The 113,692-nt window shown below is 60.8% G+C and carries 96 protein-coding genes and 12 pseudogenes (1 of these 108 running past the window's edge); 56 read left to right on the forward strand and 52 right to left on the reverse strand.

The window, feature by feature from the left end; translation table 11 throughout:
- On the forward strand, window positions 1-848 hold the 3' portion of the coding sequence (locus tag ACZY0R_RS12400) for a carboxylesterase/lipase family protein (protein ID WP_488858657.1). It extends 640 nt beyond the left edge of the window; the window shows 848 of its 1,488 coding nt (coding positions 641-1,488); its start codon lies off the left edge, out of view; its stop codon occupies window positions 846-848.
- A gap of 41 nt (window positions 849-889) precedes the next feature.
- Complete coding sequence (locus ACZY0R_RS12405) at window positions 890-1,471, forward strand: NAD(P)H-dependent oxidoreductase (protein WP_488858658.1); 582 nt, start codon at window positions 890-892, stop codon at window positions 1,469-1,471.
- A gap of 119 nt (window positions 1,472-1,590) precedes the next feature.
- Here the strand turns inward: ACZY0R_RS12405 and ACZY0R_RS12410 are convergent, their stop codons facing one another.
- Together ACZY0R_RS12410 and ACZY0R_RS12415 are read right to left on the reverse strand one after the other, a co-directional pair.
- Window positions 1,591-1,782 carry a hypothetical protein gene (locus ACZY0R_RS12410; protein WP_488858660.1) on the reverse strand — a complete coding sequence of 64 codons (192 nt, stop codon included), beginning with the start codon at window positions 1,780-1,782 and terminating at the stop codon, window positions 1,591-1,593.
- 115 nt (window positions 1,783-1,897) lie between these two features.
- On the reverse strand, window positions 1,898-3,130 hold the full coding sequence (locus ACZY0R_RS12415) for a CaiB/BaiF CoA transferase family protein (RefSeq protein WP_488858661.1): 1,233 nt from the start codon (window positions 3,128-3,130) through the stop codon (window positions 1,898-1,900).
- Between the two features lie 122 nt (window positions 3,131-3,252).
- Here ACZY0R_RS12415 and ACZY0R_RS12420 point away from each other — a divergent pair, with 122 nt between their 5' ends.
- The 4 genes from ACZY0R_RS12420 to ACZY0R_RS12435 all read left to right on the forward strand — a co-directional run bounded on the left by ACZY0R_RS12420 (window position 3,253) and on the right by ACZY0R_RS12435 (window position 7,441).
- Window positions 3,253-4,086 (forward strand): IclR family transcriptional regulator, encoded by an 834-nt coding sequence (locus ACZY0R_RS12420; RefSeq protein ID WP_488858662.1) that lies wholly within the window; start codon window positions 3,253-3,255, stop codon window positions 4,084-4,086.
- Between the two features lie 61 nt (window positions 4,087-4,147).
- A complete protein-coding gene (locus tag ACZY0R_RS12425) occupies window positions 4,148-5,152 on the forward strand; it encodes a tripartite tricarboxylate transporter substrate binding protein (protein WP_488858664.1) in 1,005 nt (334 codons plus the stop codon).
- A 70-nt stretch (window positions 5,153-5,222) separates the two neighbouring features.
- Window positions 5,223-6,404: an acyl-CoA dehydrogenase family protein gene (locus ACZY0R_RS12430; protein WP_488858665.1), complete on the forward strand. Its 1,182-nt coding sequence runs from the start codon at window positions 5,223-5,225 to the stop codon at window positions 6,402-6,404.
- The gene (locus ACZY0R_RS12435; protein WP_488858666.1) at window positions 6,401-7,441 is read left to right on the forward strand and encodes a CaiB/BaiF CoA transferase family protein; all 1,041 of its coding nucleotides are present in this window, start codon (window positions 6,401-6,403) and stop codon (window positions 7,439-7,441) included. Before ACZY0R_RS12430 ends, ACZY0R_RS12435 begins: the two co-directional genes overlap by 4 nt.
- A gap of 305 nt (window positions 7,442-7,746) precedes the next feature.
- Here the strand turns inward: ACZY0R_RS12435 and ACZY0R_RS12440 are convergent.
- A pseudogene (locus ACZY0R_RS12440) lies at window positions 7,747-7,869 on the reverse strand (transposase); the annotation flags it as partial.
- Between the two features lie 97 nt (window positions 7,870-7,966).
- On the opposite strand from ACZY0R_RS12440, the gene ACZY0R_RS12445 reads away from it, so the two are divergent.
- From ACZY0R_RS12445 to ACZY0R_RS12480, 8 genes are all read left to right on the forward strand, one after another.
- On the forward strand, window positions 7,967-8,851 hold the full coding sequence (locus tag ACZY0R_RS12445; protein ID WP_488858667.1) for a LysR family transcriptional regulator: 885 nt from the start codon (window positions 7,967-7,969) through the stop codon (window positions 8,849-8,851).
- Window positions 8,852-9,126: 275 nt separating this feature from the next.
- A complete protein-coding gene (locus ACZY0R_RS12450) occupies window positions 9,127-10,140 on the forward strand; it encodes a PDR/VanB family oxidoreductase (RefSeq protein ID WP_488858668.1) in 1,014 nt (337 codons plus the stop codon).
- 57 nt (window positions 10,141-10,197) lie between these two features.
- Window positions 10,198-11,310, forward strand: a complete 1,113-nt coding sequence (locus ACZY0R_RS12455) for a Rieske 2Fe-2S domain-containing protein (protein WP_488858669.1) — start codon at window positions 10,198-10,200, stop codon at window positions 11,308-11,310.
- Between the two features lie 65 nt (window positions 11,311-11,375).
- Window positions 11,376-12,779: a short-chain fatty acid transporter gene (locus ACZY0R_RS12460; protein WP_488858670.1), complete on the forward strand. Its 1,404-nt coding sequence runs from the start codon at window positions 11,376-11,378 to the stop codon at window positions 12,777-12,779.
- A 68-nt stretch (window positions 12,780-12,847) separates the two neighbouring features.
- Window positions 12,848-14,029 (forward strand): CaiB/BaiF CoA transferase family protein, encoded by a 1,182-nt coding sequence (locus ACZY0R_RS12465; protein WP_488858671.1) that lies wholly within the window; start codon window positions 12,848-12,850, stop codon window positions 14,027-14,029.
- On the forward strand, window positions 14,026-14,745 hold the full coding sequence (locus ACZY0R_RS12470; protein WP_488858672.1) for an enoyl-CoA hydratase/isomerase family protein: 720 nt from the start codon (window positions 14,026-14,028) through the stop codon (window positions 14,743-14,745). Before ACZY0R_RS12465 ends, ACZY0R_RS12470 begins: the two co-directional genes overlap by 4 nt.
- A gap of 36 nt (window positions 14,746-14,781) precedes the next feature.
- The gene (locus ACZY0R_RS12475; protein WP_488858674.1) at window positions 14,782-15,888 is read left to right on the forward strand and encodes an S-(hydroxymethyl)glutathione dehydrogenase/class III alcohol dehydrogenase; all 1,107 of its coding nucleotides are present in this window, start codon (window positions 14,782-14,784) and stop codon (window positions 15,886-15,888) included.
- A gap of 167 nt (window positions 15,889-16,055) precedes the next feature.
- Window positions 16,056-16,436: a VOC family protein gene (locus tag ACZY0R_RS12480; protein WP_488858675.1), complete on the forward strand. Its 381-nt coding sequence runs from the start codon at window positions 16,056-16,058 to the stop codon at window positions 16,434-16,436.
- Window positions 16,437-16,847: 411 nt separating this feature from the next.
- Here the strand turns inward: ACZY0R_RS12480 and ACZY0R_RS12485 are convergent, their stop codons facing one another.
- Both ACZY0R_RS12485 and ACZY0R_RS12490 read right to left on the reverse strand, forming a co-directional pair.
- Window positions 16,848-17,858, reverse strand: a complete 1,011-nt coding sequence (locus ACZY0R_RS12485) for a CAP domain-containing protein (RefSeq protein WP_488858676.1) — start codon at window positions 17,856-17,858, stop codon at window positions 16,848-16,850.
- Between the two features lie 193 nt (window positions 17,859-18,051).
- Window positions 18,052-18,630, reverse strand: a pseudogene (locus tag ACZY0R_RS12490) (glycogen/starch/alpha-glucan phosphorylase); the annotation flags it as partial.
- 1,620 nt (window positions 18,631-20,250) lie between these two features.
- Between ACZY0R_RS12490 and ACZY0R_RS12495 the strand changes: the two are divergent.
- The 3 genes from ACZY0R_RS12495 to ACZY0R_RS12505 all read left to right on the forward strand — a co-directional run bounded on the left by ACZY0R_RS12495 (window position 20,251) and on the right by ACZY0R_RS12505 (window position 22,220).
- Window positions 20,251-21,474, forward strand: coding sequence for a polyhydroxyalkanoate depolymerase (locus tag ACZY0R_RS12495; RefSeq protein WP_488858677.1), 1,224 nt, complete (start codon window positions 20,251-20,253; stop codon window positions 21,472-21,474).
- Between the two features lie 220 nt (window positions 21,475-21,694).
- On the forward strand, window positions 21,695-21,871 hold the full coding sequence (locus ACZY0R_RS12500) for a 3-keto-5-aminohexanoate cleavage protein (RefSeq protein WP_488858679.1): 177 nt from the start codon (window positions 21,695-21,697) through the stop codon (window positions 21,869-21,871).
- Entirely contained in the window at window positions 21,864-22,220 is a 357-nt protein-coding gene (locus ACZY0R_RS12505) for a 3-keto-5-aminohexanoate cleavage protein (protein ID WP_488858681.1), read from the forward strand. The genes ACZY0R_RS12500 and ACZY0R_RS12505 overlap by 8 nt, the downstream gene beginning before the upstream one ends.
- Before the next feature lie 603 nt (window positions 22,221-22,823).
- Here ACZY0R_RS12505 and ACZY0R_RS12510 read toward each other — a convergent pair.
- On the reverse strand, window positions 22,824-24,602 hold the full coding sequence (locus ACZY0R_RS12510) for a hypothetical protein (protein WP_488858683.1): 1,779 nt from the start codon (window positions 24,600-24,602) through the stop codon (window positions 22,824-22,826).
- A 135-nt stretch (window positions 24,603-24,737) separates the two neighbouring features.
- Here ACZY0R_RS12510 and recD2 point away from each other — a divergent pair, with 135 nt between their 5' ends.
- Window positions 24,738-26,927 carry an SF1B family DNA helicase RecD2 gene (recD2, locus tag ACZY0R_RS12515; protein ID WP_488858684.1) on the forward strand — a complete coding sequence of 730 codons (2,190 nt, stop codon included), beginning with the start codon at window positions 24,738-24,740 and terminating at the stop codon, window positions 26,925-26,927.
- A gap of 989 nt (window positions 26,928-27,916) precedes the next feature.
- Here recD2 and ACZY0R_RS12520 read toward each other — a convergent pair.
- The 3 genes from ACZY0R_RS12520 to ACZY0R_RS12530 form a co-directional block, all read right to left on the reverse strand.
- Entirely contained in the window at window positions 27,917-28,450 is a 534-nt protein-coding gene (locus tag ACZY0R_RS12520) for a tautomerase family protein (protein WP_488858686.1), read from the reverse strand.
- A gap of 76 nt (window positions 28,451-28,526) precedes the next feature.
- Window positions 28,527-28,943 carry an organic hydroperoxide resistance protein gene (locus tag ACZY0R_RS12525; RefSeq protein ID WP_488858688.1) on the reverse strand — a complete coding sequence of 139 codons (417 nt, stop codon included), beginning with the start codon at window positions 28,941-28,943 and terminating at the stop codon, window positions 28,527-28,529.
- Window positions 28,944-29,349: 406 nt separating this feature from the next.
- The gene (locus ACZY0R_RS12530) at window positions 29,350-30,060 is read right to left on the reverse strand and encodes an SDR family NAD(P)-dependent oxidoreductase (protein ID WP_488858689.1); all 711 of its coding nucleotides are present in this window, start codon (window positions 30,058-30,060) and stop codon (window positions 29,350-29,352) included.
- A 580-nt stretch (window positions 30,061-30,640) separates the two neighbouring features.
- Here ACZY0R_RS12530 and ACZY0R_RS12535 point away from each other — a divergent pair.
- Window positions 30,641-30,943 carry a hypothetical protein gene (locus ACZY0R_RS12535; protein WP_488858691.1) on the forward strand — a complete coding sequence of 101 codons (303 nt, stop codon included), beginning with the start codon at window positions 30,641-30,643 and terminating at the stop codon, window positions 30,941-30,943.
- Window positions 30,944-31,153: 210 nt separating this feature from the next.
- On the opposite strand, the gene ACZY0R_RS12540 is transcribed toward ACZY0R_RS12535, so the two are convergent.
- From ACZY0R_RS12540 to ACZY0R_RS12550, 3 genes are all read right to left on the reverse strand, one after another.
- On the reverse strand, window positions 31,154-31,813 hold the full coding sequence (locus ACZY0R_RS12540; RefSeq protein WP_488858692.1) for an IclR family transcriptional regulator: 660 nt from the start codon (window positions 31,811-31,813) through the stop codon (window positions 31,154-31,156).
- A 106-nt stretch (window positions 31,814-31,919) separates the two neighbouring features.
- Entirely contained in the window at window positions 31,920-33,440 is a 1,521-nt protein-coding gene (locus tag ACZY0R_RS12545; protein WP_488858694.1) for a hypothetical protein, read from the reverse strand.
- A 110-nt stretch (window positions 33,441-33,550) separates the two neighbouring features.
- Window positions 33,551-34,255: a glycoside hydrolase family 25 protein gene (locus tag ACZY0R_RS12550; protein WP_488858696.1), complete on the reverse strand. Its 705-nt coding sequence runs from the start codon at window positions 34,253-34,255 to the stop codon at window positions 33,551-33,553.
- Between the two features lie 663 nt (window positions 34,256-34,918).
- On the opposite strand from ACZY0R_RS12550, the gene ACZY0R_RS12555 reads away from it, so the two are divergent.
- The 4 genes and pseudogenes from ACZY0R_RS12555 (at window position 34,919) to ACZY0R_RS12570 (ending at window position 38,717) form a co-directional block, all read left to right on the forward strand.
- Window positions 34,919-36,001: a catalase family protein gene (locus ACZY0R_RS12555; protein WP_488858697.1), complete on the forward strand. Its 1,083-nt coding sequence runs from the start codon at window positions 34,919-34,921 to the stop codon at window positions 35,999-36,001.
- A 304-nt stretch (window positions 36,002-36,305) separates the two neighbouring features.
- Entirely contained in the window at window positions 36,306-37,223 is a 918-nt protein-coding gene (locus ACZY0R_RS12560; protein WP_488858698.1) for an HNH endonuclease, read from the forward strand.
- 74 nt (window positions 37,224-37,297) lie between these two features.
- Window positions 37,298-37,990 (forward strand): PIN domain-containing protein, encoded by a 693-nt coding sequence (locus ACZY0R_RS12565; RefSeq protein WP_488858700.1) that lies wholly within the window; start codon window positions 37,298-37,300, stop codon window positions 37,988-37,990.
- A 199-nt stretch (window positions 37,991-38,189) separates the two neighbouring features.
- Window positions 38,190-38,717: pseudogene (locus ACZY0R_RS12570) on the forward strand (hypothetical protein).
- On the opposite strand, the gene ACZY0R_RS12575 reads toward ACZY0R_RS12570, so the two are convergent.
- The 4 genes from ACZY0R_RS12575 to speB all read right to left on the reverse strand — a co-directional run bounded on the left by ACZY0R_RS12575 (window position 38,680) and on the right by speB (window position 43,862).
- The gene (locus ACZY0R_RS12575; RefSeq protein ID WP_488858702.1) at window positions 38,680-39,705 is read right to left on the reverse strand and encodes an IS30 family transposase; all 1,026 of its coding nucleotides are present in this window, start codon (window positions 39,703-39,705) and stop codon (window positions 38,680-38,682) included. The pseudogene ACZY0R_RS12570 and the gene ACZY0R_RS12575 overlap by 38 nt on opposite strands.
- Before the next feature lie 75 nt (window positions 39,706-39,780).
- Window positions 39,781-40,923, reverse strand: a complete 1,143-nt coding sequence (locus ACZY0R_RS12580) for a porin (protein WP_488858703.1) — start codon at window positions 40,921-40,923, stop codon at window positions 39,781-39,783.
- A gap of 400 nt (window positions 40,924-41,323) precedes the next feature.
- On the reverse strand, window positions 41,324-42,796 hold the full coding sequence (locus ACZY0R_RS12585; protein ID WP_488858705.1) for a purine-cytosine permease family protein: 1,473 nt from the start codon (window positions 42,794-42,796) through the stop codon (window positions 41,324-41,326).
- A 91-nt stretch (window positions 42,797-42,887) separates the two neighbouring features.
- Window positions 42,888-43,862, reverse strand: a complete 975-nt coding sequence (gene speB / locus ACZY0R_RS12590; protein WP_488858706.1) for an agmatinase — start codon at window positions 43,860-43,862, stop codon at window positions 42,888-42,890.
- Window positions 43,863-44,134: 272 nt separating this feature from the next.
- On the opposite strand from speB, the gene ACZY0R_RS12595 reads away from it, so the two are divergent.
- Window positions 44,135-44,320, forward strand: a complete 186-nt coding sequence (locus ACZY0R_RS12595) for a LysR family transcriptional regulator (protein ID WP_488858708.1) — start codon at window positions 44,135-44,137, stop codon at window positions 44,318-44,320.
- Here the strand turns inward: ACZY0R_RS12595 and ACZY0R_RS12600 are convergent.
- Window positions 44,300-45,634 (reverse strand): IS4 family transposase, encoded by a 1,335-nt coding sequence (locus tag ACZY0R_RS12600; protein WP_488857457.1) that lies wholly within the window; start codon window positions 45,632-45,634, stop codon window positions 44,300-44,302. The two genes, ACZY0R_RS12595 and ACZY0R_RS12600, sit on opposite strands and share 21 nt — an antisense overlap.
- 132 nt (window positions 45,635-45,766) lie before the next feature.
- Between ACZY0R_RS12600 and ACZY0R_RS12605 the strand changes: the two genes are divergently transcribed.
- From ACZY0R_RS12605 to ACZY0R_RS12615, 3 genes and pseudogenes are all read left to right on the forward strand, one after another.
- Window positions 45,767-46,519, forward strand: coding sequence for a LysR family transcriptional regulator (locus ACZY0R_RS12605; RefSeq protein WP_488858710.1), 753 nt, complete (start codon window positions 45,767-45,769; stop codon window positions 46,517-46,519).
- Between the two features lie 737 nt (window positions 46,520-47,256).
- A complete protein-coding gene (locus ACZY0R_RS12610) occupies window positions 47,257-47,757 on the forward strand; it encodes an SMI1/KNR4 family protein (protein ID WP_488858712.1) in 501 nt (166 codons plus the stop codon).
- 880 nt (window positions 47,758-48,637) lie between these two features.
- Window positions 48,638-49,165: pseudogene (locus ACZY0R_RS12615) on the forward strand (transposase); the annotation flags it as partial.
- A gap of 298 nt (window positions 49,166-49,463) precedes the next feature.
- Here the strand turns inward: ACZY0R_RS12615 and ACZY0R_RS12620 are convergent.
- Both ACZY0R_RS12620 and ACZY0R_RS12625 read right to left on the reverse strand, forming a co-directional pair.
- Window positions 49,464-49,610, reverse strand: coding sequence for a nucleotidyltransferase-like protein (locus tag ACZY0R_RS12620; protein WP_488858714.1), 147 nt, complete (start codon window positions 49,608-49,610; stop codon window positions 49,464-49,466).
- A pseudogene (locus tag ACZY0R_RS12625) lies at window positions 49,594-49,834 on the reverse strand (transposase); the annotation flags it as partial. The pseudogene ACZY0R_RS12625 and the gene ACZY0R_RS12620, both read right to left, overlap by 17 nt.
- 573 nt (window positions 49,835-50,407) lie before the next feature.
- Here ACZY0R_RS12625 and ACZY0R_RS12630 point away from each other — a divergent pair.
- The 9 genes from ACZY0R_RS12630 to ACZY0R_RS12670 all read left to right on the forward strand — a co-directional run bounded on the left by ACZY0R_RS12630 (window position 50,408) and on the right by ACZY0R_RS12670 (window position 60,680).
- Window positions 50,408-51,904, forward strand: coding sequence for an NCS1 family nucleobase:cation symporter-1 (locus tag ACZY0R_RS12630; RefSeq protein WP_488858716.1), 1,497 nt, complete (start codon window positions 50,408-50,410; stop codon window positions 51,902-51,904).
- Between the two features lie 27 nt (window positions 51,905-51,931).
- Window positions 51,932-52,897: a hypothetical protein gene (locus tag ACZY0R_RS12635; protein WP_488858718.1), complete on the forward strand. Its 966-nt coding sequence runs from the start codon at window positions 51,932-51,934 to the stop codon at window positions 52,895-52,897.
- Window positions 52,898-52,934: 37 nt separating this feature from the next.
- Window positions 52,935-54,176: an NAD(P)/FAD-dependent oxidoreductase gene (locus tag ACZY0R_RS12640; protein WP_488858719.1), complete on the forward strand. Its 1,242-nt coding sequence runs from the start codon at window positions 52,935-52,937 to the stop codon at window positions 54,174-54,176.
- On the forward strand, window positions 54,173-54,388 hold the full coding sequence (locus ACZY0R_RS12645; protein ID WP_488858720.1) for a ferredoxin: 216 nt from the start codon (window positions 54,173-54,175) through the stop codon (window positions 54,386-54,388). The genes ACZY0R_RS12640 and ACZY0R_RS12645 overlap by 4 nt, the downstream gene beginning before the upstream one ends.
- A gap of 17 nt (window positions 54,389-54,405) precedes the next feature.
- Window positions 54,406-55,608: a Rieske 2Fe-2S domain-containing protein gene (locus ACZY0R_RS12650; RefSeq protein ID WP_488858721.1), complete on the forward strand. Its 1,203-nt coding sequence runs from the start codon at window positions 54,406-54,408 to the stop codon at window positions 55,606-55,608.
- 43 nt (window positions 55,609-55,651) lie between these two features.
- A complete protein-coding gene (locus ACZY0R_RS12655) occupies window positions 55,652-57,769 on the forward strand; it encodes a hydantoinase/oxoprolinase family protein (RefSeq protein WP_488858722.1) in 2,118 nt (705 codons plus the stop codon).
- Window positions 57,747-59,603 carry a hydantoinase B/oxoprolinase family protein gene (locus ACZY0R_RS12660; protein ID WP_488858723.1) on the forward strand — a complete coding sequence of 619 codons (1,857 nt, stop codon included), beginning with the start codon at window positions 57,747-57,749 and terminating at the stop codon, window positions 59,601-59,603. The genes ACZY0R_RS12655 and ACZY0R_RS12660 overlap by 23 nt, the downstream gene beginning before the upstream one ends.
- Complete coding sequence (locus ACZY0R_RS12665; protein ID WP_488858724.1) at window positions 59,600-59,872, forward strand: acetone carboxylase subunit gamma; 273 nt, start codon at window positions 59,600-59,602, stop codon at window positions 59,870-59,872. Before ACZY0R_RS12660 ends, ACZY0R_RS12665 begins: the two co-directional genes overlap by 4 nt.
- 133 nt (window positions 59,873-60,005) lie before the next feature.
- Complete coding sequence (locus ACZY0R_RS12670; RefSeq protein WP_488858725.1) at window positions 60,006-60,680, forward strand: isochorismatase family protein; 675 nt, start codon at window positions 60,006-60,008, stop codon at window positions 60,678-60,680.
- Window positions 60,681-60,720: 40 nt separating this feature from the next.
- Here ACZY0R_RS12670 and ACZY0R_RS12675 read toward each other — a convergent pair whose 3' ends face one another.
- Window positions 60,721-61,416, reverse strand: a complete 696-nt coding sequence (locus tag ACZY0R_RS12675; protein ID WP_488859668.1) for a TetR/AcrR family transcriptional regulator — start codon at window positions 61,414-61,416, stop codon at window positions 60,721-60,723.
- 341 nt (window positions 61,417-61,757) lie between these two features.
- On the opposite strand from ACZY0R_RS12675, the gene ACZY0R_RS12680 reads away from it, so the two are divergent.
- Entirely contained in the window at window positions 61,758-61,973 is a 216-nt protein-coding gene (locus tag ACZY0R_RS12680) for a hypothetical protein (protein ID WP_488858726.1), read from the forward strand.
- Window positions 61,964-63,265 (forward strand): aminotransferase-like domain-containing protein, encoded by a 1,302-nt coding sequence (locus ACZY0R_RS12685; RefSeq protein ID WP_488858727.1) that lies wholly within the window; start codon window positions 61,964-61,966, stop codon window positions 63,263-63,265. Before ACZY0R_RS12680 ends, ACZY0R_RS12685 begins: the two co-directional genes overlap by 10 nt.
- 99 nt (window positions 63,266-63,364) lie before the next feature.
- Here the strand turns inward: ACZY0R_RS12685 and ACZY0R_RS12690 are convergent.
- Window positions 63,365-63,713: pseudogene (locus ACZY0R_RS12690) on the reverse strand (alpha/beta hydrolase-fold protein); the annotation flags it as partial.
- 169 nt (window positions 63,714-63,882) lie between these two features.
- Between ACZY0R_RS12690 and ACZY0R_RS12695 the strand changes: the two are divergent.
- Together ACZY0R_RS12695 and ACZY0R_RS12700 are read left to right on the forward strand one after the other, a co-directional pair.
- Window positions 63,883-64,977, forward strand: a complete 1,095-nt coding sequence (locus tag ACZY0R_RS12695) for an S-(hydroxymethyl)glutathione dehydrogenase/class III alcohol dehydrogenase (protein WP_488858728.1) — start codon at window positions 63,883-63,885, stop codon at window positions 64,975-64,977.
- Between the two features lie 62 nt (window positions 64,978-65,039).
- Window positions 65,040-65,648, forward strand: a complete 609-nt coding sequence (locus ACZY0R_RS12700) for a glutathione S-transferase family protein (RefSeq protein ID WP_488858729.1) — start codon at window positions 65,040-65,042, stop codon at window positions 65,646-65,648.
- A 2-nt stretch (window positions 65,649-65,650) separates the two neighbouring features.
- Here ACZY0R_RS12700 and ACZY0R_RS12705 read toward each other — a convergent pair whose 3' ends face one another.
- Window positions 65,651-66,661 (reverse strand): GlxA family transcriptional regulator, encoded by a 1,011-nt coding sequence (locus ACZY0R_RS12705; RefSeq protein ID WP_488858730.1) that lies wholly within the window; start codon window positions 66,659-66,661, stop codon window positions 65,651-65,653.
- 327 nt (window positions 66,662-66,988) lie between these two features.
- Between ACZY0R_RS12705 and ACZY0R_RS12710 the strand changes: the two genes are divergently transcribed.
- From ACZY0R_RS12710 to ACZY0R_RS12725, 4 genes and pseudogenes are all read left to right on the forward strand, one after another.
- On the forward strand, window positions 66,989-68,032 hold the full coding sequence (locus ACZY0R_RS12710) for a Vgb family protein (RefSeq protein WP_488858731.1): 1,044 nt from the start codon (window positions 66,989-66,991) through the stop codon (window positions 68,030-68,032).
- Window positions 68,033-68,602: 570 nt separating this feature from the next.
- Window positions 68,603-69,157: a hypothetical protein gene (locus ACZY0R_RS12715; protein WP_488858732.1), complete on the forward strand. Its 555-nt coding sequence runs from the start codon at window positions 68,603-68,605 to the stop codon at window positions 69,155-69,157.
- A gap of 332 nt (window positions 69,158-69,489) precedes the next feature.
- Window positions 69,490-70,590, forward strand: a pseudogene (locus ACZY0R_RS12720) (IS5 family transposase).
- A 230-nt stretch (window positions 70,591-70,820) separates the two neighbouring features.
- Window positions 70,821-71,582 (forward strand): annotated as a pseudogene (locus ACZY0R_RS12725) (transposase); the annotation flags it as partial.
- A 112-nt stretch (window positions 71,583-71,694) separates the two neighbouring features.
- Here ACZY0R_RS12725 and ACZY0R_RS12730 read toward each other — a convergent pair.
- Window positions 71,695-72,213, reverse strand: coding sequence for a hypothetical protein (locus ACZY0R_RS12730; RefSeq protein ID WP_488858733.1), 519 nt, complete (start codon window positions 72,211-72,213; stop codon window positions 71,695-71,697).
- 105 nt (window positions 72,214-72,318) lie between these two features.
- A complete protein-coding gene (locus ACZY0R_RS12735) occupies window positions 72,319-72,522 on the reverse strand; it encodes a hypothetical protein (protein WP_488858734.1) in 204 nt (67 codons plus the stop codon).
- A 664-nt stretch (window positions 72,523-73,186) separates the two neighbouring features.
- On the opposite strand from ACZY0R_RS12735, the pseudogene ACZY0R_RS12740 reads away from it, so the two are divergent.
- Window positions 73,187-74,045 (forward strand): annotated as a pseudogene (locus ACZY0R_RS12740) (transglutaminase-like domain-containing protein).
- 46 nt (window positions 74,046-74,091) lie between these two features.
- Here the strand turns inward: ACZY0R_RS12740 and ACZY0R_RS12745 are convergent.
- The 8 genes from ACZY0R_RS12745 to ACZY0R_RS12780 form a co-directional block, all read right to left on the reverse strand.
- On the reverse strand, window positions 74,092-74,409 hold the full coding sequence (locus tag ACZY0R_RS12745; RefSeq protein ID WP_488858735.1) for a hypothetical protein: 318 nt from the start codon (window positions 74,407-74,409) through the stop codon (window positions 74,092-74,094).
- Between the two features lie 104 nt (window positions 74,410-74,513).
- Window positions 74,514-75,434, reverse strand: coding sequence for an HAD-IC family P-type ATPase (locus ACZY0R_RS12750; RefSeq protein ID WP_488858736.1), 921 nt, complete (start codon window positions 75,432-75,434; stop codon window positions 74,514-74,516).
- Entirely contained in the window at window positions 75,427-75,798 is a 372-nt protein-coding gene (locus ACZY0R_RS12755; protein ID WP_488858737.1) for a hypothetical protein, read from the reverse strand. The genes ACZY0R_RS12750 and ACZY0R_RS12755 overlap by 8 nt, the downstream gene beginning before the upstream one ends.
- A 33-nt stretch (window positions 75,799-75,831) precedes the next feature.
- Complete coding sequence (locus ACZY0R_RS12760; protein WP_488858738.1) at window positions 75,832-77,073, reverse strand: thiolase family protein; 1,242 nt, start codon at window positions 77,071-77,073, stop codon at window positions 75,832-75,834.
- A gap of 63 nt (window positions 77,074-77,136) precedes the next feature.
- On the reverse strand, window positions 77,137-78,255 hold the full coding sequence (locus ACZY0R_RS12765; protein ID WP_488858739.1) for a saccharopine dehydrogenase family protein: 1,119 nt from the start codon (window positions 78,253-78,255) through the stop codon (window positions 77,137-77,139).
- 54 nt (window positions 78,256-78,309) lie between these two features.
- Window positions 78,310-79,587 carry an AMP-binding protein gene (locus tag ACZY0R_RS12770; protein ID WP_488859670.1) on the reverse strand — a complete coding sequence of 426 codons (1,278 nt, stop codon included), beginning with the start codon at window positions 79,585-79,587 and terminating at the stop codon, window positions 78,310-78,312.
- Window positions 79,481-79,942 carry an AMP-binding protein gene (locus tag ACZY0R_RS12775; RefSeq protein ID WP_488858740.1) on the reverse strand — a complete coding sequence of 154 codons (462 nt, stop codon included), beginning with the start codon at window positions 79,940-79,942 and terminating at the stop codon, window positions 79,481-79,483. Before ACZY0R_RS12775 ends, ACZY0R_RS12770 begins: the two co-directional genes overlap by 107 nt.
- Window positions 79,942-81,225 carry an acyl-CoA dehydrogenase family protein gene (locus ACZY0R_RS12780; RefSeq protein ID WP_488858741.1) on the reverse strand — a complete coding sequence of 428 codons (1,284 nt, stop codon included), beginning with the start codon at window positions 81,223-81,225 and terminating at the stop codon, window positions 79,942-79,944. The genes ACZY0R_RS12775 and ACZY0R_RS12780 overlap by 1 nt, the downstream gene beginning before the upstream one ends.
- A 255-nt stretch (window positions 81,226-81,480) precedes the next feature.
- On the opposite strand from ACZY0R_RS12780, the gene ACZY0R_RS12785 reads away from it, so the two are divergent.
- From ACZY0R_RS12785 to ACZY0R_RS12795, 3 genes are all read left to right on the forward strand, one after another.
- The gene (locus ACZY0R_RS12785; protein ID WP_488858742.1) at window positions 81,481-84,162 is read left to right on the forward strand and encodes a winged helix-turn-helix domain-containing protein; all 2,682 of its coding nucleotides are present in this window, start codon (window positions 81,481-81,483) and stop codon (window positions 84,160-84,162) included.
- On the forward strand, window positions 84,159-84,335 hold the full coding sequence (locus ACZY0R_RS12790) for a hypothetical protein (protein WP_488858743.1): 177 nt from the start codon (window positions 84,159-84,161) through the stop codon (window positions 84,333-84,335). Before ACZY0R_RS12785 ends, ACZY0R_RS12790 begins: the two co-directional genes overlap by 4 nt.
- A 712-nt stretch (window positions 84,336-85,047) precedes the next feature.
- Window positions 85,048-86,097: a CapA family protein gene (locus ACZY0R_RS12795; RefSeq protein WP_488858744.1), complete on the forward strand. Its 1,050-nt coding sequence runs from the start codon at window positions 85,048-85,050 to the stop codon at window positions 86,095-86,097.
- Between the two features lie 318 nt (window positions 86,098-86,415).
- Here ACZY0R_RS12795 and ACZY0R_RS12800 read toward each other — a convergent pair whose 3' ends face one another.
- From ACZY0R_RS12800 to ACZY0R_RS12810, 3 genes are all read right to left on the reverse strand, one after another.
- The gene (locus ACZY0R_RS12800; protein ID WP_488858745.1) at window positions 86,416-86,907 is read right to left on the reverse strand and encodes a hypothetical protein; all 492 of its coding nucleotides are present in this window, start codon (window positions 86,905-86,907) and stop codon (window positions 86,416-86,418) included.
- A 641-nt stretch (window positions 86,908-87,548) separates the two neighbouring features.
- Window positions 87,549-88,619, reverse strand: coding sequence for a mechanosensitive ion channel family protein (locus ACZY0R_RS12805; protein ID WP_488858746.1), 1,071 nt, complete (start codon window positions 88,617-88,619; stop codon window positions 87,549-87,551).
- A 299-nt stretch (window positions 88,620-88,918) separates the two neighbouring features.
- Window positions 88,919-89,113 (reverse strand): hypothetical protein, encoded by a 195-nt coding sequence (locus ACZY0R_RS12810; RefSeq protein ID WP_488858747.1) that lies wholly within the window; start codon window positions 89,111-89,113, stop codon window positions 88,919-88,921.
- Window positions 89,114-89,369: 256 nt separating this feature from the next.
- Between ACZY0R_RS12810 and ACZY0R_RS12815 the strand changes: the two genes are divergently transcribed.
- The gene (locus tag ACZY0R_RS12815; RefSeq protein WP_488858748.1) at window positions 89,370-90,491 is read left to right on the forward strand and encodes a molecular chaperone DnaJ; all 1,122 of its coding nucleotides are present in this window, start codon (window positions 89,370-89,372) and stop codon (window positions 90,489-90,491) included.
- Between the two features lie 497 nt (window positions 90,492-90,988).
- On the opposite strand, the pseudogene ACZY0R_RS12820 reads toward ACZY0R_RS12815, so the two are convergent.
- Window positions 90,989-91,111: pseudogene (locus tag ACZY0R_RS12820) on the reverse strand (carbonic anhydrase); the annotation flags it as partial.
- A gap of 28 nt (window positions 91,112-91,139) precedes the next feature.
- Here ACZY0R_RS12820 and ACZY0R_RS12825 point away from each other — a divergent pair.
- The 3 genes from ACZY0R_RS12825 to ACZY0R_RS12835 all read left to right on the forward strand — a co-directional run bounded on the left by ACZY0R_RS12825 (window position 91,140) and on the right by ACZY0R_RS12835 (window position 93,358).
- Window positions 91,140-91,430, forward strand: a complete 291-nt coding sequence (locus ACZY0R_RS12825; RefSeq protein ID WP_488858749.1) for a hypothetical protein — start codon at window positions 91,140-91,142, stop codon at window positions 91,428-91,430.
- A gap of 177 nt (window positions 91,431-91,607) precedes the next feature.
- Window positions 91,608-93,059 carry an MltF family protein gene (locus ACZY0R_RS12830; RefSeq protein ID WP_488858750.1) on the forward strand — a complete coding sequence of 484 codons (1,452 nt, stop codon included), beginning with the start codon at window positions 91,608-91,610 and terminating at the stop codon, window positions 93,057-93,059.
- Window positions 93,060-93,181: 122 nt separating this feature from the next.
- Window positions 93,182-93,358 (forward strand): hypothetical protein, encoded by a 177-nt coding sequence (locus ACZY0R_RS12835; protein WP_488858752.1) that lies wholly within the window; start codon window positions 93,182-93,184, stop codon window positions 93,356-93,358.
- 378 nt (window positions 93,359-93,736) lie between these two features.
- Here ACZY0R_RS12835 and ACZY0R_RS12840 read toward each other — a convergent pair whose 3' ends face one another.
- Window positions 93,737-94,912, reverse strand: coding sequence for an integrase domain-containing protein (locus ACZY0R_RS12840; RefSeq protein WP_488858753.1), 1,176 nt, complete (start codon window positions 94,910-94,912; stop codon window positions 93,737-93,739).
- Between the two features lie 342 nt (window positions 94,913-95,254).
- Here ACZY0R_RS12840 and ACZY0R_RS12845 point away from each other — a divergent pair, with 342 nt between their 5' ends.
- The gene (locus ACZY0R_RS12845; RefSeq protein ID WP_488858754.1) at window positions 95,255-95,680 is read left to right on the forward strand and encodes a hypothetical protein; all 426 of its coding nucleotides are present in this window, start codon (window positions 95,255-95,257) and stop codon (window positions 95,678-95,680) included.
- Between the two features lie 68 nt (window positions 95,681-95,748).
- Here the strand turns inward: ACZY0R_RS12845 and ACZY0R_RS12850 are convergent, their stop codons facing one another.
- The 7 genes and pseudogenes from ACZY0R_RS12850 to ACZY0R_RS12880 form a co-directional block, all read right to left on the reverse strand.
- Window positions 95,749-96,507, reverse strand: a complete 759-nt coding sequence (locus ACZY0R_RS12850) for a BRO-N domain-containing protein (RefSeq protein ID WP_488858755.1) — start codon at window positions 96,505-96,507, stop codon at window positions 95,749-95,751.
- Window positions 96,508-97,911: 1,404 nt separating this feature from the next.
- Window positions 97,912-98,175 carry a hypothetical protein gene (locus ACZY0R_RS12855; protein WP_488858756.1) on the reverse strand — a complete coding sequence of 88 codons (264 nt, stop codon included), beginning with the start codon at window positions 98,173-98,175 and terminating at the stop codon, window positions 97,912-97,914.
- A 340-nt stretch (window positions 98,176-98,515) separates the two neighbouring features.
- On the reverse strand, window positions 98,516-99,034 hold the full coding sequence (locus ACZY0R_RS12860) for a DUF1643 domain-containing protein (protein ID WP_488858757.1): 519 nt from the start codon (window positions 99,032-99,034) through the stop codon (window positions 98,516-98,518).
- Between the two features lie 14 nt (window positions 99,035-99,048).
- Window positions 99,049-99,405, reverse strand: coding sequence for a zinc ribbon domain-containing protein (locus ACZY0R_RS12865; protein WP_488858758.1), 357 nt, complete (start codon window positions 99,403-99,405; stop codon window positions 99,049-99,051).
- Window positions 99,374-99,678: pseudogene (locus tag ACZY0R_RS12870) on the reverse strand (hypothetical protein); the annotation flags it as partial. The gene ACZY0R_RS12865 and the pseudogene ACZY0R_RS12870, both read right to left, overlap by 32 nt.
- 72 nt (window positions 99,679-99,750) lie before the next feature.
- Window positions 99,751-100,086: a hypothetical protein gene (locus ACZY0R_RS12875; RefSeq protein WP_488858759.1), complete on the reverse strand. Its 336-nt coding sequence runs from the start codon at window positions 100,084-100,086 to the stop codon at window positions 99,751-99,753.
- A gap of 329 nt (window positions 100,087-100,415) precedes the next feature.
- On the reverse strand, window positions 100,416-100,757 hold the full coding sequence (locus ACZY0R_RS12880; protein WP_488858760.1) for a hypothetical protein: 342 nt from the start codon (window positions 100,755-100,757) through the stop codon (window positions 100,416-100,418).
- A 76-nt stretch (window positions 100,758-100,833) separates the two neighbouring features.
- Here ACZY0R_RS12880 and ACZY0R_RS12885 point away from each other — a divergent pair.
- Window positions 100,834-100,995: pseudogene (locus tag ACZY0R_RS12885) on the forward strand (zinc ribbon domain-containing protein); the annotation flags it as partial.
- A gap of 69 nt (window positions 100,996-101,064) precedes the next feature.
- Here the strand turns inward: ACZY0R_RS12885 and ACZY0R_RS12890 are convergent.
- The 3 genes from ACZY0R_RS12890 to ACZY0R_RS12900 all read right to left on the reverse strand — a co-directional run bounded on the left by ACZY0R_RS12890 (window position 101,065) and on the right by ACZY0R_RS12900 (window position 103,772).
- Window positions 101,065-101,277: a hypothetical protein gene (locus tag ACZY0R_RS12890; RefSeq protein ID WP_488858761.1), complete on the reverse strand. Its 213-nt coding sequence runs from the start codon at window positions 101,275-101,277 to the stop codon at window positions 101,065-101,067.
- An 18-nt stretch (window positions 101,278-101,295) separates the two neighbouring features.
- Entirely contained in the window at window positions 101,296-102,348 is a 1,053-nt protein-coding gene (locus tag ACZY0R_RS12895) for an RNA-guided endonuclease InsQ/TnpB family protein (RefSeq protein ID WP_488858762.1), read from the reverse strand.
- Between the two features lie 371 nt (window positions 102,349-102,719).
- A complete protein-coding gene (locus ACZY0R_RS12900; RefSeq protein ID WP_488858763.1) occupies window positions 102,720-103,772 on the reverse strand; it encodes an RNA-guided endonuclease InsQ/TnpB family protein in 1,053 nt (350 codons plus the stop codon).
- A 311-nt stretch (window positions 103,773-104,083) separates the two neighbouring features.
- Between ACZY0R_RS12900 and ACZY0R_RS12905 the strand changes: the two genes are divergently transcribed.
- Window positions 104,084-104,263: a hypothetical protein gene (locus tag ACZY0R_RS12905; protein WP_488857125.1), complete on the forward strand. Its 180-nt coding sequence runs from the start codon at window positions 104,084-104,086 to the stop codon at window positions 104,261-104,263.
- Window positions 104,264-104,276: 13 nt separating this feature from the next.
- Window positions 104,277-105,896, forward strand: coding sequence for an IS66 family transposase (locus ACZY0R_RS12910; protein WP_488858764.1), 1,620 nt, complete (start codon window positions 104,277-104,279; stop codon window positions 105,894-105,896).
- 1,385 nt (window positions 105,897-107,281) lie between these two features.
- Here ACZY0R_RS12910 and ACZY0R_RS12915 read toward each other — a convergent pair.
- From ACZY0R_RS12915 to ACZY0R_RS12935, 5 genes are all read right to left on the reverse strand, one after another.
- Complete coding sequence (locus ACZY0R_RS12915; protein ID WP_488858765.1) at window positions 107,282-108,310, reverse strand: DUF7146 domain-containing protein; 1,029 nt, start codon at window positions 108,308-108,310, stop codon at window positions 107,282-107,284.
- Window positions 108,311-108,468: 158 nt separating this feature from the next.
- The gene (ssb, locus tag ACZY0R_RS12920) at window positions 108,469-109,062 is read right to left on the reverse strand and encodes a single-stranded DNA-binding protein (protein WP_488858766.1); all 594 of its coding nucleotides are present in this window, start codon (window positions 109,060-109,062) and stop codon (window positions 108,469-108,471) included.
- A 30-nt stretch (window positions 109,063-109,092) separates the two neighbouring features.
- A complete protein-coding gene (locus ACZY0R_RS12925; RefSeq protein ID WP_488858767.1) occupies window positions 109,093-110,127 on the reverse strand; it encodes a hypothetical protein in 1,035 nt (344 codons plus the stop codon).
- 56 nt (window positions 110,128-110,183) lie between these two features.
- The gene (locus ACZY0R_RS12930; protein ID WP_488858768.1) at window positions 110,184-110,696 is read right to left on the reverse strand and encodes a hypothetical protein; all 513 of its coding nucleotides are present in this window, start codon (window positions 110,694-110,696) and stop codon (window positions 110,184-110,186) included.
- 186 nt (window positions 110,697-110,882) lie between these two features.
- The gene (locus ACZY0R_RS12935; protein WP_488858769.1) at window positions 110,883-113,309 is read right to left on the reverse strand and encodes a hypothetical protein; all 2,427 of its coding nucleotides are present in this window, start codon (window positions 113,307-113,309) and stop codon (window positions 110,883-110,885) included.
- Window positions 113,310-113,692: the final 383 nt, after the last annotated feature.

Consider the following 113,692-nt stretch of genomic DNA (forward strand, 5'->3'; position numbering starts at 1 on the left):
ACACACCGCATGTCACTTCGGCCGCCACGGCGGAACGCATTGGCCACAGGCTGGCGACCCTCCTGAAGGTCGACGCCACCAGAAAGGCGATTGCCTCAACCACGCCCGAGCAGGTTCTCCAGGCCCAGGCGCAATTGCGCGAGGAACTGATTGCCGATCTGGACCCGGCTTTCTGGGGAGAGGTCGCGCTTAGCGGCCTCCCGTGGGCGCCCACGGTCGATGGAGCAATTCTTCCGGCCCCCCCGATCGACGCCATTCGCGCGGGAGCGGCCGCGAACACGGCACTGTTGGTCGGCTCGAATACCGAGGAGACCCGGCTTTTCCTGGTCTCCAGCGGAGCCATAGATCGCATTACCGAGGCATCACTCCTGGCGCTGGTGGCGGCCTACGGCCTGTCGGCCGAAGGCTTGAGCGGCTACCGCGCAGCGCATCCTACGGCCACCGCCGGTGACCTGTTCTCGGAGATCCAGACGGACTGGTACTGGCGCATCCCTGCCGTTCGACTCGCGGACGCCCACGCGGCGAATGCCCGGGTTTCGACGTACATGTATGAGTTCGCCTGGCGCTCGCCACAGTTGGGAGGTCGGCTGGGCGCGGCGCATGGGGTGGAGATACCATTCATCTTCGATACTCTGGGCCCCGGAACGGAGGCGCTCGTCGGCCCAACACCGCCACAGTCGCTCGCCGACGCGATGCACCGGGCCTGGGTTGCGTTCGCCGTCAATGGCGATTGCGGCTGGCCCACCTACGATCCGGTCCACAGGTCAACGATGCGCTTCGACAAGCCGTCTGCCGTCGTAGACGACCCGTTGGCCGTGAGGCTTGCCCTCTGGCACGGCGTGCATTAGCGCGTTGTACCGCCGGTCTCCCCAACAGCTTCGCCCCCAGCATGTCCAAGCGCATCGTGATCATCCAGGGACATCCAGACCCGTCGGGCCATCACCTGCTGCATGTGCTGGCAGACGCCTACGCTCAGGGCGCGACCACGGCGGGACACGACGTACGGCGCATCGAGGTGGCGAAGCTCGACTTCCCGCTGCTTCGCACGCAGGCTGAGTTCGAGACTGGCATACTGCCTCCTGCTTTGGAGCAGCCAAGGGAGGACATGCGCTGGGCGGAGCATTGGGTCTTTCTGTTTCCGCTATGGCACGGAACCATGCCGGCGCTGTTCAAGGGTTTCCTCGAACACATCTTTCGGCCCGGCTTTGCCATGGATTACAAGAAGAAAGGGTTCCCCAGACGATTGCTCGCCGGCCGCTCGGCACGCATCGTCGTGACCATGGGAATGCCAGCGCTGCTGTATCGCTGGTACTTTGGCGCATACGGAGTCCGCGGATTCGAGCGCAGTATGCTGAGTTTCGCCGGGATCAAGCCGATCCGCGAGAACCTCTATGGGCTTACCTTTGCCAACGAGAGGAGACGTGCCCGTTGGATGGAGAACATGCGTGCATATGGCGCGCGCGGGAACTGACCGGAGCTTGGCAGACACATGCGTTGGATGTCCGCTTCCTGGACGGTTGCCGTCGTTGTGGTGGCTCCCTGTCACCGGCCGTTCATCGGCCAAAACGGTCATTGCCTTGTGGTGAGTCGCTACTGCCGCTGGGATCGCACTAGCTCATTTCGATGGGCCGCAAGGGCCGACAGGATCTGCTCCGGATTATTGGGCAGGCGCCGCTGCAGCACGATCCGATCCTCCGCATCACTGACCACCATCACACTGTTGTTCGAGTGCAGGTCTATTCCGCAGTACTTCATGTCGGCCTCCGTCAGGTCAAAGTGCACGTCACACCTTGACTCTAACCTCAGCGCCTCCCGTGGCGAGGCCAGGCCGGCTATATGATTATCAAAGCCGTCGGCTCGTATCGATGCATTTTGTGTTCTGATCCGAAGCCGCGCGTCAAATGATCCCAGCAGCCTTCAGTGTTTCCAGTTGTGCGGCCGTGATACCCAACTCGCCGTAGATTGCTTGGTTGTGTTCACCGGTAGCGGGGCCGCTGCGAGGCGGCCGCGGGTCATAGCCGGAGAATCGTGGCACCACACAGGGCGCCGGTATCGTTCCCAGGTCGCTATCCTCTAGGCGGACGATCGCCTCACGCGCACGCAGATGCGGGTCATTCACCACATCGGCTATGCTGAAGACCTTACTAAACGGCACTTCCCGGACTCGGAGCGCCGTTACCACTTCTTCATAAGATCTCGAGGCAAACCACGCGGCAATCATTCCGTCCAGCGGCTCAATATTTCGGATCCGGTCGGGATTGCTCTTGTACGCGCCCGAATCCGCCAATTCCGGACTCCCCATTGCCTCAACGAGACGTCGGAACGTGGCGTCCGATGATGCGACCAGCGACACCCACAGGTTGTCGGCGGTCCTGTACATGTTCGAGGGAGCGGTGTAGGTGGCGCGGTTGCCCGCGCGCTGGCGCACTTGTCCCAGTTGCTCGTATTCCACCGCCAGCGGCTCCAGGACGCGCAGCAGCGCCTCCGTGGCCGAGAGATCGATCTCCCGGCCCGGCGCGTCCGGCGCCCTGCGCTTGTCCGCGATAGCCGTCGCAATGGAGAACGCGCCAAACAGTCCGGCCACCATGTCGCCGACCGGGTAGTTCATGTGCATCGGGCTGCCGCTCTGTTCGCCGCACAGGTTGGTAAAGCCGCTCATCGCCTCGAAGATCCGTGCGAATCCCGGCTGGGATGCGTAGGGGCCGGTCTGCCCGAAGCCGGTCAGACGCATCACCGTCAGGCGCGGGTTGGTTGCGTGCAAGGTGCTGATATCCAGGCCCCATCGATCCAGCGTCCCGGTGCGGAAATTCTCGACCAGTACGTCGAATTGCGGCAGCAGGCGCAGAAAAAGCTCCCGGCCTTGTGGGGTTCTGACGTCAAGGGAGATGCCTCTCTTTCCGCGGTTGGTCACCTTCCAATAGAGAGAAAGATCGTCCTTGACCGGGGCCAGCCCGCGAAGGGGGTCGCTGCCGTCCGGCAGTTCCAGCTTGACCACCTCGGCGCCCATGTCGCCGCAAAGCGTGGCGGCGAAAGGGCCCGCCACGACCGTGGCCATGTCAAGGATGCGCACGCCGCTCAGCGGGCCGGTCTGCGAGGTTTGCCGCGAGGGGGTGGAGTCAGTGTGGTTCATGTCGGGTCGCTTTGGAGTCAGGCAGGACCAGCGTGGACCAATAAGAATGAGCACGCAAGGACCGTTCCGCACAGCGAAACCGTTTTGCCTCATCATTGACTTAGCTACCCTCGGATACCACGATGAAACCCATCAAGAGCACACCTGCCATGGAACAGACTCCGATTTCCGGCCTCGCTTGCGCAGAGGAACTCTCCCACGACCGACAGTTCGCGACCAACCTGGCGCGAGGGGTGGAGGTACTCCGGGCATTCACGCCGGTCCGGCCGATTCTGGGCAACCAGGACATTGTGGTCAGCACCGGGCTTCCGAAGGCCACCGTCTCGCGATTGACCTACACCCTGTGTCTGCTGGGCTTCGTCAGCCGGGTCCCTGGAACGCAGAAGTACCGCTTGGGCGCTGGAGTCCTGGCGCTGGCGTATCCGATGCTCGCGGGGCTTTCCATCCGCCAGGTCGCCAGGCCGTATATGGAGGCCATTGCCCGCGAAACGGGCTGCACTGTAAACCTTGGCATGCGAGACCGGCTTACCGTCGTGTATGTGGACAGTTGCCGGCTCGACCCCGCGAATGTGTATCAGCCCGACATCGGAAGTACCCGTCCAGTCCTGTCGAGTTCGATCGGGCGCGCCCTGCTGCTGGGATGCGGCGCGGAGGAACGTAACGCGGTTCTGAACCGCCTGCGCGTGGACGATCCGGAGCGGTTCAAGCTGGAGAAGCCGATGTGGACGCGGGACCAGCAGAATTTTAACGCGCGCGGCTTTTGCGTCAGCCGTGGCGAGTGGCGGCCGGAGATCCATGCGATCGCCGCGCCGATCCGGCAGAGCGCGCAACAGGAGCCGTTTGCAATGAACTGCACGGTCGCTGCGTTGCGGGATAAAGACGGCTTCCTGGAGCGAGAGGTCGCCCCGAAACTGCTGGAGGCAGTGCGGCAAATCGAGTTTGGCTTGATGCGATAGCGCGTCGCCCCACAGGCGGCACATAAAAGCCGCTGAAGAAACCATCCAAACGGAGACAGCAATGAATATGACGAATCATCCTGCACGCCTGACGATTGGGCTGCTGACTTGCGCAATGCTGGCAGGCATATGGCCGGTTGCCTCCAGGGCAGCGGAAGATGTTGCGCGCTATCCGGATCGGCCTATCAAGATCATCGTGCCTTTCTCGGCCGGCGGCGTGGTCGATTCGGTGGCGCGGATCGTCGCGGAGAAAATGGCGAAATCCATGGGCCAGCCCATCATTGTCGAGAACAAAGCGGGAGCGGGAGGCGCGATCGGCACGGACACAGCGGCCAAGGCGGCGCCGGACGGATACACGTTGCTCGCCGTCAGTCCAAGCCACGCGGTGGGGCCGTTGCTGAACGCCAGCATTACGTGGAATGCCGAACGCGATTTTCGGGCGATCGGTGGGTTCGGCATGATTCCCAACGTCATCGCCGTGCCGGCGTCTTCCAAGCTGCTGACGCTGAAGAGCCTGCTCGACGATGCTCGGGCGCACCCCGATACCCTGACGTACGCCAGCGCTGGCATTGGTACTTCCAATCACTTGGCAGCAGCACTGTTGGCGCAGAGCGCCGGCGTTCAAATCACCCATGTCCCCTATAAGGGGCAGCCCGAAGCGTTGAACGACTTGTTGGGCGGACGCGTCTCCATGATGGCGCTTACGGTAGCGATCGCCCAGTCGCACGTCAAGGCCGGCAAGCTGCGCGCCCTTGCCGTGACATCGGCCAAGCGCTATCCGGGACTGCCCGATGTGCCCACGGTGGCCGAGGCCGCGGGCTTGCCCGGCTATGAGGCTGGCGCATGGTTTGGGCTGGTCGCACCGCGTAAGACGCCGGATGCCATCGTACGGAAGCTGGCCGATGCTGTGGCGCAGGCCGTGGCATCTCCCGATGCCGCTGGCCACCTCTCGGAGCTTGGCATGGACGTGTACCCACAGACCGCGTCCGCGTTCGACAAATACGTCGACGGCGAGTCGCGTAAATGGGCCAAGGTGCTCAAAGCGTCCGGCATCACCGCTCAATAAGCCCTGACAGCGCGCGGCTACGCTTTGCGTCGTGCTTCCCTTATTTCATTTGGCCAGAGGCCCACATCCCATGATCACAGACCAGTCCGGCCTGCACGCCTTGTTGGCGAGTATTCGTCGCTTCGTGCTTGAAACCTGTATTCCACTGGAAGCCGAGATCGACCAGAGCGACATGATCCCCGAGGCCGTGGTGCAGGAAATGCGCGCGCTGGGCCTGTTTGGCCACAGCATTCCCCAGGCGTATGGCGGCGCCGGTCTCACTGCCGAGGAACTGACGCTGGTCAATATCGAGGTTTCCCAGGCAGCGACCGTGTTTCGCGCCCGCTTTGGCGGCAATACCGGCATCGCATCCGAGTCCCTCGTGACCGATGGCACCGAGGCGCAGAAAGCGCGGTACTTGCCCCGGCTGGCGTCGGGTGAGCTGACAGGCTGCTTTGCATTGACGGAAACGGAGTCCGGATCCGACGCGACCTCGTTACGCACGGAGGCGATTCGGGATGGGGACCACTATGTCCTCAACGGAGCGAAGTGCTTCATCACCAATGCGCCGCTGGCCGACCTGTTCACGGTGTTTGCCCGAACGGATCCCGACAAGCCAGGTGCGCACGGCATCAGCGCTTTCCTGATCGAGCGCGGTACGCCGGGGTTGAGTACCGGGCCGGCCGAGCGAAAGATGGGCCAGCACGGCTCGCCGGTGGGCGACGTCTACCTCAAGGACTGCCGGGTTCCGGCCTTGGCCATCGTCGGGGAAATGCCTGGCCGGGGCTTCAAGACGGCGATGAAGGCGCTCAACAAGCAGCGCATCAACCTTGCCGGCCTGTGCATCGGTCCAGCGATCCGGCTCGTCGACGAGATGGTTCGCTATGCCAGCACCCGCCAGCAATTCGGCCGTCCGATCGCCGACTATCAGTTGGTGCAGCAGATGATTGCCGACAGCAACACCGAAGTGCATGCGGCGCGCGCCCTGGTCCTGGAGACAGCGCGCAAGCGCGACAATGGCGGCGATGTGACCATGGAAGCGTCGATGTGCAAGATGTTCGCTTCCGAAATGGCGGGGCGTGTGGCCGATCGGGCGGTACAGGTCTTTGGCGGGAGCGGCTATATGGCGCGAACCGTGGCCGAGCGCTTTTATCGGGATGTGCGTGTGTTCCGCCTGTACGAGGGCACCACGCAGATCCACCAGCTCAATATCGCGCGGCGCACCATGGAGGCGCGCGCCAGCGCGCTCGATATCGCGGAGTCCAGGGAATGAGCGCCGCCAACCGGCCGCTCGCCGGCATGCGCGTGGTGGAGTTCGCGACCGTCGGGGCGGTGCCGTTTGCCGCGCTGCTACTAGCACAGCACGGCGCCGAGGTGCTTCGGATCGAGCCGCCAACCCCGCGTGACCTCGGGGTTCCGGTCTCGGCGGAAGGGGACATTGCGACTTGGGACCGCAATACCGTGCAGTTGGATCTGAAAGCTGAAGCAGGAAAGCGCGCGGCAATGGATCTAATTGCATCGGCAGACGTCCTCATCGAGGGTTTCCGTCCAGGGGTGATGGAGCGTCTGGGCCTCGGGCCGGATGCGTGCCACCGATGCAATCGGCGCTTGATCTACGGTCGTCTCACTGGCTGGGGCCAAACGGGGCCATGGGCCAATGTGGCTGGGCATGACATCAACTACATTGCCATGACTGGCGCCCTGGCAGCGATTGGCGAGATTGGAGGCCGTCCAATACCGCCTCTTAACGTGCTGGGCGACCTGGCCGGCGGTGCACTATACCTTGTGGTCGGGATTCTCGCAGCAGGCTGGGACGAGTCTCGCAAACTGCAGGGCTGTGTCATCGACGCCGCGATGGTGGACGGTAGCCTCCATACGCTGAGCGCCGTCTTCGGCAGGCTGGCACATGGCGCATGGCGGTCTGAACGAGGTAGCAACGTCATTGACGGCGGCGTGCCGTGGTATCGAACGTACGAGACGTCGGACGGCAAGTTCATGGCCGTCGGTGCCATCGAACAACGCTTCTATGATGCATTTGTCGCAAGGCTGGGTTTCGCGGAGACAGAACTGCCGCCGCGCAACGAACGTCAGCATTGGCCTGAACTGGAGCGTCGCATCTCCGCGAGGTTCAAGATGGCGCCGCGCGAACATTGGGAGCGGCTGTTCGAGCGCACCGACACCTGCGTGACGCCGGTCCTCGATCTGACTGAAGCACTTTCTCACCCGGTCCATCAGGCACGCCGCGATGGTCAACTCGCGGAAACGACCGGGGCACGCCCTAATGTTGCACCACGGTTTGACTGGTGCTGATCGCTCCCCAGGGCGGCCCGTAGGCTGGCGGCCACTCGCCTGTGCACCAAGGCTCCGTTTGCAGCTCACGCGACAACCGCGCCTCTGCAATTGAAAGTTGCGTGATCAGCGCCGCGATGCGAGCCGTCCGATGGGCTGAATGTCCGTTTTGGCCGACGAATCGCCATTCACCAGCCAAGGGCGAACGGCCGTTCTCGACCCATCTGAGACGTTCGTCCCAGCTAGCCTGAATGGCTGTAACGGCTGATATGGAGCCGATCTTCCCCCGCGTCCCGGGTGACCGTTGATTGACGCTTATCGGACATTCGCTTCAAACGCTCATTCTCAGCTTGCTCCGGCTTCATTAGCCCCGGGCCAGGGAAGGCATGCGGCGGGTCGGCCGGCGCCTCCCGCACCCATTTGCGCAGCACGTTCTCACCCACATCAAGCTAGCGCGCCGCCGGCATCGAACCGGCGCAACCGTTTGGCCCCTGGCGTCCTGTATGCTTTCTCCTGCAATGCACTTACGGGAGGCGACAGAAAGCCGTGACGCTACAGCAACTCGAAACGTTCTACTGGATTGTTCAGCTCGACGGTTTTGCGGCAGCAGCCGAGCGACTTTGCGCTACGCAGTCCACCGTCTCCATGCGATTGCGCGAGCTTGAGCGTAGCCTCGGGGTTGAGCTTTTTGACAGGACACAACGCAAGGCAAGGCTGACGCCTCATGGACGCGAGGTGCTCGACTATGCCGCACGCATCCTGAACCTTTCAGCGGAACTCTCGCATCGCGTTGCGGCGCCAAGCGCGGTGAGTGGCACCGTCCGCATGGGGGCAGCTGAAGTCGTATCGACTACGTGGCTCCCCGCACTGATCAAGGCCATAGCCAGGCAGTATCCGCAAGTGAGGCTGGAAATCGACGAAGCACTCACCAACGACCTGATGGATGCCCTCACGCAGGGCGAGTTGGATCTGGTGCTGGCTCCCGGGCACACACGCATGCAGGACGTCTCCACAATCCCACTCGGCAAAGTCGAATTCGCCTGGATGGCGAGCCCGGGCCTGAAGATGGCACACAAGACCTACGCGCCGTCGGAGCTTGCGCAGTACCCGGTGATCGGTTTGAAGCCCCAGTCTTTCCATAGCGCCGCCATCAACGCCTGGTTTCAGCGCGATCACGCCCATTGCCGCTATCTGGCGCGCTGCAAGAGCATGGGCGTCGCGGCTTCGCTCGCGATGGCCGAAATGGGAATTACCTATTTGCCGATTCCCAACTACCGCCGGCAACTCGATGATGGGCAACTCGAGATTATCGACGTCCGAGATCCTCTTGAGCCCGTCGAGTTTGTCGCCGCTGTTTCTCCGGAGCACACTTACTCCCTCCCGAGCGCGATCGCCGAACTCGCCAGACATATCAGCGATTTTCAGAAGTAAGGGTTTCCACCGTCGGCTAGGTAGAAACCCCTGGGCAAGGCACAAACGCGCTTGATAAGGCACGTCACAACCGGCTTTCTCGCATCATTCACCTCTTCTTACCATAAGAACGTAAGTTTCTCGTCCTCCAAAAACATCAATTTTATTGATGTGATAGCGCCAGAAAATATCGTTTGAATTAAACAGTCGAAATTCTATGCTTGAGCAAACCACGACGACCTGACCGCCGCGATTTGCTCAAGCGACGCGGTCGGGCAACCCTCCAGGAGACCGCGATGGACCTCATCGTCGAAAGCAGGCTCAATACCGTCACAGCTAATGACCGGGCCGCCGGGAAATTCCCCGTTTCGATTCGCTCTGTCAGCGAACTTGCCGAAGATATCCTGGCATTTGAGCTGGCAGACCTTTTCGGCATGCCATTACCGGCATTCTCGGCAGGCGCCCATATTGACGTCCATTTACCGGGCGGGCTGATTCGCCAGTATTCGATTTGCAGCGGCGCGCATGACACCAGCCGCTACGTCATCGCCGTCCTCAAGGAGCCGGCGGGGCGAGGCGGTTCCGCCGCGATCCATCAGTTCGTCGCCGGCGACCGTATCACGATTTCCGGGCCGCGAAATCATTTCCCGCTGGCGGATGACGCTTCGCACCATGTATTCGTAGCGGGCGGCATCGGCATTACCCCCATCAAATCCATGATGTCGGCGGCATTGGCACGAGGCGATACCTTCACGCTGTACTACTGCACTCGGTCCCCGCAGCGCACGGCCTTCCTCGACGATCTCTCGCCGCTCGTCCACACCGGCATCGCCCGCATCCACCATGATGGCGGCGACCCCGCCAATGGCCTCGATCTCAGTGCCGTCCTGCGCGAGCAGCCGGCCGGCGCGCACCTCTATTACTGCGGCCCGTCGCGCTTCATGGACGTAGTGGAAGCCAGTTCCGCGCATTGGCACGCAGGCACCCGGCATTGCGAACGCTTCTCGGCGCCGGCGTCAAAGCCGGCCAGCGCATCTGCTGAGGCAGAGCAACCCTTCGACGTCACGCTTTCACGCTGCGGAAAGACTTTCACCGTGCCGCCCGGCAAGACCATCGTCCAGGTATTGCGGGAAAACGCGGTGGAAGTCGACGTGTCCTGCGAGGAAGGCTACTGCGGGACCTGCATGACGCGCTATCTCGATGGCGATCCCGTTCACCGCGATAGCGTCCTCGACGAGGATGATCAGCAGGAGTTCGTGATGATCTGCTGCTGCCGCGCCAAGAGCCAGACCCTGACCCTCGACCTCTGAGCCGGCGTGCGCCGCGCTCGTTCGTCATTCCCCCCAAAAAACGTGGAGACAACTGAAATGAGCAAGTTCGAGTACGTGAAGAATTGCTGGTATCCCATCGGCTTCTCGCGGGAATTTCCCTTCCATGAGCTCAAGGGCTTCAAGATCGCCGGCAAGCCAGTCGTCATGTGGCGCACGGACGATGGCGAGGTGGTCGCCTTCGACGATCGCTGCTGTCACAAGCGCTTCCCACTCTCCCAGAGCAAGCTGCTTGACGATGGCCGGCTCGAATGCGCGTATCACGGCCTCTGCTATGACGCGACCGGCCAATGCGTGGAGATTCCGTCCCAGCCCGGCAAGATCCCGCCCCAGGCGCGCCTGCATGGGGTGCCGGTGCGCGAGAGGGACGGTGTCGTCTGGGTCTGGCCAGGCGACCAGAAGGCCGCTGCGAACATCGAACCCCCCCGCACGCCGGAGGTGACTGATCCCGGCAAGGTGGGGGTCGGCTCGCCCCAGCCGCTAGAAGTGCCGGCCAACTACCTGCTGCTGATCGAGAACCTGCTTGACATCACACACTTCTATCCCTTGCATGACGGCAACATCGGCGACAAGGAGAACAGCCTTATTCCCGTGCAACTGCAGGAAGGCATCGACGCGGGCTACGAGTACGTCAAAACGCTCCGCCACGTGCACGGCTACAAGCAGCCACCCTACCTGCGTGAGTGGTTCCACTACGAGGAAGTCGAGCGCCTGCATACGCACTGCATGGTCAGCCCGGGCCTGACGCGTGTCGAGATGCATGTAGCGCCTGAGGGCCAACTCGGCACCGAGATGGAACGCGGATACACGCTACTGCACCTGCACTACCCGGTCGACGAGGCAAACCTCGTCTGGCGCTGGAACGTGTCGTGCACGAAGGGCCATACCACGCTGAGCGACCCAGATATCCCAACCGCGCACAAGGTTGCCGAGATGTTCCCCGCCGTGGTTGCGCAGGACCAGTGGGCACTGGAACGGCAGCAGGCGATGTTCGCCTATCCGGAGGACGATTATTCCGAGCTGTTCCTAAAGACCGACAAGGCCCTGCGCCGCGCGCGCCAGATCCTGATGACCCTGCAGCGGGAGGAGCGGCTGGAGGAGAAGTCCGTCATCCCGATTCATCCGCAGCCCGCCACTGCGGCCGTCGCATAGCGCGCAAGAGATAGCCTACAGAGGCCCTCCGACGGGCCCGCAACATTCTGGTGTGGAGACAAATCATGGAAGCACAGGAACTCGCTCTTTCCGGACCGCTGTCACAGAAGACGTGGATGCAGCGCTCGATCAGCTCATGTGTATATCTGTTCGAGCGGCTGATGCCCGACCCGTTTGTCATTGTTATTCTCCTGACAGTGATGACGGCTGCCTGTGCCTCCGCCTTTGCCGCGGGTGGCACCGTCACCAACATCTTGGCCGGCTGGTACAAGGGAATCTTCGGCATCTTCACCTTCGCCTTCCAGATGGTGCTGGTGCTGGTGACAGGCTACGCGCTGGCCAGCGCGCCCATGATCAAGCGTGGCCTGCAACGCCTCACAATGCTCGCCACCGGTCCCCTCTCGGCCGTTGCACTGGTCTCGATCGTCGGTGCTTTCGCAACCTTCCTAAATTGGGGCTTCGGGCTGGTGGTCGGCGCCATGCTAGCCAAGGAGGTCGCCAAGCGCGTACGGGTCGACTTTGCCTGGCTCGTCGCCGCTGGCTATACCGCCTGGGTCCTGTGGGCGTTCACCGGCATGTCGAGCTCGATTGCCCTTTCCATCGCCACGCCTGGGAATCCGCTCAATATCGTCGAGCAGCATACGCACGCCGTGGTGCCGCTCTCGCATACGGTCTTCTCCCTCTGGAATCTCGCGGCTGGACTGATTGCGACACTGCTGTTGCCGCTGGTCTTCATGATGATGCGTCCGTCCGACAGCGACATCATCGCCGCCGACCCCAAGGCCATTGAAGCCAGCGAAGCCGCGGCGACTGAGCCGAAGCGCCGCAACGGCTTGGCCGGCCTGCTCGAGCGGTCACGCCTGTGCGCGCTGGTCTTCGTCGTGGCGGGCGCTGCCTACCTGGTGCAGCAATGGAGCGCGACCGGTATCCGGCTGGACATCAACACCGTGATCTTCATCTTCCTGCTAGGCGGCCTGTGCCTGCACGGCAGCGCCGGGGCCTATGTTCATGCCGTGACGGAAGCCGCCAAGGTGACCGGCCCCATGCTGCTGCAGTACCCCTTCTACGGCGGCATCATGGGCATCATGCATGCAACCGGGCTGGCGGAAGTCGCGTCGGCATCCTTCATCCGCTTCGCGTCCGGCGACACCCTGCCGTTCTGGAGCTACCTGGGCTCCATCGTCATCACCATCTTCATTCCTAGCGGCGGTGGCCACTGGGCCGTCCAAGGCCCCTTCACGATCCCGGCCGCCCAGCAGCTCGGTTCCACCCTGGCTGGCACCTCGATGGCGGTGGCCGCTGGCGAACTGGCGGGCAGCCTGCTTCAACCCTTCTGGGCCATCCCGGTGGTGGCCATCGCTGGAGTCGGAGTGCAGCGAGTGCTCGGCTTCACGCTGGTCAGCTTCATCACCGCCGGGACCTTCTTCGGTCTGCTCTATCTGCTGGTCGTGCCCCATACCGGCGTCTGACGGCAACGCCCGGCAGGCGCATCTCGTCTGCTGGCCCGATTCCAGACCTTTCATTTCTCCTCCTGACAATGAAAACTCCTGCAAAACCGGCGCTGCCCCTCGAGGGCACCCGCGTCATCGAAATCTGCAATGTGGCCGCGGGCCCCTACTGCGGCATGCTACTGGCCGACATGGGCGCCGACGTCATCAAGATCGAGCATCCCGAGACGGGCGACACGCTGCGGAGCTGGCCGCCGATCTCGGGGGGCTATAGCGAGAACTTCGCATCGCTGAACCGGAACAAACGCTCTGTCACCCTGAACCTGAAGGATCCCGACGATGCCGCCCGCGCCCGCGACCTGATCGCTTCAGCCGACCTGCTGATCGAGAACAACCGGCCGGGCGTCATGGATCGCCTTGGCCTCGGCTATGACGACCTGCGCGCCAGGAGTCCCGGCCTGGTCTACTGCTCGATTTCCGCTTACGGCCAGTCCGGCCCGCGCGCTAGTGAAGGCGGCTTCGACCTGACGCTCCAGGCGATGAGCGGCATCATGAGCGTGACCGGTGAACCCGGCGGCGCGCCGGTGAAATGCGGCGTGCCGATTGCCGACTTCTCTGCCGGACTTTATGCGGCATTCTCTGCAGTATGCGCCTTGCGGCAGGCACAGGCCATTGGTGAGGGCACGCACGTCGATATCTCCATGCTGGGCGCCACCCTTGGCATCGCCGCACTGCAGACCTCGGAGTACTTTGGCGGCCGCAAGGATCCAGTCAAGTTGGGCAGCGCCCATCCACGCAACGCGCCCTACCAGGTGTTCGCCTGCCGCGACGGCTACTTCGGTATGGCGGCCGGCAACAATACCCTGTGGCGGGCCGTGTGCGCCGTCATGGCGCACGAGGAATGGCTGTCCTACGATCGCTTCGCCAATCCGACGCTGCGCGCGCGGCACCAGCGCGAACTGCGCGAGATGCTCGAAGCGGAGTTCGTCCGGGACGACGCGGCCACCTGGCTGAGCCGGTTCCGGCAGGCGGGCGTGCCCTGCGCGCCGATCAATACATATTCCGATGTGCTCGCCGACGCGCAGGTGGAACACATGCAATGGGTGCAGCCCCTCACGCTGCCCAATGGCATCGAAACCAGCACTTTCGCCTCGCCGATCCGCCTGTCCGGGGTCAATCTGCCGATCCGCCGTGGTCCGCCCGCGCTGGGCGAGCACAACGCCGAAGTGCTAGGCTCGGCGGTCCCGTCCGGCGAGGAGATAGCGCAATGAGCGAGCTCCTGATCGTTGAACGCGAGGCCGGACACGTCTCGCTCACCCTGAACCGTCCAGACAAGCTCAATGCGCTTTGCCCGGGACTCGTGGAAGCCCTGATCGCCGCGGTCCGGCAGGCGCACGACGACGATGCCACGATGATCAGCTTCCAAGGGGCAGGACGGAATTTTTGCGCGGGGTTCGACCTGGGAGACCTCGACCAGCAGACCGATGCCGACTTGCTGCTGCGCCTGGTCAGGATCGAAACGCTGCTGCAGATGGTGGCGTACTCGCCCTGCCTGACCACGGCTTATGCGCACGGGCGCAACTTCGGCGCTGGTGTAGACCTGTTTGCCGCATGCAAGCGCCGCTATGCCACCGTCGACTCGCACTTCCGGATGCCCGGTCTGCTGTTCGACCTGGTACTCGGCACGCGTCGCTTCGCGGCATTGGTCGGCGCCGAGCCGGCCCGCGAAATCCTGCAGACGGCGCGTGACATCCCTGCCGAAGAGGCCGCACAGATCGGCTTGGTCTCGCGCCTGGCGGGCCAGGCCGACTGGCCGGCACGCCTAGTCGAGGATCGTGACTGCTCTTGCGTGCTGTCCTCTCGCGCCCGTACCGCGCTGTATGCCAAGGTGCTGCCTTCAACCGCGGACGCGGACATGGCGGCGCTGGTCAGTTCGGCCGCTGAGCCGGGCCTGCGACAGCGCATTGAACACTATCTTGGCCGATAAGCCGATTCAATCCATCGAGAAAAGGAAGGTGAAGCAATGAAGACCAAAGCCGCAGTCGCATGGGAAGCCGGCGCGCCGCTGGCGATCGAGGAAGTCGACCTCGACGGGCCGCGCGCCGGCGAGGTACTGATCGAACTGAAGGCGACCGGCATCTGCCATACGGACTATTACACGCTGTCCGGCTCCGACCCGGAAGGCATTTTCCCGGCGATCCTTGGCCACGAGGGTGCCGGCATTGTGGTGGATGTCGGGCCCGGCGTCACGAGCCTGAAAGCGGGCGACCACGTGATTCCGCTATATACGCCAGAATGCCGCCAGTGCAAGTTCTGCCTGTCACGCAAGACCAACCTGTGCCAGGCGATTCGGCAGACGCAGGGCCGCTGCCTGATGCCTGACGGCACCTCGCGCTTTTCCATCGGCGGCAAGCCCCTATTTCACTATATGGGGACCTCGACCTTCGCCAATCACATCGTTGTGCCGGAAATCGCGGTCGCCAGGGTGCGGCAGGACGCGCCGTTCGACAAGATCTGCTACATCGGCTGCGGCGTGACGACCGGCGTCGGGGCGGTCATCTTTACCGCCAGGGTCGAGGCGGGTGCCAATATTGTCGTGTTCGGGCTCGGGGGGATCGGCCTGAACGTGATCCAGGCCGCGCGCATGGTGGGCGCGGACAAGATCATCGGGGTCGACCTCAATCCCGCTCGTGCGGGCATGGCAAGGCGCTTCGGCATGACGCACTTCGTCAATCCGCGCGACACCGACAACGTCGTCGACCACATCGTGCAACTGACCGACGGCGGCGCCGACTACAGCTTCGAATGCATCGGCAATACGCGTGTCATGCGCCAGGCGCTGGAGTGCTGCCATAAGGGCTGGGGCAAATCCATCATCATCGGCGTCGCCGAAGCCGGTGCGGAGATCTCGACGCGGCCATTCCAGCTCGTGACTGGGCGCGAATGGAAAGGCTCGGCCTTTGGGGGAGCACGCGGCCGCACCGACGTACCGAAGATTGTCGACTGGTACATGGAGGGAAAACTAAACATTGACGAGTTGATCACCCATACCCTCCCGCTGGAGCGCATCAACGAGGGCTTCGACCTCATGAAGCATGGCGAGTCGATCCGCTCCGTGGTGCTGTACTAGGACGCGGCCATGCAACTGATATCTGAACACGACACCCTGGCGCTGACGCCTTCATGGATGCGAGGGGCTTCCTGAAGTCTTTACGTTCCTGCACCCGATTTGGTCGCCGCTGGCACACAGCACGGACCCAAGTTTCTTCCTACCTCCAACTATCAAGGAGATACACCGTGGCAATCTTTACACATATCGTGGTCGGCACCAATGACCTGGAGCGCTCGCGCGCATTCTACGACGCCGTCCTGAGCCGACTCGGCATCCAGCGTGTCCTAGACTTGGAAACAGCATCGCTCTGGGGCACCGTCGGGCCAGAGTTCATGGTCACCAAGCCCGGCAACGGCTTGCCGTCGACCTATGCCAATGGCGGCACAATCAGCTTTGCTGCGCCTAGCCGGGATGCCGTACATGCATTCCACGAGGCCGCACTCAGCCTCGGTGCCAACGATGAAGGCGCGCCGGGCCCGCGCAGCTTTACGCCTACTGCCTATGCGGCCTATGTCAGGGACCCCGATGGCAACAAGATCTGTACCTATTGCTTCGAGCCGACTTAAGCGATCAAGAAGCCATCGGCCCACCGATGGCTTCTGCTCAAGCGGCGCCTCTATGTCACCGGAAGCCGGAAGGTGAGAATAATCGTTGCGACCGTGCGTCTACCTGTGGCCATGCCCGCCATCGTTGGCGAACGGCAGAGACGGCCACGCCAACCTCGAACTGGATGACCGCTAGCCACTTCCTCACCGGCCGTTCGGCGGGAAGAGGCTTGATGGCGGCTCATCGGCCGACTCGGTCTTCCAGTACGGCGCAGGCGGACGTCTCAAACTGGCCGGCAAGCGACGACCGCAATCGCCGGGCGACCTGTCGTACCGGGTATGAAAATCACGGGGTAGTCCACAAAACCCCCAAAGACGACAGGGGGCAAAGTTTGATGCATTCTCGGCCTGCCTAGACGCGGAAGAGGCTGGTCAGTATGCCGTAAAACTCCAGGACTTGTTGATCGCCACATCATTTCGCGAGCCGACGAAAGTCGCTGTGTATGTGCCGGCAGCGATGGGCTGCGTGGGGAGCAGGAACACTACCCCTCGAAACAAGCTCGCGTCCTCGACAGCCGAAGCAACCGAGCCAGCCTTGGATTCGGCAGGCACCAGGATGCGAGCCGGTACGCGACTGCCGCCAGGCCCCGTCAGGATGAAGTTCGAGACCGTCAGCACGTCAGATGGCTTTTCAACGTTGACGCGGAACATGATCGGGGGACCGGCTCTGGCCAGATCGGGCGCTGGATTCGGGATCTCGTCGCCAGGAATGAACAAGCCGTGGACGTTGGCATTGTCGGCTGGGTAGTGGGCGCCAGTGCCGGGAGGCAGTTGTTGGCCGCCCCACTGGGCGAGGCCATAGCCGCCGGTTCCGGCTGCGGTCACCACACCAAAGTTCGTCACGCAGTAATTGTCATGCATGGCGAGGCCGATGGTCTCCTGATTGCTGGTAATCCCTTGCAGGTGGTAGACCGAGTTCGCCATCGAGGCAAGACAGCGGCCAATCTCGCCGTTGTAAGCATTCTGTCCAACCCATTGCTTGTGCCAGCCGCCTACGGTGAGTACTTGCTGGTACGGATCGGGACTGGTGAAACCAGGATTCCCGGGGATCTCCGTGTGGCTCATCACCGCGTTGAGCTTCATATACTCCAGGTGGTTCTCGGCCGCAGCGTCCAGGGCGGCGTCTTGCCGCAACGCGCCTACACCCATTGCGATGCGCAGGGAGTTGAGCGCATTGAATAATTCGAGGCGCGGGTCGGTTCTGGAGTAAGTGGATGTGAGCGCGATCACAGTCGAAGCAGAAGAAGACGGTTCCTTCCTGATGGTCGGTGTGCGTGGCAGGTTTGAAGCAATCGTTGGAGGGGTGGCGCCAGCGCTACCAATGCTGGCGCAGACCGCGACGAAGGTAGACATCGCGGCAATTGCGAAGAGGCTCTGTTTCACGTTTATCCGGTTATTTTAGGTCTGTACAAGCGGGGCTAAGGATCCGCGGGTGACCCTGGCAAGTCCGCTTCCAGAGGCTTAACGTGATATCGGGAAGATTCGTGCACAGGAGCATGCGCGCCTGGTGCGGCTAGCTGGGGGAGTGGGTAGGGCGCGCCGTCGGCGCCCATGCAGATGCAAGAACCTAGAGACTGTCCGGGTGCCCACGGAGAGGGATCTGAATGTTGCGCAGCCAGGTGTCGGTGCTTTCCACCTGCATGCCGTCGACGATGGACTGGTGAAAAATGCCGTACTCATATCGGATGCCGTAGCCCAGCGCCGGCGTCTCCAGGGTGGCGAGCGAATCGATGAAGCAGGCCGCAAGTCGGCCCAGGCCGCCGTTGCCCAGGCCCGGCTCTTCCTCTTGCGCCAGGATTTCGTCCAGGTCGAGGCCAAGTTCCGCCATGGCTTCCCGAACTTCGTCGCAAATGCCTAGGTTGATCAGGTTATTGCCCAGGTGCGGTCCCATCAGGAATTCCGCGGAGAGGTAGGCCACGGTACGCGAGGGCTGCCCAAGGTAGGCCTCGGCCGTGCTGATCCAGCGCTGCACCAGCCGGTCGCGCACCGTGTGGGCCAGGGCCTGGTAAAGATCGTTACCGCTGGCCAGCCCCGGGAGCTTGCCCTGCGTATAGAACACATGATCGAGAAAGGCGCGCCGGATGGTGGCGCTGGACATCGCAGTGCGGGTGTCGTGACCGGGGTGCGCGGCAGGCGGCGTGGGGGGGCGGGGCATTTGACTCGGAATCTGCCGTCATCGGGATCCTCCTGGTGGCATCGGTCGCAGGCGTGCGCAGCCAAGTCGCGCGGGATAGCATGCAAGAAGCTGGTGCGCCGGGCACGGCACCGCCACGTCTCTGATCCTAGACAAGATTCTGCCGGGCAAGTGCCCGGATTGCATGTTTGACTCGCATGTACGTAGCGCTTTTTGCGTGCGGCATGCTTATTACGTGTCCGGGCGTAGCATGCAGCCTGCACAAGGTCGAGATGTCGCCGCAAGCCGATCCTTCCGACGACCCAGGCGCGCTGGGTCGGCCCGAGCCCGGCGAAATGGGGCACGAAACCCATCCGATGGCCGGAGTCACAGGAACCGGTCCAGGGCAGCAGCTTTCCGGATGCGCGAGCTTTCCGATGCTGTCGACGCGGCCAAGCAAGCCGCCGCTGCCTCGATAGCGCACAGGGCCTCTGCATCCTCGATATGCGGGAACATGGACGTATAAAAAGTGCTGTTCGCGGGCTATGCAAACGGCAGCATGCCGCGCGCTACGGCGAGCAGGGAGGAGGTGTAGATCACATAGGCGAGAAATCCCAGGCCGCTGATACCCGCCTAAGATCTCGCACACACCTTAGCTACGCGTTAGCCCGGTACGGCTGGGGGAGATCACACCTCCAGTCCTGGCTGGGGCGGTATGTTGCCGGCGGCGAATTGTGATGGGGGGGGAGGGTGGTTTGACCGGCAGTAATGGCCGGTCCCTTAGCGAACGGCCGAGAAGGATCGGGAAGCGTCTTATATCGAGAGGTGCAGACTGAAACTCCCTTAAACCGAAAGGAGACAGTCATGGACACAGGAGAAGACCTCGCCGCGACGCTCCACGCTAGTCGTCAACGGGCCATCCGCAAGCTCGCCGGCGGCGGCAAGGCGGCTGAGACAGCGGTGCCGGCCGTGGTAAGAGCCCAGCAGCGAAGCAGCGCTGACCCGGCACCGCATGCAGGGTTACAAACACAGTCACGAAACTTGCAATGATTTACAAATAAAACAGCAGATGGCCCGGCTGTGTTCGGGGCGCTGGAGATAGAAGATCACATCGCGCCCGCACCTAACCCGACATTCGCATCGATTGCACCATCTCAGTGACTTTCGTTGCGAGGAAAGTATGCAAATCGTTTCAATAGGGTTAGATCGAATATGTTACTCAATGTAAATCAAGTAACTTTAGTGCTAGTTGTCCCGCTGGCATTGTGATGCAGTGTTGGTGGCTTTGAGTGGTGGGGGGAGGTCTCATGCAGCATTCCAGCCGATCCGCTTGCAACTTGTGCCGTGATCTGTCCGGTCGCACCGGCCGCGCCAGCCGCAACGGCAAGATGATCGGTGTTCCCCGCAGCCAGTCAATTCGACACCGAAGGCACCTGAGTCGCGCGCAGCACTTCTCACGCACCGGCGCCACCTTCCCACTGACGGACCCGCGGCAGCCGCCGCCCGCCCACCTTGCGCGATGTCGGCCCTGCCACTGTCGAGCGCGCCATATGAACTGAATGCATCATCGCGCAGTGCCGGCAAAGGGCAGTGGTTTCTGCCCGGCTTGCCGGTTCCGGCCTAAAACAGCGCACCAACCATATTAAAAAGACGGGAATCTCAATGGCCTTCTATGCTCTGCGGGAACTCACGCTGCAGTCCCTCGAACCGCTCGGGGCGATGATCCAGGCAGGTTATCGTGCAGTCAATTTCTGGGGCGAGTCGGTCGCCTGGGTTCCGGGGATCCGCGAGGCCGACGCCGCACTTGAGTTGTTCACCCGGCTTACCAAGGCCTATGGAAAACCTCGCTTTGCGATCGACGAAGTCATCGTCCGCGGGCAACGGGTGGTCGTCACCGAGACAGCGCTCATCGAGGAGCCCTTCTGCCGGCTACTGCATTTCAAGAAGGACATGCCCTGTCCTGGTCCCCGGGTGCTGCTCGTGGCCCCGCTCTCGGGCCACTACGCTACCCTCCTGCGCCCAACGGTCGAAGCCTTGCTGCCCGAGCATGATGTCTACATCACGGACTGGGCCGATGCACGGTTTGTCCCGCTTGGCGCTGGGTACTTCGATCTTGGCTGCTATGTCGATTTCCTGAAAAAGTTCTTGCGATACCTCGGCGCCGGCACGCATATCGTGGCGGTGTGTCAGCCGGGGGTCCCGGTGCTTTGTGCGGTTGCCCAGATGGCCGAAGACAGCGAGCAGTCGCAGCCCCGCTCCATGACCCTCATCGCCGCGCCGATCGACACCCGCGTAAGCCCGACGGCGGTCAACCAGTTCGCGCAGAAATATTCGCTGCCATGGTTCGAGACGAACGTCATCGAACGGGTACCCACCGGCTACCCGGGAAAAGGACGCCGGGTTTATCCGGGCTTCCTTCAGCTTGCAGGCTTTGTATCGATGAACGTCGCACACCACGCCGGTGCGCACCTTGACTTTTACCGTCACCTGGTCGATGGCAGGCAGAACGAAGCTGCCAGGCATCGCAAGTTCTATGACGAGTACAACGCCGTGCTCGACGTGCCGGCCGAGTACTACCTGGAAACCATTCAGAAGGTTTTCCTGGAGCATCACCTGTGCCGCGGCTGCATGGAAGTAGGCCAGCGTCGTGTCTACCCCGAGGCCATTACGAACGTTTCACTGCTGACCATCGAAGGCAGCGAGGATGACATCACCGGCCGCGGCCAGACCGAAGCGGCTCACGCGCTCTGCGCAGGCCTTGCCGCCGACCGGAAAGAACACATCGTTGTTGACGGCGTGGGTCACTACGGTACTTTCGCCGGCCAGGGATTCCAGCAATCCATCCTGCCTGCCATTACGCAGTTCATTCAAAGGCATGCTGACTGAGCGCTATGTCACATCGGCGGGGCTGGCTGCGCAAGTTGGCACGAGGCTGTCAGTGCTTCATCGCCCGCCGTGCTCCGCTCGGGGGAAAGACGCGCCGGCCGGTTGCAGGACGCTGATGCGCTGCTGCCCTGCCGTGTTCAGGCATGGAACGATGACCCGCAGTCTCTGCGCTGGTGGCCAGACGCGCGCATGTCAGCAATCGACGAAAAGAAGCTCTCTGATGCTGACCATGGACGAGCAGATCCAGAAAGCCGTCGACTGCTACAACGCAGGCGCGACCGTACTGCATGTCCGTGAGGAAGACGGCAAGGGCAGCAAGCGCCTTTCCAGGTTCAACGAGATGCTTGCCCTTCTGCGCGAAGCCGTGCCAAAGATGGCACCCGGCAGACATGATTGAATTTGCCCGCCGTACCCCGGACGGCGCCGTGCTCACGCTCGAAACGCTGAACCGCAACGTGGTGCCAATGAACACCATGGCGATCGCGCTGGGCATGCATGTGCGCGTTGGCATTGAGGACACGCTGTTCGGCCCAGACGGCGAACGCGCGACTTCAGTGCAGCAGATCGAGAAGATGGTGCGCATCGCACGCGAACTCAACCGCGAGATCGCCACCGGCGAAGACGCCCACCGCATTTACCAGCGCGGCGCATACTGGCATAGCACCGACGAGACGCTGAAGCAACTCGGCATGGTGCCTAACCGTAAGCGCGCACAGCGCGGCGACCCTGTGCGCAAGGTAGCATAAACAGGTAAATCCCGGACGGAATGCGGTGGCGTACCGTATTCCGTCCCGCATGCGACAAATGATCCTGTGGCCTGGAGACATCTGATGGTCTGGAAAAAAGCCCTCTGCCGTTCTGGCAACGTTGTTGATGATCCATCTGCTCGTGGCGGGCCTACCACGTTCACGATACTGTTCGTCGTCATCTGCGAACATTGATTATTGCTTATCGTTTCGCCCCTGCCGAATCGGCCTTGTTCTACATCGGCATGTGCGTGAGCTTTTTTTTAGCGGCCGGCGCACCGCTTGCCGAGTGACTGGTACGGCCGATGACGCGACGTCCAGCGTTACCAGCCGAGCGGCCGTTTCGAAAGCGAAGCGGACGCACGAATGTCCGGTCGCGCCAATGGACGAATGACGCCTCGTGGCGTGCGCCGTGACATGGCGGCGCTTTTCCAGTGGGTGAAAGCCCCACCCGGCAACCGCTCCAGCCGGAAGCAACCGGAGCAATCGTGGAGGTAACGACCTCCACCTCGATCACCGCTTGTCGGGCGTTTCGCCCCGGGCGGTAGGCGTACTGCTCTGGTGGAAGGATCTGCTCCGTATGATGCGTGTCGAGGTAGGTGCTCAGGTAGTCATGCCAAAACCCAGAATGCGAACTAGAGTCCGGAATTTTTCTTCGTTTTCCAGCCGGACCACCAGTTGTCGATCGCCGGCGCGTAGACACAAACCGGCTGCTTCCTTTCGCTCGGTGAGCATTGCGGCGATTTCCGCATTCTCACAGTCGATCAGCATTGCCGTTCCCGAGATTTTCAGCGCCTTGGCCTGTTTCTCGGTGGCCTTGATGAAGGACTCCACTGTTTCTGGCAGGGGCTGGTCTTCCCGGGTCTGCAGAAACGCTCGAAGTTCGGCAATGTCACGTCCTTTTTCAATAGCTCCAACAGCCTTTTGACGCTCCAATCGCCAACTGTTATCCGTTGCCTCTACGGCCCAGGTATCAAGGATTAGGGACTCTTCCGCCGACAGACTTCCCCCGACGACATTTACCTGCAAACTGGGCAAGACAGAAAGCTTCACGGTCGGCTGGATCGGAGCGGGCGTGTAGCCCTCAACCAATCCGAAGCTCCAAGCACCCAGCGGTGTCACGCGGAAGTAGATCAGACCATCGTAGCGGCTGAGGAATTCCAGGTCATCTGTCCCCCACATCTGACCGAAGTCGCTACGCGCTCCGGTCGGTTCGATGTAAGCGACATCAATGATGCCAAGGGCGGCAGCGTACTCGAACAGGAAGCAGAGCAGAAAGCGAAACTGCAGAATCTCCCAACTATGATGGAAGCCGTTATTGCCGAGGCTGCCATATTGCGGGTCGCTAATGTAAAGCTTCCAAGGGTCATGCGTCACGTCAAACGTGTGACCGGTCGCCTGCATGAACCGGGAAAAGTCGCCGACATCGACCCACGCTCCGACCGGACAGAGCCGCAGTATTTCGGCAATAGCGGCACGACGCGGCACCACCGCGGTCATGACGCGACCTTTCGATTTCTGCCCCTTGATGACGTCAACGCGGCTAAACTCGTCAAAGAGACTGGACTTAAGCCACTTGTTCCAGATCGCGCTCAATACGGTGGCTGGGGAGGCGGTCAAAGCTTTCCGACCCGCCGCGCTCAAAGCCAGTTTGCTGCCGTTCCGTTGCACCAGTCCGGCAGCCTGAAGCAGCAGCGGCCATGAGAACGGCTTGATCGGCCCGATTTCGTGATCCCGTTGATGCTGTGTGGGCTTATGGGGGTAGAAATCACCGTTGGCGAGGTTCTCCGTCAAAAGGCGCTGCGTGGTTGCGCCGGGCAACGATGTCTTGTCGCTGACCTGGATCTTGCCTTGATCCGTCAGGCGCAGCAGAACTGACAGATCCACCATTGCATCGCGCTCGCTGTGTCGCACCGACAACCGATTTTCGCCGATCTTCTCCGGAAGCGTTTCGATTGTGTTCAGCCTGACGGGCTCAGGTTCCGGCACGAAGGTTCTTAGTCGTTCGCACATATCAACGGGCAGGTTGTACCCCCCATCCTGGTGATACAGAAAGAGGCCTAACGCCGTCGGCGGTCCATAATACGAAGAGCGGCGGCCATTCTCCGTGATGGTGAAATCGGGCAACCGCCCGTATTTCGCCCGAAATCGGTTTCCATCAAAGAATCCATCCGGGGCGTACGCGGTCTCCGCCACCGCCATACGCTGGATATCGTCTAGACGATCCCAGAGTGTGCGCAGCCCGTCCCCAGCGAGACTTCCCAGTATCTTCCCGACCAATAGGTCTTTCTTGCCGGTGGGGGAGGCATCAGGAAGCCAGCGCATCAGTGATTTCAACTGGTCGATGGTGAGGCGGGCGAGCACTTCGTTCAACGTGTTCATTGGCAAAATTGGTGTGCTTCTCAGGGAAGATGACCCGCATTATCGTCGAGATCTCCGGCTCGCTCACCTTGTTACACGGTAGGATACCGATCCTGTCAGCATTTCAGTAGCGATACAACAAGCCGCGCTCCATTCATGTCAGCAAGTCCAACCAACGTCGCCCCCAGGCCGGAACTGGATCGCCTCGCAGGACTGGTCGAGCGAGTCACGTTCCACAACGCCGATAGTGGCTTCTGTGTCCTGCGTCTGAAGGTAAACGGCGAGCGTGAACTCGTTACACTGATCGGCCATACCCCGACCGTAGCGCCAGGCGAGTACGCCTCAGCGTCGGGTACATGGGTCACGGATCGCGAGCACGGTAGACAGTTCAAGGCGGTATTCGTCAAGATTTCGCCACCAAACACGCTGACCGGCATCGAGCGCTACCTGGGCTCTGGGATGGTCAAGGGTATCGGTCCGGTGTACGCCGGTCGGCTGGTCAAAGCCTTCGGTGCCGCCGTGTTCGACATCATCGAGCAGACACCTGAACGGCTTCGAGAGGTCGAGGGGATTGGTGCGGTACGTGCCCAAAAGATCACCTCGGGCTGGGCCGATCAGAAGATCATTCGGGAAATTATGGTCTTTCTGCATGGCAATGGCGTTTCGACGTCCCGCGCCGTCCGGATTTTCAAGACCTATGGCCAGGACGCTATCGCTATCGTCACGGAGAATCCATACAGGTTAGCCCGGGACATTCGTGGCATCGGGTTCCTGTCAGCTGACACCATTGCCCAGAAGATCGGTATCGCACGTGACTCCCCGCTGCGTGCGCGGGCCGGCGTCTCCTACGCGTTGTCAGAAGCAGCCGGGGAAGGCCACTGCGGCTTGCCGCGGAGCCAACTCGTGTCGCTTACCGTGAAGCTGCTCGAAATCCCGCAACCCATCATCGAGGACGCGATCGACCAGGAACTGGCAGACGAAGTCGTAATCGCCGATACCGTTGACGGCGTTCCAAGCGTTTTCCTCGCGCCGTTGTACAACGCCGAGCGTTCCATCGTCTCACAGGTCAAGCGTCTGAAGTCTGGAGCGCCGCCATGGACCGCCTTTGACGCCGACAAGGCAATTCCGTGGGTCGAGCAAAAGCTCACGATCCAACTTGCTGATAGCCAGAAGGAGGCGATCCGTCTGGCTCTTTCGTCAAAGCTGCTAGTCATCACCGGCGGCCCTGGCGTCGGGAAGACGACATTGGTCAATTCGATACTGACGATCCTGCGCGCAAAACAGGTGAAGGCGCTCTTGTGTGCGCCAACCGGCCGGGCGGCCAAGCGATTGTCGGAGTCGACCGGACTTGAGGCGAAGACGATCCACCGGCTGCTTGAAGTCAATCCAGCCAACGGGCAATTCAAGCGCAACGAGGAGTCGCCGCTCGAATGTGATCTGCTGGTGGCCGACGAGTGCTCGATGGTCGACGTGCCGTTGGCGAACCAATTGCTGAAGGCGGTGGGGAGCGCGACCGCGGTGATCTTCGTCGGGGACGTGGATCAACTGCCATCGGTCGGCCCCGGACAGGTTCTGTCGGATTTGATCGAATCGGGCGCTGTGCCTGTCGTGCGCCTGACTGAGGTGTTCCGGCAGGCCGCCACCTCGCGCATCGTTCGAAGCGCCCACCAAATCAATCAAGGGCTGTTCCCATCCTTGCCGGAAAAAGGCGATGAGTCGGATTTCTATTTTGTGACGGCGGACGAACCCGAAGGGATTGCCCAGACCGTCGTCGACTTGGTAAAGACCCGGCTACCAAGGAAATTTCATCTGGACCCGGTACGCGATATTCAGGTGCTGTGCCCGATGAATCGCAGTCTTACCGGTGCTCGCGGCATCAATCAGTTGCTGCAGGAGGCGCTGAACCCGCCTGGTGAGCACAGCATAGAGAAGTTCGGCTATCGCTTCAGCGTTGCCGACAAGGTCATGCAGATCGAGAACAACTATGACAAGGATGTCTACAACGGCGACATCGGGTTCGTGACCCACATTGACCCCGATGAGCAGGAATTGACCGCGACCTTTGAGGATCATGTCGTCACATACGCGTTTGGCGAACTGGATGAACTCGTGCTGTGTTACGCGACGACCATCCACAAATCCCAGGGATCGGAATATCCGGTGGTGGTGATACCTATCTCGACCCAGCACTATATGATGCTCAGGCGAAATCTGATCTATACCGGCATCACGCGCGGCAAACGCCTCGTTGTATTGGTCGGACAAAAGCGTGCCCTGGCGATTGCTGTCAAAGGCAAGCAGACCGAACGTCGCTGGTCGAAGCTCGCGGAATGGTTATGTCTCTGATTTGTCCAACATCAATGCCGCGGGACCCAATGGGCTGCGGATGACGGCGGCGGGCGGCGAAGCGCCGGGCATGGTCGGCGCGCGAAGGTCCGTTGTTTGGGGGGAACCGCCGTTTAGCGTCCGCGCACGCACGCCGGCGAATGGCAGGAGATGGCTGGCAACGACCGTCCGCTCCGGGATCTGCCAACGGCCGTTCCTCGGCCAACTTGGCTGCATCGACGATGCATCGGGGATGAGCGAAGCTGGAGAAATTGCGCCCGCACTTTGAGATATGCGAAAGCTGGACCTCGGCCTCGCCTGCTCCTAGCGTCCTCGCCGTCAAGCGACGAGCCCCATATGGAGTCGTTCTTTCGTACGTTCACGGCGAGGCACAGGTGCCGTGGGCGGGCAGCACGGTTGAACTGTGGTCCCAATCCTCGACAGAGTTGGAGCGCGCCCGCGAGCAGGCGGTCATTGCCCAGTAGTAGCCCAACGCGCGTCAGAAAAGTGCGAGCGAGTCGGCGAAGCGTTGAGCTTGGCACTGGTTCACGCGCAGCGAGGCCACCCTGGCGGAAGCCCAGGCCACGGCGCTGACACCGGCGCCGGACGGCGAAGGGCAGTGATCGACCCACTGCCGCCGGTCGCGCTGTCGGGCATTTAAGGGCAGCTAACGGAATGGTCCGGTCACTCACGCCGGCGTCTTGGGGACAGGAGTCCGGCCTTTGCGGACGTTGGAGTGTCGGCGAATGTGAGCCAGCTCGTAGGCGCTTTGCCGACATTCACACCGTTGCAGCCTCGAATGTGAGGTACCGTTGTGAGTGGACGAGTACCTGCGACCCAATTTGGCCGGTTGGCACGGGTGCGGCCGAAAGGCCGCTCGGAGTGCCCAACCGACGCTCGAACGCCATCGAGCCGCTTTCGATCAAGTTCATATGGGTAGTGACAGGCTTCGTCTATCCGGCGGTCATCTTCCAGCTAGATCAGTGGGCCCGTCGACCTGCGAGATCACGCTAAGCGTTGTCGCTCGCCCGTTGGAATGCATCGACAGTGGCCTCGAGCGTCATTCGTGCCTTTTCGCGCCGTCTGCGCGCGAGTCGCTCCGCGCCGGCGCTCCGTTCGGCCTCACCGGCAAGCAAAGCGTGAATGTCGGGGAGCGTATAGATGGCGCCACGACTGCCCCAGGTACCGTCCGGAATCTCCGTCGGGAAGACCCAGACGCGCGATGCGACCTCTTCGAACGGTCGGTTCTCGGCGCGGGCAACCGCTTCCGTGACTGCCTTAACCAGCGCTCTACGCGACTCGTCGGTGTATTGCCCTTCGGGCGCCGACGGAATGATCCGGTAGCGCGCTGCTTTCGAGCGTTCCCCACCGACGAATACCGCAGCAGGTCGATGGAGATTGAGAACAGATACGCTCTGTGCAATCGGATTGGCCGGATCGTACCCTTCCGCTTTGATCAGAATGTCAGTCAATTCTTTGATCAGATGGGCTTCCGCCTCACGGGTCAAGGCATCTTCCGGCCAGAGTGCGTCGATCATTGGCATGGTGCTGCTCCTTTTCAGTGTTTTGGCCTGGCGGTTCGCAAGAGAGCTCTTCTACTCGTTCAGGCATGCATTCCGGTTAAATGAGCGCGATCATGACATCGATGTTGCCGCGCGTAGCCTTGGAATACGGACAGGTCTGATGTGCCCGGTCCACCAGCGCCTGAGCAACGTCACGCGGCAAGCCGGGAAGGCTCACGTTCAAACGCGCCTGGAGAAAGTAGGCGCCGTCAGTAGTCCCGAAATCAATTTCGGCATCGACACTCGTGTCGACCGGCAGCATGACGTTCAAGGCGCGTGCGGCCCCACTCATTGCGCCAATAAAGCATGCCGACCAGCCGGCGCCGAACAGTTGCTCGGGATTTGTCCCCGCGCCTGCGGAACCCGGTCGCGAAAGTTTGATGTCGAGGCGACCGTCCGAACTGTGCGCGGCCCCATCGCGGCCGCCCGTCGTATGGGTCTTGCCTGTGTACAGCACGTTTTCGATTCGAGTCATGATGGTTTGCTCCAGTCGATCAAGGGAAGTATTAAAGTGCGCAGATGTATCCCGCGTGTGTCGGAAAGTGCCGGTTTTGTAATCTCGGGTATCAACTGGCACTGCGGATACAGTGCGCTACACGGCTGCGGCGCGCCAGATCCAGCGAATGCAACACCGGGCCGCGCGCCGTCATATCGAGTGTCAGAACAGATGTCGCACGCCTATCCACCTGACGCCGAACTGAACTGATCACCGCCCGGAATGCCCGTAGGCGTCGAATTTGGCAAACCGAGCATCGCGAGCCGATTGTTCGTCACACGGTCTACGAACGGATAGAGGGCGTCGCGCGTGATAGCGGATAGTAGGCATGTGAATCTCCGTGATACGGTGCGCGAAAAGCGCCGTTGTAGGCGCCTCGGTAGGCTCAGTGGCCAGCGCTCTGGCCTCCGTCCACGTGCAGGATCTCGCCCGTGACGAACGGTGCGGAGTCGAGATACAGCACGGCGTTGACGATGTCGCTCATCTCGCCCATATGGCCAACGGGATGCAGCGCGCCCAGCGCCTCATGCGTTTCTGGCGCGTGCATCGGCGACTTGATGGCGCCCGGCGAGACAGCGTTCGCGCGGATACCCGTCTTCGCGTATTCGATGGCGAGCGACCTGGTGGCCGCATTCAGGCCGCCTTTGGTCAGCGACGCGAGCACCGACGGCACGCCCGAGATTGCGTGGTCCACGAGGCTTGTCGTGATCTGCAACACATGGCCGCTCCCGTTCTTCTCCATCTCGGCGATCGCGAGCTGCGTGATATGGAAGAAGCCGTTCAGATTCACGTTCATCACGGCTGCGTAGTCCTCATCTGTGTATTGCGTGAAGGGCTTCGCGATGAAGATGCCCGCGTTATTGATCAGCGTATCGACGCGGCCGAAGCGCTCGACGGCTGCGGAGACGGCACGCTGTGCCACTTCTCGGTCGCCGATGTTGCCCGCGATCGTTACGATGTTCGGATCGTCGGAGGATTTGATCGAGCGTGCGACAGCGACGACGCGATAGTCGTGCTGACGGAAGCCCTTGACCAGTTCTGCGCCGATGCCTTGCGATGCGCCAGTGACGATAACGACTTTTTGCGAGTTGCTCATGATTGACCTCTAAGGTTGTCGGCATTTGCTGTCGGGGGTCCGCAGCGCCGTTGGATCGTCAATCTAGGCTTCCCCGACCCGCTTGCGTACACCCGGAATGGACAAACAGTTGTGATCGCCAGGAACAAATTCGGCTGGTGTGTCTGTGCACTTCAAGCGTGTCCGAATGCGGGGTGGATGTGTCCAGATGGTCTTTAACCGAAATTCAGTTGTGCGCGTGGCCACTCGAGCTGATGTCAGGCACCTTCGGCATCGGACATGTGCCGAACACGCTGTCGTTCGCCGAGAACATCGAGAATCCGGTCGACCCTGATTCCCAACTCGCCCACCGCGCTGAAGCGCTTCGTCGCTGTCAAGAACCTCGTGACGCTGATCGGGGGACTTGCGGCATCGCGCGAGATACAGGCCGTCATCGGCCTGCTTCAGGCACATGGTTCGTTAATACCAGGCTCGCCTCTAATGGCTTCTGAGATGTTACTGGTGAACCGACTGGATATCGCTCGCCACACGAACGCCGTAGGGCGATACCGAACGTCAGCGCTCTCCTCTTCGACGGTGCCATGTTCCGGAAGGACGACGGATGTTCGACGTTTCGGCGGGAGAGAGACAACTCAACTCGCAAATGCTCATGACTTGCGAGGAGAGCGGCCTCAGTGAACGTCTCTTTCCTGCTGAGGCGAAGCACCGCTTGGGGTCGCGAGTACGTATTCGCTTGCAGCGAGAGCTGTCATTTGCCACTGCCGACATCGGAATGTCGATAATGCAACCCGAAGCTGCTGCAACAACGCCGACAGCCGAACGTCTGGAATGGCCGACAGGCACCACTTCCACGTTGCAAGTTGAATGGCTGATTCCTGAGTGGCACCGACGCCTGAATGTCTGAGCGATGGTGCGAGCGAATGACGCTCCGTGGCCGGGAAGGGACCTCCGCTCCAAGCTAGGCGCTCGTCTCTTCCCGACCATTTACAGGTAGCTGGCATTGAGCTTAGTGCCGTCGTCACCACGCAGAACTGGCTTAGCCGCCACGGCGTGAATTCCCTTGGCCTATGCCGCTCGCATGCATGTATCCCAATTGCAGGGCGTCCCGTGAATTTCAGTTTGCGGGACCTTGCTGCCCCATCGACCGGGAGAGTTCTTTGGCCTCCACCATCAGGAGCCGACTCAAATCCCGAACCTTGGCGTCTGTCATCCGGACGCTGGGGCCAAAAATACAGAGCGACCCGGCCACCTGATCCGCGCCATTGAAGAACGGGGCAGCCATCGCGACCGCACCTTCGATCAATTCGTGGCGGCTCACGGCATAACCGCGCTGGCGGATGACCTCGAGTTCACCCTGATCGACTGCTTCTTCGCCTGGTTCCTGGCTCGCCGGCCCTCCCTTTGCCGCCAGGTGAGCCAGGATGGCGCGGCCGCTGGCACCGAGCACCAGCTTCTCGCGATAGCCCACCCCGCGGCGAAAGCTGCGCGGCTGGGCGCTTTCCATCTCGGCAACGCAAACGCGGTAAGCACCGTCTGGCACGAACAGGGCCACGGTTTCGCCAGTGGCTTCCCACAGTCGGCGCAAGGGCGCGTCGGCGATATCAGCGATGCGATGTCCAGCGATCCAGACGTGGGCGAGCCGCGCCACTGAACTGCCCAGCCGGAAGCGTTGGGGCTCCCCGGACGACACGAGAAACCCGTTGTGCTCCAGTGCATTGAGCAGCCGGTACAAGGTGGGTCGGCTGAGGTCGACACGCTTCAGCAGGTCTGCCACGGTCAGTGTGTCATCCCCGGGGCGGAAGGCGAGAAGTATGTCCAGTGCCCGATCCACTGCAAGGGCCTGGTCCGAAATTTTGGTCTCGTAGTGCCTACTGCGAGCATCAAGGATGCATCGAGACATCCGAATAGAGCTGACGCATGAAGCCCCGAAAGACGGGGTTCATCACGTCGTCATGGTTCCTGATGACTTCGCCGTCGGCTTCAACGTTCCATACCACTGCGTTGGAATTGCCTATTCCGTTGTCTTCAACCGGCGTCAGATAGCTGCCGCCGCAGAAGGTACGGGCCCACTTTGACTTGAGCAGATGGCTCGACGTCAAGTTCTGGCTGAAGAACTCAGCCGAGTTCTCTGCCTCAATCCTCTTGTTGAGACGCACTGCGTCTCCCAGGTCTGCACCATGGAGCCCATGCAGTTGCTCCTCGGACCTCCAGTTCTGGCAACGGGCATCGCCGTCCTGAATTGCAGTGCTCGTTTCCGACGCCACGCCTGGCGCATGTGCATAAAGCCGGTGCGTCAGATAGCGCGCTATGTGTCCGGGCGTCTTCTTCATGGCCGTGCCCTCTTCGCTGGTAGTCTCATGCTCGAAAAGCGTATTCACTGACCGTCCCACCGGGAAGGCAATGCCAGTTGCCCAGTCCTTGGTCGAGGTGACCGACACGAGCAGCGGTGGCTGGAACTGCATCGGTCGATAGCGGTTCGATACGCGATAGAGCGCCTCATAGCGCGATGCCTCGAAGGCTGGATTGATCAGCAAGATCATGTCCGCGGGTCTTTCCGCCAGGTCTTGCCCCTTCTTGAATCCATTCAGATCTTGTTGCGCGGCCAGCGCGTCGATCAGCGGACCGGACATGGCAGCGTAAAGAATCAGGCCGCCAAAGCTATGACCGATCATCAATGTGCGAATGCGCGGTCGCCTTGTCGCATGCTCGGAAGCCGCACCCGTAGTGACCACGCCGGACGCTGACTCATTGTTGTAGTAATGCCGGATGGCCCGCAATCGCGCGAACAACTCCCGCGCCGACCCTACCGAGACACGCCGCGCGGCTTCCTTGCGCGCCCAGAACGACAGGCTCAGCACCGGGTCGGGCAGTACCCACGACCTGCCCCTCCATGCAACATAGACGCCCACCACTTTTCTGGGTGTGCCGCCTCGCCCGGCCCGATCTTTCTCCTCGGCGCCCGCCGCCTGGAGCAAGGTCCGAACCTCCCGTACGTTACGGTCGTCGGACTGTGCGTTGTGCTTCCAACCGTGCACAAACACAACGATGCTCAGGTCGTTATGTTGGTCAAGGAGTTGCCTCAGTCGCTCCATCAGATGATCAATCTGACCCGACGGACTCGCTGCAATCTCGTCCCCGGATGCGAGCTTGTCTGGATAGAGCCAACCCTGATCGTCAAATTCGACGAAATGGAGTTCATAAGCGCCTTGCGTGACTTCCGGCGTCACTCGCTCGCAGTCCTTCGAGGCTCGCGCGTCGTCCTGAGCCTTGATATTGGCGAGCGGGCAGCTCACTTCGTCGACAGAGACGAGATGGGTCCGATACGCATAGTTCGGCGCGCATGCGCAAAGCAACAACGTCACAAGCCCGTATAAAACGCGTGCAAGGTATGAATCGTGCATGGACCTCTCCCCTGATTGCGCTTCCTGACTGGTCTTGGGCTCAAAGCCGCTTCGACCGGAGCGCGGTGCACACTGCCTTCGTGCACGCGAAGTAAGGAAAGCTCTCACTCCTACGCATTCTGATCGGTCGACGCTGGCGCTGTCTTGAAATAGTCAGGGAATGGCCATTCCGCCTTCAATTGGGCTTCTGTCCCAGCAAAGCAGTCTCGATCGGTTGGATCCATCCCCGGAAACGCGTGCGGCGATGGCCCCGCGTTGCCGTCCGTGTATTGCCAAAGGATAAATCGTGGCCAGGTGTCAATAGGGATCCCGAGCGGCTGATTCCTGTACCGGGCATACCAAAGAGGGCAATTCTTGAGGATGGGGTCGGCGCCATGGGCCTGGACGGCATCGCGGAGCATGTTGCCACCGTAGACCATGGGCGAGCGGCCGGTCTTCTCCTTCACCCTGCTGACGAATTCATGGGCCTGATCCAGCGTCATGTCAGGTCCGCTTGAACTGGGTTCGAAATCAAGGCAGAAGAGCGTCCTGGAATTGTCCACCGCTGGATCGCCCCACTGCGTGGCCGCCAGGAAATTGTCTGCCTGCATGGCGGCGGGCCGAGAACTGGAGAAATGGTACGCGCCCCACAGCAATCCCGCAGATAGTGCCTGATCTCGCCGCTTCCTGTATTTGGGATCCTGGAAGGTCGCGCCCTCGCTGGCCTTGTGGATGACTGCCCTGACACCGGCATTGAATGCCTTGACTGCGTCGAAAGGGTTGTCATGGTTGATGTCGATAATGACATCGATCGTTCCGGCTAGAGTGTCTGGCATTGGACCCTCCCAATTCGAGTGGCCTTTGAATCACGCCGAAGCCATCGGCCATCAACGCACGGCTAAATTTTGAAAGTGCTGCGAGATCTCCAGAACAGGGGGCCCAGGCACAGGCGGATTCTGTCAACCATCAACCCTGGCTCCTGGCCGCACCAGTTGCTCCGTAGACTACCCTGAAGAATAGGAAACGTTCAGGCGGATCATCTCAGCCAAGTGGATGAGCTCGTATTGCAAGAAATTGAATACTGACTAAAGTCACGGTGAATATCGGAGCTACGCTACGGTTTGAAAGAAGTCTTCGCCGTCTAATCAATGGCCGTTTCCGAGGTCAACTGGTCTTCCGATTGCGCGATCTTGTACCGGATTGCCGGCATTGGCGGTCGCTTGCGGTCGGCTCGAGTTGTCGCCTGCGAACGGCGCCTCACCGGCCGTCAGGGGATGCACGATTTCAGCGCTTGCGGGGCAGCGCGAGAGCGCGTATCAATGTAGACGTAAGGATGCCTCGGCCGCACGGTATTCGTTCTCAGTTGTATTATTGACTGCCTCGTTAAGACTTCATTCGAACCGCTGGCCGGCGAGGCGATGCATGAACTGGGGAGGCCGGCCGGTTGCGACAGGCACCGATCCGGATGCGTAGTGTAACGAACCAGATCGGAGGCAGCCGTGGCGAACGAAACGACAGTCGGTGCAGCAGGGCAACAAGTGGGCTCCGGCGCCGGATGGGAAGACCACCCGGACACGCCGGACATCCTAGCCACCCTAATCGGAAAGATCAGGGCACAACAGGAATCGATCGCGTCGAGCAGCCGGACGGGCTTGAGCGGGCGTATCGACAGGGGACAGCATCAAAAGCAGGTGATGGGCGCGTTCGGCACGCTGCGCATCTTCGACACGGTGCCGCCCGCGCTTGCGTCGGGTCCCTTCGCGAAACGCGGCGCTTCCGATGCGCCGCTCCTCTACTGCGTGGCGTGCCGCTTTTCGAACGGTCAGCCCTGTCCTTTCGCGGACACGGAGGCGGACGTGCGCGGCGTTGCCGTCAAGTTCTTCACGGCCGAGGGCACTGAGACCGATTTGCTCGTGACGAACGAAGGCGGTCGATCGCATGCCCGGGATGCAAAAAGCTTCATGGAGATCGCCGATGTGCTCGTCTCCCAGATCGAGGGCGGACTTGCGGGATTGGTCGGAAAAGCGACGGCCGACGTGTTCGGGCGCAAGCTCGGGCTTGTCGAGGCGGCGCGCTCCTTTGGCATCCTGTTCGAAGCGACGAAGTTGCACACGGTGGCGAGCCTCACGACGGAGAAGTTCTGGGGCTCGGTGGTGAAGTGTAACGATGCAGCCTTCAAGTACTCGCTGCAGCCGTGTCCCGACACCGTGCCCGGCACCGATGACGATCGTCATGGCGAGCAGTATCTGCGCAACGATCTGCTCAATCGCCTGAGCAAGGGCGCGCTGAAGTGGCAACTGGTGGTGCAGCTCTTCACCGACGAGAAGCATACGCCGGTGAGCGACGCTTCGATCGTTTGGGAGGCTCCGACAGTCGTGATCGGCGAGCTCGAGATTTCGTCGGCGCCTTCAGCCGAAGACGAGGCCGCCGTCAATCAGATGGCGTTCAATCCGGGCAACGGGTTCGAGCCGCTCGGCATCACGCATGCACGCAGGGTGGTCTATGCGGCAAGCGCGGCCAACCGCGGGGACCGGGGCCTGCTGTCGAGTGCGGAGGCACGCGCCCGGATCGAGCGTGCCTAGTATGGTCGAGGAGGCGAAGATCATGATCGTCCCGCGAAGTTCCGTTACCTGAGCGGAGCCGACATTCGAATGTTCGCGTGAGAGTGTGGTCGAACGGCCGTAGCTGGCCGGGAAGGGACCTCCGCCCGCTGCAACCCAGTCGTCTCTTCCCGACCCTGAACCGCCCTTCGACTCAGGGCCAAATTAACGGCCGCTTCTGAAGTCCTGCGGCCGTCGGCAATTCCAAGGCGGGCGTCTCCAAGTACGCTAAGATGTTCCTCTCGAAGCAATTAGCGATTAATGGGTAGACCAGCCCGAGCCAGCCATGCAACATCGTACGTTCTTCTCTGTTAACACCGACATCAAAAGTTTTCGGAAATACCATCCCGAGAAGCGTTCGCGCAACCCGTTTGAATTCTGGTTGAAAAGCGGATGCGCATATATGACGCCCACCGCGAATAACGAGAAAACCTACAGAGACGTACTCTCGCTCGTTCGGCCCGGGGATGTAGTGTTCGCGTACGAAAGCGGCTCGGGCCGCGGCTACATCGCGGCAGGAACGGCCCTTGAAGGGTGGGACGGGGTCTCACATCAAGGCGGACGTCCGGAGTTGTTTCGAGACCTGAACGAAATCTACTTCCAGATCCATGTTGACTGGGACACGGACTTCAGTTGCTCGCTCGACGAAATCCGGTCGGCGGGGTTGAGGCAATACCTAGATACAGTAACACGCGTCGTCAACCCCCAATTCGTATATCTGCTTTCAAAGAAACTCGAGTCCTCGGGTTCCCAGTCAAACCGCGAACGCATCGAAACTGAAGTGGCCTTAGAGCTTCTGCGTGACGACGCCTTATCAACGACGGAACGGCAGCAGCTAATCGCCGCGCGGGTCGGGCAAGGCGCGTTCAGAGCAGCCGTCCAGCGTGTCGAATCGTGTTGCAGGCTTACCCAGACCACTGACCCTGCTATGTTAAGGGCGAGCCACATCAAGCCGTGGAGGTTTGCGTCAAATGTTGAGCGACTTGATGGGAACAACGGCCTGCTGCTCGCGCCCCACGTCGACCATCTTTTCGACGGTGGATGGATAACTTTCGATTCCACCGGGAAGCTAATCGTCTCGCCACGCATGTCGGTGGAGACGCTCGCCGCCTGGAATTTACCGACACTGGCTGACACGGGCCCATTCAACACAAAACAGGTAGAGTATTTGGCATATCACCGAAACGACGTTTTCAAACAGTAACCTATCGCCATGGGGCATGGAAAAGCCAGAGTGACACCATCCGAGACCAAGAGGCTAGGAGATCAAAACTACCGATGACTAAGAAGCTGCTGTTGGTTGATCTGGAGAACAAGCACAAGGTTGACTTGTCCCCCTTAGATGAAAACTTCAGGGCCATCATCTTCGTTGGCGCCAATCAGAACCCTCCCAAAGCTTCGAGGAAGCCAGCAACTGCCCATAGGTTCAGTCGGGTGGATTTCCTGAAAATTTCGGGTGCTGGCAAGAATGCTCTGGACTTTCACATTGCCTTTGAACTTGGCAGAACGTTTGAGACTGCCCCCGACACTGAGTGCTTTGTGTTGAGTGGTGACAAAGGCTTTGATCCGTTGCTGAACCACCTGAACAGCAATGGGATGAGCTGCCGAAGGATTGAGAGCATTGATGAGCTGGTGCCGGCTGGTGTGGTGCCGGTTATCGCCCCTGATTCGGTCGTTTGCCCACACTGCAAGAAGGCCAGCACGGTCGAGCATCATGGTGGACACTGGTGCACCAACTGCGGAAGGTTCGCCTCGCCACCAGATCCCAAGCTGCTGCCGTCCAATCAGCCTCAATTCAGGGATTCGCTGCATGAGCAGCGTCGACTCTTCAGGGATTTCATTGAAACTAATCAGGCCCACTCACGGCTCCCCGAATGCGGCTGGTGTCACCAAAGAAGTGATATGACAGGTGCCATCTATGATGACGGGGAATGGATGTGTGGTCACTGCATTGCCCGTCTCGCCAGGTGAAAGCACTTTCGTTCAGGGTGCGCCACGCGACCACCGTGTCGGCGTTGTCCTAGTTTTGGCGGTTTCCGGCGACGACATACGCAGAAACTACAACGGCGGATGTGTCGATGATGCGACGCCGTCTCTCGGTGATCGAACGACCGCTCTTTGAGAGGAGCCATGTGAACGTCACGGTGACGCATCGGACGAAGGTTCCTTCATGGCCGACTTCAGGCGGTCGAGGAGAGGGTACGCCCGTCGGCGCAACCCTCAAGAGCCATCAACGTTGCAGCCGCGTCAATGGCGGCTTTCGAACCATCTTGAATACCATGCTGACGGCTGCAACGGGGAGCTGTCATGGATGACGCTGGCGCGACTGCACCGCGGCAAGCCGAGCCTGCTAGACGTGGTCTCGGGCGCAATCGCCTCACAGGTTGTCATAACGCCAGCGTGCGGCTATGTCGGCCCCATGGGGACTCTGGCAGTTGGGCTGGTGGTGTGGCCTTGCTGCACCCTGGGCGATTGAGAAGCCCAGCTAGGATTCGACGGCTCCTTTGACGTGTTCGGTGTTCACTGCGTTGGCGGACTGTTGGGCGGCGTACTGACGACACTGTTCACTCTCCCCCCGCTAGTATCGATAAATAATGGCATGTCGTTCACAATTCATAAGATAAACCAGGCGGTTTCAAGTCCCAAGTGCAACACCCGCGTCAGTGAATTGAAGTTTGGGGGTGAGAAACTTGTTTGAGCATACGAGCGAACACCTCCAGCGGAGAGTGGAACGCGTGCGTAGCACGAGGTCGTTTGTTCAGGCTGTCGGCAATTGCGTCGAGTTCTTCTTGTGTGTGCACGGACAAGTCGGTGCCCTTGGGCAGGTACTGGCGCAGCAGCCCGTTGGTGTTCTCACAAGTGCCGCGCTGCCAGGGGCTGTGCGGATCGCAGAAGTACACCTTGACGCCAGTGTTGGCGCTGAGCTCACTGTGGCGCGTCATCTCCTTTCCCTGGTCGTACGTCAGGCTCTGGCGCAGCGGCTCAGCAATCGAATTGAGCTTGGCAGAAAAGCCGGCCAGCGCCGAGGCTGCAGTAGCGTCATCCATCTTGGCCAACAGCACCAGACGACTGCTGCGTTCGACCAGCACGCCCACCGAAGACTTGTTGCCCGCGCCCTTGATGAAGTCACCCTCCCAGTGGCCCGGCATGACGCGGTCCTCGACCTCGGGCGGGCGCACATGGATGCTGACCATCTCAGGAATCTGCCCGCGTCGATCAACCCCGCGCTTGCGTGGCATGCGTGTGCTGCGACCATGGCGCAGGTAGGCGATGAGCTGGCGGCGCAACTCGCCCCTGGGCTGCGCGCAAATGGCCGTGTAGATCGTCTCGTGAGACACATGCATGCTGGGGTCCTCGGGCCACACTCGCTTAAGGATACCGGCGATCTGTTGCGGCGACCACTTCCAATCCAACAAAGTCAGCACCGCGCCCCACCGAGCGTGTTGCGGATCGAGCTTCGCTACGGGGCGCGCCTGAACCCGCCGCGCCTGCCTCATGGCCTGCGCCGGCAGGCTCGCGTAGCCACGCAGCGCACAACTGTTTCGCCTCAGTTCACGGCTGACGGTGCCCGCCGAGCGCCCGAGTGTGCGGGCCATGGCCCGCACACTCGAACCGCTCTGGCTCATGCTCGCAATCGTCATGCGCTCCTCAGGCTGAAGTTGTTGGTACGAAGTTCTGCTTTGCATCTGAGCACCTTACCCGAAGCAAGGTGTTGCACTTCAGATTTGAGGCCGCCCCACCACAATGACGATTCATTGGAATCAAAATTTATGTCGAAGCGCCATGCGCAGCATTAACTGATTTTGATTAGACGAAATGCCGCTCGCGGACGTCACCTGTGCGAAGTCCAACACGGTACTAGTCGAGTCGCCACCAACGCGCTGGTAGGCACCCTGCACGTAGATGTCCGTCCGCTTCGAGAAGTTGTAGTCTGCCATCAGGCCGACCGTCTGATAGGTCGGATGCTGGACTCCCGTCGTCACATGGAGGTTTGCGCGCGTATAGACGTACATGGCACCAACGAACAGCGCGGGGGTGAGTTGATATCTCGCGTTCAGTTCGAAGTTCTGGAATCGCAGCGACGACGCCGGCCCGGAGGGCGGAGTAATTGCGCCAGCATAGCCGTTGCCGAGCGGTTCGACGACCTCGGTATTGGTATACGAAAAGCCCAACGTGGCCGCCCCAAACGCGTAGTTGGTGCCCGCGCCGAAGATTCTCAGCCGTGTGCCAAGAAAGTTGGCGTCCCCGGCATTGTTGAGCGCCCCGCCGGCGGTCGCCGACGGGTTGTCCGTTTGCTGATAGGCCGCGGCAATCAGCAACCCGCCATTCGCATACTGGCCACCGAAGCTGTAGTGCCGATTGTTTGCGAAGTCTGTGCTATTGCTAAAGCCGTACATACCACCGAACTGGAAGCCGCCGAACGTCGGGCTCGTGTACTTCACCGAGTTGTTGACGCGGAACGAATTGTCGGTGTTATCGTTGTCGTACACGTGCGAGAACATGTAGCCGGCCCAATTCCCGTTCGAGGTGGTCTGCGCAACGTAGTCCACTACCGCGTCGTACTGTCGTCCCAGCGTGACCGACCCGATGCTGTCGTTTCGCAAGCCCACATAGGCCTGCCGACCAAACAATAGTCCACCCTGGCCAAGGCGACCAGTGCTCACGTTGAAGCCGTTTTCGAGCTGGAAAACCGCCTTTGTCCCACCACCGAGATCCTCAACCCCTTTGAAACCCCACCGGCTGCCTTGAGCGAAGCCGCTCTGCAGCTCAAACAAGCTATGTCCATCCACATTGTTCGTGTAGTTGATACCCTCATCCACCACCCCATAGATCGTCACCGCACTCTGCGCCATCGCCGGAACGGAAACGACACAGAATATTGATCCAATGATGCTCCTTTTCATTATCTCCTCCTTAGTCTTTTTTCTAAGCATGCTGGCGCAGCACCTGGCATCCGGCGCTGGCTGCTGGCTGCTGGCTAAACAGGATGTACGTCTCCTTGGCCGCCGCTTTTCGTTAAGCTATTGGTGGCCACATCAACTACCGCGGTGATACCCCTTGCTTTGCCGAGTCGAAGACTACGAACCCGCTATGCCCATGACAATTGAAATCGCGGCATAGGGCATACCGCAGCGGAATGCGTCCTTTGAATTCGCGATGCCAAACTGCCCGGAAGCCTTTGTCGGTACTTGGTCAGCGTAGTGCGGTAGCGATCGCAGCTCTCCAAGGTATTCCGGACATGAAGCGGGCAATCCATAGGTGCTCCGACCCGATATCGCGCGGGCGCAGGCCTGATCGGTCGGACTACGACTCGGCGTGGTCGGCTGGCAGGATCAGCGCCTGCGGCACGTTCGCTTTACTGCCAAAGTAGTAGTAAATCACGGCTGGAACAACAAGACCCACGATCCAGGATATGTCGACACCACCGAGCGCCTCCACCCATGCACCGGTGTAGAAGCTGGTAGCAATGAAGGGCATTTGCACCGCTACACCCAACACATAGACAGTCATGCCCCTGGCATTCCAGCGACCATAGCGGCCGTACGGGTTGAAGAGCGCTGGCACGTCGTAGCGCTCCTTAGTGACAAAGTAGTAGTCGATCAGGTTGATGGCGCTCCAAGGAGTCAGGAACGCAAGGAGGAACAAAAGGAAGGCGGAGAACTTCTTGAGAAAGTCATGCTCCCCGGCCGCCAAAGCGAGCCCGGTCGAAAACCCAACCATGACCACGACGAAGAAGAATTTCGTACGGCCGGAGATGGTCCGTTGCCCACCAAGTCCGGTCAGGATGGCGGCGACCGACATGACGCTCCCATACGCATTCAACGTGGTGATCGTGAGTTTGCCCACGACGATCGTCAGGTAGAGCAAAACGGCGGCTACCCCAGTTGCGCCCAGGTCGACGATGAAGCTCACCTCATGTCCGGCGAACTGGTTGCCCGCCAACGCCGCGGCAAAGACACCGAAGACCATGGAGATCTGCGAACCCAGCACCGAACCAATGCCCACCGCGAGGAATGTTTTGAAAGCCGAGGTCGAGCGGGGCAGATAGCGCGAGTAGTCGGCGACATATGGCCCGTAGGCAATCTGCCATGAGGCGGAAAGGGAAACGGCCAGCAGGAAGTGCCCCACATCGAAGCTGCGATTCTGTAGCAACGCGCCAACGTCCTGCCCTTTGAGTAGGCTGGCGAACAAGTACAGGAACGCCAAAACGCCAATCACGCTAGAGACTCGCCCCATGAAATGAATGGTGCGATAGCCGAATGTCGCGAGCATGATCACCAAGCCCGAGAACAGCAGAATCGAGCTGGCGTTGCTTATACCCATCAGATGGCTGAGCGCTTGGCCGGACAGAACCATCCCCCCCGCTGAGAAGCCCACATACATGATGCAGACAAGCACCAGGGGCACAATCGCACCGTAGACGCCGAACTGGACTCGACTGGAGATCATCTGCGGGAGCCCGAGCTGAGGTCCTTGCGCGCCATGGAGCGCCATGACTGCGCCGCCCAGGATCTGTCCAAATAAGAGGCCAATTAGCGACCAGAACACATCGCCGCCAAGCACCACTGCCAGTGCACCCGTTACCACAGCGGTGATCTGAAGATTGGCGCCAAGCCACAAGGTAAACTGACTGGCCAGACTGCCATGCCTTTCCGATTCCGGGATGAAGTCAATCGAGCGGCGTTCAATGAGCCGGGAGGAAGTCGGGCCTGAGGTTAGGTCCGGACCTGAGGGTGAGCTTGCGGAGGATTCCGCGCCGAATTTCGAAGTGTCCATCTTTGTCTCCTGCGTAGAGGCTTACCTAGCTGTCGATCTCAGTCGACGGCTGGCAGTCTATTTCTTTCGGTGCTGGTCAGATGTTCGGAGGTTAACGCCGCTTTTGCTTGCTGATGTTGGCAGCTAGGACACATAGGATCTCGAACATTAACGTGGCAGCGACCAATGCCGTATTGCCAGTTGGGTCAAACGGCGGCGACACTTCAACCACATCACCTCCGATGAGATTCAGGCCCCGTAGTCCACGAATCATGTGCTGGGCCTCGATTGTTGTCAGCCCACCGATTTCCGGTGTGCCAGTGCCGGGCGCGTACACGGGATCCAGTGCATCGACATCGAAGGTTACATACGTGCGGCCGTTTCCAACTACGCGCGAGGCCTCCTGGATCACGGCATCGACACCCATCGACCGAAATTCATCCATGTCGATGACTCGAATGCCCTGACGTTCCCCCCAATCATTCTCACTGTCGTTGTACAACGCCCCACGAATACCGATTTGTATGGTCCGCTTCGGATCCAGCAATCCCTCCTCGATCGCCCGCCGAAAAGGGGTGCCATGTGTGTAAAGGTTATCGCCAAAATAACGATTCCACGTATCTGTATGCGCGTCAAAGTGAACCATACCAACGGGCCCATCCTTCGCAAGCGCCCGCAAGATCGGCAACGTTACCAGGTGATCTCCACCCACCGATAGCGGCGCAATATTAGCCTTGCATACTGCGTCGTAGAACGCGGTGATGCGATTCATCGAATCGATCAAATCCACCGGATTGACAGGGGTATCCCCTAGGTCCGCGCAATTGCAGATCTCGAATGGTTTGATGCCGCTGCTTCGGTTGACATTGCGCACCATCGTCGAGGTATCACGCACCTGACGAGGGCCATGTCGCGCGCCCGGACGATTGGTGGTGCCACCATCCCACGGCACCCCGATCAACCCGATATCCACGTCTGGAATGTTCTCATCCATCAGCCCGATGTGCGGCAGCCGCATCAATGTGGCCAAACCTGCATAACGTGGCGTCACCGTGCCGGTGACCGGCGCAAACATATTTTCTTCCATGAGTAAGGTCCTCGCAGTTAGTACGACTGGAACCAGCGCTCCGATGCTGTGGTCCGCCCTCAGCCAGAGGCGTCCATTTAGTCTCGCACGCGAGTGCCACATGTTGAATCGGAACTTCTCGAACTTTAGTTTTGGATTCCTCGAACCTTCCCAATCTGCCATTCATGGCCGGCGACCGTGCTAGGCTGTCCGTGCGGCGATACGACGTAAGCTGTAGGAGCCACTAGTGCAAGCCCACGGACAGCGGATGGAGGGGTATTAGTATGATCAGAATGACCGACGTCGATCTACGGTTGTTGCGCATATTCAAAACGGTTGCTGACTTGAAAGGTCTCTCAGCAGCGGAATCTGCACTCAATATGAATTTGTCCACCATAAGCTCCCACATGACGGATCTCGAAAGGCGACTGGGCCTAAGGCATCTCCTTATACAGAAGTCATGCGCCCTCGTTGCGTAGGGCCTGAATTGTGGCTGCAGCGTCCCTGGTTCGCTGCAAGCCGATCCAGAGCGTCTTTGCGCCGGGTTCGCCATCGCTCTTGCGGCCCAAGAAGCCACCCAGTGATGCAATCAGGCGAATTATTTGATTGAGCGTGGGTGGCTTTGGAGGGCGCGGCTTCTTCGCCAGCAGATAGGCACCCCGTATCTCGTCGGCATCAAAGAACAGCGACGCGTCCAGCTCGGGGCAGGTCCTGCCCAGGCGCATCAGTCGCGCAATACGCCACGAGACCACCATGTACAGCACAAGCGCACGTTCGACTCGGTCCATGTGCGAGAGCTGTAACGCTTCCACCTTGCAGCCGTTTTTCAGTACATGGAAGAACATCTCGATCTCCCATCTGGCCCGATACCAATCGATTAGCTCGATCACCGCATCAAGATCTTGCGCGTCCCGATTAGTCAGCAATCGCCACACCACAGGCTTCACGCCGGCCGGCGCGCCGCGTTCCGCGGCCACCAGGCAGGTGAGCGACAGTCCTTTGCGGCCTGGCAACATCACGCGTTGCGCACGCAGCTCCTGCCTGACTTCACGCGCCTTCTGGCCAGCACGCCCGGGCAAGATGAAGGCGATCTCGCCGAGCGCCTCGCTGGCCTCGACCGCATCCCACAGTTTGGCCTCGGCAGCGCCAAGGCTGCGGTTGTGTTGCGATCGGATCAACCAGTCAGCAGGCTGGCCTAACTCATCAGCCCGCTGCATCAACGCAGCAATGTCGCCTTCCCGATCCGCCACATAGACCAGCCGGGTCTGCAGCAGCGTTGCCGCCTGCTCGGCCACGCGCTCATAGCCTTCGATCCACCTCACGCTCTCCTTGATACCGCCGCGTTGCCCGTCCGCATCCTTTGGCTCACGTGCCCACATCCAGGCATCGACCACCCCCAGCGGCTCCCGATCCGGCGTAACCGCATAGGTCGCGTGAAGATACATCCCGCGTTGAACTTCATAGCTCAACGGCCCAGCCCCCTCCATCTCCTGGCCGTTAAAGTCAAGCTCGGTCGTATCGGCAAGGCATAGCACCACCGGAAATGGATGCATCCGCCCAGCCGTACGATCCCAATGCGGCTGCATCATGTCTCGCCACTCGACCTCTTCGTTGCCGAGAAATCGGTACGCACCCATGGTCTCGGCCCAGCCGTCGCATGCCCCCGGGATGCTCGCCGTCGGCTTGGCCGCAAACCGCTTCAGTAACTCCTTCGCGCGACGGTCCCGTCTTGGATCGCCAAGATCCAGCGCTTCAAATTCCTCGTCCACCCACGCTCCTGACTCGTTGCCCATTTGCTCTAGCGGGAAATCCAAGAGTAAACGCGAGTTCGCGCCGGTTTACAACCCCCCCCCCCCTCTGCCTCGACATCCATCCACTTCTGCCTCGCACCATCGCTCTGGCCGGCGGTACTTCTGTATAAGGAGATGGGCCTAAGGCTATGCGAGCGCGGTCGGCGGGGCTTCCATCTGACCGAAGAGGGCCATTCTGTTTATCAGGCGGCCGAGAGCTTGCTAAACTCGGTGGAAGAATTCCGGGCGGACATCGGCGCCATACGGCATGAGATTAGCGGCGAGTTGGCAATTGGCGTTGTAGATAACACCATCACCGACGTGCAAGCTCAAATTACGGATGCGATCCGCGCCGTCAAGAAAAAAGGGGGGGATCTCTTTTTGAAAATGGAGATCAAATCCCCAGACGAGATCGAGGCTGCGGTACTTGAGCGGAAAATACATGTTGGCATCGGACCCTTCCGCATAATGCATCCCGGTTTGACGTACCTGCCACTCTACACAGAGAATCTACGTCTTTACTGCAGCCATCTCCACCCTCTTTTCAAATCGGCTCCGAATGACATCAACACAGAGGATTTGCAGAAGCTGGATTACGTTGCGCGGGGTTATATGCGCGAATCCAGGGAGCTGAGCGACGCTAGCAACTTTAAAGTAGCGGCCACCGTCTATCACATGGAAGCCGTCGCGACCCTCGTTTTGTCAGGCAACTTTATCGGCTTCCTTCCGGAGCATTATGCCTTGCAGTGGGTCAAGCAAGACCTGATGCGAGCGATACATCCCGCGCTTCTAAGCCACAGCGCCGAATTCTCGCTTGCGTTGCTAAAAGGTCGTGAACAGACGATGGCTGTGCGAGTATTTGTAGATGCGTTGCAATCTTCTTTATAGCTCAATCGGCGTATGTCAACGTAGCTCCCGAATTTGTCACCCGAGTTCGACGGTATCGCGCGCAAACTCTTGATGCCGAAAGCAGCGATTTTTCTCATGGCGACGTTTGGGAGGGAAGACCATTGGGGACTCGCTCGGAGCATTCCCGAATGCGGCTGGTTGCCGAAGTCCGGCGGTCGCGAGAGGCGACATCTTATGCACAGTTTCAACGGCGGGTGCCGTGACGCGACGCCGCTTTTCGGCGAACGAACGACTCCTTGCTAAGTGAAGTTGCCATGTGAATGTCTCGATGACGCATCGGACGAGTGTCCCCTCGTGGCCGAACTCTGCCGCGTGGGCGGGGCCCGGTAGTAAGCTGGCCCTCCGGCCCCGGCTTGCCGGTGACAAATTTAGTTCGCAACCTGCAAACGCTTGTCCAGCAAGGGCTGGAGCGAACTTGACCGGAATCGCCCGGCGTGTTAACACTTTTACTGCCGCAACGGTGACAGATTTAATGCGGTCTACGACAGACCCTCGATGGGAATCGCGCAAGTACCTCAGAACCGGTTCCGCGATGATCGCTCGGATACCGACAAGCTCGCTTTCGCTTTATGCGTTGTGAAGCGTCCGATACATCAAGGACGGAGCATGAGTCCACCTCAATCAACGAACCTGCAGCAAATCTGCGCCCCCTCGCCCGTGGAAGGACGCGTAAGCTTACGCCTACAATAGGTTACTTGCCGACAAAGGAGTCATCTGTGACCACAATCGACGAGGAAGCGCCCTCTGCACTGAGAGTCGTCCTTACCAAGATCGAACGAGTCCTTCCGCCACATATTCGCGCGACGCTTCGGCCACCGGCCGAGGCGGCAGACTTGGCTGGGCTTGTCTCATCCGTCCCCGAAGTTGGCCAACTGCCAGGCGACCTGTGCGTGCTGTTCTCTTGGCACGATGGGCAGCCATGGAACTCACCGCTCAGCCGAAAGAACAATCGGCGGCTGCTTTCGGTAAGCGAGATAGGGAGAGAGTGTTCGTTCTTTGCTGATCCGACGTCCGACTTCATGGAGCCGTGGAGCCCCTCATGGTTGCCTGTTCTAACCAACGACTCGGGAGACTTCGTTGTGTATGAAACTGCGGGTCCGTCGAGGGGCAAGCTGCTGCACTACTGGCATGACGATCAATCGAGAAGCGTCGCATATTTGTCACTTCAGGAATGGGCCGAGGAACTGCTTTGTGAGCATGAACAATACGAACCCTGACCCCGCCGCCGAGCGGACAACTTCAAGCCAGTTGCGCTATCTGGAAGTCGCCGATCATGCCGAATGTTGAGTGGCACGGGGAGAAAGCGGATGTTGAAATGGCTCAAAAAGCTCGGCGCACCCAGCGTCGGGCCTGATTACAGGCACGTCGATTCGCGCGAGAAAGCTGAAGACTTGTGTAAGCGTGGAGAGCTCATGAAGCTACTGCTCATGCCTCTCGAGCTCGGGGGTGAGGATATTCTGCAGAACACGGTGTACGTGCCGGCCCATGCTGCCGAATCGAAGGCTCGGATCGATCAGCGCACAATCCTGCCACTCGCTCAGAATGGGCAGATTCGCCGCTACTCAGCCACCCCTGAGTACGAGGGCAAGAGTTTCATACCAACCCTGATCCGGATTTCGGCCAGCGATCCGGGTCACTTCGAGGCAATCGTTGCGGTTTGGGGAAAGGCAGTACAGGGACCCGAGGCACCGCAGCCACAGCCTGAAGCACCGTTGCCGGAGTTCGCCCCGGCAGCAGCGTCCCTTGACGGTTTGGGGCCCGAAGATGTGGTTCGTGCTTTCATCGCTGACTATGAAAGATGGAACGATTTCGCCAATCGAGAAAACGCGCAGGATACTCTCAAAGGTATCGATGCTGCGGAATCCGCTTACAACGCGCTGATCTCAAAATATTGCCCGCCAGGGCATCGCCCGCAGCCCGTGTCATTCGGTGACGACTGTTCACACGACAGTCGCGAGGCAATCCTCGGCACCGATTTCGGCGCGGCGAACGCCTGTGTAGTAAGGACGCGCCACACCAAGACGAAGCACAACGTGACTTTCACTTCTGATTACGAGTATCACCTTCACAAAGCAGGTTCCAGGTGGATGCTCGCCGAGTACCGACCGGGATGCGCGGCTGTTCAAGAAGAGCGCGCAGAGCCCAGCTATCCTCTGCTATCAGGGGCACATTCTGATGGAGAGCCGCTCGGGCCTGGTGGTCGAAGCAATCGTGAGTCACGCGGATGGTTGCGCGGAACGTGCGAGCGCTTTGTGGCTGCTCGACTGCATGCCTGGCAGCCATGCCAGGACGATCGGTGCTGACAAAGCTTACGACACGCACGACTTCGTGTAAGACTGCCGGGCGCGCAACTTGACGCCACATGTCGCGCGGAACGACGCTCGTCAAGGCGGCAGCGCAAACGATGGTCGCACGTCGCGACATGTGGGCTACCAGATCAGTCAGGTAATGCGCAAACGCATCGAAGAGCACTTCGGATGGGGAAAGACAGTCGGCCGGCTTCGACAAACGGCTTATTGTGGCCTGCGACGCGTGGACAAACACTTCAAGCTGACGATGGTTGCCAGTAATCTGGCCCGAATCGCCCGAATGCTTGGGGCGGTGCCGCAAGGAACCGCGCGATGAGCCGCAGATGTGCGGATCCCGCACGACGCCATGCTGGCGCGCATCCAAGTTGGGGCGTGCAACAGCACGGCGCGTTAGAGATTCGGCGGCACATCGCATCTCAAGTTGCATTAAACGCCGCTCCAGCCGTCATGGCGGGGGGGCCTTTCAATAGCCTGCTAGGTACCCCACTCGTTCCAGTGCTTCCTTGCCACGGCGAGGTATGCGTCGAAGTTTGCCGTGGACCAGCAGACGATTGAGTTGTCGCGCACGAGCCAGTGCAGATCGTTCGGGCACGCGAGCTTCGTCTTGTCCGCGTTTAGACACCCAGTTGAAAGTGTTTGACGAACGAATCCTCATAGCACTGGACGAATTTTTCCACTGGGACGTTCCAGCGCAACCCCTCAAGAAAGTAAGAGGGCGCCACGCCCTCCGCAATGTACTTGTCTTGGGCAAACGAAGGCACTGGCTAGCTTCAGGATTTCATTGGGGCGGCGCAGTTCGCGAACCTCGCACTTCAGATTTGATGCATTTGGGCTTTGCTGTAGCTGTGCCCGTGCGCTGACCGGTGCCCCGCTCATGCGGGCGAACCCAAGTCAACAAGGTTTGCGCCGCACAGCCGGTCTTTGCTGCGATCGACCCCACGGTAGCCCACTGGGATTCGTGCTTGCCACGACGCTCGAACACCATGCGTACCGCGCGTTCGCGGACCTCCGGGAAGATTTCGCTGACTTCCTCATGATGCCACTCTCTCAATGAGTGGCGCCTCCTCGGAACCCTGGGCGGGTCAGACAGCAGCACGATACGAGGGCGGCTGAAACTGCCACGACTGCCACGGTGATTGGCAGGCACTTCGGCATCCAAGGCCACATTGGCCTGCGCGCGCGGGCTGAGAGGACGCAACGCCCCTGGCGCTCTCACCGGGCCGTTCCGTCCAATGCGGGATCGTACCCAGTTCATCAGCCCCGTAAAGCCTTCGGCTGGAACTGTCCCGCTACTTCCACCATGACGGTTTCCGCCGATCGACGGCACGGTTAATCGGTGCGCCGGCAACTGGACATGTCTCCATCGCCTGTGAACGACGAACATGCACTACCCAAGCCGCCGGTTCCCAAAAAGCCACCGGCCGTGAGGGAGATCGTAGGTAACACAGGGCTGACGAAGCCGCAGTGGGCAAGTCGTTCATGCAAACGAAAGAGCTCATGCGGAAGACAAGGGCGATGAAAGTCGGGTCTGTCACGGACCCCGGCAGGAGGAGACAACGTGCCAAATAGTAGAAGCAATGCGTCCGAATTATGGAATGAGGATCTGGCGCCGACGCCACCGGATCATCGAACATGGCGTTGGCATCATTACGCCGCCCTATGGACGGGAATGGTTATGTGCATCCCCGTCTATGTACTTGCCGCGGGGTTGATAGAACAGGGATTCTCCGCGCTGCAAGCCGTGGAAATAGTGTTGCTCGGCAATGCACTCATCCTGATTCCCATGGTGTTGATCGGCCATTCGGGTACTCGCTATCGCATTCCGTTTGCGGTCGTCGTTCGGTCCTCGTTCGGAGTTAGGGGAAGCAAGCTTCCGGCGCTTCTTCGCGCCATCATCGCCTGCGGGTGGTTCGGGATTCAGTGCTGGGTTGGCGGAAGCGCGATCTATGCGATCGGAAACATACTCCTTCACGGGGCCTTGGTCGGGCCCAAGATCGGTTGGCTGGGTATCGATGTCGGCCAATCGATCTGCTTTCTCGTCTTCTGGGCCATGCATCTCTACTTCATCGCGCGCGGTCCGGAGTCGATTCGCTGGATCGAGACATACAGCGCGCCCGTCAAGGTATTGATCGTACTCGCCTTGCTCTGGTGGGCGTACTCCCGCGCTGGTGGCTTCGGGACGATGCTCTTCGCGCCGTCGCAGTTTGCCATCGGTGGCCAGAAGGCTGGGAAGTTCTGGGAGGCGTTCTGGCCGTCCTTCACGGCGATGGTCGGCCTCTGGTCGACCCTTGCGATGAATATTCCGGACTTCACGCGCTTTGCGAAGACGCAAGGGGATCAGTACGTCGGCCAAGCTATCGGATTGCCTGTCCCGATGACAGCCCTGGCATTCGTCGGCGTGGCGGTGACGTCGGCCACGGTATCCATCTACGGCAAGGCCATCTGGGATCCGATCGATCTCGCCAGCCGGATGGAGGGTATCGCGGTGGCGATCGGACTCGCGATCATCACGCTCGACACCCTGTGCGTCAATCTGGCTGCCAACACCGTCGGCCCCGCATACGACTTCTCGGCCATCTTTCCGCGGCATGTCAATTTCAGCCGGGGAGGCTACATCACCGCCGTGATCGGCGTGGTGATCATGCCATGGAAGTTGATTGAATCGACGCAAGGTTACATCTTCACGTGGTTGATCGGCTATGGCGCGCTTTTGGGCCCAGTGCTCGGCATCATGCTTGCCGACTACTGGTTGATCCGGCGTGGAAGACTCAACGTCGACGACCTGTTCAAGGCCCATGGTCAATATCAATACAGGAACGGCTGGAATCCCGCCGCGATTGCCGCGTTTGTCATTGCCGTCCTTCCCAATATTCCAGGATTTTTCGCTGTCGCCTTTCCCCGGCAATTCGAGTGGGTTCCGAGCGGATTTAGGGAGATTTATCACTACGCGTGGTTCATCGGCGTGTTCGTTTCCATGTTGGTCTACATGTCGCTGATGGCAGGTGAGCGCCAGCGCCAGCGACAGCAGGCTGAACTCCCGTTGGGACAGGTGTAAGCGATGCGGCCACTACGCGATTCCCTCATGTTCCCAATGCCCTATGCGAACGCCATCCCCCCGGCATTGCCGCTGCGCGGTGAAGACGCCAAGACACAAGGAAGGAAAGCCATGTCCAAGATCCCGCTCTGCATTCTCATAGGGGCGCTTGCCGGACTGTCCGGCGATCCCGCGAAAGCGGCCGACTGGAGTGACGCCTGGATCGGCTACCAGTTCCAAAGCAATATGCACGAACCAAGCGTGACATCGGGCATCAACAAGAACGTCATCGAGCTGGGATATCTCAGTGCCGACCGTCTCGGTACCAACATGGCGATCATCGATAGCTACTTTTCGGATTCGTGTTACCCCGCTGCGCCGGACAACCCGCCCTTCGCGGCCGGTCAAGCGTGCCACGGCACGGGATCGCTGTCGGTGTACGCGGTGCTGAGACGGTCGTTTAGTCTGTCGGCCTTAAGCGGCACATCGTTCGCCTTCGGCCCCGTGCGCGATGTGTCTGTCACCGGCGGTGTGGCATATGGCGCTGAAAACACGGTCGGGGCGATGCGCCCATTAAAGTTCACCTTGGGGCCAACGTTCAATTTCAATGTGCCGGGCGGCTTCGTCGACGTGGGCATCTGGCTTTACAAGGAATACAACCATAACGGTTATATCTCCGATCCGGCGGCGGCTTCGGTGTCATTTCGTCCGACATACGACCTGAACATTTGCTGGAGCGTGCCGCTTGGCCAGTATGTGAGCTTCACCGGGTATGGCGATGTCATTGGCCCCAAGGGTCCGGAGCTCTTCGCCCAGTTCACGGGAAAAGATTCGAAAACCGAGATCCATTTCTTTCCGAAGTTGATGTTCGATGCTAGCGGATTCCTGTTCAACAAAAAGGGTTTCGTGAAAGTTGGCTTCGGGCTTGAACTCTGGCGCAACAAGTACGGCGCGACGGCTTCAAGCGGGGCGAACTCGGCGGCGCCGACTGTCATTGCGGAGATTCACCTGTAATGACGACGCGGACGTTCCCGCCCACGGAGACGACATCATGGCACTGAAGCGAGTCCTGGTAGTGGGTGGCAGTGTTGCGGGCCTGCGCGCGGTCGAAACACTGCGGCAGCAAGGCTATGACGGCGAGCTGTTTCTGATTGGCGCCGAGCCTCACCTGCCGTACGACAGGCCCCCGCTGTCTAAGCAGGTGCTGACCGGTGAGATCGAGGTGCACCAATTGCCGTACCGCGACGACGCCTGGTTTGCGCAGAACAATGTTGAATTGTGTCTCGGGCGCGAAGCGAAGGCGCTCGATCTCGGGGCCAGTCGCGTTCAGGTGGGATCTCGCTGGCTCGCGTACGACGGTCTGATTCTAGCCACGGGCTCTCGTCCGAGCGACCTGCCCACGCGAGGGCGGTTGGCTGGCATCTACACGCTGCGCACACTCGACGACGCATTGGCAATCAAGGCGCAGATCCTTCCGGGCAAGCGTGTGGTGATCATCGGCTCGGGCTTCATCGGTGCGGAGGTCGCGTCGAGCGCCGCCGCTTGCGGTGCCCAAGTCACCATTCTCGAAGCGTCGCCTGCGCCGTTGGTACGCGCCGTTGGCTCCCGCCTCGGCGATGCTTTGGGGAAGATCCATGACGAACATGGGGTGTCGCTGGTATGCAATGCCCGTGTAGTCGGATTCGGCGGCAGGACGCAAGTCACGACGGTGCGTATCGAGGATGGATGGACCTTTCCGGCCGATCTGGTCGTGATCGGGGTCGGCGTGGTCCCGAACGTGGAGTGGCTAGTTGCGTCGGGACTGAGGATCGCCAACGGCCTGATCTGCGACGAAACACTCAACGTTGGTCACGCCGCCGTGTTTGCGGCGGGTGACATGGTGTCGTGGCCGAACCGGTGGTCAGGCGGCATGGTCCGGGGCGAGCAATGGATGGTCGCTGCGGACCAGGGGCGACACGCGGCGTCCAACTTGTTGCTCGGACGCTCGCGGGCAACTCCGTTCTCGACCATTCCCTATTTCTGGTCGGACCAATATGGGTGCCGCATTCAAGCTGCTGGACGTACCGACATCGGCGAGATGGTGACGCTCTCGGGAGACGAATTCTCACGACCGTTCGTGGCGCTGTACCGGCATCTCGGCAAGTTTGTCGGTGCGATCGCCGTGAATGCGCCGAAGGCATTTGCGGTCTTGCGACAGCAGCTTCAACAGCATGCGGAAGTCGAGCACGCGATATCGATGGTCCGCAAGCATCTACCGGCAACGAATTGGAAGGAAAGGAGGAAATTACGATGATCAAAATTGAGGTGGATCAATCGATCTGTTGCGGATCGAAGATGTGCGTCACGCTCGCGCCGCAGGCCTTCGAGCTACTCGACGTAGGCATGGTCGGGGTCTTGCCGAACGCGGCTAGTACCCCGCTCGAACTCTTGTTGAAAGCGGCAAAGAGTTGCCCGACACAATGCATCGCGCTGTTTCGCGATGACGAAGAACTTAAGCTCTACTAATTCCAGAGGAGACACTCATGACTCAAAACTGGCTCAGCGCCAAGCTGCCCTACCATCCGCCGCAATGGATCGAACCGTCCGACATGATCGATCCCGGCAATCCTTGCAAGCCGCCGGAATACCGCACGCTGAAGCCGCTATCTCGGCCCGATGCGCTTTATGACCTCGGCTCGACGGCCGACACCTGGAAGTACTTTTGGCACCCGGTCGCGACCCTCAAGGAATTTCGCTCGCACGCACACGGCGGAAAGGGACCGATGTCGACGATGTTGCTGGGGCAACGCCTCGTCGTTGCGGAACTTGGCGGAAGGATCTGCGCGTTCGACGACCGCTGCGCGCACCGGGGCGCGTCTCTCGGGCTGGGATGGGTGGAGGGCGACCAACTCCGGTGCCGCTACCACGGATGGTGCTATGACAATGCCGGAAAATGCACCGAAATTCCCACGCTGGCCGAGAGCGATCCGATTCCCGCGCGTGCCAAAGTCAGGGAGTACGACTGCGAAGTTCGATACGACCTGATCTGGGTGAGGCTCACACCGGGTGCGGACACCTCGATCCCGAATTTCCCGGCGTGGAGCGATACGACTATGACGTGTCACGCGGGAGAGCCCTATCTGTGGCCCGTCTCAGCCGGCCGCCGCATCGAGAATTTCATCGACGTCACTCATCTCGCATTCGGACATCAGGGCACGCTGGGGGGGCCGCCCAACACACGCTTCAAGCCTTATCCCATCGAGCAGAAGGGCGGGCGTCTCGAATTTCTCAATGACACGTTTCTGGCATTCAACCCGGGTGATGCCACGTATGGGCCGCCAAACAGTCCTGAGTCGGTGATGCTCGCTCCGGCCGAGTATCAGGTCATCCTGCCGTTCACGATGGTCATTTCGTTCCGATGGTCTGAAGCCAAGGATACCCAGCTCTTCATGCATGCCACGCCGATCGATGCGGAGAACTGCCGTAGTTACTGGTTCACCTGTCTCACGTCGGACGGCTCGTCGGCGGAAGAGCATCTAGCGCTCCAGTCGATCGTACTAACGGAAGACCTGCCGCTCGTCGCGTCGCACAGCCCGCGAGCCATTGGTGAGCCGCACGAGGAGGTCTCTGTCCCGGGGGACAAGTCCGACATCATCTGGCGCAAGCGTATGCGTGAACTCGCAAACGCCGCAAAGGAAGGACCGGAGGCGCTCAGCCGTGCCTTGCACGAAGAAGGAACCTACTGATCGGTCGCGCCGATCCGCAATCCGAATGCGCAGGAGAATGTGAATGAAAGAAAATCAGAAGAGGTATCTCGTTGCAACGGACGTCGGGGGTACCTGTACCGACACCATCGTCTTCGCAGACGGTGAGCCGGTACGTATGGGAAAGGCGTTGTCGACGCCGCCACACTTCGCCGATGGCGTGCTGGATTCCATTCGATCGGTGGCCCGGGCGATGGACCTCTCGCTCGAAACTTTGCTTGCCCGGACCAAACTGTTTATCCACGGATCGACCGTGGTGGACAACGCGATCCTGACACGGGATGGTGCCAGAACGGGGTTGATTACCACGCGTGGCTTCGAGGACACGGTGCTGGTCACGCGAGGCGCTTATGGTCGTTGGGGTGGGCTAACTGAAGACCGCCTGAAGCATCCGGTCAAAACCGAGAGGGAGGCTCCCCTGGTCGATCCCGACTGCATCGTCGGCATTGCAGAACGCGCAGATTACAAAGGCGCGATGCTCAGGGAGGCCGACGACACGGAAGTCGAGCAGGCCATCCGTTGGCTGATCGAAGAACGGCAGGTGGAGTCGATCGCGGTATCCTTCCTGTGGTCATTCTATAACCCCGCGAACGAAGTCAAGGTCCGGGAGATGGTAGCGCGCTTGGCACCGCAGGCCTACTGTACGTTGTCGAGTGAAATTGCGCCAACGCCTGGCGAATACGAGCGCACCTCGACGACCGTGATCAACGCCTATGCCGGGCGCGTGACAAAAGCGTATATCAATAGTCTCGAAGGTCTGTTGCGATCTTCCGGATATGACGGCCCGGTCATGATCATGCAGGGGTATGGTGGACTGCTGCCCGCGCACGAAGCGGCGGAACGTTCGATAGGCATGCTCGAGTGCGGACCGGCGGCTGGCGTCATCGGCAGCCGCGCGCTTGGCGAGCAGCTCGGCCACCCCGATGTTATTGCCACCGACATGGGTGGGACGACCTTCAAGGTCAGCGTCATTCAGAACGGCGAGATTGAGTACGCACGTGAACCGATGGTGGACAGGTTTCACTACGTCCAACCAAAGATTGAAGTGGTTTCACTTGGCGCCGGCGGGGGCTCGATCATTTCGCTAGAGCCGGGCAGCAATGCGCCGCGCGTCGGTCCGCGTTCGGCGGGGTCGCGCCCCGGCCCGGTCTGCTATGGCCTGGGCGGAGAGGAGCCGACGCTCACCGACGTGTTCATGCTGATCGGCTACATGGATCCGGAAATATTCCTGGGTGGCACCATGGTGCTCGACAAGGCCCGTGCCTGGCGCGTGTTCGAGGAAAAGATCGCGCGGCCGCTTGGCATGCCGGTCGAACAGGCAGCGTTCGGTATCTATCGCGTCGCCGCCGCCCAGTTCACCGACCTGATCCGGGAGATTACCGTCGAGCGGGGCCTGGATCCGCGAGATTTCGTGTTGCACGCCTTCGGTGGCAGTTGCGGCATGGTGTGCGGCCTGTTCGGTGGCGAGCTCAATGTGAAGCAGATCGTGGTGCCCTATACGGCCTCCGTCAACTGCGCCTTCGGTCTCGTGTCTGCGGACATCGTGCATGAATACGCGACCACAAAGCACTTGCCGATGCCCTCGGCGGCTGCGGCAATCAATGCGATTTTCGAGCCGATGGTGGCGAAGGCATTGGGCGATCTGAAGGCCGAGGGCTTCGAGGATTCCCGGGTGCAGCTCGATTGGTCGGCTGACCTCCGCTATTCGCGGCAGGTCCACGAGGTCACGACGCCCTTGCGCAGTACGACGCCTCTCGACGAGGCTGGCGTACGAAAGCTGGCAAGCGATTTCGAGGCGATCTATGAACGCAAGTACGGCAAGGGCTCGGCCTATCGCGAAGCGGGGATCGAGATGACGCAGTTCCGGCTGACCGCCCGTGGCCTGATGGAGCGGCTAAAGCTGGAGCCCATCGCACTCGCCTCGGCGGACGCCAGTGCAGCGCGCATTGCGCGCCGTCCGATCTTCGTGGAAGCCGCCGGCGCCATGGTGGAGTCGGATATCTACGACTTCGAACGTCTCAGGCCCGGCAACGTGGTCCTCGGACCCGCCGTCATCCATACGCCGATTACGACAATCGTCCTGCAAGCGAACCAGCGAGGGACAGTCGATGGATTCCGCAATGTCATCATCAATGTCAACTGACGCCAAAGGGCAGATTATGGACCCGATTACGTTTTCAATTATTCGGCACCGCTTGTTTCGGGTCGTCGAAGAAGCGGTCATCACGCTTAAGCATGTGTCCGGCACCGCCATCACCAACGAGGGGCACGATCTGATGGTGTCGCTGTATCGGCCCGACGGCTCGCTCCTGATGGGCGGGGTCGGCTTCCTGCATCATTTGACAAGCGCAGCCGAAGCGTGCAAGGCGGTGATTCGACGATTTGACGGGGATATCAACGAGGGCGATCTGTTCCTCTTGAACGACCCGTTCACAGCGGCGCTGCATACATCGGACGTCTATCTCGTTTCACCGATCCACCATGAGGGACAGCTTATCGCGTGGAGCGCATGTTTTGTTCATGTCTATGACATCGGCGCCATGAACCCGGGCGGCTTTGCGCCCGATGCGCGCGACATCTTTGCGGAGGGGTTCAGTTCTCCGGGCATCAAGCTCGTGGATCGCGGCCTGCTGCGGCAGGATGTATGGGACACGATCCTGAATATGGTGCGCGGCCCCGAAATGGTTGCCCTTGATCTACGTTCGATGATTGCGTGCAACAACGTCGCCCGTGATCGCGTATTGGCCCTGGTCGGTAAGTACGGGCCAGCGACATTCGATGAGGCGTGCTTGACCTTGATCGCGCAGTCGGAGGAACGTCTGCGTGCCCGCTTGCGCGAGTTGCCCGACGGCGTGTGGCAGTCGCGGCAATATTTCGATGTCAAGGGTGAAACTTTCAAGGTCGCGCTTGAGATGACGAAGAAGGGCGATGCGCTGGTTTTTGATTTCACCGGTTCGTCTCCTCAATCGAAGTACCCGGTGAATTGCACGAAGTGGGCTGCGCTGGGCGGCTTGTTCGCGCCGCTGTTTCCGCTGCTGTGCTACGACATTACATGGAACGAAGGCGTGATTCGGCCGATCACCATGATCACGCCCGAGGCGAGCATCGTGAATTGCGCGCGTCCGGCACCGACATCGGTGGCGACTGTGGGTGCCATCCAGTCGGTAAATAACGCAGCGTGTGGCACGATCGGGAAGATGCTGGCTGCTAGCGACAAGTATGCCGGGGAGGCTACGGCGGTCTGGCACGCCAATCACTTTGCGCTCTTCATGTTCGGCACCAATCAACGCGGCGGGCAGTCGATCGGCATCCTGACGGAAACGTTCGCGGGTGCGGGCGGAGCGCGCACGTTCGGCGACGGTGTGGATATCGGTGGTGAGATTCCGAATCCGATTTCACGAATGGCGAACGTAGAAACGATCGAGGCTTCGTTTCCCGTGCGGTACCTGTTCCGCCGGCGACTGAAGGATTCCGGAGGTCCGGGTAGATTCCGGGGGGGAACCGGGGGCGAGATGGCGATTGTCCCCCACGATGGGCCGGACGGCGGGCTTCACTATGTGCTGTCCGGCAAGGGTGCGAGCTTTCCGCAGAGCGAGGGTCTGGCCGGCGGCTATCCCGGCGGGATCAACGATTACGTGTGGGTGCATGCGCCGGAAGGCGTCGATCCGGCACGGAAGTTTGCACAGAGTCTCGATGCCATTCCGGGCGAACCAGAGTCAATCAGTTGGGGCGTCTTTCCGCTCATGGGCGACGACGCGCTTTACTTGCGCTGGGATGGCGGGGGCGGGGTTGGCGATCCGCTTGAGCGCGCGCCGTATCAGGTTCTGCACGACGTGGCCGGCGGCACGATTTCGAAGCGCGCGGCGCGCGATGTCTACGGTGTTGTGCTGGAGGGCGGCGAGATCGACAGTCGGCGGACGTCCGAACAACGGGCAAGCTTGCGTAAAGAGCGTACCGAAATGGAGGTGGGACGATGAGCAAACAACGGATTTCGGAAACCCTGGTGAGGGACGGTAACCGCACGGCCTGCCGTGAATGCGGACATTGGTTGGCGCAGGCGGGAACGGCATGGAAACCGCATGCGAGTTTGACGACCGTGCCGGTGAAGGATTTGCCAGGGGCGCCTTCCGCAGCAAATGCGATCGTTGTGTTGCGGAGATTTTCGTGCCCGGAATGTGGCAGCCTTCTCGATACCGAGACTGCCATGCCGGATGACCCATTCCTCAACGACGTGCTTGCCGTGTAGTGCTAGGCGGTGATACGCCAAGCCGGCGCGTGCGCCACCCGCGCCGGTCGAGGATCCCCGAAAACCTCTCGTGCGCGGCGACTCACGCCTTCACGCGCACAGAACCATCCATCCCTTCAGCAGAGTTATCGTCATGCACGACATCAGCATTCGCCCTCACATTATTGATCGGGTCCTCGCACGCCGTGGTCGCGTGCATTGGTTCGATCGAATCGATCCCGCGCGCGCCGCGCTGGTTATCATCGACATGCAGCATCTGTTTTGCGAGGCGGGGGCGCCCGGCGAGGTTCCAGGCGCCCGAGCCATCGTTCCTGGTATCAATCAGTTGACGCGTAGTTTGCGTCAACTGGGGGTGCCGATCGTATGGGTATTGCACGCCAATGCGCGTATCGGCGATAGGAGCGACTGGGAAATGTTCTTCGACAATATCGTGGCGAAGGACGTCAAGGCTAGGACGATCGAAAGCCTGACGCCCGGGGCTCAGACGGTCTGGCCCGGCCTCGAGACCGCGCCCGGCGACCTGACAATATTCAAGACGCGCTATAGCGCCCTGATTCCCGGTTCGTCCTCGCTGGAGCGTACGATGCGATCGCTCGGCATCGACACGCTATTGATCGCCGGAACGAAGACCAACGTCTGTTGTGAGTCGACTGTGCGTGACGGCATGATGCTGGACTTCAATATGGTGATGGTATCCAACTGCTGCGCGGCACTGTCCGACGAGGAACATCAGTCATCGCTGGAAACGATCATCCAGCAATTCGGCGATGTGCTCACCAGCGGGGAAGTTCTCGAGCGGATGCGCTGACTTCAGCGCCGGCGGTCGCTGCTGTCTGGATGAAGCTAGCTTATGCCTTGACCCGTGCAGGTGGCTTCACTTGTGCGGGCGCTTTCCTTGCGTTGATGTCCATCGACAGACCGGTCCACAACATGTCCGCCAGAACATCGAGGTGTTCGTCGTTGTCGAACTGGCAACCGCGGAACTCCTTGTTGCATATGGTCTGGTGGATCGCCATCATGATCACGGCATAGCGTGTCAGGGTGGCCTTCCGCGCGTTGCCTTCGAAGCGGGCGAGATGATTCTCCAGGAGAGTCGCGTATCGGCGTCCGCGTTCGAGATAGGAGGCAGAGGCGTCGGGATCGACGGAGGTCATCAACTGGGAACCAACATCAAACGCGACCTTCTGCTTGCTCGTCAGGGCGACCCATTGATTCAGCCATGCCCGTACATCCCGCCATGTGGGATTGACCATTTGGTTGAGCGCCAGCATGACTTCCCGGATATCTGGTTCGGCTCTTAGGATCACGATACTGGCGAGGTCCACCTTGCTCTTGAAATGCAGGTAGAAGGTCGTGCGGTTCGTGCCCGCCCTGGTTGCAATCTGCTCGATCGTGGCGTTGCTGAAGCCGACTTCATCGAAAATCTGCAGTGCAGCGTCGAGCAAACGTTCACGCGTCTGTTGCTTGTAGGCCTCCCGAAGCGAAGGCCGGCCATTCGACTTTGCCGACGGTACGTCTTTCTTGCCTTTGGGTGATATCGCCATTTCGATCACGGTTTCCGAAGATTCTGAGGAGCGTCGTCGCCTCAAGCAAGCCCTTGTCACGACATGTGTTCATTGAATGAACCTCGGTCTGAAGGTTACCCGCAAAGGGGCCGGACCTCAAGCGTATCGACACTGAGTCGCGTCGGTTGCCGTGCTCCTGCGTCTCGCGGCTACCTGCAGCAGGTCGCCGCAATGCGGTAGAAACCAATTTGGCGCGACACATGTTGTTTAATGTACTATAGTACAGTGAATTGTCGTGCGTTATTTTCAAGGGCGAGCTGAGTCTCGCGAGGGTACCAGCAGGTATCTGGCAGAAAACGGAATCTTGAAGAGATAGCCCTATGCCGCAGCTTTATGCAATCGACACGCACATTCCCGGCGCGCTTTCGGCTCACAGGGAATCCTCGTTGCTGGATGATTTGCGCGTCGAGCGGCAGCGGGGGATCAGCTTGGTTGAACAGATCGTCGGCAAGCTTGATCGGCTCGTGGAGTCCGGGCATCTGAAGCCGGGCACCAAAACGCCCTCGGTCAGGGAGTGGCGAAGGCCTTGGGGGTAAGCAAGTTTACAATCACGGAGGCTTACGAAATTCTCGTTTCTCGCCGGGTACTCAACTCCCGCCCGGGTTCGGGCTATTTTGTCGGTTCACGCTCCGCGCAGGTTCCGCCGCTCCACGACGCGCCCGCCAGGTTGCGGCTTGCCGGCGACGGCGATAGTCCCTGGACTTCCGTGGAGGTCTGGAACGAGCAACCGAACATGTTGCCCGCGGGGTGCGGCTGGCTTCCGCCCGAGTGGTGCAGCGAAAGCCTGCTGCTGCAGGCGCTCCGCCAGGCGACGAAAATGCCGGCACAGCGGCTCGTCGGCTATGGTCATCCGCTTGGCTTTCGGCGGTTGAGGCAAATCCTGGCGCGTGATTTCAGCGAGCGCTTCTGCCCCGTTTCCCCCGATCAGATTGTGCTGACGAACGGCGTAACACATGGGCTGGACCTCGTGATGCGCAAGCTCGTGCGTGCGGGCGATACGGTGCTGGTGGAAGATCCGGGATATTTTTGCTTCCACGATCTCCTGCGCAATTCGGGCATCAATGTCGTGGGCGTTCCCCGTACCGGTGACGGACTTGATGTGGATGCGCTTGCACGGTTGGCAGGATTGCACCGCCCGAAAGCCATCGTCATCAACACGGCACAGCAGAACCCGTTATCCACGACGCTTTCCATGGCCAATGCACACCGCATCATCGCATTGGCGGAGCAGTACGACTTCTGGATCGTCGAGGACGATACCTTTCGGGATCTTAGCGGCCCATCGGATGCCTCGCTCGCCGCGCTCGATGGTCTTAACCGCGTGGTATGTATTGGTGGATTTTCAAAGACGATTGCGCCATCGCTGCGAGTGGGCTATATCCTGTCCCCGGACGGGCTGGTATCAGATCTGCTGAATATGAAAATGATCAGCGGCCTAACAACGTCCGAGCTCAACGAGCGCTGCGTATTCGAGGTGCTGTCGGACCCCAGTCACCGTCGCTATATCGATCGTTTGCGCACGCGCTTATCCAACGACCGGGAACGGTTTCTCGGCACGCTCGCAGAGCTTCGCATGGCGCCCCTGGCGGCGCCTCGCGGTGGCATGTTCGTGAGCGCCGGGTGGCAGGTTGCGCCGAGTCCGGCGTTCAACGGACAGACGGTTGTCGATGCCGGGAGACGTGCGGGAATCGCACTCGCATCCGGCGACCGATTTCGGGTCGATACAGCTCCCGATTCCGTCTGGTTCAGGTTCAATGTCGCATACTGCGATTCGCCGGAACTCCACGCCTTTCTTGGCGATATGTCGGCCATTGCCCTGGACCGCTGAATCCGGCGGACGCGTGCAGAAGCGTGGGTGTCGGTCCCCACGCATGGCGTGGGGGCCGCATAACAGATGCAGGCACACCGCTGGCAGCGCCGTGCCGATTTACGTGCTGAACTGGACTTCCACGTTGCTCAGGATGCCAGCGTGATGTCGCATATGATTCGATGAATGTGGCGATAAAGAAGTAGCCGTGATCGTAGCATTCGTGCTAGCGCAAAGTCAGCCGCTGTCTGACTGCAGTGCAGGCCTCAGCAAAGGCATCGGGATGGAGCTGTTCTGCAAGGAATTCGTCGCCTAGCCCTTGGTCGATAAGAATTCCCTCAGGGAATGGGGCACTCCCTTGTTCAAGCATTAACGCGGACGCGTCGTATCGCTTCCATTGGGTCCGATCCTCGCCTAGATAGCCACGGAGTGCTTTTTCGCCCCAAGGACACCGGGATGGCGCTGATATTGCACGAGCGCAGAAGCGCGCTCTGTTCGCTGGAAGATATCGCGATCGGATTTCGGCGGTCGGCCATCTTGCAATGGATTTCGGACAAGTTTGCGCCCTCCGGAACACCACGAAACGACCGCCTTTTATATTTCTTCTGCAGTTGACCATCGAATCTATGGAGACACCGATGAAGACACGAGCTGCGGTTGCATGGAGCGCGGGAAAGCCGCTAACGATCGAGGAGGTGGAACTGGCAGGCCCGCGCGCGGGGGAGGTGCTGGTGGAAATGAAGGCTACCGGAATCTGCCACACCGACTACTACACGCTGTCCGGCGCGGACCCGGAAGGCATTTTCCCGGCGATCCTCGGCCATGAAGGCGCGGGCATTGTCACCGACGTGGGTTCTGGCGTTACCTCGCTAAGGCCCGGCGATCACGTGATTCCGCTCTATACGCCGGAATGCCGGCAGTGCAAATTCTGTCTGTCGCGAAAGACCAACCTGTGCCAGGCGATTCGCGCCACGCAGGGCAAGGGCCTGATGCCGGACGGCACCTCACGCTTCTCGGTCGACGGCATGCCGCTTTTCCACTACATGGGCACGTCGACCTTCGCCAACCACATCGTGGTGCCGGAAATCGCGCTGGCCAAGATCCGCCCGGATGCGCCGTTCGACAAGGTTTGTTATATCGGCTGCGGCGTGACCACCGGCGTGGGCGCGGTGCTGTTCACCGCCAAAGTTGAAGCCGGTGCCAACGTGGTTGTGTTCGGCTTGGGCGGCATCGGCCTGAATGTGATCCAGGCCGCGAGGATGGTAGGCGCGGACAAGATTATCGGCGTGGACCTGAACCCGGGGCGCGAAGCAATGGCGCGCAAGTTCGGCATGACGCATTTCGTCAACCCGAAGGACGTGAACAACGTGGTCGACCATATCGTCCAGCTCACCGACGGCGGCGCCGACTATTCGTTCGAATGCATAGGCAACACCAAGGTCATGAGGCAGGCGCTCGAGTGCTGCCACAAGGGCTGGGGCAAGTCGATCGTCATCGGCGTGGCCGAGGCCGGCGCGGAGATATCGACGCGCCCATTCCAGCTCGTCACCGGGCGCGAATGGAAGGGCTCAGCCTTCGGCGGCGCACGCGGCCGCACCGATGTGCCCAGGATCGTCGACTGGTACATGGAAGGCAAGCTCAATATTGACGACCTGATCACGCACACGCTACCGCTCGAGCGCATCAACGATGGCTTCGATGGGGAGTCAATCCGCTCCGTCGTGTTGTACTGAGTCGAGGGCACGGCAAAGCATGATGCTGCTTCAAATTACCCCTGATACCACTGGAGACAAATATGGTCCGTCTATACGATTTCGAGCTGTCCGGTAGCTGCTACAAAGTCCGCCTGTTTCTGAACATTCTCGGGTTGCAATACGAGAAGCACAACGTCGATTTCGTGAGCAAGGAGCACAAGAAGGACAAGTATCTTGCGCTTAATCCATTCGGCGAAATCCCCATCCTGGAGGATGGCGGACTGCGGCTGCGAGATGCCCAGGCCATTCTTGCGTATCTTGCGCGCAAGTATGACAGCCTGGGTGTCTGGTATCCCGCCGAAGGCGAGAGCACCGGCCGTATCGGCCAATGGCTCGCAACGGGCGGCGGCGAGATCATGAATGCCGCCGGCGCGCGCTTGGTGAAGATCCTTAACTATCCCCTGGATCTTGAGAAGCTCCAGGCTGGCGCCCACCGCGTCTTTGGCATCCTCAATGCCCATCTTGCCGACAAGGAGTGGCTGGAGCTTGGACGTCCGACGATCGCCGATATTGCTTGCTTCCCCTATACGGCTCTGGCCGGCGAGGGCGGCATCGATCTCTCGCAGTATCCCAATGTCCTGCGCTGGATGGATCGGTTCAAGATGATTCCGGGCTTCATTCCGATGCCCGGCATTCCTGCAGCACAATAGGACTAGGCGCAGGACGAAGAGCCTTCTACGGTCTTTTTGATTCCGGTGCTCGTGAAGCGCTCGCGATAGGCGCCCGGGGTAACGCTCAGGCGCCGCTGGAACACCTGTCTCAGGCGAGCTTCCGAGCCAAAGCCGCTCTCCGCAGCGATCCATTTCAGCGGTTGCTCGCTGTCCTCCAGGAGACGCCGCGCAACATCCATGCGGATCTGCTCCACATACTCCGAAGGAGTACGACCGGTTTCCTTCAAGAACACCCTTGAGAAGTTTCGCATGCTCATCAGCGCGCGTGCGGCGAGCGCTTCGACCGAAAGGTCCGCTTTCGGCGATCGATGGATATAGTCTTCCACATCGCGAACCGTTGGATGGTTTGTCATCTGGCTGAGCAGATGTTGGCTGAACTGGGACTGTCCGCCAGGCCGCTTCAGATAGACGACAAGATCCCTGGCAACAGACAGGGCGATGTCCCGGCCCAGGTCCTCTTCCACCATCGCAAGCATCAAGTCAAATACCGCGGTCACGCCAGCGGATGTCCAGATGTGCGAGTCGCGTACAAAAATGGCGTTCGCATCCACCGCGATCCTGGGATACCGCTCGCGCATCAGGTCAGCCACGCTCCAATGCGTGGCAGCCCGCCGCCCCTCCAGCAGGCCCGCTTCAGCAAGGAAGAAACTCCCTGAGCACAGTCCCACCATGCTTCTTACCCTGCCGGAACAGGCGCGGCACCAGTCAACCACATCAGCGGAGGACGCCATGACGCTCATGATGTCGCGAGCGCCGACAATCACCGCAACGTCGGGAGGAGAAAGGCTGCTCAGCGCTTTGGTCGCATTTAGCGAAACCAGCGTGTCGGACTGCACTGCGCCAGCAACGGGGCCGATAAGGCGCAGGTCGTATGCCGGTTCAGAGCCTAGCTGCCGCAACCGGGTGTTTGCATAGTCAAAAACGTTGATTGCGGCAACGGCCTCGATTGCCTTGAAGCCGGGATAGATGACAATGTCTACGGTAGTTCTCATGCAGGCGCCACGTTTGGCAATACGCCTTCAGTTTGGAGCAATGCTTCCTATAGTAGCGTTTCCCCATTCTTGCATGACGAAACATGCGCACAAACTGCGCCGCGACTCCACACCGATGCTCGGGGCGCGTCGCAAGGGGCGGTGTGCCGGGGTGAATCGCCGAGTCAGCCGTGCGGCTGATTTCAAAGCGGAGCAGCCGCTCGAATTGCGGCGGCGCGGAGGTGGCGAACGACGGTTCATGGCCGAGTCCTGCCCACCGGCCGGGACCAGTGCAACAATGAAGCCGTAGGCGCACTTTGCGACGCATCCTCGGCCATGGAGGCGGACATGCTGGAAGTCGAGAAGGGAAGTTTTGTGGCAGCGGTGAGCAGGATTCTTGAATCCGTGCTGGCCCCGTTATGTGCATCGGCCCTCGTGAGCGTCTTGTTCGCCATGGCTTCGGCTCAGGCGCAGTCGCCTTTGTTCGAGACGTTTGCCGTTCCTGCAGGCAGCGCGCCGCACGACGTCGCACCGGCACTCGACGGCACCGTGTGGTACACCGCGCAGGCACAGGGCGCGGTCGAACGATTGGACCCGCGCAGCGGCAAGGCCGACAGGGTGCAGCTCGGCGCAGGGTCGGCGCCGCACGGCGTGATCGTCGGTCCCGATGGGGCGGCATGGATCACGGACGGCGGCCAGAACGCGATCGTGCGTATCGACCCGAAGACACTTGCCGTGACGCGTTTCCCACTACCGAAGGACCGGCCGAACGCCAATCTGAATACATCGGTCTTCGACAAGCGAGGGCATCTGTGGTTCACGGGGCAAAGCGGCATCTACGGCGAGCTCGACCCAGCGCGCGCCAGCATGCGCGTTTTCGATGCGCCGCGCGGGCCTGGCTCCTACGGCATTTGCGTGAGCCCTGACGGCAGCCTGTACTTCGCGTCACTGGCCGGCAGCTATCTCGGCCGCATCGATCCCGCCAGCGGCGCGGCGCAGGTCATCGAGCCGCCGACGCCAAATCAGGGTGCACGACGCGTATGGGCCGATTCGAAAGGGCGCATCTGGGTCAGCGAGTGGAGCGCTGGGAAAGTCGGCGTGTTCGACCCGGCAACGCATCAATGGCGCGAATGGCGGCTGCCCGGCCACGACCCGCATGCGTACGCGATATTCGTCGACGACCGGGACATCGTTTGGCTTAGCGAATGGAGCGCCAACGCGCTCGTGCGTTTCGACCCGCGCGCCGAGCAATTCGAAGTGCTCACGCTCCCGCGCCCGCACGCGAACGTACGCCAGATAATGGGCCGTCCGGGAGAAGTCTGGCTGCCCGAATCCGGCACCGACCATCTGCTGCGCTACCGGTCCGGCGCGGCCGATGCCAGCGGCCATTGATGGCGCACGGCTGTGACGCCGTCGAATATGCCGGAACACATTGCGAGCATCCCGCGCGGGGTTGTGCGCTTGCTGCGTGTGGCACCGAACTCGCGCGTGCCGAAGCCGTGGTGCGTGAAAGCTGCAGCAGAAGCGTCCGTGCCTATTTGCGATGGCTCGGGCAGCGAAGCCAAGCACGAAACGGGCGGATTCGCGAGGCAATGGGTGCGCTCGCAGCGCTGGTCGGCGGAATGATCCTCGCGGGTGCCGCGGAAGATCCGGCAGAAGAGCGCCGGTTCCTGGTTGCCGTACGGTCTTGTGCACGAGGCACGTTGAAAATACTGATGGCGCGCTATGGATTCGGGGCGAATATGCGAAATTGGCGGAACTTGGAAGCCGGAAGCGGGGGGACGGATGTGAGCTGCGACTTGACTGCCAACTTCCGTAGTCGAAGCTGCCATTTGCGCTTGCCGCATGGCAGAAAAGCAGCGGTCCCTCCTAAGGTGGGGTTCATTTGCCCCGGTATTCGTCCGTTTATCGTTGCGGGCCCGCTTACCGTCAAGGCCCCTTTAACCCATCTGGAAGAAAAACATGAAGCAAAGCAAGATTGCCCTTGTTGCTACCCTCTGCGCCGCTGGCGCTTTATTGACAGGTTGCGAGACGACGAATTCGATCCCTTACAAGGCCTCCGCCGCCAATGTCATCGCCATCCAGCAGAGCTTGCAACCGAAGAAGGTCAGCGTTGCCGACGTCGGTCTGGCGCCGGGCGTCGATGAAAGCCCGCTGTGTCGTCTGAACGGTCCGGTAAGGGTAGCGCCGGGCAAGACGCCGTCGCAGTACATCAAGGACGCCTTCCAGGAAGAGCTCCTGATGGCTCAATCCTATGACGTGAAAGGTGCCCCGATCGAGGGACGCATCGAAGAACTAAGTTTCAGCTCCGTGTCGCCGGCGTACTGGCAGCTCACGATGGCCGTGAAGTCGACTGCTGACAAGGGCTATAAGGTCTCGGTCAAATATCCGTTCGACACGAGCTGGACTGCCGCCGGCGCGTGCAAAAATGTGGCTGACGCCTTTGGCCCCGCCGTGCAGGAACTGCTGAAGCAGGTCGTGACGAACCCGCAATTCCCAGCACTGGCCGGGAAGTAAGGCGTCCTGCGGGACACTCCCTCTCGCTTCGCGACGGAGGGCGCGGCTGACATGCCGACGGATGATGCCCGTTGGGCGGGCGCGCCACACTCCCGCGGCATGGCGGCTTGTGGCCGGAAGTTGCGTTATTCCGTTATCTGGCCGGGAAGCGACCGTGGCGGGCGCGCGGCCGTCCGGCCGTACCTCCGACCCAAAGCGGAACTAGCCAGTATCGAATAGCGGACGTTCAGGAACGTTTAGCTTGAGGGGCGACGGGGAGCCGAGAAGGTGCATTCTCGGTCGTCCCTCTCGAAGAGATGGTTTGCCGTAGTCAACATATCTGCCACCAAGGGATGCGCGGCACCGACACCTTCACCGAAAGCCTGTTCACCATGCGGCGGCTCGAGGATTTTGTACCGAAGTCTCGCCCGCTGCGCTCGATCCGCACCATGGCCAATCAGCCGTTGGCGAAGATGGACCGGCTGTTCGCCGGGATGTACGAGGCCGATATCGAGGGCGGTCGGCCCAGTATCGCGCCCGAGAAGTTGTTGCGGGCCATGCCGCTGCAGGTGCTCTACAGCGTTCGCTCCGAACGTCAGCTGCATGGAGCAGACGCACTACAACTTGCTGTTTCGCTGGTTCATTGGCCTGGCAATGGACGATGCAGTCTGGGTGCCCACCGTATTCACCAAGAACCGCGAACGCCTGATCAAGCACGATGCAGCGATCGAATTCTTCAACGAAGTACTGGCCATCGCGCAAAAGAAGGACTGGCTTTCCGGCGAACACTTCAGCAGCGTGGACGGCACACTCATCCAGGCTTGGGCCGGCCACAAGAGCTTTGTACGCAAAGACGGCGAGGACGAAGACAACGATGGTGGCAACTTCAAAGGCCGCAAACGCAGCAACGAAACGCACCAGTCCAAGACCGACCCCGATGCCCGGCTCTACCGTAAAGGCAAAACCGCCAGTGAGTTGCGCTACATGGGCCATACCCTGAGCGACAACTGGCACGGCCTGGTGGTCAGCGCGCTGGTGACAAGTGCTGACGGGCATGCAGAGCGCGAAGCGGCCAAGGTCATGGTCAACGACGCCCGGCAGGTGGTCGACGATGCGAACGTGGAAGTCACGGTGGGTGCGGACAAGGGGTATGACGCGGCCGAGTTCATTGAGGCTTGCCTTGAGATGAGGGTCACGCCCCACGTGGCGCAAAACACCTCCGGGCGACGCTCGGCGGATCCGGATGAGATCGCCTGCATTGGGGTTATGCCATTTCGCAGCAAAAGCGCAAGCTGATCGAACAAGGCTTTGGCTGGGCCAAGACCGTGGGGCGCATGCGTCAGGTAATGGTGCGCGGACTGAAGAAAGTTGACCAGATGTTTGTATTGAGCATGGCCGCGTACAACTTGGTGCGCATGCGCTCGCTAGGACAAATCCGTCCGCAGTTGCAGTAATCGCGGTAATGAGGCCAGAAACGGGCGCCAAATCATCGAAAAATCGATGAAGTGACGCGCGGCTTCCGGATTCTGAAAAATAGGGGCGCATCAGCCATGAAGCGGGAAGTCTTGCCGCTTGTGCGGTTAGTACTTCAGCAGCCTGTTAGATACTATGGAAGGGCCGCGGAGGTAAGCCCCCTGGAGTAAAACGAGGAATCGGACACTCGTTTTTCGAAAGGAGCACGCAAATGAATGCGCCTGATACAGCCCTTCGAGGGCAGGATACGGCAGTCATCGGTTGGCTGTATGTCGCCTTCGAATTGGGTGACAAGAGCTGGAAGCTGTCGCTGGGTGACGGCGTACGCGCGCCGAGCCGATGCTCGCTCGCAGCAGGGGACACAGCGTCGGTGCTGACGGCAATCACGAAGGCGAAGACACGTTGCGGCTTGTCCGCGCAGGCGCCGGTGCGCAGTTGCTACGAGGCCGGCCGTGACGGCTTCTGGCTGCACCGCTGGCTGACCGAACAAGGGATCGCCAACCTCGTCGTGGACTCGGCCAGTATCGAAGTCAACCGGCGCGCGCGCCGCGCGAAGACGGACCGGCTCGACAGCGACAAGCTGCTGTCGATGCTGATGCGCTACTACGCTGGTGAACGGCGGGTGTGGGCCGTTGCGCGGATCCCCAGCCCACAGCAGGAAGATGAGCGGCGCGTGCACCGGGAACTCGGGCGCCTGCGGCAGGAGCGCACCGCGCACAGCAACCGGATCCGGTCGCTGCTGGTGCTGCACAACCTGCGAGTCGAGCGCATCGGTGGCCGTGCGTGGGCGGGCTGGTGGACTCAGCACGCCGAGCGACTGTTGCCAAGTTTGCGCGCCGAGATTGAGCGCGAGTTCGAGCGCCTGACGCTGGTAGCCAAGCAGATCAGGACGATTGAGACACTCCAGCAGCATCAGGTCCGCAGCGGCGCACAACCCGCGATCGCACTGCTGACGCGGCTGGCGGGTATAGGCGCCTAGCGATTTAACTGTCCAACGTCTTGGGGGGCAATTCGGACTGGCCCTCCTTTTTTTTAGCCGCGTACCGTATCTTTCCGGGACCGCATAGGCAGATCCCTTCCGGCAATCATACCCACCTGAAGTTCGGCATCAGGTCGCTGTGCTCGTCGATACTGACGCAACCCAGTTCGTTGATCATCCGCTTCATGGATTCCTTGGATTTCGAGTCGCAACTGGCAATCATCAGTAACTGGCCCGGTGCCATTTGCGCTTTCTGCCGCCCCAGCCCGAGGCGGCCGATCTTGACGCCGACCAATCCGCCGATCCACCAGCCGATCATCGCGCCAAGCGCGATAGCGCCAACATACGCAAGGGCAGTGGCGCCCGTACCGGCGGACACTCCGTATCTGAAAATTACCAGCGCGGCGATGATCGCGCCGACGAAAAGTCCGGTGATCGCCGCTTCTTCGCGATATGTCGTCTGGCCGATGTCAATTCTCGGCAATCCGTCAACTGCCTGATTGTCGCGGTGGACAAACCACGGTCCCGCGACGAGTGCGGATGTACCGGCCAGCTCGCCAAATCGCGCTTGCGCCAGCCTCGCCGTAGCGACGTCATTCAGCCTGAAATACAGCAGCGTACGCATGGTGTTACCTCACTCAATCTCATGTTCCACTCCGGCGAACCGGCGGTTGTTTGCGTAATGATTCCAGCCCAAGCTCCAGAGCCCCTTGACCGCGGGGCAGGATGGCTACCGCAGGTTGGGCCAGCCTTCGTTGACAGCACGATCCCAGTCAATCAGTAGTGTGGCTGCCTGATGCCATTGGGTTGCCACCATGCGTATGAATCCAACTCTCTGGATGCGACCCTTCGGCAATTGGCCGACCTGGGGGTCGCGCAGCAGGCGCATGGCGGGAATGGCCCGGTAGGTGGTCTTCGCAGGATCGTTCGGCACGATATTTCCTTCATTGTTTGGACGGCTGGCCGTGTGGCGGCCGTTGTGACCGGGCACCACCGCTGTGAGCACCGGTCTTCCATTGCGAACGGGTAACCATTTCCATCCGTCCCGCATTGCCGAGGATCTTTGCGGCATCATCGTCACGATAACATCGCGGCTCGGCCAGCCTGAAACGCGGAAGGGCAGCAAAGAAAGCGGCAATCAACCTGGCGATCGGCATTGCGGCCGCAAAGGGTCCCAATCGCCGGACATCGATTGCATCGATCCTGGCGAACGACCGATTTCCTTGGATACCGGGGGTAGTGGACGACCGGAGGTCGCCGTGTGGCATCTTGCATGAAATTTCCAGGAATCCCCGTGAGTGACTTCAGGAGTCACCAGTCCTAAGACGTTGTCGAGGGGGAAGGCCCGGAAACGAGTGGTGGGCGAACCGGAAGCACGCCGCTTCAGGAACGCTGCAACTATCAGTATAGGTGTCCGTTGCATCCCAGCCTAACGCCCTTACAACATGGCCTGGCAGGCGTTGCGCCGCACCCGCGGCACCCCCAAACGCAAGCCGGTCGTCCACCGCTGGCACTACACTGAAATGGCAATCCATAGCAATCTTCGCTGTCCCGATCTCTTTGCTTTTCTTCAGATCGTCGTCAACGAAAGGCTTGAAATGAACCGTCTCCAGTACTCGGTGAGCCTCTCCTACGAGGTTATGGATCCCATGGCGGACTTCGTGCTGAACATTGAAGCTGCCAGAACTTCCCGGCAGTTCGTCGTTGCAGAGCGAATGACGTTCCCCCCGTCAATTCAGACCACCCACTACACGGATCCGGTGCTGTGCAATCGTCTGCTTAGAATGCGCACCCAAGGGCCGCCTTCCCATCCGCTATGAGGCAGTCGTTGATATCGATCATCGCCTGGACGACAGCGATCAGTTGTCAGAAGTGCCTGTCGCCGAACTACCGTTCGATGTCTAGCACTACCTGGCGCCTAGCCGATATTGTGAATCTGACCGTCTGATGGAATTTGCGATGCGTGAGTTCGGGGGCATGCAGCGCGGCTATGCCCGCGTCTACGCAATTCGGGAGTGGGTATGCAATCACCTGGGTTTTCTCTCGCGCTCCACCAACGAGCGCACGTCGGCGGTCGACACCATCGTGGAACGCACCGGTGTCTGCCGCGACTTTGCCCACCTGATGATTGGGATCTGCCGCGCCCTGAGCATTCCGGCGCGCATGTCCAGCAGCCTGGACTATGGGGCGGATCCGACAATGGGCGCGCCGGATTTTCATGCGGTGGTAGAAGTGTACTTGTCCCACCGGTGGTACCTGCTCGATCCCTCTGGCGTATCGATCCCGACCGGGCTGCTTCGTATCGGCACCGGCCGGGATGCCGCGGACATACCGTTCGCGGCGATATTCGGCACGGTGGAATCGGAGCGGCCCTTTGTCGAAATCCATGCTGTGACCAACGCAGCGACAGGGATTGAAATGCCGGTGTTCACTGCAAAGGCCATCTCCACCTGGTAGCCGGCGCTCGTTGGCCGCTGCTACCGGCTCCGTGGTCGGTTGCGCATCAGCTTTTGTTTCCCTTCATGCTCTCGGTTTCCATGGCAGCCTTCCATTCCTCATAGGCCTCGATCGGCTCCATGGACTGATCGACGAACGCGGCGGCGCGCTCTGCGGCGGCCAGCGTATCCACGGCGGAGTCGCCCTGGTTGTCGTCCTCCGTGCCGGGTGGTAGCAGCATGTCTTCGAGCATCGCCGCGAGTTCCGATGTATCCCATGACTCACCCAACTGAGTCTTCTTCTTTATGTAGTGCCGGACTTCCGAGTCTTGTCCGGCGGTCAATGGCAGTCCACGGAAGGTAGGCTCTTCGTTGTGATGGATCATGATGTACCTCCGACGATGGTCTGTACTTTGAGTGTACGCGCAATACCGCACCACCACCGGAGGCCCGGCAAGGGGCGCCGAACTGCTGCTCTTGACCCCGCGGGCTAGCGGACTAAGCCAAGGTGGCAGATCTGCGTGGACGCCTCGCCGCCGCTGACCATCGATAGAAGCCCTGCTTGGCCAACTCGACAAGAAACAGGTATGCAACCATCATGGCACCGAGAATGAAATAGAAGCGCACAGGTGGTGGCACAAATCCGAAGTGCGATCCTATTGGTGTAAACGGCAACGCTACCGCAACGGTCACAACCGCTAGCGACGTTACCGTCAACAGAGGATGGGCATGGCTCTTGAGGGGCACGGGTGCGGATTACAAAGATCACCAGCAACTGGGTGCATAGCGACTCAATGAACCATCCGGTCTGAAACTGCCGCTCGTTCGCCTGCAAAACGGCCATCAAGATGTAGAAGGTCAGAAAATCGAAAAGCGAGCTGATCGGGCCGATCACCAGCATGAAGTCGCGGATGAAATTCAAGTCCAGCACGTGGGGGGCAACAATTTCCTCGGCGTCCGCTTCGTCGAGTGGAATTGGGACTTCCGATATGTCGTAGCGTATGTTGTTGAGCAGGATCTGTGTCGGCTGCATCGGTAGGAAAGGCAGGAACAACGAGGCGCCGGCCATGCTGAACATGTTGCCGAAGTTAGAACTGGTCCCCATCATGATGTACTTCATGATATTGCCAAAGGGACGTCGTCCCTCCAGAACGCCCGCGTGGACTACATGCAGGTCATGTTTCAGGAGGATCATATCCGCCGCTTCCTTGGCCACATCGACGGCCGAGTCCACCGACAGGCCGACATCTGCGGAAATTTGGGACGGCGCGTCGTTAATGCGATCGCCCAGATAGCCGACGACATGGCCGCGGGCCTTGAGCGCAAGGATCACGCGGTCCTTTTGCGCCGGACTAACTCGGCAGAACAGGTTTGCGGTTTCCGCTCGGGCGCGCAGAGCATGGTCATCCATCTGGGCGATCTCCGAACAGTGCCCGCAATGAAACCATGCCAGCCTCGTCGACAAACGCCTTGCACCGCTCAAGGTGGTCGTCCAACGGCACGCCCAGTTCCGCAGCCGAGGCAAAACTCACAATCTGCCGCCGGTGGGAGGTGCTTCCCATCCAGCCCTCAAACAGTAGACTGAGCGCTTCCTCGTAACTGGAGCCGCCGGCCTCCAACGCCGCCCGACGGGCGAGCGCGGTGGCATCACGCACCTCGTGCAGCAACTCGGAACGCTCGGCGTTGAGCCGGCTGGAGACGCGGCACGGCACCACAGCGGCAGGCACAGCGCCATGCCGCGCGATGCTTCCGACGTGTGCTTGAGCGGATGCCATGGATGCCAAATCGCCTCCCTGTCGGCTGCCCGTCTACTTGCCAAGAATGGTCAGGCACGCCACCGCCTCTTCCACGCCGTGCAGGCCACCACCGTTCTCAGCTACGGCGATACGCGCTTTTTCAACCTGGCGTGGCCCCGCCTCTCCCCGCAACTGCGATACCAGTTCGTAGATTTGCCCAAGGCCCGTGGCACCAATCGGATGCCCCTTGGATTCGAGGCCGCCGGAGGTGTTGACAGGTATGCGACCGCCAATGCTTGTATCGCCTCGCTCCGCGGCCCAACCTCCCTGGCCTGGCTCGCAGAGGCCGAGGGCCTCCACCTGGATCACTTCACCGATCGCGCTGGCGTCGTGTACCTCGGCAACTGACACGTCGCGCGGACCGATCCCGGCGATCCGGTATGCCTCGGCCGATCCCTTGCGCACCAGATGGTCGGCAAGCGCAGCCGACGCGCGATCGCTGCCAGTCACCACAACCGATGCCAGCACCCGGATAGCGCGGCTGCGACCGCCGTTGAGCCTGGCAAGCCCAGCCTCGCTGCAGACGATGGCGGCGGCGGCTCCATCACTGATGGGCGAACACATCGGGAGCGTCAGCGGAAAGGTGATGGGGGGCGCAGCCAGGATTTCCTCAATGGTGTAGGCCTCCCGGTATTGTGAGAGGGGATTGTGAACGGAATGCCAATGGTTCTTGGCGGATACTGCAGCAAACTGGCGTTGTGTCGTGCCAAATTCCCGCATGTGCATCCTGCCCATGGCCGCGTAGATGTCCATGAACACGCTGTAGGGCTTGGGCGACGTCGAGCCAGCCGGCACTTCGACACCGTCGCCCATGGCAAGCAGCCGCGCGGCGCCCGCTTCCTTGTCGTGCACGTCCCAGGCGCCATCGAAGACACTCAGTGTGCGTGCCTTGTCGGAAGAGAACATCTTCTCCGCCCCAACGGCCAGCACGATATCCGCGGCGCCCGCCTTGACATACTGGACCGCCAGGTGCAGCGCTGAGCTGGCGCTGGCGCACGCATTCTCGACGTTGATGACGGGAATGCCCTGGATGCCCATGCTGCGCAGTGCAATCTGGCCGCGGACCATGTCCTGACCCTCCATATGTCCCTGCGTGCAGTTGGCAAAGAATGCGCCTTGCAAGGCGCGGGCCTCGCAGCCTGCATCCTGCAGGGCCGACGTCACGGCTTCGCGCGTCAGGTCCTTGATGCTCTTATCGATCTGCTTGCCGAATGGCGTCATGCCGACGCCGGCAATAAATACGGTCTTGCTCATTGCCTTATCCCTATGTTGGGGCGCCGTGCGGCCATCCCGCACCGGCGCCTCGCCATTGCCATTTCAGAGCTGCGTCACGTTCCACGCCAGGTAGCCTTGCTCTGCCTGCGCGCCGATCAGTTCCCGCGCGCCGAAAGCCGCCGCTGGCGAGACAAAGCCCGTGGTCTTCAGCTTGCCAGCGAGCAGGCGCCGGGCGGCCTCGGCATTGAAAACGCCGGTCTGTGCGTACGGTGAATTGCCGCGCAGCACGACAGACACCGATGCCGTGTTGCCTCGCCCGTAGCACGACAGCACACAGCGATTGACATCCGGGTCCTCGCGCGGGGGCTCCACCGTGGTCATGCCCGTGCCCCAGTCATTGGTGATCTTCTCCCGCTCTTCGTGCGGAAGCTGGCGGCATTCGGCTTCGAACTTCTGCAGCATGCCGAACACTGCCTGGAACGCGTCCTGGTTCTTGAAGGACACCAGCGTGCGCACATGGCGCACGCGCTCGTCGCCCTCATACCACACCGGCTCGCCACCGCCGCTCCATGGCAGGGCCATCAACGCGGCGTGCTCGCCAGGCACGTTGACCGTGTAGGCCGTGGCATAAGGCCATTCGACCAAGGTCCGGTTCTGGATGCGGTACTGCGGATTCGTGCACATGCGCAGGAACGACATGGTAGATGCCACGCTGACCTGCGAGTCGGCCAGATATACCGTCTCCAGCGTATCAATGCCAGGCGTTTCCAGCGCGAGCTCCGCGGCGAGTACGCCCTCGGCCCACATGTAGGAGTTCGCGGGGCACAGGAGCAGGTCGCGCTGGCGGAACCTCTCGCTGAACTCCCGCTTCAGCATGAGCATCCAGTCCTGCTCTCCGGTCGTGTCGAGATAGTGCGCACCGGCCTCCAGCGCCGCCTGGACCACCGGCAGACCCAATTGCATGAAGGGTCCCACGACATTGATGACGACTTTGCGCCCAGTGAACAACGACAGCAGGTCAGCGTGCTCGTGCCGCACCCCTACGCAACGATAGTCGTGTCCTTCCAGCTCCGGAACGAGCGCCATCTGCGCCTCCACGCGCGACTGGTCGCGCCCGGCTGCAATGAAGGGAATGCCTGCCGTGGCCAGTTTCCAGGCAATCAGCTTGCCGGTGTAGCCGCTCGCGCCATAGACGACGACGTCGTATTGATCGGTACTCATTTCTTGTCTCCTGATAATCATGGCGGGCATGACTTGCCCTGTCAGTTGTGTGGCTTATGCCGGTACTTCCTGGAAGAGGTTGTCGCGCCGGGTCTGGAAGGCTTCCAGCAGGAAGCGATCCTGTGGCTTCTCCGAGGCGGTCTTTGGTATCTCCGCGATGACCTGGAGGTAGGAGGGGACCATGCCCGCACTCAACCGCTTCCGGCACATGGCGAACAGTGCCTGCGGGTCAATCGGCCTGCCGGTTGCCGGCACAATGGCCGCCACCACGTCTTTTTCTCCGGGCGCGCCGGATGCCGCCGGCACTCCGTAGACATAGACGTCGGCCACGTCTTCGCATTCGGAGATGACTTTCTCGATCTCGCCAGGCTGGATGAAATCCCCGTTGTGCCGGATGCCCCCGCCGATGCGGTAGTCGAAGTAGAGCCAGCCGTGCTCGTCGCGGTGCCCGATATCGCCCATGCGCAGCCAGCCATCCCGGGTCTTCTTCGCGGACGCGTCCGGGTTGTGCAGGTAGACCACGTCCGCTGGTGTGCCGTTGGCAAGCTGGAAGATCAGTTCGCCAGGCTGGTGCGCCGGTACATCGCGGTCTTGCTCGTCGACGACCGGGACATTCAGGAACCGCGGCGGCTTGCCGATGCTGCCAACCGGCCCATCGCCCAGGTTGACAGAGAGCCCGCCCTCCACCGCGCCGTAGAATTCGACGATGCGCACGTCGAACCGCTTCGCGAACGCTTCCCAGATGGCGGCGGGCATGCCCGCGCTGATGACAAAGCGCACCGGGTTGTCCGCATCGTTGGCCTTGGGCGGCTCGCTGTAGACGGCAGTGGTCATGCCACCAAGCAGCGTGAACGTCGTGCAGCCATGCTTGCGGGCGATATCCCACAGGCGCGACTTGGTGAAGCGCCGGCTGAACACCGCCCGCATGCCGAGCTTGAGCGTGGCGGCGAGCGTCACGATCTGCGCATTGCCGTGCGTCAGCGAGAGGCCGGTATAGGGCCGGTCATCCCGGACGTAACCGAACAGCGGCGCCCACCCTGCGGCAGCGCCGTAGCGCGCGTGCCGCATGACCACGCCCTTGGGATCGCCGGTGGTACCCGAGGTGTACATGATCTGCATCGGGGCCAGCGGATCCAGGCTGCGCACGGTCTGGACCGTGACCGCCGCGCTCAGGATATCGGCCATCCGCGGGTAGTCGGCCGGGCGCGGCAGCGCCTTTGCCGGTTCAGACTCCAGGAGCCAGACCCATTGCAGGTCCGGGACTTCCTGCCTGACCGCTTCCAGCGCCTGCAGCGCATAGTCGGCACAGATGACACCCTTGCAGCGCCGAATGGCGCAGCATGTACGCAAGCTTGTCGCCGCGGGTACGGGGATCGATCGGCACGAAGACCGTGCCACTGATCGATGCGCCGACCATGGCATCGACGAACTCAGGGTGGTTCTGCATCAGCAGCGCAAAGCGATCGCCTGGCGCCATGCCGGCCCGCTCGAGGGCGGCCGCGATGCGGCAGCCGTTGTGCCATAGCTGGCGATAGGTGCGAACCTCGACCGGGCCACCTTCGTGGTCGAAGGTCAGAACATCGCGGTCCGGCTCCGATTCCACACGGTTGGCAATCAGGTTGGCCAGAATCAGTTCGTCGCCCGTGGCCGCAGTGCCGGCTGCCTCGCCAGCCTCGATCGTGCCCATCACACACGCTCCTCGTCGACCAGGTAGGCCCCGCCCTTGATGGCCAGGACCTCGTTGCAGCCATCCTCGATCAGCGACGCCCGCGCATCGCGCAGGATTTTTTCGATGGGGTACTCGCGCGTCAACCCGTTGCCGCCGAAGATCTGCAGCGCATCGCTAGCCACTTCGAATGCATGCTGCGTCGAGGTGACTTTGGCCATCATCCCGGCATGCAGCGCGGGCGGATCGTTGGTCAGGTTGTAGTGCACGACACGCTGGGCGAGGGCCCGGGAGCATTCCACCTTGCGCGCCAAATGAAACAGGCGATGGGCCACCGACTGGTGGCGGATGATGGGCACGCCACCCTGCTTGCGCTCATGGGCGTAGTCGAGTGCCAGCTCATACGCGGACCTGGCCGTGCCGGTGAACACGGTAGCCATGATCGAATTGGCGAAAGTATGGATGGCGTAGACCGCCGTCAGGTAGTCATCGGGGCTGGCGAGCAGGTAGTCCTTTGACAGGCGTACGTTGTCGAAGTAGATTTCGCCCTGGTTGAGTGCGCGCTGGCCCATCTTGTCGAGCGGCTTTCCGCGCGAGACGCCGGGTGCGTCCATCGGTACATAGACCACGCAGCCGCGCCGGGGGTCGGGGCCATTGCCGGCATCGGCGGCGCAGTAGAGGATGCAGACCTCGGCAATGGTGCCGTTGGAGACCCAGGCGGACTTCTGCCCGTTGATCACGACCGTATCGCCGTCCAGGGTTGCCACGCAGTTGGGCCGTCCGTAGTTGCCCTGGGGATGGAAGATCATGCGGTTCGCATCCAGCGAGTCCGAGCCGTGGTCCGGTTCGGTGATGCCCCAGCAGCCAAGCATCGTGTCCGGGAAACGCTCCATCAGGAAGCGGTTGCCGAACGCGGCCGCCATGAAGGCTGGCAGCAGGCCGGCGCCGATCGAGATGGCCAGGCCGGCGTCGCCCCAGCCCAGTTCCTCGAACAGAACACACAGGACTTGGGCACGCTCGGCCGGCTCGAGTTCGAAGATGGATTCGATGGTGAATCCCAGATCGAGGTATTGCTTGCGCGCCTTCCAGAACGGCGAGTCAGGCGCGATCGCGGCGTCGGGCGTCATCTTGTCAAGCCGGATGCCAACCGGCCGAAGCACGTCTTCGGCAAAGCGGTGCACGGTCTGCTGGACCATGGCCGCCGTCTCCGACAGCGCCGGCTGCGCGCCAAGGGGGCCAAGCTTTGGTTTTGGGGATGCCGGCATGGCTGCCGGTTCGACGTCGGGGGTTGCCGTGGCTTTCATGGTCTGTCTCCTTGGAGGTTGATGCCTGGTCGGTACGTCTGATGATGCGTCCGATCTCTGTGCCTGAAGCTTAGGGTGCCATCACATCGGCCTCCATCACGCCGATCCGTGAATCGGCGGCTCACACCGTGTCACGGAAATCCGTGATTGCCCCTGCCGTGCCTGACATGGCACTGGCGGCTATCGCTGGGAAGCTGTACGCTGGCGGCCATGTGATCGCCCCGTACCTCGTTCCGCTAACATCGAACCGTGCCCATGCTCCCTGGCAACGATCCTTTCTCCGGCCCTCCGCTTAATCCGCTCAAGCTGGCCCCGCCCGGTGAGATCGCGCCAGGCGTCGAGCGAAGTGCCATTGCTGCCACTTGGGCAGACAGTCGGGCAGCCGTGACGCTGGTTTGCGCGCCGGCCGGTTTCGGCAAGACCACCGCGATGCGGCAGCTCCTGGTTGCCGCACGACAGCACGGCGTGCCGGCTGCCTGGCTGAACATTGACAGCGCCGACAACGACCTGGGCCGCATCACGCCTTATCTCTGGGCAGTTCTGCACGCGGTGCTGCCTTCGCTGGGGGAGGCGCCGTCGACTGGCCCCTGGATCGACGCCTCGCGAGGGTTGGCGGGAGGGTCTGCCCGGCAGTTGCTCGACGTGCTGTCGCGGGTAGAGGCGCCCTTCGTGCTGTTCGTGGATGAATTCGAGCTGGTCAAGGACAGCAACGTGCTGTCCCTCTTCAGCGAACTGGCGTTCAGCCTGGCCCCAGGGCAGCGCCTCGTACTCGGCTCGCGCCACAAGCCTGGCCTGCCGCTTGGCCGCCTGCGCGTGCAGCAGCGCCTGCTCGAAATCGACGCGGCGATGTTGCGCTTCAGCACCTGCGAAGTCCGCGACTACATCACGGGCTGCCGTGGCATCGGCATGGCAGATGCCGATCTCGGTGAGCTCCAGGCCCGCACTGAGGGCTGGCCTGCGGCACTGCAGCTCGCGGCCTCGGCGCTGGCCGGCCGCGCGGACTCGCGGGCGTGGCTGCAGCAGCTTTCGGGCGCATCCGGCAACCTCGCCGAATACCTGGCCGAAGACGTGCTGTCCAGGCTCTTCGAGCCACATCGCCGCTTCGTGCTGCGTTCGTCCATCTTCGAAGCGTTTTGCCCCCAGCTCTGCGACGCGGCGTTCGAGTGCACCGACAGCGCGGACTGGATCGCCCAGAGCGTCAGGGACAATCTCTTCCTTCTGCCGATCGAGGCAGAAGGCGACTGGTATCGATACCACCCCCTGTTCCGGCAGTTCCTGCGCGCCCAACTGTCGCGCACGGCGGCGCCCGAACTGGCCGGGCTGCATGTGCGCGCGGCGCACTGGCTGGCCTCGACCGCGCGCTACGCCCAGGCGATCGCCCATGCTTCGGCTGCCGGCGATACCGCCCTGACCGCCGATCTGCTCGAACGATGCGGCATGGACTACGTGCGTGGCGGCCAGATGAACCTGGTAGTACAGTGGGTCGATACGCTGCCGCAAGCCGAACTCGAGCAGCGCCCAGCCGTGCTGGCGGCGGCTGCGTACGCCATGGTCTTCCTCCACCGGTATGCAGGGGCAGAGCGCTTGCTGGGCGCGCTGGAGAAGCATGCCGGCGCTAGCCATGAGGAAGACATTACCGTCTTGCGGGTCATGCTGTCGGCCTGGCTCGACCGAATGGACGATGCCGTCCAGGCGGCTCGCGCGGCCCTGGTTGACGGGGAGCCGGCATCCCCCTTTGTCAGCGGCCTGCTCCACAACGCGATCGCTTACGGCGATATGTTGCAGGGCCGGTTTGTCCCGGCCCGGCATGCCCTGCTGCAGGCAAAGCGCGAGCTCGAATCCGTCAACGCGATCTACGGACTGACCTATAGTGCCGGCATCGAAGGCATGATCGACATGCTGCAGGGCAATGTCCGCGACGGCCTCGCCCGCTTCAGCGCCATGCTGAACCGTATCATTGCCGCCGGGCAACGGTACACGAGTTCGGCCCCGGTCGCGTGCACGCTGTTGGCCGAAGCGCTCTACGAGCTTGGTGACTGCGCGGCCGCGGACGCCCTGCTGAGCGAATACCTGCCCCTTATTCGCGACACCTGCCTGCCGGACCACCTGATCGTGGCCCATCGGCTTGCTGCCCGCATCGCGTGGCTGGGCGGCGACGCCGGCAAGGCCCTGGACCAGCTCAACACGCTGCAGGAACTCGGCGACGCACGCGGCATCGCCCGCCTGGGCATGGCGGCCGCTATCGACAGGAGCCGCCTTGCCTTGCTGGCGGGTGATATCTCCAGCGCGCGAAATGCATTGGCCCTAGCCGCGTCATTGGCGCCGCCCTCCGGCACGCTGATGCGCTACTCGGACGACCTTGATGATCTCGAGATCGCCGGCTTTCGCATTGCGCTGGTTGCCACCGACGCGGCGGCTGATGTGGAGTGCATGGAGGCAGCACTACGCCATGCCGAGAGCACCGGCCGTGCGCGGCGTGGCGTGCGCCTCGCCTGGCTGCTGGCGCAGGCACACCATGTCGCAGGCCGGCCTGAGCAAGCGCAGATTTGGCTCGAACGCGCCCTTGCGCAGGGTCAGGCTTGGCAAGTACACCGGATTTTTGCCGACGAACCGTGGCATCTTGTACCGTTATTGGCATCGCTGACGTCACTGCCGCACGTCTTCGACCCGCGGTATCTCGAGCGATTGGTGCAGGCAGCACAGGTTTCATCGCAGTCCGGAACGCATAGGCGCAGCGATCAGGAAGGCCTGCTCAGCCCCCGTGAGCTCCAGATCATCCGGCGTGTTGCCGACGGGCACTCCAACAAGGCCCTGGCGCGCTTGCTGTTTGTTTCAGAAAACACGATCGAGACCCATCTTCGCCGCATCAACGGCAAGCTGGGCACCGGCAACCGGATGCAAGCGGTGGCACGCGCGCGGGAATTGGGCCTCTTGTGAATGCCCTTGCCGGCAACGCCATCCAAATCCTGGAAAGTGCAAAACATAGAGCAGAGGGTTTTTTGATTAGCGGTCGCTTCGTCAAGGACATGATCGGTAGCGGATTCGTCGGCGCTGCGCTTGCCCGGCACGGCATCCTTGGGGCGGCAGTGGCGCAATGCAATGAAAAGTAGCTACGCACGGGGCATTCGTCCCTTCAACTGCGTGCATCAGTTGAGTTTGTCTCGGTTGTGAGCCGCTACGATAAGTCCGCTCTGGCCGATAAGCGGGCACTGGGCCTGCGCACGCCGAGTGTCCGGTGAGCAGCCCTCGAGCGGTCATCCAATCATCCGCCAAGCCTTTTTGCAGTGGTTAGCGCCATCGCTTGTCCCGATGACCATCGCGGGAGATATTAAGTAGATGAATTACAATCTCCAAGTGTCCACGTAAGGGAGCACCCATGCCTACACCTCAGACTGAACACCGTTGTCCCAGTCTCCCATGGACCGCGGCACTTGCTGCTCTCAGTATTCTCTGGGTGCTCCCGATTCCCGAAGCGAATTCGACAAGCCCTTTGCTCAGTTGCCGGATCAGTCAAGGAGGCGACGAGCGCACACTCACATTCGAGCGGATTGCGGATCCTTATTCCGTCAAGGCGATAGATATAAATGGGCACTTTCGCTTTAAGGCTGTGATGGTCGGAACCGATAAGATTGATTACATCAAGCTCTACATCTACTATCAGTCCTTAAATAGGGTCGCGCTGCTACATGAAGCAAAATATCTCCCGCCTTTAATTCACGCCTCGGATAGTTCGACTACATCGTTTACCGGCATTAATTATCTGTACTCTCCAGATCTTGAGCGAGAAATTAAATATAGCTGCAGCCTCACGGAGGCATCCTCATGAAATGGAACTTTATTCGCCGTTCTATAGAATATTCCGTTCTGGCAGCTTTTCTGTGCTTAGGTGCAGCCTTCGAGGTTTGCGCTGAACCCAGCCCGGCAGAGTCGACCGCTTCCCTTGTCTTTGTTGGCGATATCATGCTTGACTCGCTCCCGGGAAGCGCCATCAAGAGGGGGCGCGATCCCTTTTTGCACGTCGCCAGTATTCTGGATTCCGCGGATATCCGGATAGGAAACCTGGAGTGTGTCATTGCTACCAAGGGGGCTGCCGAGCGCAAGCCATTCACGTTTCGCGCGAGTCCACGTTCAGTGAATGTTCTAAAGCGCCATTTCACCGCCCTTTCACTAGCCAACAACCACACTGGCGATTTTGGAAAAGTGGCCTTCTCTGAAATGCTGGATCTGCTTGATCGGCAGAAGATTTTATATTTTGGTGGTGGTGGAAATCTGGATGGCGCACATGCGCCACTCATGATTGAACGTAACGGTTTGAGGATTGCACTGCTGGGCTACAACGAAGTCTTCCCACGAAGTTTTGAGGCCGATGCGGACAGGCCAGGACTAGCCTGGAGTGAAGATGAGCACGTTGTAGCGGACATTGTGAAGGCGAGAAAAGTGGATCATGCCGATGTGGTCATACCTTTCATGCACTGGGGGCTGGAGCACGAACACCATGCCAGCAACCGCCAACGCCAACTGGCACAATTGATGATCGATGCCGGGGCAGATGCAGTAATTGGCGGACATCCCCATGTTACCCAGGATATTGAATATTACAAGGGAAAACCGGTCTTCTACAGCCTTGGTAATTTTGTTTTTGACGGCTTCAATGATGAAGACAATAATACGGGATGGCTAGTCCGACTGGAACTAGACCGGCAAGGGGTTCGCCACTGGCAACTGTATATAGCGCATATTGACCGGCAAGGCATTCCCCATCTGGCTTCGTCAACAGCTCATTCCTGCTGGCAACGAGGTCAGGGGGCGGAGACGAAGTGCAGTGGCGCTGAGCCGGCTGGAACGTTTCAGCAAGTGGGCCAGCGCAGATAGCCAGACAAATGCTGGGCAGCGACGCCGGCGAATCGGTGCATTCATCTGTTAAGGCGACTGGCGCAGGTGTTCGCGTTTTACGCGCTGCCCCCCCACGCATTGATACGCTCAATGACGGGCCGAAGAAAGGAACTGTGCCTTCTCGTGCCAAATGACCGGTGGCTGGTGACGAACGGTCATCCGTGCTGAGGTTCGCGATCGTCTCTTTATCGGCCAAAGCTGCCGATCGCGAGCGCGAACTCAATGCGCTCCGAATGGCTGTATCCATCGACGGATGCAGCACCTACCAGCAAGTGCTGGCCGCTTCCGGTTGCCTGACTATCGCAGCAGGAACGCTATATCGTCGACGCCGACCTGCGTGATCGGCAGGCCCTTGCGACGCTGGAGCAGGAAGTGCTGCTGCACCCGTCTGCGTTGTGCCGAAAAGATAACCAGATCTATCGGGGCGCCGATACGCGCGTAGTGTTCCACCACCAGTTTGTAGGCGCGGCGCCGGATCTGCAACGCCTCAGTTTCAGCGCGCAGCCGCTTCCATTCGGCCGGGGTCGTATCCATGGCGTGTTGGAGTTCGCCCAACGTGCGGGCGTGAAGGTCACGATAGATGTCACGCTCAGCTTCTGCCTTGTGCAACTCTTCCCGTATCGTGCGAATCTTTTGCTGCAGCTTCAGGTTCTGACTAACAGCCTGCCGCATGAGACCGGCACCTTCCAGCGCGCTGCTGGCTATCGCCATTGTGCTCTTCCAAAAACTCGACTTCACCGCCCCCGATTCCGACGACCAACTGCTCACTACGGTTCTTAGTGTTTTCATATGACCTCATGATGACATCATAATATGGCCCCGACTCTTAGCCGTCCTGCGCACAGCACCGGTAAAGCATAGAGATAGGTATATCGGTAGCCTAGTCAAAGATCTTTAGATCTGATCTCATCCTTATCGGAGTCCGCTGCTTGCAACAGATTGGCCTCGCAGTCGCGCTGCGCTTGTCTCCCTCGAATGGCCGAAACGGCCGACGAGCCGCCATCCAGCCTCCGCTCGCCGAACGGCCGGTGAGGGGTGGCTAGCGGTCATCCAGTTCGAGATTGACGACCGTCGCTTCATCGGCCGAGCAGGGCGGTCGCATCCTGCTCCAGATTGCAACTGATAGGCGGCTTTGTGGAACCACTGCCAACGGACTCTATCGGCCAGGAAGAAGCGTTCGGACGATACACGATCGAACAGCCGATAGTGGCCGTTCTCCTCCTCGCTCAGATGGTCACTCAGACGGCGGATTTCAGCCAAATACGGATCTTCGTGCTGGACGGATCTTCGGCCAAGCCAAGGAACCGCTGGGGGAGAGCTACGTCAATGCGAATCCCAGTGCGTCGCGAGCAATAGCGATGACGGCTGGCCACGGCAGCGTTGGATGCCGGTTTCCGGCTCCAAATGCGCGACAGTCGCGCTCAGGAGACTTACGCAGGAGTGGTTCGCTGCGGCGCATCGTCGTTGTCCTCGATTCGCACCCGCGGCAGGAATTGCGGGAATTCGCGCTGCATGAAGTCGATCAGCCCTTCGCGTACCACGCAGCGCAAATCCCACACCAGGCCAGATGACGCCGCCGTGCACAGTACGCGGATCTGCATCGTCCGCTCCGTGGCGTCGGTGACCACCAGATTGAAGAACCGCTGGTCCCACTCGGGCGCTGCGCGCACGATGCGCTCCAACTCCTCGCGTAGCGGTGCCAGTGGCATGCCGTAGTCCACGTGGAAGAACACGGATCCCGTAAGCTGGGCATTGCTGCGAGTCCAGTTCTGAAACGGTTTCTCGATGAAATACTGCAACGGGATGATGAGACGGCGCTCGTCCCATATCCGGAGCACGACGTACGTGCCGGTGATCTCCTCCACGCGGCCCCACTCGCCTTCGACGATGAGTACGTCATCCAGCCGGATGGGCTGAGTCAGGGCGAGTTGCAGCCCGGCAATCATGTTGCTGAACACGGGCTTGGCCGCAAATCCCGCGATCAGACCGACCACGCCCGCGGAGGCTAATAGGCTGGCGCCGACTTGCCGAGCGCCTGGAAAGGTCATGAGCAGCATAGCCGCACCCATAACCACGACAAGCGTCATCGCAATGCGGGAGAGAACGCGCGTTTGCGTGTGGATGCGCCGCGCACCCATATTGTCCTCTACATCCACTGGGTGTTGGTCCAGTACGCCTTGCGCAAAACCGGCGATGATGCGCGCCACAAGCCAGGTGGTTGCGGCAATCATCAACACACCGTTGAAATGCCTCACGCTGTCAATCCAGCGCAGATCGCCTGGCGCGGCTTGCCAGATTGCCTGCAGCGCCAGCAGTGGCAAGACTGCCTTCGATGGGGCCCGAGCTTTCCTCACGATGGCATTCAGCACTGGGGCAGAGCGGGTAATACGCAACAGCAGGACGCCACCGAGACGATGCGCTAGCAACGCGACGAGGACAGCGATAACGGCTGCCGTCCAGGTGCCGAACCAGGGGTGGGCGAGGAGGATTGCAAGGTTCATCGGTCGTCCCTTGTCATTGCGGTTAACGTGAGTATGCACGTAACGACGCGAGGATCGGACAAAGGTCTTCAGTCGATATGCGACGGGCGGCGCTCGTCGCTGATACGGCAGATATCGTCAGCGTGGGGCGCGCGCGGTCGGCGGCGCGCGGGCCAACCGCAAGTTTCGACCGGTTGAATCCGCAACCCATTTCGGCCATTGGGAGACGCATCACCGAACGGCCGTAGAGGCCGAACTTGGCCGTTGGCGCAGGCCGGCACGAATGGCCGAAACCGTTAAGGGTTGTCTGATGCCTGCCCTCACGCACAGGCCTGCGAGCGTGCGCCGGAACTGGCGGGCAGGCGTCGGACAAGCCTCGGGGGAGGAAGCCGCGGAATGGAACGATGCCGCCTGAGCGAGCCCAGCGCGTAGCGGCGCAACTTGGTCTTGTTGGCGATGGCAAGGGTTGTCGGGATGAACGTGTAGTCGACCTGCCCACCCATTACCGCTGTCATGACCGGCGCTGCGCCGCCGCGTATAGCCGCGAGAGTGTCGCCTTCGCGGAAATCGGGTGGGATGGAACAGTCTTGCATCGAACGTCATTTGAGGCGCGCTGTCCTGGCGGACGCTGGCCAGAGCCAGCACGCTAAGATCACTTATCAATTTAGAGCTAAACATACGAGCTTGCATCACGTGGTTCCCATCCGCCGCTGATCGGCTAGAATGCGCACATCCTTCGATTTCCAGCCGCCTGCAGCGCAAAGCCCACTCATGGCCAGGACCAACCACAAGTCTGTCAGCATCGCGCCCGATCACAACCGATCCATGCTGTCGAAAGGGCAAAAAACATTCAACTCGCTGATCAAGCAGCTTGAGAAGCGCCGCATGCGGCTGAGTGCCTGGGAAGCCGTCACGCCTACCTTCCAGCAGCGATACGTCAACGAGTACCTACCGCTGGAGCAGACCTCGACTGATCTGCAGAACCGGATGGTGCATTGCCTGGATCGGGCCTACGAGAAGAAGGAACTGACCAAAACTGAGCGTCGCAAGATTGCCGCCGTGATCACTGATTTGGCGGGCGATCTGGCAGTTGAAGATGACAGCTTGAAAGCCGTCTACAACAAGTACAGCGCGACTGACTACGATAGTGAAACCGCCGCCGACATCGACGGCATGAAATCCATGCTGGAGGCCGTGCTTGGCGTTGAACTGGGGGATGACGTGGACATGAGCTCGCCAGAAGACCTGCTCCAGCGCGCCCAGGCGCACATGCACAAACAGCACGCGGAAGCGGCCGCGGAAATCGCAGCGCGGGAAGCCCGTCGCGCCGAGCGGAGAAAATCACCCAAGCAGCTAGCGGCAGAGGCGCGCGCGCAGGAAGAACAAGCCCAGATCAGCCTCTCTATCCGTGAAGTCTATCGCAAGCTGGCCAGCGCTCTTCATCCGGATCGCGAGGCCGACCTGCAGGAGCGCGAGCGGAAAACCAAACTGATGCAGCGCGTCAATGCGGCCTACAACAAGAACAACCTGCTGCAGTTGTTGGAGCTGCAACTGGAGCTGGAACATATCGACCAGCATTCGATCAACCACATCAGCGAAGATCGGCTGAAACACTACAACAAGATCCTGAAAGAGCAAGTTCGCGAACTGGATCAGGAGATCCTGCAAGTCGAAACCGCATTTCGGCACAGTTACGGAATCGATCCTTTTGAAGACCTCTCTCCAGAGATCGTCCTACGAAAGCTTGCCGCAGATGTCGAGGAGCTCCGGCTAAATATCCGCGCCATTGAACGCGATCTAGTCGCGTTCGAAGACATCAAAAATCTGAAGGGCTGGCTCAAGACCTTCAAGCTCGCTCCGCCTGCTCCCGTCTTCGACGCAATGCCCTTCTAGTTCCGGTGCGGCCACCCAATGCGCGGGGGGCTCCATCCAAATCGGCCCGTCGCGTAGCGCCACATAGGCGGCGCCGTCCGATTTGGTTGGAGGGGGGTAGCGCCCGGCTCGCAGAGCCGGTTAGTCGTTAGCATCCACAGTAGCGAAGCGGCTGCCTGGAATAGATTCAGTGCGAAGTGCCGCCAGCCAACCAGTTGGCCTCGGTAGGCGAAAAGTATCGCGGACGACGCTTTTCCGGCGCCGTGGAATCTTTGAATACGGTTTTGCGCATGGATTGCTCCGGTAGTGAACAAGGGGGTCGCTGCGATTCCCGGGAGTTCTGATCTACCTTGGCCGCCTACAGCATCCTACCTGCGTGCCCCGCGGGCCTTTTTGAGGTGCCTACCCGACGCTTTGGGTCGACGCAGCTTGTAGCTACAATAGGGACATAAAGACATTACAACAACGTCGAGTATTGAGTGCTAACTACCGCCGCGGCATTACGCCGGCAGCCGAAGTCAGCGGCTCGACCGGACGCTGCGAGCGTGCAGCGGCTGTACCGGCCGTGCGTTCATCGGGTACAGTTTCCTGAACGCGGCCAACTGCGCATGCGACAGTTCCACGGGTTGCTTGAGCACTTGGACGAAAGCGTAGTACCCGCGGTAGACGATGCTTGCTGTCGATCTGGTGGGAGATGACGACTATAGTCTGGCCAAGGGATTCAGCGCGATCTTGAGGGCGTTGGAGCCTTTGTACGGCAGCGCGCAATATGCGAGCCTGGTGCGATGGATGTGTGGCGGGCTTCATGATAGCGTGGCGCTCATGGCGTCGCGAAACGCTGAATCCGAGGAGCTTCAGAGCATCAACTACCGGTTCGCGCAATGCAATGGAGCCGGATGCCTTGAATGGCTGCCCATTGGGAAATCCAGCGTGGCTAAGCAAATGGCGGAAGACCGGTAATTGTCAGGTTCTAGACTCAAGGTATCGACGGTCAGGCGCGGCATGGTCGACGGGGGCGCAGCGGCCTTCGCAGAACGCTGGCAACGCCCACCCTGGCTGGGCGTTGCCGCTATGCGCACGGAGTTATTCGTCATGAACTTCTCCCGGCTGTTCCATATCGTTGCTGGATTCCTGTTCATGCTGGCCTTTGGCTTACAGAGTGTCCAGGGCGCTGAACCGCAATCGCCGACAGGCGCTTCAGCCCCAGCCGCTCCCCCACCCGTCCGCCAGTTCAACCTGAAACACGCGCCCTGGCGAGGCGACTTCGACGGTATGCTTGAGCGGCGCTCAATCCGTGTGCTCATACCCTACAGCCGCACGCTTTACTTCAACGACAAGGGCCGCGAGCGTGGCCTGACCGCAGAATTGATGCGCGACTTCGAGCGCTATTTGAACAAGACCTATGCTGACCGCCTCGGCAAGCGTCCCGTCACGGTCATCATGATCCCCACCACCCGCGATCGCCTGCTGCCGGATCTGGCGGCCGGACTTGGCGATATCGCCGCCGGGAACCTGACCGTCACTGAGGAGCGGTTAAAGCAGGCGGACTTCGTGGCGCCGCAGGACCGCAAGCCTGTGCGCGAGTTGGTCGTGACCGGCCCGAAGTCGCCCGCGCTTGCCACGTTGGACGACCTGGCCGGAAAAACTGTGCATGTGCGGCGCGCCTCCAGCTATTACGAGAGTCTCACGGCGTTGGACAAGCGCTTGCGCGCAGCCGGCAAAACACCGATCAAACTCACTCTGCTGCCTGACGCGCTCGAGGATGAGGACGTGCTTGAGATGGTCAATGCCGGCTTGCTGCAGATTGTGGTGGTCGATGACTGGAAGGCCGCGATGTGGGCGCAGATATTGCCGATGGTGAAGGTGCACGACAATCTGGCGGTACGTTCCGAAGGGATGATCGGCTGGGCCATCCGCAAGAACAGTCCGCAACTGAAGCAGGCTGTCAATGATTTCTATGTTAACTACGTGAAGAAGCAGGGCGTGCTGGACTATCGGCTCAAGCAGGCCTTGAAGCGAGTCAAGCAGATCACCAATAACACGGAAGCCGCCGAGCTGAAGCGTTTCCGGGAGACCCTGGCGCTATTCGAAAAGTACGGCAATCAGTATGGCTTCGATCCGCTGATGCTCGCTGCACAGGGCTACCAAGAGTCGCAACTTGACCAGAATGCGCACAGCCGAGTAGGCGCCATCGGCATCATGCAGATCATGCCGGCGACCGGCAAGGGCCTGAACGTGGGCAACATCGCGGTGATCGAGTCGAACATCCATGCTGGCGCGAAGTACATGGACCAATTGATGACCCGCTACTTTCCGGACGCGCACTTCAACGGGAACAACCGCGCGCTGTTTGCCTTCGCCAGCTACAACGCCGGCCCCTCCAATATCGCCAAGATGCGCAAGGAGGCCGCGCAGCGCGGGCTGGACCCCGACCAGTGGCTCAACAATGTGGAGATCGTGGTCGCGGAGAAGATCGGCATCGAGACTACCACCTACGTGCGGAACATCTATAAATACTACGCTGCCTACCGGCTCATCGTGGACGCCCAGGCCGAGCGGGACAAGGCCATGGAGAAGGTGCGCCGGTGACGCGGGCTTCGCTCGACGTTCGGCGTGGTTTACGGTTAGGACAAGTGATCCTTAGAAAATATTGAAAATTTGGTCTCGCCCGTGGTTTGTGGGGTTCAACGTTGAGTGAACAAAGTTCAGCGTTGAGCGAATTTCGACAGCTGGACGTGGGGCGCAACCTGACCGTGGATCAATGGGCCTTCGTGCTGACCCAGTTCGACGCGCTGCTGCCCACCTCGGCCCAGGTCGTTTTCCCCTGCTGCACGCCACCGGCCTGCGCCCGTCCGAGGTGGTCGCGGCCACGTTGCCGCCAGCGGTGATCGCGCGGCTGGGGGCATATCGGGTGGCGCGTAGCCATCCGGCAGACCCCGGCGCCAACTCGGTCCCGGGCGGCGCTGCTCGGCCACGTGACCGGCCTGGGAGAGCGGGTGCCGTGGGCTGGCGGGTGCGCCGCCAACCCCGTCGATGCCGCCGCTGGAGTCAGCACTGTCACGCTCGCCAAGCCGATCAAGGGATTCTTGACGGCCTGCGCCGGCACGCTGCGCCTCGCCGACCCGCGCGGCGCGGCTGGGGCGGCCAGTACACACTGGCTGCGGCATCCCAATATTTCCCACGCGCTGGCGGCCGGGGCCCCGACGTTGAGCGATCGGACATGGAAGTGGCAGAATTGCGGCACGACACATGACCGGGAATTGGCTCTATTCGTCCGCTTGCTCCTCCACACCGTTCGTCGGGTGCGCCACGGTCACCTGCGAGCGTGCGCGATCAAGGATGCGATACAGCGCCTGCCGCGAGATCCCCAAAGCGGCGGCAGCCGCCTTTTTCTCCTGCCCGGATTTTTCCAAGGCCGCCCGGACCTCCTCGATCGTCGGCCGCTTTCGCTTTACCGCCGTGTGCCGGCCGAGATAAGCCTCGCTCTTGGTCGCCCGGGAATGACCCGCTGCCTCCACGATCCGCCTCATGCCCAACTCATGAAGGGCGTCGGCCGGCTTCGCTCCGCCTTGGATGGCCGAGCGTTCCCCGGTGATCCGGTGGTAGAGGCCGTTGAGGTACTGGTGCCGCAGCCCATGCGCCGTCACCTGCAGAGCGCCCTTGGTCACGCCATGCGTGCGCAGCACGTGGTAGAAGTGATTCCTCCACCGGTCCAGGGTGTAGCCGAGCGGAATGGTGGTTCGGCTCGTGCTGTTGGCCAGTTGGCATGCCGATGCCAGTAGCACGTACTGCGCCTCAAACTCGATCTGGACGTCGCGTGCGCGGCCGCCCTTGGTACCGGCGTCCACCAGCAGCGCACCATCAACGGTCACTCGGTGTGGCCGTAGCAGGAACGATTCCTTAGCGCGCAAGCCGAACGCCGCCTGCAGCTTTAGCTGGATCGCGACAAAGGGGTCTGTGCGCTCGATCTCCGCCAGCAGCGCGGTGATTTCCACGCCTTGGCCTTCCCAGGTCTTTTCCACTTCGGCGTAATAGGTCCGGCGATACTCTTCCGGCCGCTCAACGTAGTCGTCGAGCTTCCCGACCAGATTGGGCTTACCCATCCAGGCTGCAATGGTGCGCAAATAGGTCAGCTTGTTCTCCACGGTCCCAGGCGCCTGGTTCAGCTTGAGTACCCACTTCCTGACGAGGTGCGCAATGTGCTTCTGCTTCAGATTCCACGGGCTGCTCAGCTTGTAGCCGTCCTCCCGCAGCTCTCGGAATGCGGCTAACAAGTTCACCATACGACGATACTGCGTTTCAAACGAGACCGGCTTGTCACTCAGCCGAGATGGGCTCCGGATTTTCCGGAGATGCTTTGCTGCCAGCAGCTTAAAGGCATCGATGAACTCCGGGGGGAGACCAGAGCGGGCGGCGATGCCTGCGTAATCGATAGTCATCATGATAACGACTCGGTTCTCAAGTTATTACGGCATTTCGTGTAGCCAGCGCTTCCAACTCGGAATTGGGGTGCTGTTCGCTGGTTTAGCTTGAACCTTCTCTATCGGATCGGCGGCCTGTCTCGAATCAGGCGCCCAAGGGTCAGGCTGCCTGCGCTTTATCTCTCCAATCGTTGCGAGCAAACCGACATCCGGTGGGGGCGTTGTCCAGTTTGCATAGCGCTGGACGCTATTTGGCCCTCCGGTTGGTCACGGTTTCGCCCGCTCTCCATGTCGTTCGCATTCTTGGCGGACGCTGCGCGATCATCCATCGCCCAAGCCAAGTAGGCCGTGGATTCGGGGGTGTTGCATCGAACGATCAGCTACCTTGGCGTGAACCAGGTCGCCCGTCTCGAAGCCCTTCACCTGCTTGCTGCGCATGAGGTCGCCGCGCGGGAAGCCGACGGTGGCGAGCCGCGTGCGACGCATTTGATGGGCTGCACCGGTACCTGCCAATGCTGGATAGACGGCATCGGGCAGCGCACGCACGGGCGACCGCGCTCGGAGAACTGGCGGGCTCGCTTCTCGCTGCACGGCATCGACGCCTGGCTGCTTCTGTCCAACACAATGACTGCCACGGCAATCCCCCTCATTGTCACGGGCCTGGAAACGCCTCCCTTCCAGGAGGTCGGTCTCCCCTCGGCCGTGTTGCGGACCGGCGATGTGCCGGGATCCGTTTCGTGCTTACCCTGCCGCTTGTCTGCAACCGGGGCTTCCAGAGGTTGGGACTGAGTGAAGCATCCCAACGTTGGTCTTGCCCCTGTTCACAAGGTAGCGGGGCTGCCGGAGAACGCCGCCCTTCAGGGCGGCGTTGACAGCGTTGTCTGCTGCAAAGCCGGAGCCAAATTCAGTTCCGAGAGCGTCTCCCAAGTGACAACCATCCTCTGGGCTAAGTCGAGGTCAGTGCCCAGCAAGTGCGCGATGTCCGCATAGCCGCGGCCCCCCGCACGCAGCATCGCTGCATGGTGAAGCGCCGCCAGACGGATCTTTACCATGGTTTCCCGGCGGCCTTTCTCGGCCTCGAGCGCTGAGATGCGGAAGTCCTTCTCCACAAGTTTGAGGTGTAGGCGCTGAACGTCATACGCGAGAACGCGGTTCGCTTCCGGAAGCTTGGCGACAGCCCGACAGGCCTCCTCAAGGGCCTTGGTGGAAACGTGGCTGAAGGTTCGAGTATGGACTTCCAACGTATAGACTTCACGCGACCGAAGTGCCGGTAAGACTTCGTGCGTAATCCACACCCGGAACGACTTGACCGCCGCGAGCTTGCTGCCGCAGATCAGCATATAGAGGTTGGCTTCGCTGATAAAAGCCAAGCTCTGAACACCGCCGTTCGTAGGCGTGTCGAACTTCGCTACCCCGTCCGCATCCTCACAAAGCTGTTCGACTGCCGACCTCGAGTTGTTATAGCCAAGGACCACGCACAAGTCAGTCACGCAAAACCAGGATTGGCCATCCTTGTCAATCAGGGCACGGACAGCTTGATCCTGATACGTGAATTGGACTATGTCATGGGATGGTGGCGGCCGATCGGCCATGGTGTCAAATACCTCACCGTACATAAAGAACCTCCTTTTCTCCGGTTTCCAAGCGCGCTAATGAATCCCGCGCTCGCTAGGCCGCCGTATTCGGCACGCCTTCCAATATTTATACAAAGCAGTTTGTGTCACGCAACAGCCGAATTCACCTGTACTTCTGATCGAATTTGGCTCCCGGCCACTCCTGCGTACGCGTTCAATCCAATAGCTCCGTCCTTTAGCGATTTCGCCGACTAGCCTGGCGCGTGGAGCAAACGCAACCTGACCATCGCAGCAACGTTCCCGTCGCTGCGCCCACGCGCCCCACCTCTGGCCGTGGATTCTGTGTTGGCATTCTGAGCAGGCTGCCACGGGCCTGTGTTGTCGACTGAACCGCCGGTAATGCGCATGCGGCCACCTCGCATGACCCGATCATCCCGCCGCTGTGTATTGGGCTTCGTGATCGGTGTCCCCGCCTCCTGGCGATCGAGATGTATGGCTGTTGGGTGTGCCCTCTGGAGGATCCGTGTTCGGACAAGCTGTGCTCCATCCAGCCGCACAGGCCAAAACTGCCCGCAAAGCTGGGAGCCGTCACGTGTTGGACGTCCTCAGTATTGGCAATCGTAGGTGCACCAATGAACGGAAAGAAGCCAGTCGGCATATGGACAGTGCACGAGCGCGCAGTGTCCACGGAAGGACTGGCTATGGAAGCAGCTGCTCGGGGCCTTGCAGACCGTGCGTGCGCTGAATTTCGAGTACCACTGCCGTTGAGGTCGGCACCTATGAACTCTTGGCCCACCGTTACTCGGGCATGCGGTAATGATCGCTGATTTTTATTTGTTTGTGTGTAAAAAATTTACTCAGCAAGACGTCTCTCGCGTATTTGCGACATAAGTCGACAATTGGCGCTCGTACAATGCTCAGATATTGAGCTGACGAATTTAGATTCGATCCATATGACTAATGGGAAATTTGAAGATGCTGTACCAATGCTCATAGCATGCTTGCACAATTTTTGTTTTAACAAAGGATTTATTGAAAAAATCAACGCATACGAAAATTTCGGGAGTCGATCCATTGATCAAAGCGGTGATCACGCGGATTTCGGCGGTGCAGGATAAGGGAACGGCAACTGGCGAGTTATCCCCGAAGCATCGAACCGGAAAGTGGATCAGGCCAGGAAAATTGTGGAACTGTTAGAGGGACTGAGCGATGAGAAGCGCGAAATGCTAATGGGTGTGACTCGGCAACTGGTCGGCGGCCTGACAAGCAAGGAACAAATGCTGGGCTGATCCGGCGCCAGCCTTCGCTGCAGGGGGCGTGGATTACACATCTGCCGCATCGGTATAACGATAGCGGGCACGTGTTATCCCTGGGTCGACAACGCAAGATTGGCGAGCATGCGGCGCGCTGACAGGCGTATACCCCATCAGCCTAGTCCACGAACTGCTATCGCTGGCACGCTAACCGAGAAACTATGCGTGATGGACAGATCACCGAGAGCAGGGCGCGGTACTTATTGCTGGCGTTGGGCTCGCTGGCGAAATGCCTGTCGAGGAAACGGACCACGTGGCGTGGCTTCACGTCCCCAGGCGTCCACTCGCGGTCGAACTCCGTTTTCAGGAAGGTCGCCATCCGCCGGTATTCCTCGTGCGTGCTGATTACATAGCGGGGAAGCTTCATCAACAGCCAGTCGTCGATGAGTGCAGGCATCGTGTTAGTCTGCTTGGCGTCCGCCTCTTGGCTGAGCCGTGCCAACTCCGTGTTCTTGGTTAAGCCTTCGTCGACGCGGCAAAGCTTGTGCCATTTCCGCCTGATGCCCACGAACCACCAGGACCCGTGCTTTTCGTAGACGCGCGACGGCAGTGGCGAGGCTTTTTTTGCGGCGTCCGATCATGCGGCCTTCCTATCTGATGCGAGCTCAGGCGTGCGGCGGCGCTGCTTTTGCTGCGACTGGCCGCCAACGCCGGCGATGTGGTGGCGCCAGACGCGCACGCTGCCGTCCGGGCGACGGCCTGCCGGGTTGTCTCAATAATACGACGTGCCGCTTCGTTCATATTTCGTAAGGCTGCGGCCGTACCTTGGCTGCGATATACAGCGGGTGCTTCGGGCTGCCGTCCTGGTTAAGCCCAAGGTGGTAGAGCAGGGCGCCGCGGCCGCAAGTGCGGATAATGCGCAACACCTCCGCGGCGCGCGCCGGCGCGGACTTGTGCGCACCCCAGGCGCAGATCACCAGCGAGCAGCGATCGAGCGCGTCCTTGATCGAGCAGTTGGCCGTGTCTTCCCGGCCCAGCGGCGCCGGGTGGATCAGCAGCCCGTCCGGATCGGTCGACCGCAGCGGGAACAGGTTCACCACCTCCAGGCGGCCGTACTTGCCGGCCAGCGCGCGCTGCAGACAACGGGTGATCGTCGGGTCGTTGACCTGGTGATCAGCGGTGGACGGGTTGAGCATGATGAAGCCCAGGGCCGGCTGGCTGCGATCCCACTCGCGCCAGAGGCGGTAGCGGTACTGCTCGCAGTCGGAGAGGATGGCGCCGGCTTCGCCGTCGAGAGTCGGGGCGGTCAGGTGCATGAATACTCCCAACGCTAAAGCCTTCGGCTTGTAGCGGGGGTTTCCGGGTTCGGCGACTCATGGACCGTGGGGTTGCCCGCCCGATGTCTTACTCTAGTCTCCCCCGGCGTAGAGGTCCCTTCGGACCCCGGTTCGGAGCATCCCGCCCCTACCTTGTTTCTGAGGCGCATCGTCTTCTTCTTACCCTTGGCCGAGAACCCTCCCGACCGGACCAGGGCCACGCCGCGATCGCGAATCACCAGGCTCGCATTGTGGTCGGCGTTGGCACGGAAGTCGCAGCGTTGGCAGACAAACACAGCCTGCGAGGGCCGGTTGTCCGGGTGGGTGTGACCGCACTGGCTACACTCCTGCGAACTGTGATGCGGCGGCACGGTGACGACGAGCTTGTTTCGCCGCAGCGCCTTGTATTGGGCGAGCGACCGACAGCGCCACCGCCACCGGCGGCACCCATACCGGCGTGGCCGACAGCATGAATGTCTCGCCGGACTCGGCCAGCAGCAGGGTGGTGCCCATCACCCCGGCGATCGCGCGCGCCGCGTCCGGCGGCACCGCATTGCCGATCCGCTCGCGCCAGGCCTGATCACTCAGGGCTCCAGCTTGAGGTATTCCTCGGGCTCGACTAGCGACTGCAGGCAGGCCAATTCTCAGCCTGCCGGTGAGGCGCGCTCTGCAATCGCAACCGTAGAATGGTCTCAGCGCGACTGCGTCGCTCCAATTCATTTGCCCGACTGAGAGCGGGTCGTCGACGGATTCAAAGACGTTTTTCCTCCTCCTCCCCCGAAATCCCGCGAAGCCCCCGCGGCCTCCGCAGCAGTCATATCTTCTCGCTGATGCCCTGAATATGCGTTGCTATAGCGCTGCGTAATGCCGCCATTCACTCCGGAGAGCGAATTGTTCTGGCCTTGTGTTGAGCCATAGGCAGTACTGCCGCGCTGCTGAGAGGCGGCGGCATAGCCGCCGTAGCCAGCAGATCCGGAAGATTTGTATGCCGAGAGCTGGGCGTGAACTACGCCCGGCACCAGCATAAGGGCAAGAATAGGAGTAATTCTCACGCTGCCTCCAAGTGAGGAAAAAGGGGGTGTAGGCGGCAGGTAGACACCTACACCCTAGAGGACTGGCAACGGGGGTCAATCTGTCGCCGGGATTGATTATGGTGCATCGCATCAAATGCGGTACCCTGCGGATGAAGGGATGCGTCGCGGAGCAGGGAGGGGGCCTGCGGATCTGGAGAACGAGGTGCAGGCGCGGCGTAGGTGACGTGGCGCTGCGGCCGATGGCGTGTCGCATTGCCCCTGCGTGGCTCGCCGTGGCATCCGCCCGAGCACATGCCGAAGGTGGTATATTCGCGGCCGATCATGCGAGCACCTCGGTTTTTTGCTGACTATTCTTTGAATTGAACGTGGTCGATGCTGGTAGCCTGTTTGCCCCCCCCCGATCCAATTGCATACCAATGATTACCGTTCTCGCCATTGCCGTTGCCTGCGGCGCATTTCTCAGGCTCTGTGTCGCGTCGCCTTATGACGGGGCATTTGGGCTGGGGAAGTGTGATGTGGGCGGCATTAGCGAGGGCCCGGTGCTGGGGCATGATAGTGACGATGAAGGTCACAAAATGGCTGTCGATCATTGAGCTGTGAGGGGCGATCACGCTGGTCATCTTCTTGAAGAACCGGTGTTGTGCGTACGCGCCGACCCCAAGGGAGATGAAAAGGCCGGCGACGGTCACGATCAATGCAACGTGGCAGATGCCGCCGTGGCGAGAAGGCGCTTGATGCCGAAGTACACGGCGCGGCAAGCGGCCAGAGGGTTGGTTCGAATTCCGCCGCCAACTGGACTACAAGGTGGCATGGAACGGCGGCTGGCTTGTGGCCGTGCCGCCGCAGAACACAAGCCGGACGTGTCCGGCGTGCGATTGCGTGAGCGAGGACAACCGCAAGACTCAAGCGGACTTCGCCTGTCTTGACGCGCGCCGAGCGCTGCATGGCACGCCACGATCAGCGAAGGGGAACCTGGTTGGCAGGGCGCCAATAGCCTCACTCGCCGAAAACTGGGACACTTCCTTCCTGCGCCAGGATGCGCGGAGAGTCCATCTGTCCCGTTTCCTCATCCACCAGCACTTCATAGGCCGCGACGCCGGCAAAGCTCGAGGCCATAGCCTGGGCGATGCGGATGGCACCGACCTCGCTGGAGGCTTGGCGGATCTCGCCAGGCTGGAGCGAGTCGCCCCTGCCCTTGCGGTATGGCACGTTGACGTCCTCCCCTGCCTAAAGGCAGGGGATTCCCACACCTGGCGATGCACGTCCGCATCGGAGAATGTTCAGCGCAGCATTGGTATCACGGTCATGCACGACACCACAGCGACTACAGGTCCACTCTCTTATTCGCAGTCCTGCGATACCTTTCGGCCGCGTCGTGCCGTCTTTCGAACCGCACGCCGAACAGGACTGGGTAGAACCACTTTCGTTCACTTCCTCAAACGTGGCCCCGTGCGCAATCGCTTTGTAGCGGAGCTTGTCCCGGAAGGACGACCAGGATGCGTCGTAGACACTCTTCGCCATCCTGGTTTTGGCGAGTTTCGAAGCCGACACGTTGCCGACTGCGATGTAATCGAAGCGCCGGACGAGATCGAGCGCGAGCTTGTGCTGGAAGTCGGCGCGGGCATTCGCCACCTTGGCATGCAGCTTGGCGATATGCCGCTTGTGCTTTCGCGCACGCTGCGCCTTGGCCAGTCTTTCGGCGGCATGCCGGCCAAACCGGTCATTGGAAAGCTTCTCGCCGGTCGAGAGCGTGGCAAAGTCCTTCAAACCAAGGTCGATGCCGACGCCAGCTTGAATCGGGCGTGCCGGCACATCAGCCACCTCTATCACGATGTTGAGAAACCAGTTCCCGCGCGAATCCTGCGCAAAGCTTGTGCCGTCCTTGATCTTGCCTTCGGGCAACAGGCGGCTGTTGAACACGCGAAAGGTACTTCCGGCAAAGCGAAACGCCTCGCCCTCTCGTTTCAGATCGCGGCCCTTCAGGGGCACCCATCCGAGACACTTCCTGCCACGGTATCGCAGGTAAGGACGGCGATGCTGGCTGCGCGATTTCGCGTACTGCTCGCACGTCGCGTTGACCGTGCCGGAATGGATGCCGAGCTCCTTGCTGCTGCCGGTGGTCAGCACGTTCAGATCGAACCCGCTCGGCCACTTCTTCCCCCATTTGAGCGCGTGCTTCTGCGTGTCATTGCAGAAGTTCCAGACGTAGTTCACCGCTCGGCTCTGCTTGTTGAGCAGGCCGTTGAGCGACTTCACCCGGTAGCGGTAGACGAGAATCATGCCGCACATTCTAACGTGGGAATGCCGCCTGGCGGCGGCGCTCCTTTCACTCCCCGCCATGAATGGCGAGGTTTCTCGGAGCAAATCTGAGGAATTGGTACAGAGCAGCTGTACCGCGCGATGTGTGTGTTCTCGGTGAGACTGAGATATCGCGCGTGGTGCGCGCCGCTAGGCGGATACCATTCATGCGCGAGTGAACCTCGCCTTCGTTTCCGGCATCTCGAACTGGTTCTTGGAGATTCGCCGAAGACAGCTTCCGCCATTTTTCGAAGTCCAGCACTGAGTAACCTTCAATCCGGCGCTCGTAGACATCGACATCGTGGATTGTTCCAGTAATGACGTGTTGGACTTTGATTGACGTCCTCCCCTGCCTAAAGGCTGGGGATTCCCACACCTGGCGATGCACGTCCGCATCGGAGAATGTTCAGCGCAGCATTGGTATCACGGTCATGCACGACACCACAGCGACTACAGGTCCACTCTCTTATTCGCAGTCCTGCGATACCTTTCGGCCGCGTCGTGCTGTCTTTCGAACCGCACGCCGAACAGGACTGGGTAGAACCGCTTTCGTTCACTTCCTCAAACGTGGCCCCGTGCGCAATCGCTTTGTAGCGGAGCTTGTCCCGGAAGGACGACCAGGATGCGTCGTAGACGCTCTTCGCCATCCTGGTTTTGGCGAGTTTCGAAGCCGACACGTTGCCGACTGCGATGTAATCGAAGCGCCGGACGAGATCGAGCGCGAGCTTGTGCTGGAAGTCGGCGCGGGCATTCGCCACCTTGGCATGCAGCTTGGCGATATGCCGCTTGTGCTTTCGCGCACGCTGCGCCTTGGCCAGTCTTTCGGCGGCATGCCGGCCAAACCGGTCATTGGAAAGCTTCTCGCCGGTCGAGAGCGTGGCAAAGTCCTTCAAACCAAGGTCGATGCCGACGCCAGCTTGAATCGGGCGTGCCGGCACATCAGCCACCTCTATCACGATGTTGAGAAACCAGTTCCCGCGCGAATCCTGCGCAAAGCTTGTGCCGTCCTTGATCTTGCCTTCGGGCAACAGGCGGCTGTTGAACACGCGAAAGGTACTTCCGGCAAAGCGAAACGCCTCGCCCTCTCGTTTCAGATCGCGGCCCTTCAGGGGCACCCATCCGAGGCACTTCCTGCCGCGGTATCGCAGGTAAGGACGGCGATGCTGGCTGCGCGATTTCGCGTACTGCTCGCACGTCGCGTTGACCGTGCCGGAATGGATGCCGAGCTCCTTGCTGCTGCCGGTGGTCAGCACGTTCAGATCGAACCCGCTCGGCCACTTCTTCCCCCATTTGAGCGCATGCTTCTGCGTGTCATTGCAGAAGTTCCAGACGTAGTTCACCGCTCGGCTCTGCTTGTTGAGCAGGCCGTTGAGCGACTTCACCCGGTAGCGGTAGACAAGAATCATGCCGCGCATCCTAACGTGGGAATGCCGCCTGACGGCGGCGCTCCTTTCACTCCCCGCCATGAAGAGGCTGTCGCAAAAGGGTACACGGCCGAGCGCGTGGGCTTTTTTTGCCCTGACAATTCAAGCACTTACAAAGCTGAATTGTAACTTCTCAATAAGCCGGGGCAAGGCCAGGTGGTGAGGCGTGGCCGGTGACTGGAATGTCGGCGTGGAAATATCGGCGCGAGCTTGCCGCAAGCCGCAACGCGTTCCACTTGTAAACGCTGGGTGGGGATGTTAACTTTCGCCGTCGCCATTCACGCTGCCCGATCATGACCACTTGCCAAAAATTCACGCCGCCGGACATCGCGCGAGAAGGATTGACGCCAAAAGAACTTGAGGTGTTGGCATGGGTTGAGGGATTGGTCGACATGGCCAATGGCTTGCAGCAGGAGACGGAGCAACTGGAACAGGAACTCGCCGAGTTGAGAAGAGCGGAAAAGCGCGCGTAGCCTGACTGCGGCCGTGAAGAAGAAACTTGTTGCGCCGTTCATTGCCGAGGCCGAACGCACGCCGGCGGTGCTGAAGGTGCTGGCCTGGGGTGAAGGTCTGGTGGAGCTCATCCATCGTCTGGTGGAGAACGCGGGGCACATGAAGGACGAAGTCGCGGTGCTCAAGGGAGAGAAGAAGCGCCCTACGTTCAAACCAAGCCGTATGCATGAGGAGGCCGGCAAAACCAGCGAGTCCAATCGGCAGCAGCAGGGCAAACCAGCCAGACGACGCGGTTCGCCCGCCAGGAGCAAGACGGGGCAGCTGAAGATCGATTGCGAGCAAGTCATCCAGCCGGCCGAGTCGATCCCGTCTGGCTCGCGGTTCAAGGGCTACCGGGATTTCGTGGTCCAGGACCTCGTGATGGGGACACACAATACGCGCTACCGGCTCGCACGCTGGCAGACCCCGGACTGTCAAACGCTGACCGGGCAACTGCCCAAGGCCGTTGCCGGCAGCCACTTTGGCGCGACACTGGTCAGTTACGTGCTGTACCAATATCACCACTGCCACGTGACGCAGCCGCTGCTGTGCGAGCAGTTGCGGGAATGGGGTATCGAGATCTCGTCCGGGCAGATGAATGCGCTGCTGCAGGAGGACAAGGGGCGATTCCACGAGGAAAAGGAGGATCTGCTGTCGACGGGGCTGGCGCTCTCGGCGTATGTGACGGTCGACGACACCGGCACGCGGCATCAGGGCCGCAACGGCTACGTCACCCACATCGGTAACGAACATTTCGCCTGGTTCAAAAGCACAAGCACGAAGAGCCGCATCAATTTCCTCGAACTGCTCGCGGCGGGACATGGCTACCAGGTCAACGACGAGGCCCTCTCCTCCATGAAAAAGCGTGGGCTCCCACAGGCGTTCGTTGATGGGCTGCGTCAGCATGAGTGCGCGAGCTTTGCCGACCAGAGTGCGTGGCTGTCTCACCTGGACAGCCTGGGCATGGACGTTACCCGCCACCGGAACATCGCCACCGAAGGGGCGTTACTGGGCAGCCTGAGGCGACGTGGCGTCGCCCAGGATCTGGCCATCATTAGCGATGATGCGGGACAGTTCAATGTGTTGATTCACGGCTTATGCTGGGTCCACGCCGAGCGTCTCGTGCACAAGCTGCTGCCGCTCAATGACCTACATCGCGAGGATATTGCCCGTGTGCGCGGCGATATCTGGTCGCTCTATGCGGATCTGAAGGAATACAAGCAGAATCCGACGATCCAGCGCAAAGCCGAACTGCAAAAACGCTTTGACGCAGTCTTCATCCAAAAGACCCGTTACGCGACGCTGGACCGTTTGCTCAGACGCCTTCACAAGAACAAGTCCGAGCTGCTCTTGGTGCTCGAACGCCCCGAGATCCCACTGCATACCAACGGCAGTGAACGCGACATTCGCGACCACGTGAAAAAGCAGAAGATCAGTGGCGGCACGCGCAGCGAACTCGGTCGCCAATGCCGTGACACCTTCTCGAGCTTGAAGAAGACCTGTCGAAAGCTGGGAATCTCGTTCTGGGAATACCTGGCCGACCGCATCTCACACACCAATCACATTCCCCTCCTTCCCCACATCCTCGGACAGCGCATCGCTCTCTCCACCTGAGCCGCGTGCCGCCGTTTGCCCCGCTTTATTGAGAAGCTACGCTGAATTGTTTCGATTTGTACCTTTTGCGACAGCCTCTGAATGGCGAGGTTTCTCGGAGCAAATCTGATGAACTGAGTCATACAGGCTCCTGCTGTTGAGAGTTCCATAATGCACATTGGTTCATCCAGGCAATTCCCCTCGTTGGTGGGGATGCCCCTTTGGTGGGGTAGTACGGAATCCGTGATGCCGATTCTTGGCCGGCCAAGTTGCCAACGAGGGCGCGATCAGGCCATAACAGGCCTCTGTGTATTGCGGGGCTACAGGGGCAATCCCGGCACGTCAGCGAGTCCGATGAACCACATGTCATCGTGACGGGCAAGAAATAGGTGTAGGCGGCAGGGTGACGCCTACACCTATTGAAGATTGGCAACGCGGGGAGGTCGCCGTTGGTAAGTGTGATGCATCGCGCCAACTTCTGTACTCACCGATGATGGGAGGTGCAACGCAGCAGGAAAGGCGGCTGGCAGACCTGGAGAACGAGGCGCTGGCGCGGCGGCGGTATCGGTATCGAAGAAGTAAAGTGTGGAGGTTCTCGGACGACGCATTGCCGCCCCAAAAAAAGCGCTCGCTGTCGTGTAGACACGGGCGCTGAAGGAGGGCAGGTCGCGAACTCCTGCACTCGAAATTAGGATGCTTAACGGTCCGGTTGGCCCTTGCGTCGCCAGGACGTTCGCACATTGAACTCACGAGTAAAACGCCGGCATCTACGCGCGTGGATAGTTCGTTCACATAAACAGGCCAGCGGCGGGCTCTTCACTCCCGGGACGTGATGCTCTTGACGATAAGTGCGCGGTGCAGGATGAGTTGTTTGAGACTGTCGCGCATGTCGGCTAGAAGCTGCTCGGCGCTTTTGCTGTCTATACCCTCCCGCTTCAACTGTGCAATGCGCTGTTCCTGTGCCTCAACGCGCTTCCGTGCGTGCTCGACTATCCGTTTCGTCCAGGTCTTCTAGCTCTTCCTCTATGTCGCGCGTGGCCTCTACGCCTGGTTGCATGCTGGACTCCGTGCTGATGCTGATGCCTCGGTTATAGGTCAGGAATCAAGGGGTCGCTATGGGAGGGCGTCCTACAACAGGCAGAGATTGCTGGGCCGGACCCGAGCGGCGGGTTGGCGCGTTAGAAAAACGCCCCGCCGACAGAAAGCTCACTAGCTGTCACACTCTGCGAGTTGGCAAGCCGCCAGGCATCACAAAAGTAGCGGCGCCATAACGGAGCTTCATCATGCGTTGGTCGCGGTGTTCTCCCGTTTTCGCTCGTCTCCCGGGCGGGCTACCTACATTGGCAAGTGGCGGCCATGGCCACCTACGCCGTTCCGAGAGAGGAGCGCGCCCCTGTCGTCCAAGTCTAGGCCGCCAGTTGCAGATGCGCAGCCCTGAGCCAAAGATCGGAATAGTCCTCGCCTTCATTCATCGGTACGCGCAGGCGCACGCCGAAGCCTTCGATGAGCAATCGAGCCTTCAGCATCTCCGCATAGTGTTCGCCAGGTCGCCAGCCGTGTTTCGGATCGAGGGGATCCCGATCGGCGCAGATAATTACCTGGTCGAAGCGATCCCGCGCGATGTCGGCGGCGGCCAGGTTGCCGGCGTTCAACAGACACCACACCTCGATGCGATTGCCAGTCGCGGCCACCAGGGCCAGGCCGGTTTCGATACCCTCGCAAACGATAACCTTGCGGCTTCGGGTGGTTGGGCAATTCAGGCGGATGGCGGCGCCGGCGAGCTTTTGGGGGCTCGCCATCTGCTTTTTCACATCGGCGAAGGGCGCCTTGTAGCCATCCTTGCTCAGGTAGGTGCGGTGGAGCGTGACGGGTGTCCCATCTGCGCGCCTTGCCCTGGCCAGCATGACCGGCCAGTCGCCGCGATTCACCGGTTTGCCTTCATCGTCGGTATCCCAAAAGGCCAATGCCGGGTGATACCGAAGATCGGGCGACAGCCACGCGCGCTGCAGGCCGGGCACCCGCCGGCTGAGGTAGGCCCACACCGGCGAAGTCCCCTTGATGGGGACCGAGCCCGCCCAGGCCGCGTTCAGCTTCGCGCGCTTCGTCCTGGCCTCGGCTTCCGCCTTTGCCTTGAGGCTGCGCCCGTCGTGGCGGGTGGCTGGCCGCCCAACTGGCCGGCAGCTAGTTTCTCCCTGCAGGAACTCAAGCGCTTCGCGATCGCTCATGCCGGTGAAGGCGCGCAGGAGCGTGTAGCCATTGCCGGCGCCACAGTGGTTGCAATAATAGGTGCCGGCATTATCCTTGTTGTCGAAACGAAAGCGGGTCTTGCCCCCACAGAGCGGGCAGGGACCTTGACGCTTCGAGAGATATTTCACGTCAAGCTGGGCGCGAGTCAGGACCTTCACCCAGTCAATATCTTTAAAGTTCAAGCTCATTGTGTTCTCCTGCCTCGGAAAGGCAATGCAAAAGCGAAGAGACCACTGCTGAGGTGCAGAGGCTTTTCTGAAGCGCAGCGCGCATCAGGAAAGCCCCCGTAAGGGGGAGGGTTGAAGATGCAGCGGGAAGGCCCCAAGGGGGCCTTCCGTACGGCGCGTTAGCGGCGAAACGGAATGCCGTCAAGCGCCAACGGGGCGAAGAACGGAATGTCGCCGTCCATGTCCTCGAAGCCGCCGCTACGCGGCGCGCCACCACCGGGGTAGCCAGAAGACGGCTGCCTGGCTGGCGGCGGTGGCAGAGCCGCGCGGCTACCGCGATTGCTGGACGAGGCGGGTCTGCCGCTGGCGGAGCGTGCCGGGTCACGTTGGGCTTGACTGCCGTCACCGTCGTCGTCGCTACCGTGCGATGCACCTGTCGAGCGATTGCCCAGCATCTGCATCTGCTCGGCCACGATCTCGGTGCTGTACTTTTCCGCGCCCGACTGGTCGGTCCATTTCCGGGTGCGGATGCGCCCTTCGATGTAGACCTGCGAACCCTTCTTGAGGTACTGGCCAGCGACTTCGGCCAGCTTGCCGAAGAGGGCGATGCGGTGCCACTCGGTGGACTCCTTCATCTCGCCGCTGGACTTGTCCTTGTAGCGATCGGTGGTCGCCAGGCGGATGTTGGTCACGGCGTCGCCGCTGGGCATATAGCGGGATTCCGGATCTGCGCCCAGATTGCCGACGAGAATCACCTTGTTGATGGATGCCACGAATGCTCTCCTATGTTGATGTGGATGGGGTCAAGCTGCAGCAGCACGGACATGACGGATCTCGAACTCGTTGCGATGGGTATCGATCCATTTCCCATCTTGCTCGGGATGCGGGACCTGCACGGCCACGCGGCCGAGCATGCTGATCTTCACGGTGTCGCCGATGCGCACATGGCGCTCCGAGACCAGTTCCGCGAGGTGCTCGCCGCTGAATGCCTTGCGGCTGCCGTCGCGCTTTTCCAGGGTGATCGTGAAGGATTGATACGGTTTGCGGCCGTCCGGTGTGAACCGACGCACGCCCATGTCGAGAATCCGACCGACGCCGACCTTGATCGGCTTCTTTGTCGCGCGCGCGATCGGCGTGACCGTTGCCGTTGCGGCGTTGGGCCTGGCCGGCATCGGCGGAGGATGGTCCACCGGCTCTGACGTGTCGGGAAGCGGCAGGCCGTAGCCCGCGTCTTCCCAGGCCAGGACTTCCTGCGGTGCGCTGGCGTCGGCCAGTGCCGCATTGACGTCCTCGACGTACAGCGGATGGACCGTCGCAAGCTTGGCGTTCGGCCCATTTCGCTCGGTGCGCGATTTGCTCTTGAGCGCTAGTTCGGTGAGCCTCACCGCGCTGTCGATGCCGAAGGGCAGGCCGGCTTCCTGGAACTCCGCCCGGGTCAGGATGCCGAGTTGCTGGCGTTCCTGCCTAGCCTTGTCGGGCAACACCCGGCGCACATGGTTGACATACTGGTAGAAGAAGACACGCTTTCGCGCGATCTTCCTGACCTGCACGCACCGAGCGCCGATGCCTTCGGTTGCGGTGAAGCCCGGTTCGGGTGCCATACCAGCGGCAATCTCCCTCATGCTGCGGGGACGGCGCGGTGGCTTGACGGCAACAGGTGCTGGTGCCGCTGCTATCGGAGCTTTAGGTTCCATGACAGCCTGCGCAAGTGCCACCTCTTCAAGTTCCCCGTCCTCCAGCGTTTCATCACCACCTTCGCCACCGAACTTGTCTCCGATCCAGCCGATGGCCTTCTCGGAGCGTTGCTTGCCAACGACCAGGGCATACGGCAGCAGCAATATGAACACGACGATACAGAGCAGGCGCGCGGGCTTGCTGATTTGCTTGGTTTGCATTATTGGTTTCTCCAGTTACCGAGGTTGACGTAGTCGTCGAGCTTGTGCGCGGCGTCCGCCGCCTTGCCTTCACCCACTGCCATCCGAATGAGGCGGAACAACTCGCGCAATTCGGGGTGCAGGTTTCTGGCCAGGGTTCGGCGCACACGGCAAACATCGAGGTCGAGTTCGCCGCAGACCGCCGAGATCGGGGCGATGGGTGGGCGATCGAACAGGTCGAAGGCCCAGCACAGCACGTCAAACATCGCGAGCTTTTGCGGCCATAGCGGTGGCAAGCCGAAGAAGTCGTCAGCTTTCGTTGTCTTGGCTGCCTTGGTGGCGTCGTAGGCGACCAGGTCGTCGCGCATGGCGTCCCACAGAGCGCGGGCAATGCACGCACCGACCCAACTGAGCGTATGAGGCGACAGCGCCTCGATCGATATCATGTTGGCTTGGCTGCCCTGAATCTTGGGCGCGCGATCCGGCTTCTCTGCGACTCGTTCACCGAACAGGTCCAGCAGTTGCTCTGTCATGTTGCTCTCCGTTCCTGCCCATGACTGGGCGTTGAAAAGACGGAGGCACAGCCTTTCCCCGCGGCGCGTGTGGGCGGCGCCGGGAAAGCCCGTTTCTGTTTCATCGCAGGAGAGGGCGGTCGCCAAGCGGACCGCTGGTGAAAAAGCAGGAGAGGCCTGTTGGCCCCTCCTGTTTGAACGTCGCCGTTAAAGCGACTGCATGTGGATGGTGGCGTCCGCCATGGCAGACAGCTCCGGCGTCTGCGTGATGAAGAACTCGCGTTCGTAGCCGCCGGCCGCCAGCACTGCCCGTTTCATGGCGATGAATTGCCGCTTGCGTTCGGGATCGAGCGGGCCATCCACCTCGTCGGAGAACAAAGTCGGGAAGTGCATGCCGGTGCAACGTGCCATGTGTAGCGCCAGTGCGCGCACGAGGCATTCGTTGACCCAGACCTTCTCGCCGCCGCTCATTCTGCCGAGCGGCTTGACCTCGCCACGCTCGACATCCGTGACATGGATCTCGAAGGTCTCCCGCACGGTGCCGGTTTGCGTCATGCGCTGCGTCGCCATCTGCACCGCAAAGCGACCCCCGTAGCAGTCCTCCAGCAGGCGGTTGCAGAGCGCCGAGATGGCCGGGCCGGCGTCATCGATCGACAGGGCGATCAGGCCGTCATTCGACAGGCATTTCGCCAGCAGCGCCCAATAGGCCGCTTCGTCCGACAGCGCGGTGCACAGCGATTGAAGCGAGGCTTTACGTGCCGCGACCGTCGTGGCTTCCGCGGCTTGCAGCTGCAAGCCATGGAGCTGGGCCTGCGCTTGCGCCTGCGCGCGCTTCGCCGTGGTCAGGGCCTGCTCGGCCGCGGCGACAGCGTGTTGCGCCTGTTGCAGGGCGTCGCTGGCCAAGCCGCGTGGCAAAGTGGCCAGTAACTGTGCCAGGCTGGCCACTTTCTCGGCATGCGCCATCTCGACGGCCTTGCGCTTCGCTGCGGCGTCCTGGTCGACCGCCTCGGTTCGTCGGGTCAGGTCGGCCAGCCGCTGGTTCAGCTCGGCTTCGGTGCCGGCCAGATCCTGCTGGCGCTGCGCGGCCACCGGCCATGCTTGTCGCGCGGCGGCCAGGGCCTCGCGCTGATTGGTGATGCGGCTCAACTGCAGCAGCTGATCGTGCAACGCGAGAATCTGTCGATCCTGCTGGCGAGCTTCCTCATCCTTGGTCTCCAGCGTCGCGATGGCGAGGGCGAGGGCCGCGCTCCGCGCCTTGCTGGCCTCAAACGACTTGCGCATGTCCTTCAGTTGCGAAATCTCGCCCGGCAGGGCGGCCTTGGCGGTCATGGCATTGGCCAGCAACGGGCACTTGGGTTGCAGCGCACTGCCGGCGCACGGCACGTCGTCGGCCAGCTTGGCGCTGACCGTCATGGACTGCACGGACTGGTTCTTGGCGGAGCCGTCCGCGATCGTCTTCTGGTGCGCCGCCGACACGCCGAGCAGTTCCTTCCGGTGCTGCGCCAGGGTGGCAATGGGCGCGTTGAGCGCCTCGCGTTGTTGGCTGAGTGCCTGCAGCTTGGCCGTCGCCTGTGCGGTGGCGCCTTCCGCCTGCTGGATCGCGGGCTCCTGATCCAGCATGGCTTGCCGGGTTGCCTGGTCCTTGCGCAGCCGCTGGGCCTCGGTGGCAAGGCCGGCGAGTTGATGCTGGCATTGCATCCGGCTTTCCTGGAGCTCGCGCTTACGCGCGGCCGCCTCGGCATCGATTCCGTCTTGCTGCTGTGCGGCCTCCTGGCCGGCGACCTGTTGCTGTTGCTCGAGTTGGGTACGTTGCTGACGCATCGAAGCCTGTCCGTCGAGTTGCGCTTGCGTGGCAGCCAGCGTGGCGCTGGCCTTCGTTGCGTCAGCTTGCGCGGCGTCGACGTTGGCGGTGGCCGCGGTGAGTTGCCTGGCGGCCTGGGTGACTTGGCTGCCAATCTCGCGGGCGCGGACCTCGGCTGCCGTTGCCTGCCGCAGGTCGCCACGCGTGCGGTCGAGTTCCGGGTTCAGCAGCTTGCCGACGGCGCCTGCCTTGGCCCCCTGCTCCCGAATCTGATCGTGCCCGAGGATCGAGGACAGCAGCGACTTGACATCGCCGGCGACCATCCCCGAGAGCGGGACCCGGGATTGCGCGGAAAAGTGGGCGGTGAAGAACACTTCGGGCTTGCCGAGCAGGTGCTCGACACAAGCGTCGTAGGTGTCGGTGCTGCCGTCCGAGGCGGTGCCATCGGGCAACGTGACCGGAGCCCACTGTTCGCCCTGGCGGACGGTCAGGTAGGCTTCCTGCTTCTTCGTTTTCGCGGTTTGGCGGAACACGAGATCGCTGCGAAACACCTGGCGATCGTGCTCCCATTCCAGCATCTTGCTGGCAAGCGGGCCCGCGACGTGATCCCAGTACGAGAAGCCCTTGGAAGTGGGGGTGGTGGCGTGGTAGGGCATCACCCGGAACGGGTGAAGGTTGTCCATGATGGTGGTCTTGCCGGCGCCATTGGGGCCGGCGATGGCAACGAGGGCGGTGGATGCATCCAGGTGACGCAGATCAAGGGTGATCTCGGGCTTGCCTAAGCCGGACAGGATGCCGATGAAATTGCTGAGGCTTAACATGCGTGGTTTCATGTTCAACTCCTGCCGCTGGCGCGGCGAATTGGAAACCACGGAGACTGATCGATAGGCCCGGGCGGGCGCATGGATCAATCCGCAACATCTACAGTGCCGGTGAGCCCGGCGTAGCCCTAGTGTAAACGCAATGCAATGTGTCGGGGGAACTCGAAACGGTGGCGAAATGCAGCACGATTTGGCCTGCTTCTACCGGGCGTCCAGAAAGGGAAACAGCCACCGAGGTGACTGTTTCGGGTTGCGGAGCAATTAAACGGACTCGTTCTTGCTGCGTTCCTTGGCTTTTTCTGCACCGTCCAGCATTACCCAGCAGACGGTGCGAAATGCGACGTAAAAAGCACGACCAAGTAGCATGCAGTAGGACGTAGCGAACTACGCCGCCG

The sequence above is a fragment of the Cupriavidus sp. F041 genome (assembly GCF_057814235.1).

What these genes read in the sequence shown, in the direction of transcription:
- speB (WP_488858706.1), bottom strand. Translation starts at nt 43,862, where the DNA reads ATGGAAGAAAATATGTTTGCGCCGGTCACCGGCACGGTGACGCCACGT.
- ACZY0R_RS12500 (WP_488858679.1), top strand. Translation starts at nt 21,695, where the DNA reads ATGCTGACCATGGACGAGCAGATCCAGAAAGCCGTCGACTGCTACAAC.
- ACZY0R_RS12520 (WP_488858686.1), bottom strand. Translation starts at nt 28,450, where the DNA reads ATGCCAATGATCGACGCACTCTGGCCGGAAGATGCCTTGACCCGTGAG.
- ACZY0R_RS12895 (WP_488858762.1), bottom strand. Translation starts at nt 102,348, where the DNA reads ATGATTCTCGTCTACCGCTACCGGGTGAAGTCGCTCAACGGCCTGCTC.
- ACZY0R_RS12475 (WP_488858674.1), top strand. Translation starts at nt 14,782, where the DNA reads ATGAAGACCAAAGCCGCAGTCGCATGGGAAGCCGGCGCGCCGCTGGCG.
- ACZY0R_RS12435 (WP_488858666.1), top strand. Translation starts at nt 6,401, where the DNA reads ATGAGCGCCGCCAACCGGCCGCTCGCCGGCATGCGCGTGGTGGAGTTC.
- ACZY0R_RS12530 (WP_488858689.1), bottom strand. Translation starts at nt 30,060, where the DNA reads ATGAGCAACTCGCAAAAAGTCGTTATCGTCACTGGCGCATCGCAAGGC.
- ACZY0R_RS12780 (WP_488858741.1), bottom strand. Translation starts at nt 81,225, where the DNA reads ATGAAAGCCACGGCAACCCCCGACGTCGAACCGGCAGCCATGCCGGCA.
- ACZY0R_RS12705 (WP_488858730.1), bottom strand. Translation starts at nt 66,661, where the DNA reads ATGAGAACTACCGTAGACATTGTCATCTATCCCGGCTTCAAGGCAATC.
- ACZY0R_RS12805 (WP_488858746.1), bottom strand. Translation starts at nt 88,619, where the DNA reads ATGAACCTTGCAATCCTCCTCGCCCACCCCTGGTTCGGCACCTGGACG.
- ACZY0R_RS12595 (WP_488858708.1), top strand. Translation starts at nt 44,135, where the DNA reads ATGACCGACGTCGATCTACGGTTGTTGCGCATATTCAAAACGGTTGCT.
- ACZY0R_RS12660 (WP_488858723.1), top strand. Translation starts at nt 57,747, where the DNA reads ATGTCATCATCAATGTCAACTGACGCCAAAGGGCAGATTATGGACCCG.
- ACZY0R_RS12775 (WP_488858740.1), bottom strand. Translation starts at nt 79,942, where the DNA reads ATGGGCACGATCGAGGCTGGCGAGGCAGCCGGCACTGCGGCCACGGGC.
- ACZY0R_RS12855 (WP_488858756.1), bottom strand. Translation starts at nt 98,175, where the DNA reads ATGCCTGCACTCATCGACGACTGGCTGTTGATGAAGCTTCCCCGCTAT.
- ACZY0R_RS12675 (WP_488859668.1), bottom strand. Translation starts at nt 61,416, where the DNA reads ATGGCGATATCACCCAAAGGCAAGAAAGACGTACCGTCGGCAAAGTCG.
- ACZY0R_RS12745 (WP_488858735.1), bottom strand. Translation starts at nt 74,409, where the DNA reads ATGATCCATCACAACGAAGAGCCTACCTTCCGTGGACTGCCATTGACC.
- ACZY0R_RS12640 (WP_488858719.1), top strand. Translation starts at nt 52,935, where the DNA reads ATGGCACTGAAGCGAGTCCTGGTAGTGGGTGGCAGTGTTGCGGGCCTG.
- ACZY0R_RS12645 (WP_488858720.1), top strand. Translation starts at nt 54,173, where the DNA reads ATGATCAAAATTGAGGTGGATCAATCGATCTGTTGCGGATCGAAGATG.
- ACZY0R_RS12575 (WP_488858702.1), bottom strand. Translation starts at nt 39,705, where the DNA reads ATGCAAAGCAGAACTTCGTACCAACAACTTCAGCCTGAGGAGCGCATG.
- ACZY0R_RS12545 (WP_488858694.1), bottom strand. Translation starts at nt 33,440, where the DNA reads ATGCACGATTCATACCTTGCACGCGTTTTATACGGGCTTGTGACGTTG.
- ACZY0R_RS12495 (WP_488858677.1), top strand. Translation starts at nt 20,251, where the DNA reads ATGGCCTTCTATGCTCTGCGGGAACTCACGCTGCAGTCCCTCGAACCG.
- ACZY0R_RS12695 (WP_488858728.1), top strand. Translation starts at nt 63,883, where the DNA reads ATGAAGACACGAGCTGCGGTTGCATGGAGCGCGGGAAAGCCGCTAACG.
- ACZY0R_RS12785 (WP_488858742.1), top strand. Translation starts at nt 81,481, where the DNA reads ATGCTCCCTGGCAACGATCCTTTCTCCGGCCCTCCGCTTAATCCGCTC.
- ACZY0R_RS12765 (WP_488858739.1), bottom strand. Translation starts at nt 78,255, where the DNA reads ATGAGTACCGATCAATACGACGTCGTCGTCTATGGCGCGAGCGGCTAC.
- ACZY0R_RS12680 (WP_488858726.1), top strand. Translation starts at nt 61,758, where the DNA reads ATGCCGCAGCTTTATGCAATCGACACGCACATTCCCGGCGCGCTTTCG.
- ACZY0R_RS12405 (WP_488858658.1), top strand. Translation starts at nt 890, where the DNA reads ATGTCCAAGCGCATCGTGATCATCCAGGGACATCCAGACCCGTCGGGC.
- ACZY0R_RS12465 (WP_488858671.1), top strand. Translation starts at nt 12,848, where the DNA reads ATGAAAACTCCTGCAAAACCGGCGCTGCCCCTCGAGGGCACCCGCGTC.
- ACZY0R_RS12525 (WP_488858688.1), bottom strand. Translation starts at nt 28,943, where the DNA reads ATGACTCGAATCGAAAACGTGCTGTACACAGGCAAGACCCATACGACG.
- ACZY0R_RS12850 (WP_488858755.1), bottom strand. Translation starts at nt 96,507, where the DNA reads ATGTACGGTGAGGTATTTGACACCATGGCCGATCGGCCGCCACCATCC.
- ACZY0R_RS12860 (WP_488858757.1), bottom strand. Translation starts at nt 99,034, where the DNA reads ATGCACCTGACCGCCCCGACTCTCGACGGCGAAGCCGGCGCCATCCTC.
- ACZY0R_RS12460 (WP_488858670.1), top strand. Translation starts at nt 11,376, where the DNA reads ATGGAAGCACAGGAACTCGCTCTTTCCGGACCGCTGTCACAGAAGACG.
- ACZY0R_RS12825 (WP_488858749.1), top strand. Translation starts at nt 91,140, where the DNA reads ATGCTTGCTGTCGATCTGGTGGGAGATGACGACTATAGTCTGGCCAAG.
- ACZY0R_RS12795 (WP_488858744.1), top strand. Translation starts at nt 85,048, where the DNA reads ATGAAATGGAACTTTATTCGCCGTTCTATAGAATATTCCGTTCTGGCA.
- recD2 (WP_488858684.1), top strand. Translation starts at nt 24,738, where the DNA reads ATGTCAGCAAGTCCAACCAACGTCGCCCCCAGGCCGGAACTGGATCGC.
- ACZY0R_RS12430 (WP_488858665.1), top strand. Translation starts at nt 5,223, where the DNA reads ATGATCACAGACCAGTCCGGCCTGCACGCCTTGTTGGCGAGTATTCGT.
- ACZY0R_RS12415 (WP_488858661.1), bottom strand. Translation starts at nt 3,130, where the DNA reads ATGAACCACACTGACTCCACCCCCTCGCGGCAAACCTCGCAGACCGGC.
- ACZY0R_RS12550 (WP_488858696.1), bottom strand. Translation starts at nt 34,255, where the DNA reads ATGCCAGACACTCTAGCCGGAACGATCGATGTCATTATCGACATCAAC.
- ACZY0R_RS12505 (WP_488858681.1), top strand. Translation starts at nt 21,864, where the DNA reads ATGATTGAATTTGCCCGCCGTACCCCGGACGGCGCCGTGCTCACGCTC.
- ACZY0R_RS12905 (WP_488857125.1), top strand. Translation starts at nt 104,084, where the DNA reads ATGACCACTTGCCAAAAATTCACGCCGCCGGACATCGCGCGAGAAGGA.
- ACZY0R_RS12655 (WP_488858722.1), top strand. Translation starts at nt 55,652, where the DNA reads ATGAAAGAAAATCAGAAGAGGTATCTCGTTGCAACGGACGTCGGGGGT.
- ACZY0R_RS12580 (WP_488858703.1), bottom strand. Translation starts at nt 40,923, where the DNA reads ATGAAAAGGAGCATCATTGGATCAATATTCTGTGTCGTTTCCGTTCCG.
- ACZY0R_RS12935 (WP_488858769.1), bottom strand. Translation starts at nt 113,309, where the DNA reads ATGAAACCACGCATGTTAAGCCTCAGCAATTTCATCGGCATCCTGTCC.
- ACZY0R_RS12930 (WP_488858768.1), bottom strand. Translation starts at nt 110,696, where the DNA reads ATGACAGAGCAACTGCTGGACCTGTTCGGTGAACGAGTCGCAGAGAAG.
- ACZY0R_RS12560 (WP_488858698.1), top strand. Translation starts at nt 36,306, where the DNA reads ATGCAACATCGTACGTTCTTCTCTGTTAACACCGACATCAAAAGTTTT.
- ACZY0R_RS12670 (WP_488858725.1), top strand. Translation starts at nt 60,006, where the DNA reads ATGCACGACATCAGCATTCGCCCTCACATTATTGATCGGGTCCTCGCA.
- ACZY0R_RS12700 (WP_488858729.1), top strand. Translation starts at nt 65,040, where the DNA reads ATGGTCCGTCTATACGATTTCGAGCTGTCCGGTAGCTGCTACAAAGTC.
- ACZY0R_RS12450 (WP_488858668.1), top strand. Translation starts at nt 9,127, where the DNA reads ATGGACCTCATCGTCGAAAGCAGGCTCAATACCGTCACAGCTAATGAC.
- ACZY0R_RS12900 (WP_488858763.1), bottom strand. Translation starts at nt 103,772, where the DNA reads ATGATTCTTGTCTACCGCTACCGGGTGAAGTCGCTCAACGGCCTGCTC.
- ACZY0R_RS12730 (WP_488858733.1), bottom strand. Translation starts at nt 72,213, where the DNA reads ATGCGTACGCTGCTGTATTTCAGGCTGAATGACGTCGCTACGGCGAGG.
- ACZY0R_RS12605 (WP_488858710.1), top strand. Translation starts at nt 45,767, where the DNA reads ATGGGCCTAAGGCTATGCGAGCGCGGTCGGCGGGGCTTCCATCTGACC.
- ACZY0R_RS12425 (WP_488858664.1), top strand. Translation starts at nt 4,148, where the DNA reads ATGAATATGACGAATCATCCTGCACGCCTGACGATTGGGCTGCTGACT.
- ACZY0R_RS12600 (WP_488857457.1), bottom strand. Translation starts at nt 45,634, where the DNA reads ATGGGCAACGAGTCAGGAGCGTGGGTGGACGAGGAATTTGAAGCGCTG.
- ACZY0R_RS12840 (WP_488858753.1), bottom strand. Translation starts at nt 94,912, where the DNA reads ATGATGACTATCGATTACGCAGGCATCGCCGCCCGCTCTGGTCTCCCC.
- ACZY0R_RS12755 (WP_488858737.1), bottom strand. Translation starts at nt 75,798, where the DNA reads ATGGCATCCGCTCAAGCACACGTCGGAAGCATCGCGCGGCATGGCGCT.
- ACZY0R_RS12470 (WP_488858672.1), top strand. Translation starts at nt 14,026, where the DNA reads ATGAGCGAGCTCCTGATCGTTGAACGCGAGGCCGGACACGTCTCGCTC.
- ACZY0R_RS12830 (WP_488858750.1), top strand. Translation starts at nt 91,608, where the DNA reads ATGCTGGCCTTTGGCTTACAGAGTGTCCAGGGCGCTGAACCGCAATCG.
- ACZY0R_RS12565 (WP_488858700.1), top strand. Translation starts at nt 37,298, where the DNA reads ATGACTAAGAAGCTGCTGTTGGTTGATCTGGAGAACAAGCACAAGGTT.
- ACZY0R_RS12635 (WP_488858718.1), top strand. Translation starts at nt 51,932, where the DNA reads ATGTTCCCAATGCCCTATGCGAACGCCATCCCCCCGGCATTGCCGCTG.
- ACZY0R_RS12800 (WP_488858745.1), bottom strand. Translation starts at nt 86,907, where the DNA reads ATGAAAACACTAAGAACCGTAGTGAGCAGTTGGTCGTCGGAATCGGGG.
- ACZY0R_RS12760 (WP_488858738.1), bottom strand. Translation starts at nt 77,073, where the DNA reads ATGAGCAAGACCGTATTTATTGCCGGCGTCGGCATGACGCCATTCGGC.
- ACZY0R_RS12535 (WP_488858691.1), top strand. Translation starts at nt 30,641, where the DNA reads ATGTTCGACGTTTCGGCGGGAGAGAGACAACTCAACTCGCAAATGCTC.
- ACZY0R_RS12510 (WP_488858683.1), bottom strand. Translation starts at nt 24,602, where the DNA reads ATGAACACGTTGAACGAAGTGCTCGCCCGCCTCACCATCGACCAGTTG.
- ACZY0R_RS12750 (WP_488858736.1), bottom strand. Translation starts at nt 75,434, where the DNA reads ATGGATGACCATGCTCTGCGCGCCCGAGCGGAAACCGCAAACCTGTTC.
- ACZY0R_RS12420 (WP_488858662.1), top strand. Translation starts at nt 3,253, where the DNA reads ATGAAACCCATCAAGAGCACACCTGCCATGGAACAGACTCCGATTTCC.
- ACZY0R_RS12715 (WP_488858732.1), top strand. Translation starts at nt 68,603, where the DNA reads ATGAAGCAAAGCAAGATTGCCCTTGTTGCTACCCTCTGCGCCGCTGGC.
- ACZY0R_RS12585 (WP_488858705.1), bottom strand. Translation starts at nt 42,796, where the DNA reads ATGGACACTTCGAAATTCGGCGCGGAATCCTCCGCAAGCTCACCCTCA.
- ACZY0R_RS12915 (WP_488858765.1), bottom strand. Translation starts at nt 108,310, where the DNA reads ATGAGCTTGAACTTTAAAGATATTGACTGGGTGAAGGTCCTGACTCGC.
- ACZY0R_RS12810 (WP_488858747.1), bottom strand. Translation starts at nt 89,113, where the DNA reads ATGACAGCGGTAATGGGTGGGCAGGTCGACTACACGTTCATCCCGACA.
- ACZY0R_RS12650 (WP_488858721.1), top strand. Translation starts at nt 54,406, where the DNA reads ATGACTCAAAACTGGCTCAGCGCCAAGCTGCCCTACCATCCGCCGCAA.
- ACZY0R_RS12455 (WP_488858669.1), top strand. Translation starts at nt 10,198, where the DNA reads ATGAGCAAGTTCGAGTACGTGAAGAATTGCTGGTATCCCATCGGCTTC.
- ACZY0R_RS12665 (WP_488858724.1), top strand. Translation starts at nt 59,600, where the DNA reads ATGAGCAAACAACGGATTTCGGAAACCCTGGTGAGGGACGGTAACCGC.
- ACZY0R_RS12710 (WP_488858731.1), top strand. Translation starts at nt 66,989, where the DNA reads ATGCTGGAAGTCGAGAAGGGAAGTTTTGTGGCAGCGGTGAGCAGGATT.
- ACZY0R_RS12815 (WP_488858748.1), top strand. Translation starts at nt 89,370, where the DNA reads ATGGCCAGGACCAACCACAAGTCTGTCAGCATCGCGCCCGATCACAAC.